Annotated in this window: 97 protein-coding genes and 6 pseudogenes (2 of these 103 only partly in view); 60 read left to right on the plus strand and 43 right to left on the minus strand. The window is 70.5% G+C overall.

Going from position 1 to position 114,900, the window contains the following annotated elements; genetic code table 11:
* The 10 genes in view from J1792_RS17400 to J1792_RS17445 are tightly spaced (each overlapping or abutting the next) and all read left to right on the plus strand, a layout consistent with a single transcriptional unit that may run on beyond the window.
* Positions 1 to 1,238: the 3' portion of an eCIS core domain-containing protein gene (locus J1792_RS17400; RefSeq protein ID WP_207247641.1), read on the plus strand. Its footprint begins 823 nt before the window's first position; the window shows 1,238 of its 2,061 coding nt (coding positions 824–2,061); its start codon lies off the left edge, out of view; its stop codon occupies positions 1,236 to 1,238.
* A complete protein-coding gene (locus tag J1792_RS17405; protein WP_207247642.1) occupies positions 1,235 to 1,600 on the plus strand; it encodes a LysM domain-containing protein in 366 nt (121 codons plus the stop codon). Before J1792_RS17400 ends, J1792_RS17405 begins: the two co-directional genes overlap by 4 nt.
* A complete protein-coding gene (locus tag J1792_RS17410; RefSeq protein ID WP_207247643.1) occupies positions 1,593 to 2,765 on the plus strand; it encodes a hypothetical protein in 1,173 nt (390 codons plus the stop codon). The genes J1792_RS17405 and J1792_RS17410 overlap by 8 nt, the downstream gene beginning before the upstream one ends.
* A complete protein-coding gene (locus tag J1792_RS17415; protein WP_086575108.1) occupies positions 2,762 to 3,271 on the plus strand; it encodes a phage baseplate assembly protein V in 510 nt (169 codons plus the stop codon). Before J1792_RS17410 ends, J1792_RS17415 begins: the two co-directional genes overlap by 4 nt.
* Positions 3,271 to 3,615, plus strand: coding sequence for a PAAR-like protein (locus J1792_RS17420; RefSeq protein WP_086575111.1), 345 nt, complete (start codon positions 3,271 to 3,273; stop codon positions 3,613 to 3,615). The genes J1792_RS17415 and J1792_RS17420 overlap by 1 nt, the downstream gene beginning before the upstream one ends.
* The gene (locus J1792_RS17425) at positions 3,612 to 3,971 is read left to right on the plus strand and encodes a GPW/gp25 family protein (protein WP_086575113.1); all 360 of its coding nucleotides are present in this window, start codon (positions 3,612 to 3,614) and stop codon (positions 3,969 to 3,971) included. The genes J1792_RS17420 and J1792_RS17425 overlap by 4 nt, the downstream gene beginning before the upstream one ends.
* A complete protein-coding gene (locus J1792_RS35410) occupies positions 3,959 to 6,364 on the plus strand; it encodes a putative baseplate assembly protein (protein WP_207247644.1) in 2,406 nt (801 codons plus the stop codon). The genes J1792_RS17425 and J1792_RS35410 overlap by 13 nt, the downstream gene beginning before the upstream one ends.
* Positions 6,361 to 8,901: a putative baseplate assembly protein gene (locus J1792_RS17435; RefSeq protein WP_207247646.1), complete on the plus strand. Its 2,541-nt coding sequence runs from the start codon at positions 6,361 to 6,363 to the stop codon at positions 8,899 to 8,901. Before J1792_RS35410 ends, J1792_RS17435 begins: the two co-directional genes overlap by 4 nt.
* Positions 8,898 to 11,099 (plus strand): hypothetical protein, encoded by a 2,202-nt coding sequence (locus tag J1792_RS17440; RefSeq protein ID WP_207247647.1) that lies wholly within the window; start codon positions 8,898 to 8,900, stop codon positions 11,097 to 11,099. The genes J1792_RS17435 and J1792_RS17440 overlap by 4 nt, the downstream gene beginning before the upstream one ends.
* Positions 11,096 to 13,405, plus strand: coding sequence for a DUF6519 domain-containing protein (locus J1792_RS17445; protein ID WP_207247648.1), 2,310 nt, complete (start codon positions 11,096 to 11,098; stop codon positions 13,403 to 13,405). Before J1792_RS17440 ends, J1792_RS17445 begins: the two co-directional genes overlap by 4 nt.
* On the opposite strand, the gene J1792_RS17450 is transcribed toward J1792_RS17445, so the two are convergent.
* The 4 genes from J1792_RS17450 to J1792_RS17465 form a co-directional block, all read right to left on the minus strand.
* Positions 13,392 to 14,309, minus strand: coding sequence for an MvdC/MvdD family ATP grasp protein (locus J1792_RS17450; RefSeq protein WP_086568122.1), 918 nt, complete (start codon positions 14,307 to 14,309; stop codon positions 13,392 to 13,394). The genes J1792_RS17445 and J1792_RS17450 overlap by 14 nt on opposite strands.
* Positions 14,306 to 15,142, minus strand: a complete 837-nt coding sequence (locus J1792_RS17455; RefSeq protein WP_086568124.1) for a hypothetical protein — start codon at positions 15,140 to 15,142, stop codon at positions 14,306 to 14,308. The genes J1792_RS17450 and J1792_RS17455 overlap by 4 nt, the downstream gene beginning before the upstream one ends.
* Positions 15,139 to 16,740, minus strand: coding sequence for a M6 family metalloprotease domain-containing protein (locus J1792_RS17460; RefSeq protein WP_242645951.1), 1,602 nt, complete (start codon positions 16,738 to 16,740; stop codon positions 15,139 to 15,141). The genes J1792_RS17455 and J1792_RS17460 overlap by 4 nt, the downstream gene beginning before the upstream one ends.
* Positions 16,741 to 17,046: 306 nt before the next feature.
* Positions 17,047 to 17,922, minus strand: coding sequence for an NmrA family NAD(P)-binding protein (locus J1792_RS17465; RefSeq protein ID WP_207247649.1), 876 nt, complete (start codon positions 17,920 to 17,922; stop codon positions 17,047 to 17,049).
* Positions 17,923 to 18,141: 219 nt separating this feature from the next.
* Between J1792_RS17465 and J1792_RS17470 the strand changes: the two genes are divergently transcribed.
* Complete coding sequence (locus tag J1792_RS17470; protein ID WP_086568127.1) at positions 18,142 to 18,693, plus strand: hypothetical protein; 552 nt, start codon at positions 18,142 to 18,144, stop codon at positions 18,691 to 18,693.
* Between the two features lie 221 nt (positions 18,694 to 18,914).
* On the opposite strand, the gene J1792_RS17475 is transcribed toward J1792_RS17470, so the two are convergent.
* Complete coding sequence (locus J1792_RS17475) at positions 18,915 to 20,300, minus strand: MFS transporter (protein ID WP_372446118.1); 1,386 nt, start codon at positions 20,298 to 20,300, stop codon at positions 18,915 to 18,917.
* Between the two features lie 1,167 nt (positions 20,301 to 21,467).
* Between J1792_RS17475 and J1792_RS17480 the strand changes: the two genes are divergently transcribed.
* A complete protein-coding gene (locus J1792_RS17480; protein WP_086573416.1) occupies positions 21,468 to 21,806 on the plus strand; it encodes a MerR family transcriptional regulator in 339 nt (112 codons plus the stop codon).
* Between the two features lie 119 nt (positions 21,807 to 21,925).
* Here J1792_RS17480 and J1792_RS35815 read toward each other — a convergent pair.
* Positions 21,926 to 22,341, minus strand: a pseudogene (locus J1792_RS35815) (Tn3 family transposase); the annotation flags it as partial.
* A gap of 328 nt (positions 22,342 to 22,669) precedes the next feature.
* Here J1792_RS35815 and J1792_RS17495 point away from each other — a divergent pair.
* A protein-coding gene (locus J1792_RS17495; RefSeq protein ID WP_372446086.1) for an IS5 family transposase occupies positions 22,670 to 23,529 on the plus strand; the annotation gives its coding sequence in 2 pieces (ribosomal slippage) (positions 22,670 to 23,036 and positions 23,036 to 23,529; 861 coding nt in all).
* Positions 23,530 to 23,841: 312 nt separating this feature from the next.
* Here the strand turns inward: J1792_RS17495 and J1792_RS17500 are convergent.
* Positions 23,842 to 24,285 carry a hypothetical protein gene (locus tag J1792_RS17500; protein WP_086573412.1) on the minus strand — a complete coding sequence of 148 codons (444 nt, stop codon included), beginning with the start codon at positions 24,283 to 24,285 and terminating at the stop codon, positions 23,842 to 23,844.
* A gap of 289 nt (positions 24,286 to 24,574) precedes the next feature.
* On the opposite strand from J1792_RS17500, the gene J1792_RS17505 reads away from it, so the two are divergent.
* From J1792_RS17505 to J1792_RS17525, 5 genes are all read left to right on the plus strand, one after another.
* On the plus strand, positions 24,575 to 25,231 hold the full coding sequence (locus J1792_RS17505) for a maleylpyruvate isomerase N-terminal domain-containing protein (RefSeq protein WP_086573418.1): 657 nt from the start codon (positions 24,575 to 24,577) through the stop codon (positions 25,229 to 25,231).
* Between the two features lie 125 nt (positions 25,232 to 25,356).
* Positions 25,357 to 25,806, plus strand: coding sequence for a GNAT family N-acetyltransferase (locus J1792_RS17510; protein WP_086573413.1), 450 nt, complete (start codon positions 25,357 to 25,359; stop codon positions 25,804 to 25,806).
* A gap of 131 nt (positions 25,807 to 25,937) precedes the next feature.
* Positions 25,938 to 28,352 (plus strand): NACHT domain-containing protein, encoded by a 2,415-nt coding sequence (locus tag J1792_RS17515; protein WP_207247652.1) that lies wholly within the window; start codon positions 25,938 to 25,940, stop codon positions 28,350 to 28,352.
* 59 nt (positions 28,353 to 28,411) lie between these two features.
* A complete protein-coding gene (locus J1792_RS17520; protein ID WP_086575277.1) occupies positions 28,412 to 30,310 on the plus strand; it encodes an ABC transporter ATP-binding protein in 1,899 nt (632 codons plus the stop codon).
* A gap of 73 nt (positions 30,311 to 30,383) precedes the next feature.
* Positions 30,384 to 30,974, plus strand: coding sequence for a hypothetical protein (locus J1792_RS17525; protein ID WP_242645953.1), 591 nt, complete (start codon positions 30,384 to 30,386; stop codon positions 30,972 to 30,974).
* A 75-nt stretch (positions 30,975 to 31,049) separates the two neighbouring features.
* Here J1792_RS17525 and J1792_RS17530 read toward each other — a convergent pair whose 3' ends face one another.
* Complete coding sequence (locus J1792_RS17530; RefSeq protein ID WP_086575279.1) at positions 31,050 to 31,700, minus strand: hypothetical protein; 651 nt, start codon at positions 31,698 to 31,700, stop codon at positions 31,050 to 31,052.
* A gap of 1,033 nt (positions 31,701 to 32,733) precedes the next feature.
* On the opposite strand from J1792_RS17530, the gene J1792_RS17535 reads away from it, so the two are divergent.
* The 5 genes from J1792_RS17535 (at position 32,734) to J1792_RS34200 (ending at position 37,843) form a co-directional block, all read left to right on the plus strand.
* Positions 32,734 to 33,198 (plus strand): Pycsar system effector family protein, encoded by a 465-nt coding sequence (locus J1792_RS17535; RefSeq protein WP_307843017.1) that lies wholly within the window; start codon positions 32,734 to 32,736, stop codon positions 33,196 to 33,198.
* Positions 33,199 to 33,251: 53 nt separating this feature from the next.
* A complete protein-coding gene (locus J1792_RS17540; RefSeq protein ID WP_086572645.1) occupies positions 33,252 to 33,908 on the plus strand; it encodes a Crp/Fnr family transcriptional regulator in 657 nt (218 codons plus the stop codon).
* Positions 33,909 to 34,053: 145 nt separating this feature from the next.
* The gene (locus tag J1792_RS17545; protein WP_207247654.1) at positions 34,054 to 34,854 is read left to right on the plus strand and encodes a hypothetical protein; all 801 of its coding nucleotides are present in this window, start codon (positions 34,054 to 34,056) and stop codon (positions 34,852 to 34,854) included.
* Positions 34,851 to 37,148 (plus strand): hypothetical protein, encoded by a 2,298-nt coding sequence (locus J1792_RS17550; protein ID WP_086572642.1) that lies wholly within the window; start codon positions 34,851 to 34,853, stop codon positions 37,146 to 37,148. The genes J1792_RS17545 and J1792_RS17550 overlap by 4 nt, the downstream gene beginning before the upstream one ends.
* Complete coding sequence (locus J1792_RS34200; RefSeq protein WP_242645954.1) at positions 37,148 to 37,843, plus strand: hypothetical protein; 696 nt, start codon at positions 37,148 to 37,150, stop codon at positions 37,841 to 37,843. Before J1792_RS17550 ends, J1792_RS34200 begins: the two co-directional genes overlap by 1 nt.
* Before the next feature lie 183 nt (positions 37,844 to 38,026).
* On the opposite strand, the gene J1792_RS17560 is transcribed toward J1792_RS34200, so the two are convergent.
* Positions 38,027 to 39,274 (minus strand): acyl-CoA dehydrogenase family protein, encoded by a 1,248-nt coding sequence (locus J1792_RS17560; protein WP_242645955.1) that lies wholly within the window; start codon positions 39,272 to 39,274, stop codon positions 38,027 to 38,029.
* Between the two features lie 112 nt (positions 39,275 to 39,386).
* Here J1792_RS17560 and J1792_RS17565 point away from each other — a divergent pair, with 112 nt between their 5' ends.
* The 3 genes from J1792_RS17565 to J1792_RS17575 all read left to right on the plus strand — a co-directional run bounded on the left by J1792_RS17565 (position 39,387) and on the right by J1792_RS17575 (position 41,842).
* Positions 39,387 to 40,310, plus strand: coding sequence for a dioxygenase family protein (locus J1792_RS17565; RefSeq protein ID WP_242705161.1), 924 nt, complete (start codon positions 39,387 to 39,389; stop codon positions 40,308 to 40,310).
* Positions 40,311 to 40,451: 141 nt separating this feature from the next.
* Complete coding sequence (locus J1792_RS17570) at positions 40,452 to 41,291, plus strand: SAM-dependent methyltransferase (RefSeq protein ID WP_242645956.1); 840 nt, start codon at positions 40,452 to 40,454, stop codon at positions 41,289 to 41,291.
* A gap of 143 nt (positions 41,292 to 41,434) precedes the next feature.
* Positions 41,435 to 41,842, plus strand: coding sequence for a peptidase inhibitor family I36 protein (locus J1792_RS17575; RefSeq protein WP_086572639.1), 408 nt, complete (start codon positions 41,435 to 41,437; stop codon positions 41,840 to 41,842).
* Between the two features lie 135 nt (positions 41,843 to 41,977).
* Here the strand turns inward: J1792_RS17575 and J1792_RS17580 are convergent, their stop codons facing one another.
* Positions 41,978 to 42,268, minus strand: a complete 291-nt coding sequence (locus tag J1792_RS17580; RefSeq protein ID WP_143587762.1) for a hypothetical protein — start codon at positions 42,266 to 42,268, stop codon at positions 41,978 to 41,980.
* Between the two features lie 288 nt (positions 42,269 to 42,556).
* Positions 42,557 to 43,271 (minus strand): annotated as a pseudogene (locus J1792_RS17585) (type 1 glutamine amidotransferase).
* A 156-nt stretch (positions 43,272 to 43,427) separates the two neighbouring features.
* Between J1792_RS17585 and J1792_RS35820 the strand changes: the two are divergent.
* The 3 genes and pseudogenes from J1792_RS35820 to J1792_RS17595 form a co-directional block, all read left to right on the plus strand.
* Positions 43,428 to 44,127: pseudogene (locus J1792_RS35820) on the plus strand (LodA/GoxA family CTQ-dependent oxidase); the annotation flags it as partial.
* A gap of 471 nt (positions 44,128 to 44,598) precedes the next feature.
* Positions 44,599 to 45,486, plus strand: a complete 888-nt coding sequence (locus tag J1792_RS35825; protein ID WP_372446129.1) for a LodA/GoxA family CTQ-dependent oxidase — start codon at positions 44,599 to 44,601, stop codon at positions 45,484 to 45,486.
* Positions 45,483 to 46,646, plus strand: a complete 1,164-nt coding sequence (locus J1792_RS17595) for an NAD(P)/FAD-dependent oxidoreductase (protein WP_086574315.1) — start codon at positions 45,483 to 45,485, stop codon at positions 46,644 to 46,646. The genes J1792_RS35825 and J1792_RS17595 overlap by 4 nt, the downstream gene beginning before the upstream one ends.
* A 37-nt stretch (positions 46,647 to 46,683) precedes the next feature.
* Here J1792_RS17595 and J1792_RS17600 read toward each other — a convergent pair whose 3' ends face one another.
* Complete coding sequence (locus J1792_RS17600; RefSeq protein ID WP_086574317.1) at positions 46,684 to 48,456, minus strand: NAD(P)/FAD-dependent oxidoreductase; 1,773 nt, start codon at positions 48,454 to 48,456, stop codon at positions 46,684 to 46,686.
* Positions 48,457 to 48,645: 189 nt separating this feature from the next.
* Between J1792_RS17600 and J1792_RS17605 the strand changes: the two genes are divergently transcribed.
* Positions 48,646 to 50,511 (plus strand): sugar-binding protein, encoded by a 1,866-nt coding sequence (locus tag J1792_RS17605; protein WP_307843018.1) that lies wholly within the window; start codon positions 48,646 to 48,648, stop codon positions 50,509 to 50,511.
* A gap of 355 nt (positions 50,512 to 50,866) precedes the next feature.
* Here the strand turns inward: J1792_RS17605 and J1792_RS17610 are convergent, their stop codons facing one another.
* Together J1792_RS17610 and J1792_RS17615 are read right to left on the minus strand one after the other, a co-directional pair.
* Positions 50,867 to 51,859 carry an NAD-dependent epimerase/dehydratase family protein gene (locus J1792_RS17610; protein ID WP_207247657.1) on the minus strand — a complete coding sequence of 331 codons (993 nt, stop codon included), beginning with the start codon at positions 51,857 to 51,859 and terminating at the stop codon, positions 50,867 to 50,869.
* Positions 51,856 to 52,809 (minus strand): alpha/beta fold hydrolase, encoded by a 954-nt coding sequence (locus tag J1792_RS17615; RefSeq protein WP_086574320.1) that lies wholly within the window; start codon positions 52,807 to 52,809, stop codon positions 51,856 to 51,858. The genes J1792_RS17610 and J1792_RS17615 overlap by 4 nt, the downstream gene beginning before the upstream one ends.
* Positions 52,810 to 53,020: 211 nt before the next feature.
* Here J1792_RS17615 and J1792_RS17620 point away from each other — a divergent pair, with 211 nt between their 5' ends.
* The 4 genes from J1792_RS17620 to J1792_RS17635 all read left to right on the plus strand — a co-directional run bounded on the left by J1792_RS17620 (position 53,021) and on the right by J1792_RS17635 (position 56,523).
* Positions 53,021 to 54,640, plus strand: a complete 1,620-nt coding sequence (locus J1792_RS17620) for an AMP-binding protein (RefSeq protein ID WP_207247659.1) — start codon at positions 53,021 to 53,023, stop codon at positions 54,638 to 54,640.
* A 23-nt stretch (positions 54,641 to 54,663) separates the two neighbouring features.
* Positions 54,664 to 54,867: an acyl carrier protein gene (locus J1792_RS17625; protein WP_086574324.1), complete on the plus strand. Its 204-nt coding sequence runs from the start codon at positions 54,664 to 54,666 to the stop codon at positions 54,865 to 54,867.
* 179 nt (positions 54,868 to 55,046) lie between these two features.
* Entirely contained in the window at positions 55,047 to 55,607 is a 561-nt protein-coding gene (locus J1792_RS34205; protein WP_242645958.1) for a hypothetical protein, read from the plus strand.
* A 124-nt stretch (positions 55,608 to 55,731) separates the two neighbouring features.
* A complete protein-coding gene (locus tag J1792_RS17635) occupies positions 55,732 to 56,523 on the plus strand; it encodes a hypothetical protein (RefSeq protein WP_207247660.1) in 792 nt (263 codons plus the stop codon).
* Between the two features lie 48 nt (positions 56,524 to 56,571).
* Here the strand turns inward: J1792_RS17635 and J1792_RS17640 are convergent, their stop codons facing one another.
* From J1792_RS17640 to J1792_RS17650, 3 genes are all read right to left on the minus strand, one after another.
* Positions 56,572 to 57,141, minus strand: a complete 570-nt coding sequence (locus tag J1792_RS17640) for a hypothetical protein (RefSeq protein WP_086574325.1) — start codon at positions 57,139 to 57,141, stop codon at positions 56,572 to 56,574.
* A gap of 651 nt (positions 57,142 to 57,792) precedes the next feature.
* The gene (locus J1792_RS17645) at positions 57,793 to 60,204 is read right to left on the minus strand and encodes a M56 family metallopeptidase (RefSeq protein WP_207247662.1); all 2,412 of its coding nucleotides are present in this window, start codon (positions 60,202 to 60,204) and stop codon (positions 57,793 to 57,795) included.
* Positions 60,205 to 60,339: 135 nt separating this feature from the next.
* On the minus strand, positions 60,340 to 60,837 hold the full coding sequence (locus J1792_RS17650; RefSeq protein WP_207247663.1) for a hypothetical protein: 498 nt from the start codon (positions 60,835 to 60,837) through the stop codon (positions 60,340 to 60,342).
* A 210-nt stretch (positions 60,838 to 61,047) separates the two neighbouring features.
* Between J1792_RS17650 and J1792_RS17655 the strand changes: the two genes are divergently transcribed.
* Positions 61,048 to 62,610: an FAD-dependent monooxygenase gene (locus J1792_RS17655; protein ID WP_207247665.1), complete on the plus strand. Its 1,563-nt coding sequence runs from the start codon at positions 61,048 to 61,050 to the stop codon at positions 62,608 to 62,610.
* Positions 62,611 to 62,613: 3 nt separating this feature from the next.
* Here the strand turns inward: J1792_RS17655 and J1792_RS17660 are convergent, their stop codons facing one another.
* Positions 62,614 to 63,120, minus strand: a complete 507-nt coding sequence (locus J1792_RS17660; protein ID WP_372446130.1) for a DUF2867 domain-containing protein — start codon at positions 63,118 to 63,120, stop codon at positions 62,614 to 62,616.
* 1 nt (position 63,121) lies between these two features.
* On the opposite strand from J1792_RS17660, the gene J1792_RS17665 reads away from it, so the two are divergent.
* Together J1792_RS17665 and J1792_RS17670 are read left to right on the plus strand one after the other, a co-directional pair.
* Positions 63,122 to 63,529 (plus strand): YciI family protein, encoded by a 408-nt coding sequence (locus tag J1792_RS17665; protein WP_086574333.1) that lies wholly within the window; start codon positions 63,122 to 63,124, stop codon positions 63,527 to 63,529.
* Positions 63,530 to 63,546: 17 nt separating this feature from the next.
* Positions 63,547 to 64,692: an RNA polymerase sigma factor gene (locus J1792_RS17670; protein ID WP_207247666.1), complete on the plus strand. Its 1,146-nt coding sequence runs from the start codon at positions 63,547 to 63,549 to the stop codon at positions 64,690 to 64,692.
* 114 nt (positions 64,693 to 64,806) lie between these two features.
* On the opposite strand, the gene J1792_RS17675 is transcribed toward J1792_RS17670, so the two are convergent.
* Positions 64,807 to 65,109, minus strand: coding sequence for a zinc-binding dehydrogenase (locus tag J1792_RS17675; protein WP_086574337.1), 303 nt, complete (start codon positions 65,107 to 65,109; stop codon positions 64,807 to 64,809).
* Positions 65,110 to 65,117: 8 nt separating this feature from the next.
* Between J1792_RS17675 and J1792_RS17680 the strand changes: the two genes are divergently transcribed.
* The 4 genes from J1792_RS17680 (at position 65,118) to J1792_RS17695 (ending at position 67,541) form a co-directional block, all read left to right on the plus strand.
* Positions 65,118 to 65,534 (plus strand): winged helix-turn-helix transcriptional regulator, encoded by a 417-nt coding sequence (locus tag J1792_RS17680; RefSeq protein ID WP_207247667.1) that lies wholly within the window; start codon positions 65,118 to 65,120, stop codon positions 65,532 to 65,534.
* Positions 65,535 to 65,726: 192 nt separating this feature from the next.
* A complete protein-coding gene (locus J1792_RS17685) occupies positions 65,727 to 66,056 on the plus strand; it encodes a hypothetical protein (RefSeq protein ID WP_143587847.1) in 330 nt (109 codons plus the stop codon).
* A gap of 2 nt (positions 66,057 to 66,058) precedes the next feature.
* Positions 66,059 to 66,982 (plus strand): hypothetical protein, encoded by a 924-nt coding sequence (locus J1792_RS17690; RefSeq protein WP_207247668.1) that lies wholly within the window; start codon positions 66,059 to 66,061, stop codon positions 66,980 to 66,982.
* A gap of 115 nt (positions 66,983 to 67,097) precedes the next feature.
* The gene (locus tag J1792_RS17695) at positions 67,098 to 67,541 is read left to right on the plus strand and encodes a peptidase inhibitor family I36 protein (RefSeq protein ID WP_207247669.1); all 444 of its coding nucleotides are present in this window, start codon (positions 67,098 to 67,100) and stop codon (positions 67,539 to 67,541) included.
* Between the two features lie 88 nt (positions 67,542 to 67,629).
* On the opposite strand, the gene J1792_RS17700 is transcribed toward J1792_RS17695, so the two are convergent.
* Positions 67,630 to 68,064 carry a hypothetical protein gene (locus J1792_RS17700; protein ID WP_086574342.1) on the minus strand — a complete coding sequence of 145 codons (435 nt, stop codon included), beginning with the start codon at positions 68,062 to 68,064 and terminating at the stop codon, positions 67,630 to 67,632.
* A gap of 325 nt (positions 68,065 to 68,389) precedes the next feature.
* On the opposite strand from J1792_RS17700, the gene J1792_RS17705 reads away from it, so the two are divergent.
* The gene (locus J1792_RS17705; RefSeq protein WP_086574344.1) at positions 68,390 to 68,917 is read left to right on the plus strand and encodes a MepB family protein; all 528 of its coding nucleotides are present in this window, start codon (positions 68,390 to 68,392) and stop codon (positions 68,915 to 68,917) included.
* 87 nt (positions 68,918 to 69,004) lie between these two features.
* Here J1792_RS17705 and J1792_RS17710 read toward each other — a convergent pair whose 3' ends face one another.
* The gene (locus tag J1792_RS17710; RefSeq protein ID WP_207247671.1) at positions 69,005 to 69,250 is read right to left on the minus strand and encodes a hypothetical protein; all 246 of its coding nucleotides are present in this window, start codon (positions 69,248 to 69,250) and stop codon (positions 69,005 to 69,007) included.
* A 77-nt stretch (positions 69,251 to 69,327) separates the two neighbouring features.
* On the opposite strand from J1792_RS17710, the gene J1792_RS17715 reads away from it, so the two are divergent.
* Entirely contained in the window at positions 69,328 to 69,753 is a 426-nt protein-coding gene (locus tag J1792_RS17715) for a Rossmann-fold NAD(P)-binding domain-containing protein (protein ID WP_242646301.1), read from the plus strand.
* Here the strand turns inward: J1792_RS17715 and J1792_RS36100 are convergent.
* Positions 69,744 to 69,851: pseudogene (locus J1792_RS36100) on the minus strand (DUF6624 domain-containing protein); the annotation flags it as partial. The gene J1792_RS17715 and the pseudogene J1792_RS36100 sit on opposite strands and share 10 nt — an antisense overlap.
* Before the next feature lie 164 nt (positions 69,852 to 70,015).
* On the opposite strand from J1792_RS36100, the gene J1792_RS17720 reads away from it, so the two are divergent.
* The gene (locus J1792_RS17720; RefSeq protein WP_372446119.1) at positions 70,016 to 71,179 is read left to right on the plus strand and encodes a serine hydrolase domain-containing protein; all 1,164 of its coding nucleotides are present in this window, start codon (positions 70,016 to 70,018) and stop codon (positions 71,177 to 71,179) included.
* Between the two features lie 138 nt (positions 71,180 to 71,317).
* Here the strand turns inward: J1792_RS17720 and J1792_RS17725 are convergent, their stop codons facing one another.
* Positions 71,318 to 72,175: a helix-turn-helix transcriptional regulator gene (locus tag J1792_RS17725; protein WP_086574349.1), complete on the minus strand. Its 858-nt coding sequence runs from the start codon at positions 72,173 to 72,175 to the stop codon at positions 71,318 to 71,320.
* Between the two features lie 133 nt (positions 72,176 to 72,308).
* Here J1792_RS17725 and J1792_RS17730 point away from each other — a divergent pair, with 133 nt between their 5' ends.
* Both J1792_RS17730 and J1792_RS17735 read left to right on the plus strand, forming a co-directional pair.
* Positions 72,309 to 73,004, plus strand: coding sequence for an SDR family NAD(P)-dependent oxidoreductase (locus J1792_RS17730; protein WP_086574351.1), 696 nt, complete (start codon positions 72,309 to 72,311; stop codon positions 73,002 to 73,004).
* Positions 73,005 to 73,417: 413 nt separating this feature from the next.
* Entirely contained in the window at positions 73,418 to 75,304 is a 1,887-nt protein-coding gene (locus J1792_RS17735; protein WP_086574353.1) for a DUF11 domain-containing protein, read from the plus strand.
* 64 nt (positions 75,305 to 75,368) lie between these two features.
* On the opposite strand, the pseudogene J1792_RS17740 reads toward J1792_RS17735, so the two are convergent.
* A pseudogene (locus J1792_RS17740) lies at positions 75,369 to 76,396 on the minus strand (hypothetical protein).
* 134 nt (positions 76,397 to 76,530) lie between these two features.
* Between J1792_RS17740 and J1792_RS17745 the strand changes: the two are divergent.
* Positions 76,531 to 76,896, plus strand: a complete 366-nt coding sequence (locus J1792_RS17745) for a VOC family protein (RefSeq protein WP_086574356.1) — start codon at positions 76,531 to 76,533, stop codon at positions 76,894 to 76,896.
* Between the two features lie 216 nt (positions 76,897 to 77,112).
* Here the strand turns inward: J1792_RS17745 and J1792_RS17750 are convergent, their stop codons facing one another.
* The 4 genes from J1792_RS17750 to cseB all read right to left on the minus strand — a co-directional run bounded on the left by J1792_RS17750 (position 77,113) and on the right by cseB (position 82,770).
* Positions 77,113 to 79,677, minus strand: a complete 2,565-nt coding sequence (locus J1792_RS17750) for an ABC transporter permease (protein WP_207247672.1) — start codon at positions 79,675 to 79,677, stop codon at positions 77,113 to 77,115.
* Positions 79,678 to 79,792: 115 nt separating this feature from the next.
* Entirely contained in the window at positions 79,793 to 80,605 is an 813-nt protein-coding gene (locus tag J1792_RS17755) for an ABC transporter ATP-binding protein (protein WP_372446120.1), read from the minus strand.
* 150 nt (positions 80,606 to 80,755) lie between these two features.
* Positions 80,756 to 82,045, minus strand: a complete 1,290-nt coding sequence (locus J1792_RS17760; RefSeq protein WP_307843019.1) for a sensor histidine kinase — start codon at positions 82,043 to 82,045, stop codon at positions 80,756 to 80,758.
* Positions 82,046 to 82,071: 26 nt separating this feature from the next.
* Positions 82,072 to 82,770 (minus strand): two-component system response regulator CseB, encoded by a 699-nt coding sequence (gene cseB / locus J1792_RS17765; protein ID WP_086572991.1) that lies wholly within the window; start codon positions 82,768 to 82,770, stop codon positions 82,072 to 82,074.
* Positions 82,771 to 83,244: 474 nt separating this feature from the next.
* Between cseB and J1792_RS34215 the strand changes: the two are divergent.
* Positions 83,245 to 83,328: pseudogene (locus tag J1792_RS34215) on the plus strand (MerR family transcriptional regulator); the annotation flags it as partial.
* A gap of 158 nt (positions 83,329 to 83,486) precedes the next feature.
* Here J1792_RS34215 and J1792_RS17770 read toward each other — a convergent pair.
* A complete protein-coding gene (locus tag J1792_RS17770; RefSeq protein WP_143587775.1) occupies positions 83,487 to 84,038 on the minus strand; it encodes a hypothetical protein in 552 nt (183 codons plus the stop codon).
* Between the two features lie 198 nt (positions 84,039 to 84,236).
* Here J1792_RS17770 and J1792_RS17775 point away from each other — a divergent pair, with 198 nt between their 5' ends.
* Together J1792_RS17775 and J1792_RS17780 are read left to right on the plus strand one after the other, a co-directional pair.
* Positions 84,237 to 85,049, plus strand: a complete 813-nt coding sequence (locus J1792_RS17775; protein WP_086572994.1) for an alpha/beta fold hydrolase — start codon at positions 84,237 to 84,239, stop codon at positions 85,047 to 85,049.
* 6 nt (positions 85,050 to 85,055) lie between these two features.
* On the plus strand, positions 85,056 to 86,318 hold the full coding sequence (locus J1792_RS17780; RefSeq protein WP_086572996.1) for a hypothetical protein: 1,263 nt from the start codon (positions 85,056 to 85,058) through the stop codon (positions 86,316 to 86,318).
* Positions 86,319 to 86,353: 35 nt separating this feature from the next.
* On the opposite strand, the gene J1792_RS17785 is transcribed toward J1792_RS17780, so the two are convergent.
* A complete protein-coding gene (locus tag J1792_RS17785; protein ID WP_207247674.1) occupies positions 86,354 to 87,478 on the minus strand; it encodes a methyltransferase domain-containing protein in 1,125 nt (374 codons plus the stop codon).
* A 296-nt stretch (positions 87,479 to 87,774) separates the two neighbouring features.
* On the opposite strand from J1792_RS17785, the gene J1792_RS17790 reads away from it, so the two are divergent.
* Entirely contained in the window at positions 87,775 to 88,464 is a 690-nt protein-coding gene (locus tag J1792_RS17790; protein ID WP_086572999.1) for a DUF6193 family natural product biosynthesis protein, read from the plus strand.
* A 135-nt stretch (positions 88,465 to 88,599) separates the two neighbouring features.
* Here J1792_RS17790 and J1792_RS17795 read toward each other — a convergent pair whose 3' ends face one another.
* The 6 genes from J1792_RS17795 to J1792_RS17815 all read right to left on the minus strand — a co-directional run bounded on the left by J1792_RS17795 (position 88,600) and on the right by J1792_RS17815 (position 95,045).
* The gene (locus J1792_RS17795; protein WP_086573006.1) at positions 88,600 to 89,988 is read right to left on the minus strand and encodes a SulP family inorganic anion transporter; all 1,389 of its coding nucleotides are present in this window, start codon (positions 89,986 to 89,988) and stop codon (positions 88,600 to 88,602) included.
* Positions 89,985 to 90,995 (minus strand): MFS transporter, encoded by a 1,011-nt coding sequence (locus tag J1792_RS34220; RefSeq protein ID WP_086573000.1) that lies wholly within the window; start codon positions 90,993 to 90,995, stop codon positions 89,985 to 89,987. The genes J1792_RS17795 and J1792_RS34220 overlap by 4 nt, the downstream gene beginning before the upstream one ends.
* The gene (locus tag J1792_RS17800; protein ID WP_207247675.1) at positions 90,992 to 93,025 is read right to left on the minus strand and encodes an ABC transporter ATP-binding protein; all 2,034 of its coding nucleotides are present in this window, start codon (positions 93,023 to 93,025) and stop codon (positions 90,992 to 90,994) included. Before J1792_RS17800 ends, J1792_RS34220 begins: the two co-directional genes overlap by 4 nt.
* A complete protein-coding gene (locus J1792_RS17805; protein ID WP_143587777.1) occupies positions 93,018 to 93,377 on the minus strand; it encodes a hypothetical protein in 360 nt (119 codons plus the stop codon). The genes J1792_RS17800 and J1792_RS17805 overlap by 8 nt, the downstream gene beginning before the upstream one ends.
* A 143-nt stretch (positions 93,378 to 93,520) precedes the next feature.
* Complete coding sequence (locus J1792_RS17810; RefSeq protein WP_207247676.1) at positions 93,521 to 93,964, minus strand: NUDIX hydrolase; 444 nt, start codon at positions 93,962 to 93,964, stop codon at positions 93,521 to 93,523.
* A gap of 706 nt (positions 93,965 to 94,670) precedes the next feature.
* On the minus strand, positions 94,671 to 95,045 hold the full coding sequence (locus J1792_RS17815) for a hypothetical protein (RefSeq protein WP_207247677.1): 375 nt from the start codon (positions 95,043 to 95,045) through the stop codon (positions 94,671 to 94,673).
* A 176-nt stretch (positions 95,046 to 95,221) separates the two neighbouring features.
* On the opposite strand from J1792_RS17815, the gene J1792_RS17820 reads away from it, so the two are divergent.
* Positions 95,222 to 95,746 carry a hypothetical protein gene (locus J1792_RS17820; protein ID WP_086575417.1) on the plus strand — a complete coding sequence of 175 codons (525 nt, stop codon included), beginning with the start codon at positions 95,222 to 95,224 and terminating at the stop codon, positions 95,744 to 95,746.
* 2 nt (positions 95,747 to 95,748) lie between these two features.
* Complete coding sequence (locus J1792_RS17825) at positions 95,749 to 96,453, plus strand: aspartate/glutamate racemase family protein (protein WP_086575415.1); 705 nt, start codon at positions 95,749 to 95,751, stop codon at positions 96,451 to 96,453.
* A gap of 191 nt (positions 96,454 to 96,644) precedes the next feature.
* On the opposite strand, the gene J1792_RS34225 is transcribed toward J1792_RS17825, so the two are convergent.
* Positions 96,645 to 98,954: a type I polyketide synthase gene (locus J1792_RS34225; RefSeq protein WP_242645959.1), complete on the minus strand. Its 2,310-nt coding sequence runs from the start codon at positions 98,952 to 98,954 to the stop codon at positions 96,645 to 96,647.
* A complete protein-coding gene (locus tag J1792_RS34230; protein WP_278186291.1) occupies positions 98,915 to 104,032 on the minus strand; it encodes a type I polyketide synthase in 5,118 nt (1,705 codons plus the stop codon). The genes J1792_RS34225 and J1792_RS34230 overlap by 40 nt, the downstream gene beginning before the upstream one ends.
* A gap of 266 nt (positions 104,033 to 104,298) precedes the next feature.
* Between J1792_RS34230 and J1792_RS17835 the strand changes: the two genes are divergently transcribed.
* Positions 104,299 to 105,216, plus strand: a complete 918-nt coding sequence (locus tag J1792_RS17835) for a 3-oxoacyl-ACP synthase III family protein (protein WP_242705164.1) — start codon at positions 104,299 to 104,301, stop codon at positions 105,214 to 105,216.
* Positions 105,217 to 105,282: 66 nt separating this feature from the next.
* On the opposite strand, the gene J1792_RS17840 is transcribed toward J1792_RS17835, so the two are convergent.
* The gene (locus J1792_RS17840; RefSeq protein WP_143587676.1) at positions 105,283 to 105,816 is read right to left on the minus strand and encodes a hypothetical protein; all 534 of its coding nucleotides are present in this window, start codon (positions 105,814 to 105,816) and stop codon (positions 105,283 to 105,285) included.
* Between the two features lie 456 nt (positions 105,817 to 106,272).
* Between J1792_RS17840 and J1792_RS17845 the strand changes: the two genes are divergently transcribed.
* The gene (locus J1792_RS17845) at positions 106,273 to 106,617 is read left to right on the plus strand and encodes an RICIN domain-containing protein (RefSeq protein ID WP_242646269.1); all 345 of its coding nucleotides are present in this window, start codon (positions 106,273 to 106,275) and stop codon (positions 106,615 to 106,617) included.
* 63 nt (positions 106,618 to 106,680) lie between these two features.
* Here the strand turns inward: J1792_RS17845 and J1792_RS17850 are convergent, their stop codons facing one another.
* Entirely contained in the window at positions 106,681 to 107,220 is a 540-nt protein-coding gene (locus tag J1792_RS17850) for a GNAT family N-acetyltransferase (RefSeq protein ID WP_086570537.1), read from the minus strand.
* 196 nt (positions 107,221 to 107,416) lie between these two features.
* On the opposite strand from J1792_RS17850, the gene J1792_RS17855 reads away from it, so the two are divergent.
* Positions 107,417 to 107,740 (plus strand): DUF6191 domain-containing protein, encoded by a 324-nt coding sequence (locus J1792_RS17855; protein WP_086570535.1) that lies wholly within the window; start codon positions 107,417 to 107,419, stop codon positions 107,738 to 107,740.
* Between the two features lie 259 nt (positions 107,741 to 107,999).
* Here the strand turns inward: J1792_RS17855 and J1792_RS17860 are convergent, their stop codons facing one another.
* Both J1792_RS17860 and J1792_RS17865 read right to left on the minus strand, forming a co-directional pair.
* Entirely contained in the window at positions 108,000 to 108,476 is a 477-nt protein-coding gene (locus tag J1792_RS17860; RefSeq protein ID WP_207247678.1) for an SRPBCC family protein, read from the minus strand.
* 516 nt (positions 108,477 to 108,992) lie between these two features.
* Positions 108,993 to 110,366: a phosphatase PAP2 family protein gene (locus J1792_RS17865; RefSeq protein ID WP_086570531.1), complete on the minus strand. Its 1,374-nt coding sequence runs from the start codon at positions 110,364 to 110,366 to the stop codon at positions 108,993 to 108,995.
* Positions 110,367 to 111,066: 700 nt separating this feature from the next.
* Here J1792_RS17865 and J1792_RS17870 point away from each other — a divergent pair.
* Positions 111,067 to 111,543, plus strand: coding sequence for a hypothetical protein (locus J1792_RS17870; RefSeq protein ID WP_207247680.1), 477 nt, complete (start codon positions 111,067 to 111,069; stop codon positions 111,541 to 111,543).
* 149 nt (positions 111,544 to 111,692) lie between these two features.
* On the opposite strand, the gene J1792_RS17875 is transcribed toward J1792_RS17870, so the two are convergent.
* Positions 111,693 to 112,304 carry a TetR/AcrR family transcriptional regulator gene (locus tag J1792_RS17875; protein ID WP_086570528.1) on the minus strand — a complete coding sequence of 204 codons (612 nt, stop codon included), beginning with the start codon at positions 112,302 to 112,304 and terminating at the stop codon, positions 111,693 to 111,695.
* Between the two features lie 70 nt (positions 112,305 to 112,374).
* Between J1792_RS17875 and J1792_RS17880 the strand changes: the two genes are divergently transcribed.
* The 3 genes from J1792_RS17880 to J1792_RS17890 all read left to right on the plus strand — a co-directional run.
* A complete protein-coding gene (locus J1792_RS17880; protein WP_086570526.1) occupies positions 112,375 to 113,268 on the plus strand; it encodes an NADP-dependent oxidoreductase in 894 nt (297 codons plus the stop codon).
* Positions 113,269 to 113,363: 95 nt separating this feature from the next.
* Positions 113,364 to 114,527 carry an FAD-dependent oxidoreductase gene (locus J1792_RS17885; protein WP_207247681.1) on the plus strand — a complete coding sequence of 388 codons (1,164 nt, stop codon included), beginning with the start codon at positions 113,364 to 113,366 and terminating at the stop codon, positions 114,525 to 114,527.
* Positions 114,528 to 114,597: 70 nt separating this feature from the next.
* Positions 114,598 to 114,900 carry the 5' portion of a YdcF family protein gene (locus J1792_RS17890; RefSeq protein WP_086570523.1) on the plus strand. Its footprint extends 297 nt past the window's final position, so 303 of the gene's 600 nt are visible here — the first part of the coding sequence; its start codon is at positions 114,598 to 114,600; its stop codon lies beyond the right edge, outside the window.

Genomic DNA, 114,900 nt, shown 5'->3' on the forward strand with positions numbered 1-114,900 from the left:
AGCCCGCCGCCCCGCCGTCCGCCCCGCCTCTGGGCACCCGCCCCCGCCTCGTACCCCACCTGGAACTGAAGCCGCCCGCCGGCCTTCCCCTGCCGCCGGGCACGCTGCCCCCGGTGCCCGACGTGCAGTTGCGCCCACCCCACCTGCCCGGGCGGGAGGCGCCTCGCGACCCCCTGCCCGACCTGAAGACCCCGGCGCCGGGCCCCTCGGTGCTCAAGCCCGACGCGCCCGCGCCCTCCGCAGCCGTTCTCGCCGACCCGCCCGATCGTCGACTGGCCCGCCCTGCGCCAGGTGTTCACCGAGCACGGCGCCGGGTCCATCGACGCCCGCACCGGCGCGGCCGCGGAATCCTTCGCTCTCCGCTGGTACCAGTTCTACCGCTCCAAGGGCGTCCCCGAGGAACAGGCCAGATGGCTGGCCAACCTCGGCACCCGCAAGGTCGTCGCCGATGGACTCAGCCGCGAGGGCAACACCGTCAAGGACCGCAGCGACGAGGAACTGCGCCGCCAGGGCCTGCCCACACCGGTCGAAGGCAGCGTCGACCTGCTCGAGATCCTGCGTTGGCTCAAAAAGGAGCGACGATGAGCCCCCAGAGCTCCCCGCGCACCGTCCGCGGCGGCCTCGTCCTCCTCGACGCCACCAGCAACGCCGTACGCCGGGTGATCAGCCTCCAGTACAACCCGGACACCGTCACCCGCACCTTCCAGATCCGCGGCGCCGGCGGGGACGCCGGGGCCCGCGCGGAGGCACTGCGCCTGACCGGACCGCCCCAGCAGAGCATCACGCTCGACGCGGAGTTCGACGCCACCGACCAGCTGGAGTTCCCCGAGGCCCACCCCACGGTGGTGGAGGTCGGGCTGCGTGCCCAGCTCGCGGTCCTGGAGACCATGGTCTATCCCTCCGCCGACGCCCTCCGCGGATCCGCCGCGCTGGCCGCCGCCGGGGCGCTGGAGATCGCTCCCACCCCGGCGCCGCTGACCCTCTTCGTGTGGTCCAAGGACCACATCACGCCGGTGCGCATCACGGAGTTCTCCATCACCGAGGAGAGCTTCGACGCCCGGCTCAACCCCACCCGGGCCAAGGTCCACCTCGGTATGCGCGTCTCCACCGTCAACGACGTCGGAACCGCCAGCGGGGCGGGCAGCCTGGCCATGACCCATCACCAGCGGCTCGAACAGCTCGCGGCCCGGCAGGCCCCCGCCGGCATCGACACGCTGGGGATCGGAGCCCTGCCATGAGCATCGACCCCACCGCCTTCCTCGCCTCCGTCACCGCCGCCCCGCCGGTCCACCACGCGCCCAACAGCCGCTACCGCGACATCCCCACCGCCGAGCTGACCAACCCCGACGGCACCTCCACCGTGCACCTGCGGCGTCGATTCGTTCCCGAGCCCGACCTTCTCGCCACCGTGGGCCGGGTCCGCGTCCGCGACGGCGACCGGATCGACACCCTGGCGGCGGAGGTCTTCGGCGACCCCACGCTCTTCTGGCGGCTCGCCGACACCGGCCTGGAACCGCGCCCCGCCGCGCTGACGGCCGAGCCCGGCCGCGTCCTGCGGGTGACCGCCGCCGAGGGCATCCCCGGAGGCGGCGGTGCTTAAGGGGATCACCTTCAGCCTGCTCATCGGGGCCGTCCGCGTGGAACCGGTGCCCGCCGAAGTCGCGGACGCCCTGCTGGAGGCACAGGTCAGCGTGACCGCCGGCCAGCGCAGCGGCTTCCAGCTGAAGTTCGCCCTGGCCAAGGACGGCGTCCTCGACCGCCGGCTGCTGCCCGGCCGCAGCCTCGACCCGCCGAACCGGGTCATCCTCGTCGTGCACGTCGACGGCGTGCCGACGGTCCTGATGGACGGCGTGATCACCCGCCACGACGTGGTGCCCTCCAACGACGCGGGACAGTCCACGCTCACCCTCACCGGCGTGGACGTGACCCAGATGATGGACCTCGTCGACATGTCATGGCTGCCCCTGCCCGCCATGCCGCCCGAGCTGTGCGTGGGGTTCATCGTCGCCAAGTACGCGATGTACGGGATCGTCCCGCGCATCGTGCCCAGCCTCCTGCTGCTCGTCCCCAACCCGCTCCAGCAGATCCCCAACCAGCAGGGAACCGACTACGAGTACGTCACGAAGCTGGCCGACGACGCCGGCTACGTCTTCTACGTCGAACCCGGACCGCGCCCCGGCCAGAACCTCGCCTACTGGGGCCCCGAGATCCGCGCCGGCCAGGTCCAGCCCGCGCTGAGCGTGAACATGGACGCCGCCACCAACGTGGAATCCCTGTCCTTCTCCTTCGACGGCATCTCCAAGTCGGTGCCCGTCGTGCTCGGACACCTGCCGCACGCGCACCTGACCATCCCCGTGCCCGTACCGGACATCACCCCGCTCAACCCGCCGCTCGGGCGCAAGATCCCGCTCCCCCTGACGATCAAGCCGATCAACGCCGGGCGCAAGGCGTCGGCATCCGAGCAGACCCACGAGCGCGACGACGCCACCGCCAAGTACGACATCGTGCAGACCACCGCACGGGCGCTGGCCCGGGCCGCCCAGTCCGCGAACGTCGTCTCCGCCTCCGGGTCGCTGGACGTCCTGCGCTACGGCCGGCTCCTCGAAGCCCGCCGACTGGTGGGAGTACGGGGCGCCGGGCCCGCGTACGACGGCGAGTACTACGTCAAGAGCGTCACCAGCACGCTCAAGCCCGGCGAGTTCAAGCAACGGTTCAGCCTGAGCCGCAACGCCCAGGTGGCCATCTCGGGAGCAGTCAGTCCATGAGCAAACGCTATTTCGGCAAGTACCGCGGCACGGTCGTCAACGACATCGACCCCCTGAGGACCGGCCGGCTGCTGGTCCAGGTGCCCGACGTGACCGGCCCCGGCCCCTCGACCTGGGCCATGCCCTGCTTCCCCGCGACCGGCGCGCAGCACGGCACCTGGATGCTGCCCACCCGCGGCGCGGGAGTGTGGGTCGAGTACGAGCAGGGCGACTCGCACTACCCGATCTGGGCCGGCTGCTGGTACGGCAGCGTCGCCGAAGTGCCCGCCATGGCCCTCGCCGCCCCGCCCGGTGTGCCGCACGTGGTGCTGCAGACCGTCCGGCAGAACGCACTGGTCATCTCCGACGCCCCCGGACCCGCCGGCGGCATCCTCATCAAATCGGCGACCGGCGCCCTGATCTCCGTCAACGAACTGGGCATCACCCTCAGCAACGGCAAGGGAGCGGACATCACCATGACGGGCCGCACGGTCACCGTCAATCAGGGCGCCCTGGTGGTGACCTGATGCCCGGCACCCTCCTCCACACCGGCGCCTCCGTCTCCTGCCCGCACGGCGCCACCGCGCAGACCACCACGTCGAACACCAAGGTGTTCGTCGGCGGCGCCCCCGTCGCCACCCTCACCGACACCACCACCGTGGCCGGATGCCCCTTCCAGGTACCGGTCGGCGCCGGCACCAAGCCCCAGCCGTGCGTGCGCGTCCAATGGCAGGCCCCGGCCACCCGCGTCCTGGTCGACGGGCGCCCGGCCCTGCTCAACACCAGCACGGGCCTGTGCCAGAGCGCCGAACAGATCCCCCAGGGACCACCGGTGATCGCCTCGACCCAGACGAAGGTGACGGGACAGTGACCCACATCGGCGCCCCGCTGCGCATCGACACCTCCGGGCGCACCGCCGCGGTCGCGGGCGAGGACTACATCCGATCGCTCGTCCGCGAGGTCCTCTTCACCCAGCCCGGAGAACGGGTCAACCGGCCCGACTTCGGCAGCGGCCTGCTGCAGCTCGTCCTGGCCCCCGCCGACGAGACGCTGGCGGCGACCACCCAGCTCACCGTGCACAGCGCCCTCCAGCGCTGGCTCGGCGACCTCATCGAGGTCGGCGCCGTGGAGGTCAGGGCCGAACAGGAGACCCTGCGCGTCCTTGTCGCGTACACCGTGCGCGGCTCCGACCGCCGGGTCGTCGAGGAGTTCGGGTGGTCGCTGTGACGGACACGACCGCCGGCACGGTGTACGCCTGCGTCAGCGAGGAACGGCGGCTGAAAGTCGCCGAGAGCACCACCCACAACGGCATCGACTACCTCGAAATCGACCCCGGCGACCAGCGGGTCCTCCTGGTGCACTTCGTGCACCCGCTGCCCGGACAGCCCGGCGGGATCCCCGCATCGGCCCCACCGCTGGACAGCCGGCAGCTCGTGATCGAAGGCGGCGAACGGATCACCTCGATCACCGTGGAGGACGCCAGGCCGGTCTCCGACCGCGTCCTGAGGGTCGAGGCCGGCCGGGCCGGCGACTACTCCACCTACACCCTGCGCCTGGTCAAGGGACCGGCCACCACCGAGCCCCCGGACGGCTTCGACCCCCTCCTGTCCACCGTCCCGTTCTTCTTCAAGATCGCCTGTCTGGCCGAGTTCGACTGCCGCCCGCCCCAGCAGCGTGTGCCCGCACTCCGCACCGAACCGGTCCTGGACTACCTGGCCAAGGACTACGAGGGCTTCCGCCGCCTCATGCTCGACCGGCTCGGCACCCTCCTGCCGACCTGGACCGACCGCAGCCCCGCCGACGCCGTCGTCGCCCTCGTCGAGCTCCTCGCCCACGTAGGGGACCAGCTCAGCTACTTCCAGGACGCCATCGCCACCGAGGCCTACCTGGGAACCGCACGCAGCAGGATCTCCGCCCGGCGCCACGCGCGACTGCTCGACCACCCCGTCCACGACGGCTGCAACGCCCGCACCTGGATCAGCATCGAGGTCGCCCAAGGCTCGGCCAGCGACGGCAGGCCGCTGCCCGCCGGGACACGCGTCCTCCTCGGCCGCCGCGAGGACCCCCCGACGCTGACACCGGACCAGGCCGACGCCCTGGACGACGTCGTGACCTTCCAGACCACGCACGACATCACCCTGTCCGCCGACCGGTCCACGATTCCCGTCCACACCTGGAGCGCCGAGACCTACTGCCTGCCCGCCGGCTGCACCGGCACGACCCTCGTCCACACCGGAACCCCCCTCGGCCCCGGCGACGTCCTGCTCTTCGAGGAGACGGCCGGACGCCGCACAGGGCTCGCGGCCGACGCCGACCCCACCCACCGCCAGGCCGTACGGCTCGTCGAGGTCGTCCGTCGGCGCGACCCCATCGAGAACGACCTCGAGGTGGTCGACGTCCGCTGGCACCAGGCGGACGCCCTCGCGTTCCCGCTGTGGGTGACATCGGCCGCGGTCCCCGGCCCGCTGGCCGTCGCACGGGGCAACGTCGTCCTGGCCGACCACGGGCGCGAGGTCACCAGCGACCTTCCCCCCGTACCCGACACCGGGCGCTACCGGCCCCTGCTGCCCCGGATGCCCGTCAGCCAGGCCGAGCCCTCCCCGCAGGAACGCGCCCGCACCCTGCCCGCCGCCGACGCCACCCGGCGCTCACCCGGCGCCGCCGTACCGCAAGTGAAGCTCATCGAGGGCGACGAACACTGGCAAGCCCGGCTCGACCTGCTGGCCAGCGACCGCTTCGACCGCGACTTCGTGGTCGAGACCGAACGCGACGACAGCGCACGCCTGCGCTTCGGCGACGACGCGCACGGCCGCCGGCCCACCGCCGGCACCAGGCTGCGCGCCGTCTACCGCGTCGGCAACGGCCCCGAAGGCAACGTCGGACACGACACCCTGCGACGCCTGGTGTGGGACCTGCCCGGCATCCTCCGCGTCACCAATCCGCTGCCCGGCACCGGCGGCCAACGCCCCGAATCCATGGCGGAGATCCGCGAATTCGCCCCCCAGGCCTTCCGCCTGCAACAGCGTGCGGTCACCGAAGCCGACTGGGAGGAAGCGTCCCGGCGCCACGGCGAGGTGCAGAACGCCAAGGCACGCTTCCTGTGGACCGGCAGCTGGTACACCGTCCACCTGACCATCGACCGCACCGGCGGCGGAGCCGTCGTCGAGGACCCCGCCTTCCTCGCCGACCTCACGGCCCACCTCGAACGCTTCCGCGTGGCCGGCTACGACCTGGAGGTGGCCGGACCCGTCCCCGTCCCCCTCGAACTCGACCTGCGCGTCTGCGTCCGGCCCGGCTACTTCCGCAGAGACGTCGAACAAGAACTCCTGGAGGTCTTCGGCAACCGGCCCCGGGCCAACGGCGCCCGCGGCTTCTTCTCACCCGACAACTTCACCTTCGGCCAGACGCTCTACCTCAGCGAGATCCACCGGGCCGCCATGGACGTGGCCGGCGTCGCCTTCGTGACGATCACCGCCTGCAACCGCTACGGCCGCGCACCGGCCGGCGAGCTCGACAGCGGTCGCGTCACCGCCGGCGACCTGGAAGTCCTCCGCCTCGACAACGACCCCGACCGGCCCGAGCGAGGCCTGCTGCGCATCACCGCCGAGGGGGGAATGTGAACGGAACGGACTGCGGCTGTGAGGACACCGGCCCGGCACCGGTACAGGCACCGGCCAACCCGCCCGGCCTGGACGCGCTGGCCTACCGCATCGGCACCCACAGCGCGTTCAAGGCCGCCATGCTCGAGCGGCTCGGAGGCGACGCCGTCCTGCGCCGCCTGGCCACCCGCGACGACGGCGACCCCGTGGTCGCCCTCATCGACGCCTGCGCCTCCATGCTCGACGTGCTCACCTTCTACCAGGAACGCATCGCCAACGAGGGATTCCTGCGCACCGCCACCGAGCGCATGTCCGCACTCGAACTCGCCCGCGCCATCGGCTACGAACTGCGCCCCGGGGTATCGGCCGGCACCGCGCTCGCCTTCACCCTCACCGAGCCCGAGCGGGTCACGCCCCCACCGGGCGTCGACGTGCCGGCCGCCCTCCTCGCCGTCACCACACCCCCCTCGGTACGCATCGCCGTGGGCACCAGGGCGCAGAGCATCCCCGGCCAGGACGAGCTCCCCCGCACCTTCGAGACGGACGAGGAGATCGAGGCCCGCCCCGAGTGGAACGCGCTGCGGGTACCGACGACCCAGCCGGTCCCCCTCGTCCTCGGCAGCACCACCTGGTACCTGGAGGGAACCGCGACCCGGCTCACCACGGGAGACGTCCTCCTGCTCCTCGCCGACGAGACGGACACGCCGGAGAAGAGGGCCTGGGACGCGGGCCGGGTGGTGACACTGCGTACGGTCGAACGCGACGGGTCGGTCCCCGCCCACACCGTGGTCACCGCGGACTCCCTGCGGCCCACCCTCCCACCGACCCGGCCGGCACAGGCCTACGCCCTGCGCACCCGGGCGGCCGTCTTCGGCCACAACGCCGTGCCGTGGGAGACGCTGCCCGTAGCGCTGCGCGTGGGGGAGTGGGTGCCCAACTCGGGCCCACCGCCCGCCCCGCCCGTTCCGCCCGGCGACGACGAGGCGGCCCCGCCGGCACCCACCTGGGTCACCGGCCCCTACGCGGACCGCCGGCACAGCTGGGCCGACGCCCCCTTCCCCACAGGCACCACCGAGATCCTGCTGGACCGCACCTACCCCGGCATCGTGCCCGGCAGCTGGGTGGTCCTGGCCGCCGAGGGCCGCGCCCAGGCCTACACGGTCGAGGACGTCTACGAGGAGACCGCCGCCGACTTCCTCCTCCAGGCCCAGGTCACCAAACTGGTGCTGACAGGCCCCGGCATCCAGCAGTTCTCACCGCGCACCACCACCGTCCACGCCCAGCCCGAACCGCTCCCCACCGCCGAACACCCCCTGACCACACCACTCTCCGGCGACAGCATCACCCTGGCCGGACAGGTCGCACAGCTGCCGTCCCCGGGACGGCTGGTGGCCGTGCGCGGCCGGCACGCCGACACCGCCGAGGAAGTGGCGGAGGTCCGCCGCATCTCCAGGACGATCACTGGCCCCCTCGCCTCGCTGGAACTCACCGAAGCCCTGACCCATGCCTACGTGCCCGACTCCGTGCGGATCAACGCCAACGTCGCCCCGGCGACGGACGGAGAGAGCCGCACCGAGGTCCTGGGCAGCGGCGACGGCTCCGTCCCCTTCCCCACGTTCACCCTCCTCGGCCGCCCCCTGACCCACGTACCGGCCGCCACCGCCTCCGGCGGCCGCAGCACCCTCAGGATCCGCGTGGACGGCGTGCGGTGGGACGAGGTCGCCACCCTGCGCGGCCAGCCGCCCGAGGCCAGGGTCTTCACCACCCGGATCGACGACGACGGCGTCGTCACCGTGCGCTTCGGCGACGGACGCACCGGCGCCCGCCTGCCCACCGGCCGGGACAACGTGGTCGCCGACTACCGGGTGGGCACCGGACGCGCGGGCGACCTGGACGCGGGCCGGATCAGCCTGCTGCTGTCCCGCCCGCTCGGGCTGCAGGACGTCATCAACCCGGTCCCCGCCACCGGCGCCGAGGACCCCGAACGGCTGGACCAGGCACGCCGCAGCGCACCCGCCACGGTCCTCACCCTGGACCGGATCGTCTCGCTGCGCGACCACGAGGACTTCGCCCGCTCCTTCTCCGGCGTCGGCAAGGCCAAGGCGAGCGCGCAATGGGACGGGGAACGGCAGTTCGTCCGCCTCGTCGTCGACGCCGCCCCGCCCGCACGCGCCCGGCTGGCCGCGGCCGTCGACGCCGCCCGGCACGCCGACCACCAGGTGCGCGTCGACTCCTACGCGCCGCGGCCCTTCTCCGTGAAGCTCCAGATCGGCACCGCCGCCGACCGGATGCCGGACGACGTCCTCACCGCCGTGACGCGGGCCCTGGTCGAGGCCTTCGCCTTCGACCGCAGGGACTTCGGCCAGCCCGTCGCCGCGAGCGAGGTCCTGGCCGCGGCCCAGGGCGTGCCCGGGGTCCGCGGGGCGGTCCTGCGAGCCCTGCACTTCACCGAGGACCCGCCGGGCCCCGCCGACGTGCTGACCGCCGGCCCCGCCCACCTGCTGACTCTGGTGGAGGCCGACGTCCATCTCACCGACCTCACGGAGCACGAGCGATGACCGTGGACACCACACTCACCGGAGGCGACCGGCTCCACACACTGCTGCCCGCGGCCCTGCGCCGCGCCGACGCCGAGACCGGGGGCGCCGTCCGGGCCCTGCTCGACCTCATGGCGGAACAGATCGCCGTGGTCGACGCCGACATCGAACAGCTCGGCGAGAACTGGTTCATCGAGACCTGCGCCCCCTGGGCGATCCCGTACATCGGCGACCTCCTGGGGGTGCGCGGCGTCCACCAGGTCACCGGCGCGGTCGCTACCACCGGCCGGGCCTGGGTCGCCAACACCCTGAGGTTCCGCTGCCGCAAGGGCACCAGGGCCATGCTGGAACAGCTGGCCCGCGACACCACCGGCTGGCCCGCGAAGGCCGTCGAGTTCTTCGAGCTGCTGTCCACGACCCAGCACGTCAACCACCCGCGGCCACGGCGCCCGGCCTCCGCCGACCTCCGCCGCGCCGACGCCCTCGAACTGGTGGGAGGGCCCTTCGACTCCTTCGCGCACACCGCGGACATCCGGGCGATCGCAGGCGAGCAGGGGTGGTTCAACATCCCGCACGTCGGCCTGTTCCTCTGGCCGATCGGCTCCTACTGGATGGAACGGGTCACCCCACGGCCGGCCGATCCGGACGACGGCCGCTACCGGGTGGACCCCCTGGGCGTCGACCGGCCCCTGTTCGTCCGGCCGGCGGGGGAGAGCGGCATCGAACACGTCGCGCAGGAGGAGAACGTGCCCGGGCTGCTGCGCAGGCGGCCCCTGTACGTCGAACTGGAGGAACGACGCACGGCACTGTCGACGGGACGCGCACCGGCCGGCCGCTTCTTCGGGGCCGATCCGGTGTTCCGGGTGTACGCGGCCAAGGAGGCGACGGACACCCTGGAGGCCGTACCGGAAGAACGCCTTCACGTATGCGACCTGAGCACCTGGCGGCGCCCCGCCGAAGCCGGACACGTCCTCGTCGACCCGGTGCTCGGGCGCGTCTCCTTCCGCGACCGGCCGCACCGGGTACGCGTCAGCCACGCGTACGGAGCCGGCGGCGACCTCGGCGCCGGCTCCTACAGCCGCCGCGACAGTCTCGAAGCGGTCCTCGACCGCCCCGTGGACTGGCAGGCCGGCGTCCGGGCACCCGAACCCGGCGACCCCCCGGAACCAGGGATCCTCCACTCCGACCTGGCCACCGCCGTCGCCGCGTGGAACGCCTGGCAGGACACCCACCCCGGGACGTTCGGGGTGATCACGGTGATGGACAACCACCGGTACACCGACCCCCTCGCCGACGGCGCGGGCATCCGCGTCGGGGCGGGCGGGAAACTGGCCGTCGTCGCGGCCCAGTGGCCCTCGACCCCGGTCGCGGGCGGCCCTCCCGGCAAGGAGGAACGCCGGCCCGGCCGCATCGAACCGGTCGGCCTGCGGCCGTGCGTCGCGGGGCCCCTCGAGGTGACCGGCACCGCGGCCGCCGGCACCGGGCCGGGCGAGCTGCTGATCGACGGCCTGCTGCTGGACGGCGAACTGCGGGTGAAAGCCTCCGCGTCCGGCGGCCTCGGCCGGCTCGTGATCCGCGACAGCAGCCTCGTGCCGTCGGCCGGCGGACTGCGCGTCGAGGCCGGCAACCCGGAGCTGACCGTGGAGGTGCACCGCTCGATCACCGGGCCGATCAGCCTGCCCGGCATGGTGCGGCAGCTCCGGGTGAGCGACGCCGTCGTGCAGGCCGCGGGGGACCGTGCGCTCGACGCGCCGGGCACCGACGTCACCATCGACCGCAGCACGGTGCTCGGAGAGACCGTCGCCCGCAAACTCTTCGCCTCCGACACCCTGTTCACCGCGGACGTACAGATCGAGCGAGGGCAGGCCGGCTGCGTACGCTTCAGCTACGTGCCGCAGGGCTCGCACACCCCCCGCCGGTACCGGTGCCAGCCGGACACCGCCACCCAGGCCGCACCACCACCGCTCGACGAGGTGGTGAGCTCCCGGCTCGTACCACGCTTCCTGTCCACCGAATTCGGTCACTTCGGCTACGCCTATCCGGCCCCCGACAGCCCGGACGAGCTGCTCACGGGCGCCGAGCACGGGGTCGAGATCGGCGCGTTCGGCGCCGTCCAGCGGCCCCAGCGGCTGGCCAACCTGACCCGGGCACTGGACGAGTACCTGCCGTTCGGTCTCGAAGCCGCACCCTTGATCGTCACTCCCAGGAGCCAGCAGTGAAAGCCGACACCAGCCGCTCGACCTTCGACCCGGCGAAGCACTTCCGCCAGGTGTTCCGCCAGCAGGGCCGGGTGGACCTCGACGCCGACTGGAACGAACAGCAGGACATCCACGACCACCTGCGCACGGCGACCACCGCGCACCTCGTCGGCCCCGCCGGCGGACCCGCCGCGGCGGCGGCCTTCGCCCTCACCACGCACGGCACCGGCCTGAGCGTCTCGAACGGCCGCTACTACGTGGACGGCGTTCTCGTGGAGTGCGACGGACCGTCCTCCGGCACGGACGTCTGGGCCCAGCAGGACCTGCCGCCCAACGCGCCGATCATCCGTCTCAAGGACGGCAACGACGTGCCGGGGCCCACCCCGCCCCCCGGCCGCTACCTGGTGTACCTGCACGTATGGGACCTGCACCGCACCGCCCTCGAGGAGGAGGCGGTACGGGAGGTGGCCCTCGGCGGTCCCGACTCGACCACGCGCGTCAAAACGGTGTGGCAGGTCAAGCTGCTGCAACTGGGAAACCTGACGGACCCCGTCGACTGCACCGTCGACACCCCGGAGTGGCAGGCACTGACCGCCGCCTCCACGGGCAGGATGGAGGCCAGGGCCGAGCCCGCGGAGGAGACCGGCGGCGATCCGTGCATCGTGCCGGCCGGCGCCGGATTCCGCGGCGTGGAGAACCAGCACTACCGCGTCGAGATCCACCGCGGCGGCGATGCCGGGGAGGCCACCTTCATCTGGGCCCGGGACAACGCCTCCACCGCGGTGACATGGGTGTCGGGACCGGACCCCAAAGGCGCCATCACCGTGGCCGGACCGGGCAGGGACGCGGTCCTCGGCTTCACTTCCGGCATGTGGGTCGAACTGACCGACGACAAACGCGAGCTGCTCGGCGGGCGGGGAAAGCTGGTCCGCCTCAAAGAGGTCATCGGCAACCGCCTCACACTCGAGGACCCGACCGGAATCGACATCGCGGACTTTCCTCTCAGACCCCGGGTGCGCCGGTGGGAGGCGGCGGAACAGCCCGTGGCCCGGCCGGCCACCGGCGACGGCTGGGTCGCGCTGGAATCCGGGGTCCAGGTCAGGTTCGCCGCCGCCCGCTACCGGACCGGCGACCACTGGCTCATCCCGGCCAGGACCCATCTCGCCGACATCCTGTGGCCCCGGGGATCGGACGGCACCACGCCGCTGCCGCAGGAGCCGAAGGGCATCCGGCACCGGTTCGCCAAGCTCGCCGTGGTCACCTTCGACGGCACCCAGTGGAAGGACCCGCACGACTGCCGGGAACTCTTCCCCGACCTGACGCAACTGGTCACCCTCCGCGCCGTCAGCGGAGACGGCCAGACGGTGCTGCCCGTCGCGGGCAGCACGCCCACGCTCGTCGAAGTCCCCGAGCCGATCGTCGTGGGCGTCTCCAACGGCGGGCTGCCCGTCCCCGGTGCCAGGGTGCGATTCTCCGTACGGCCGGGGGAGGGACGCGTGGCGGGAGCCGGCGACAAGACCGTCGTCACGACCGACGGTCAGGGCCAGGCCACCGTCTCCTGGGAGCTGCGCCTGGGCGTGGAAACCCAGACGCTGCGGGCCGAACTGCTCGATGCCGCGGACCGGCCGACCGGCCTGCCCGCCGTCTTCAACGCCTCGCTCCTCACCGCCGAGCGCACGTCCTACACGCCCAACAACAGCTGCCCCGACCTCGCCGCCGCGGTGACGGTCCAGCAGGCCATCGACACCCTGTGCCGGCGACCGGCCGGACTGCCCGAACAACAGGGCGTCCATGTGACGAACGTGGCCGGGGGCGGGTTCGACCTCCTGCGCAACAACGCCACCGTGGCCCTGGGCTCCCTCAGCCAGAAGATCGTCGTCGACGTCGACCAATCGCTGGACCCGGACACGGTGAGCCGGGCCACCTGCGCGGTCACGGTGGAGCTGCCCTATCCCCTCACGGCCCAGGACCAGGCCGCCTGGGGGGCGGAGCCGGCGGTGAAGGCCGCCGGCTTCCAGACGCTCACCGTGGAGGCCGCGATCGCGACGGAGTCGTCCGACACCGTGATCACCTGGCAACCCACCGACATGGCGAGCACCTTCCTGAAGAAGGTGCTCAAACGCATGCGTGACCTGAACATGGACCCGAAGGTGCTGGCACGCCTCGTCCTCAAGGGCAGCTTCATCATGTCGGCCGACCGCCGGCTCCATCTGGACGGCGACACCTTCCTCGGCGCCGAGGCGGGCAGCCTGGACATCCATCTCCCCAGTGGGGACGACCGCAGAGGGGGCACCTTCGAACTGTGGTTCTGGATCAAGGAAGGCTAGCCCGGACGTCCGCTCCCGCCAGCAGACCGACCAGGGCCGCGGAGATCGGAAGGCCCGCCTCTGCCTCGTAGTAGAGGTACGCGGGCATGGGGTTGACCTCGAAGCACACCCATGCCCCGTCCGGCCGGACCCGCAGATCGATGCCGGCCAGCGGCAGATCCATCGCGGCAGCCAGCGCGACGCAACCGCGGGCGGCGTCGTCTGGCAGCTCCATGCGACTCAGCTCGGCCCGCGGCCCACTGCGCGACGCGTAGCGGTAGTCGATGGCGTCGGAGTCGACCTGTGCGGCGAACGTGCGCTCTCCCACGACGTGCACCCGCACATCGCGGCCGGGGACGTACGCCTGGAACTGGGTCGGCAGGTGCCGGACGAGACGCAGTCGTGCCTCGTCGGCCTCGGTGAACTCCTGCACGATCGACCGCATGGCGCTCACCGACTTGTACACCACCCGCCCGTGCAGGCCCCGGAAGGCCCCCACCTCGTCGGGGTCGTTGGTGACCACGGTCTCCGGCACGAGGAAGCCGGCGCGGGCGATGAGCTGTGCCTGGTAGGGCTTCGACCTGTTGGGCGCCATGGCACCCGGCCGGTTCACCACCAGAGCGGGCGCCACGTCCAGCCATTCCAGGAAGTTCATGTTGAGGGCGGTGGCGCGGGCCCGTGCCGCCTCGGTCGAGCCGACCTCCGGGCGGGGGGTCAGCGGCCGGAGGTAGACGGCGGTGACGTCCTCCAGCGGCAACCGCGTGCCGTCGACGGCCAGCCAGCCGCCCCCGTCCGCGTGCACCACGAGATCGTGGCGTCCGAGGCGGGTCTGGTCGACGACCCGGTGGTCGATCCGGGCCGTACGGGCGGCGTCGACGGCCGCGGCGAACGGGCTGTCGTGGGCACACCCGTAGAAGAGGATCACGAGACGCTCCCCGCAGGTCGCCCGTCGCAGACCCTCACCAGGAGGTCGGCGACGGCCGCAGTGTGTCCGTCCAGGTCCAGCCGCGGGCACAGGTCGATCCCGGCCACCACGGGCGTGTCGCCCGACGCCACCAGACGCAGTTCGAACAGCCGGGTGCCCAGGCGCCTGGCGAGGCGGCGGCAGTGACCGGCGTACCTCCCGGCGAGGTCCCCGACGACCTCGTCTCCCACCACCAGCAGCCGGCCACCGGGCGCGGCGGGCAGGTCCGGCAGCACATCGACCGGTACCGGCGCCGCGTGGCCTCCGGGCCAGGCGAGCCGGGGCACGTGCCGCTCGCCCGGTCCGGGCGGGGGGAGGAGGCCACCCCGTGTCGCGGTGGAGCGCCGGGCGATGGGAAGGCCGCAGTGCCGGGCGTGCGTCAACGCCACGAGTTCGGAGACCGAGCCGCGTGCAGTGCCGCAGGCGTTGACCACGCCGACGACACGTGAGGCGATGCCCAGCAGCCAACTGGACGTCAGGGCCTGCAGCTCGGCGGCGGCGTAGTCACGGTCCTTGGCGGACGCGGCGGCGAACCCGATGGGCGGCACCCAGTGCAGCCGGTGCAGTACGGCACCGATGGCGCCGCCGCCGTCCAGCACCTGTCCCGTGGGCAAGGACAGCCGGGTGGTGGCCACCCCCCGGGCGTCCACCCGGTGTGTCCACCGCGCCCGGGCGAGGTCCTCGGGGCGAACGGCGATCACCCGGCCATCACCCAGGCGGCCGGCGACGGCCGATGCCACCGCCGAGGCGCCCGCGTCCCAGACGTCGGCGAGGACGACGACCGCGCGGCTCACTGTGGCGGCTGGGTGTCGTAGGACCGTTTGGCCTGTGCGTTCCCGGCCTGCATGCCCTCGCGCAGCGCCTCGGCGTCCGCGCCGTACGTCGGGCCGCCCACGAGGTCGGGCCGGAGCGCGGCACCGATGAACGGCTCCGCCGTTTCCGTACAGCCTTCGGAGATGGCCTGCTCGACGGCGCTCAGCCGCAGGTGCAGGTCCCCGAGCATCGAGGTGATGGCATCGGCGGCCGCCCCGGGGGCGGGCGGGGCTTCGGCTTCCTTGCCGTGTTCCTTCGGATGTTCCTTCTCCCCGACATCCTTGTGCACGTCCTTCCGGTCCTTGTGGTCCTTTTCTTCCTTCTCCTCTTTGTGATCCTTCCGGTCCTTCCCGTCCTTGGTGTCTTTCTGTGCGTTCTTGCCGCAGGAAACGGCGAACTTCGCCGTCATCGCCGTCGACGACGCCGAGATCTCGGTGACCGAGACGCATGTGTCGGCACCGGCGTAGGAATGAGAGTTCGGCAGGCTCGAGGAGTTGAAGGACGCGTTGCCCGCGTTTCCCGGATAGGGGTCGCCGGGATCGCCCTGGTTTTTCTTGAGCTCCAGATCACGCTTGTCGTCCGCCTGGACGAGGCCGACCATGAAGTGGTTCTCGTCCTTGTTGTCCAGCCGGCTCTCGTCGACATGCCAGATGAGGAGTCCACTGCCGGGCAGCGAGACGTCGTAGCCGGTGCGCTGGCGGTTCTCCGCCAGGAAGTACTCCTGGCCGCCATCCCCGTTCGTCCACAGCCGGTACACCCGGAAGGAGGACTTGACGTCGTTCAGCGTCACCGTCTGCCCGGTCGTGATCGTCTCCGTCGCGACCCAGCCCTGGGTCGCCTTGCACCAGGCGGACGGGTGGACGGGCAGCTCACCGTCGCCGCCCCAGGTGCCGTACGACATCAGACACCAGTCGCCGATGCCCTCCGAGGAAAGGTCGTCGTCGTAGAGATCCGGCAGACCGAAGAGCAGGTGTCCGAGCTCATGGGCGCAGATCCCGATCTTGGCGTCCTCGGGGACGGTGAGGTACGCGAAGATCTTGACGCCGTCGACGATGCGCTCCGCGTCCAGCACCCCTTTGTGCGACCAGATGTCCCCCGAGTTCCCACTCAGCTCGCCACCGGTCCCCGCGTGCACCACGACGAAGGCGTCGACGTATCCATTGGCGTCGTTGTCGTAGGGTGCGAAATCGATCAACGGGTTGGACTTCACGACGGCGTCCTTGGCCATGACCGGTGCCCGTGGAACACCGGTCGGCTTGCCGATTCCGAAGTTTCCGTTGGCGTACCAGGACAGCGGCTGCGGCATCCGGACCACGGGGACGACCTCCCCCACGAGGTCGACGGCCCCGTTGGTGACCTCACGGAAATACTCCCGCACGCTTCCGTTCGGAATCTTCCGGTTGAGGGAGAAGAACAGGTTCTCGATGTGTTCCTTCTCGGTGGTCATCGCCCGGTCCTCGAAATCGACGAGGACGACGGCGACGCGTACCGTGCCGGTCAGCGGCGTGCGCTCGGCGGCCGCCGCCCGGATGGCCGAGGACGGCGTTCCCGGCGGAAACGAGTCCGGCGGGAAGATCATGCCGTCGTTGTACCCCGGCCAGCGCGGGCTCGGGGCGATTCCCAGCAGGCCCGCCAGGTCCGAGTTCCGTTCCCGACTGATCGAGAGTTCCTCTTCGATCCTCTTCCTCAGCGCGGGATGCGGAGGGGCGGCACAGAAGGGGGACCGGACGGCCCTGATCTTCCGATGCCCCGTGAGGCCGGGGTGGTCGGGCACTGGGTTCACTCCTCGCCTCGGCAGCCGGACGGTCTCCATCGACCCTCGCAGCCGATGGCATGCGGCGCAAAAGAAACTGCGCCGGCCGAGCGAGCGTGACCGCTGGGCGTCTCAGGCCGCGAGCAGGGGGCGGAGGTGGGTGTAGGCCCAGGCGGTGAGAGGGGTGGGAGTCGTGGTGGTCACGTCACGGGACTGCTCCGGTACGAGATGGCGCGTTCCGGCGATCATGCCGACGATGCCCTCCACCGCCTTGGGCGGCAGCCCGGCCGAACCGAGCGCGGCACGTACGTCGTCGTCGCTGACGGACCGGAGACGAATCCGGCGTCCCAGGACGTCGGTGAGAACCTCCGCTACCTGAGTGAACGTCAGATCCTCGGGACCGTGGACGGCCTGGACCACCCGGCCCTTCCACCCGTCGTTGAGCAGACGGGCCGCCACCACCTCGCCGATGTCGCGGGGGTCGACCCATGGCATGGGCTGACCGGGGTCGGCCGCGGTGGTCAGCACTCCTTGGCGCAGTTCGTCCACGCTGAGCAGGAGATTGGTGAAGAAGTATCCGCACCGCAGATGAAGGACGTCGGCGCCGGTGGAATCGAAAAGCTCCTCGATCCGGGCCAGGCCGTCGATGTGCCCCACGCCGTGCCGCTTCTCCGCCCCCGCACTGCTCAGGAACACGATCCGCGCCACCTCTCCCGCGCGGGCGGTATCGGCCAGTGCGGCAGCGGTGCGCCGCGACGTCTCGACCGGTTCCTCGGCCGTGTGAGGCGTGGGGTCGACCCAGAAGACGGTACGTGCCCCGGCGGTCGCCTCGTGCACGAAGCCGGCGTCCGTGAGATCGCCCTGTCGCACCTCGACGCGGCTGCGGGTCTCCGTGTTCAGGCGCGCCGGATCTCGTACGAGGACCCGGGGACGGACGCCTGCTTGGATCAGCAGCCGCACCACCCGCGATCCGACATGGCCCGTAGGTGTTGTGACGACGATGGTCACCGTGTAGCTCCCTTCGCGCATCCTCGTGCCCGCCACAAACCCTGAGGGTTCACCCAACCAGAGCCCTTTCCGCGCGTCATCCCGAGGTGGAACGCGGCCTCCGCCACGAGGCGGACCTGCTTCGTCCCCTTGGCCGACGCCCCTTGGCAGAACGGTTTGCGATCTTCGAACAGGCGACTGGGGCCGACCCCGACGCCTGGCCGAAAGGACGACCCGCACATGACGCATGCCGACGCCCGACCACCCACCAAGAGGACGTCCGCCGGGAGAACGACGGAACGGCCCGTCCCGCCCTGGGCGATGCGGATCGTCCGGCTCCTGCCCCTGCTCGCCTTGCCCGTGTGCCTGTGGCGGCTGCCCATCGGCTTCGGGTACATGATGGGCATGGACGTCGAACCTCTGCCGGTCGGCATCCTGGGCGGTGTCGCCTACGTCGGCGCGCTGAGCGTGCTGACCGAGCTCGCCGCGTTCGCGTGCCGCGGCCTGGTGAGCTGGTGGGGAGAGGTCGTGCCCGACTGGGTGCCGAGGCTCGGCGGCAAGCGCATCCCGCCGGTCGTGGCGCTCGTACCCGCGACGATCGCCGGCCTCTTCCTCCTCTTCCTGCTCGTGGACTGGGTGGTGTGCACCTTCCACCTCGCCGGTTTCGAGGACGGCCCATGGGACAACCAGGGGTGGCGGATCCTGGCCGCGACCGTCAGCGGCCTCTTCTGCTCGTGGGGCCTGCTCGTACCGGCCCTGACCTACGCGTACTGGCGCCGCCGCTGCCGGTAACGGGCGGCCCCGGCCTCAGGAATGGCAGCGCGTACACCTCCATGTGCGCCTCCGTGCCCGGCAACACGCCCACACGTACGGCGTCGTGCGCCTGGAGCCGCCCGGCGGGCGGGATGTGCGGGAGCGGCCCTTAGGGACGAGCACTTCGAGTTCCTCGTGGAGTGTGCTCCGAGCTCTCGCAGAACTCTCACAGATGACCATCCACCCCGATCTGAGGGGGGTCAGAGCCGGGAGGGGCGTGGAGTCGCGCGGGGGAGGAAGAACATCAGCGCCCATGTGATCAACAGGCCGCCGATCACGTACGGAAGTGTGGCGGTGAAGGCATCGACAACCTCGCTGCCGCGGGCGGTCGCGGTCTGGTCATGGGTGAAGAAGACCATCCCGGTCAGAACAACTCCCAGTGCGATGCCGAGATGGGTGGCGGTGTTGAACAGTCCGGAGGCCGATCCGGCGTGCACGTCACCGACGCGGCTGATGGTGAGGTCGGTGAGCGGGGCCCCGATCAGGCCCAGGCCCAAACCCAGGGTCAGGACCGGCAGGGCCATGGCGGTCATCGACAGGCCGGTGCCGTACGTGGCGGCCAGCAGGTGGAAGGCGGCCAGGGCCAGCGCGGCAAGCAGCGCGCCGGCCTGGGGTGCGCGGCGTTGGTGCCGGGCGACGGCCGCCATGGCCAGCCAGGCGCCTGCGATCTCGGCGAGGGTGAGGAAACCGATCGTCGCCCGCGACGGTCTCAGGCCCAGGCCCTGCTGCATGAAGAGCGTCCAGCACATGAAGAACAGACCGGACAGCAGACCCAGGACCAGCTGAGCGGTCAGTCCACCGGAGAAGGGCCGGTTGGAGAACAGGGACAGCACCATCAGAGGGGAGCCGCCCCTACGGGTCTTGGCACGCTGCTGGAAGACCAGGCCCACCAGTGCGGCTACGCCCGTGGCGATGGCCGTGAACGTCCACCACGGCCAGTGGTGGGCGCCGCCCGCGCTGAGGGGGTACGCGATCAGCAGCAGCCCCAGCGCGGAGAGGACCATCCCCAGCAGGTCCGGGCGCAGGGCGTGCCGGTTGCGGGACTCGGCCAGGTACCGGTGGCCGAGCAGGACCGTGGCGATGCCGAGGGGGACGTTGATCAGGAAGATGGAACGCCAGCTGAGACCGAACAGGTCGGCCTGGGTGAGGATGCCGCCCAGGACGGGCCCGGCGACGCTGCCGATGGATGTGACGGTCCCGTACAGGCCGAACGCCTTGGCGCGGGCGCTGCCGGAGAAGGTGACGTGCAGGGTGGCCAGGATCTGCGGGATCATGACCGCCGCACCGGCGCCCTGCACCGCGCGGGCGGCGATCAGCGAGGCGGGGCCGGTGGCGAGGGTGCACAGCAGTGAGGCGGTGGTGAAGGCGTCGGTGCCCAGCAGGAAGGTGCGCTTGCGGCCATAGAGGTCACCGAGGCGGCCGCCGGTGATCAGCCCGATGCCCAGGGCGAGCGCATAGGCGGCGTGGGTCCACTGAAGGCCGGTTGCCGTGGCACCGGTGTCCGCCTGGATGGTGGGCAGGGCGGTGTCGACCAGCGAGGCGTCCAGGACGGCCATCAGTTCGCCGACCAGCGCCACGGCCAGCATGATCCGGCTGCCACGGCGCGAAGACCGTCCAGCAGGGGTAGCACTCGGGCGGGGCGGGGCGTTGGGGGTGTCACGAGACACAGGGAAGGGGTTCCTGTTCAGAGCAGTAGGGAGAGAACGGGCAGACCAGGGCCCGTGTACGCCGACTGCGCACAGGAGAGTGTCACGGAGCCCAGGCCATCGGGAACACCGTCTTCACAGCGGACAGCACAAGCCGCCTGTCAGCACAGGCGGGGGTCCGCGGGCAGAGCCCGGGAAGAACGGCTACTGGGCCTGGGATATACGTCATCACCTCGAAGGACACGCACGCCCACAGAGGGCGGTAGAGGAACCCAGGCAGCATACTGCCCCGCTCTTGTACGCCGCGCCGGCGCGTACAGCCCTGCAGCGCTCGTTGTGCGCCGCTCCTGTGCGTCGATTACCTCTCGACACCGCACAGGAAAATCTATGTTCGCCGCAGTAGACATCGGGCGGTGGTGTGGTTATGGTTTCTCTCGTAGCCCGAAGAGATCGAAGGGCTCGGCAGAGACGAACTGCCGGGCAGCAGTACCGCAGTACCCGCAGTTGCAGTGCGCAGGACGGTGCGGTGACGGAGTTTCGAAGCCAGGTTGGTTGCAGGACGGCGACGGGACTGGTGACCGGACCGGGTGGCCCGCAGTGATCAGGGGCCGCTACTGGCAGTACCCAGCAGTGAAGTCAGTGAGCAGTACCTCGGTGAAGGCGTCGGCTGCGGACGCGCGCACCGGGAGGTTCGGCAGCGGGGTTCCAAGCCAGAGCAGATGCAGGACGGGCAACGGGGCTGGCTGCCGAAACGTGGCGCTGGAAGAGGCCACGAGCAGTACGCAACACCGGCAGTACCCGCAGTTCGCAGTATCAGCAGTACGCAGTCCCCCGCTTGGTAAGCAGTTGATCACCGAGAGAACGGAGGAACCAGGCGCCATCAGGATCGCCCGGACGCCACGCGGGTCCGGGTACCGCAGGACATCGATGGTGAGGTGGTCTCCGGTCAAGCAACCGCGATCCCCGCACCCCCGACGAAGCTCAGGCCGGGTGGGCGGAAACAGAAGGCCGGCGCAGAACCAGGGCCGGCAGATGGTGTAGAAGTTCCTTCGGGGCCCGGGTGCCAATGGCGCCCGGGCCCCTCCACGCGTTCCACAGAGAGGTGCAATGACAGCAGACGACTCCTTCGGCCGTCTCGATGACGACGACTACCCCGCCTACACCATGGGCCGGGCCGCCGAGATACTCGGCACCACCCAGGGCTTCCTGCGCGCCATCGGCGAAGCCCGCCTCATCACCCCGCTGCGCTCGGCGGGCGGACACCGCCGCTACTCCCGCTACCAGCTGCGCATCGCCGCCCGAGCCCGCGAACTCGTCGACCAGGGCACCCCCATCGAGGCCGCCTGCCGCATCATCATCCTGGAAGACCAGCTCGAAGAGGCCCAGCGCATCAACGCCGAATACCGCAAGGCTGCCGGACCCTCGAACCCCACGGCCCCCACCTGACCGGGCTGAGACACCAAGAGGCCCCTGCTCCTCATCGTCCTCGTCGAGCCCCAACCCGGCCGCGTCCGGATCGCGCAGCGGGCGCAGGGCACCGGCGGCCGGGGTGGAGGAGGTGAACCCTCCATCCCGTCCCGGTACGCCTGGTGGATGGTGCCGCGCTTGCCGTGGCACACGTCCCGGGCCAGCTTGTGGCAGGATTCCTGCACGGTGAGCTGCCGGTTCATCTGCCGGGGGTAGGTGTCATCGACCGGGTCGACCACCCGCGGCAGGTGCTCGGTCCTGGCGATCCGCCCGTACTCCGCGAACGCCGCACCCAGCGGAGTCGGGCCCCTCGCGTCACCCGGTTCCGCGCAAGCGGCTCCAGCACCCCGTACGTCCCCGTCTCCACGCCGGGCATGGTCGCCCGCGAGAACCGCTGGTCGTCCAGGTCCTTGAAACGGGGGCTGAAGTCATAGCCCAGGATCTTGTCGGTGGCCACCATCTCCGGCTTCACCCCGCCGTCGAGGTTCAGCAGGGCGTCCAGGGTGTGCAGGGCGGGAACGGGTCAGGGCCTCGTGGCCGGGGTTGGTGACCGGGGTCATGCCGATGTTGCACGCCTCCGAGACCAGCAGCGCGACCACCGAGGTGGTCAGGTCCTTCATAGCAGGGTTCCCACCGCGCCGAACCGGGGCAGCAGGAGTGCATAGTGCCGACGGAGCCGGTCGTGGCCATCCGGCAGACCGCAGACCACGTCTGAGGCTGACGCGAGGAGCGCAGGGCGGTAGGTGGTCCTCGCCCGTGAAGGGCAAGTTCACGGGCGAGGACCGAGCCGGGACTAGGGTCCGTCTTCAAATGGTCGTTCGATGGTGGATCATGGTGTCGTGATTCGACGTCATGAACTGACCGACTCCGAGTGGGAGTTACTGGCTCCGCTGATACCGAGTGCCAGCAGAGGCCGGCCTCGGACCGAGGACCGCAGGGTCATCAACGGGATGGTCTACAAGATCCGGACCGGGGTCTCCTGGCGTGACCTGCCAGAACGCTACGGCCCGTGGAAGACGGTCTACACTCGCTTCCGCCGCTATGCCATCGACGGCGTGTTCACCCGGGCCCTGCAACGGATCCAGGCCCGTGCCGACGCCGCTGGTGACATCGACTGGCTGGTCCAGATCGACTCCACCATCGTCCGCGCCCACCAGCACGCCGCCGCCACCGGCCGAAAAGGGGGAGGCACCGGACGGACGAACCGGACGATCACGCCCTCGGCCGATCCCGGGGAGGCCTGACCAGCAAAATCCACCTCGCCTGCGACGGCCGCGGCCGCCCCCTGGCCATCCTGCTCACTCCGGGCCAACGACACGACGGCATCTGCGCACGCCCCCTGCTCGAACGCATCCGAGTGCCCCGTACCGGACCAGGCCGGCCCCGCTGCCGCCCAGATCACGTGATCGCAGACAAGGCCTACAGTTCACGCGGCTTCCGCGCCTACCTGCGTAAACGCGGCATCGGACACACGATCCCGGAGAAGAACGACCAGAAGCGGCACCGCCGAAACCGAGGCCGACGAGGCGGCCGGCCGACAAGCTTCAACAGCGAGATCTACCGCCGCCGCAACACCGTCGAACGCTGCTTCAACCAACTCAAAGGCTTCCGCGGCATCGCCACCCGCTACGAGAAGACCGCCACCTCCTACGAAGCAGCAGTCACACTCGCATCACTCCTGCTCTGGGCAAGATCAATTTGAAGACGGACCCTAGTTGGTCCGCCCCTAGTCCTTCTGGGGGCGGGCTGGTCACCGGCCCCGCATCCGCATCCACCTCGACAGTTCCCGGATCACCGAGGCGACCCGTTCGTGCAGAGGCTTCTTGCGGTGGCGTCCCATGGACGCTCCCCTCCCACAGGTGCGGCCATTGCCGCTCGAGCAAGCACCGCTGCATGCTGATGGGCGTGGCAGGAGGGCGGTGGCGTGGCCCCTCCCCCAAGAGAGGCCACGCCACCGCGGTCGGACAAGGGTCAGGTCAGGGCGTCAAGCGCCCGGGTACCTGATGGAGGTGCGTCAGCCGGCCCACGCCTCGATCTTGGTGGCCTTGCTGCCCTTGATGGTGAACTTGATGACGTCGCCCTGCCTGGCGGCCACGGTGGAGTAGTTCTTCTTGCCGTTGCAGCTGGCCTTCACGGAGTCCTTCTTGTTCTGACTCACGTTGCGCACCTCCAGGGACATCGAGCCCTTCCCCGTGCAGCTGATGGCCCCGCGAGCCATGGTCAGCCCGCCGCCGGGCTGCTGGTGCCCGGAGGAGTCCCAGCGGTGGTTGTGCGACCGGAGGTAGGCCTGGCTGATGTCGACAGGGCCCCACTGGCGGTACCAGCGCTCCTGGACCTGGGGTGCGGTCACGGTGGTGTCGGACGCCGGAGCGGCGGTGGCGGCCGGTGCCGCCAGCGCCAGCCCTCCGCCCAGTGCGGCGGTCACGGCCACGGCGGCGATGTTCCTGCGTACGTTCATGAGGTGGATTCCTCCCCGTTGACGAGTCCGTTGGTGAGTGGTGGTGCGACGGGCGGCGCGGGGTGGACCGCACCGCCCGTCGGCTTGCGGGAACGACTCTGCTGCGCCGCGTCCACGCCTGCCAACGGATCTCGAGGAGTCGGGCCATCGTGGGACGTCCCACGCTCTGACCTGCGGAGACGTGGGATCCATCGAGGCTCTCGTGGGACGGGTGGGACGGACTCCGTATGGACCGGCCGGCTTCCCGGTGCGCTTGTCCGTCACCTCGGCACCGCACTACGGTGCCGAGGTGGATCTCTTCTCGCGCTCTTGGACGGCGTTGCGCACAGCGGTCGCCGAACTCTCGGACGAGGACTTCGCACAGCCGTCCGGCTGTACCGGCTGGCTCGTGCGCGACCTGGTGTGCCATCTGGTCATCGACGCTCAGGACGTCCTGATCACCCTCGTGACCCCCGCCGAAGGGGAACCGACCTGCGACGCGGTGACCTACTGGACCGTCGCCGAAACACCACCGACCGGCGACGACCCGCTCGACGCGCTGATCGTCCGCCTGGCCGCCGCGTACCAGGAGCCTTGGCTGCTCAAGTTCCACCTCGACGACGTCGGCTCCGCCGCCGGCCGCGCCGCCGAACTCGCCGACCTGCACCTACGGGTCGGCACCCGCGACGAGGTCCTCACCGCGGGCGACTACCTCTCGGCGTACGTCCTGGAGTGGACCCTGCACCACCTTGACCTGGTCGCCCACCTCCCCGACGCGGCACAACCGCCCGCGGAAGGGCTCGCCCGGTCCCGCGAAATGCTCGAGAAGATCGCCGGGAGCGCGTTCCCCGCGTCGTTCTCCGACAAGGACGCGCTGCTGGTCGGCACCGGGCGGCGTGCCCCGACCGACGCGGAGAACGCCGAACTGGGCGCGCTGGCCGCGAAGCTTCCCCTCGTCATCGGCTGACCGCCGACTGCCGACGTGCTGGCGTCGCGAAACCCACAGGCGTACGCCCGTTGCATCTGTTCAGCAGCGGACCAGAGCCTGGCATGTAATAGGCGCTAGCCGTACGTGCTCCTATACTGCGGCAGATGCAGTCCATAACGATCAAGAGAGCCGCTGCACAGGATGCGGAGCGCCTCACCGCCCTGGTCCAGGAGTCCGGTGCGTATGAGGGGAAGTACGCCTCGATCATCTCCGGTTACCGGGTCACCGCCGACTACATCGCCCAGCACGGGGTTTTCGTGGCCGTCGATACAGTCGAGCGGCTTCTGGGCTTCTACGCCCTGGTGTTGGAGCCACCGGAGCTGGATTTGGCGTTCGTGGCGGATGACGCGCAGGGAAGAGGCGTCGGTCGGCTCCTCATAGAGCACATGATCGGCCAGGCCAGGGAGGCCGGCCTGGCCGATGTGCGGGTGGTCTCTCATCCTCCGGCCGAGGAGTTCTACCGGCGTCTTGGCGCCGAGCGGGTGGGAATGGTTGCGCCGGCGCCACCGAAGGTTGCCTGGGAACGCCCTGAACTGCGGTTCGTTACCGTCTGACAAGGTGCGGTGCGAAGAGCGCCGCACCCAACCAGCGCCCAAGATACGCCGGTTCACTCAACGCTCCCTGGGAACAGAGAACCGAAAGCCGCCGCTGTGACCGCGGCCACCCCCAGGTCGTTACGCTCTGTATGCGCTGGCGATGGATGGTGACCTGGGCGCTGTGCGCCGCGGTCATGTGTGGGTTGTTGTTGGTGTGGCCGCTGCGCGATCCCGCCCGGATATCCGCCGCGGCCGCGGTGCTGAGCGCTGTCGTCGCCCTGTTCGGAGTGCTGTCCGTGTGGGCCTGGCGCGCCGGCCGGGGACGTGTGCACTCCAGCAGTGGACAAGCCGCGGACGCCGTCGAGGTGTTGGCTCGTACGGTCCGTCGGCAGTGGGAGGAAGAGGCGATCCTCCGGCAGCTGTACGACCCGGCGCCGCTGCCGCTGGCCTGGTCGGACTGTTCCCACCCGGGAGTGTCCGACCACCGTCAGCTGGTGGGCACGGCAGTGGTCTGCCGGGCCGGTGACCCGCAGGAGCTGGCCGCGGCGTTCGGTTCGCTTCCGCGTCGGCGCCTGGTGGTACTGGGGGCGGGAGGATCGGGGAAGACGACCTTCACCGTACTGCTCCTGCTCGCGCTGCTGCGCACGCGCACCACCGACGATCCGGTGCCGGTGCTCTTCTCGCTGTCCTCTTTCGATCCCGCGCGCGAGAGCGCCAGGAACTGGCTGCGCCGCCGCATCGCCGCGGACTACCCGGCGATAGCCGACACCGAGACCTACGGTGCCAGCGTCATCGAGGACCTCCTCACCGAGCACCGCCTGATCCCCGTACTCGACGGCCTCGACGAGCTCCCCGAACGACGCCGGGCAGCAGCCCTGGCCTCCCTCAACGACACCCTGCCCTCCGACGCCCCTCTCGTCCTCACCTGCCGCACCGCCGACTACGTGCGAGCGGTGACGGAAAGCGGCATCCTGACCGGGGCGGCGGTCCTGGAGCCCGCGCCCGTACGCACCAGCGATGCCCTCGCTCTCTTGCGGCTTGCCACGCCACCGGAGTCCGGTCGTCAGCACGGCTGGAACGCCCTGGCAGAGCACCTCGACCACCATCCGCAGGCCCCTGCCGCCCAGGCACTGACGAGCCCTCTGATGGTGGCCCTGGCCCGGTCCGTCTATGCCGACAACGACGGTGATCCCGCCGAACTCGTCGACACCCGAAGCTTCTCCACACCCGCCGACATCGAGCGCCACCTCCTCGGCGCGCTGGTCCCGACCCTCTACCGCCGAGCCCGGCGACAGAGCCCCACCCGCAGCTGGGATCCCCGGCAGGCCCAGGGCTATCTCGCTCATCTCGCGGCGGGGATGCACGCGCAGGGCACCTACGACCTGATGTGGTGGCAGCTGTACCGGTGGACTCCGGCTCTCGCCGGACCATGGCGGCGTGCATGGACGTGGACCTCGATCGCCTGCGCCGGACTGCTGCTGGCCACGTCATTCCTGGTGATGGTCCAGGACGTTCCCTCGTGGCCGGAGGCCCTGCGGTGGTTCCCCCAGTCGGTACTCGAGTCCTTTGTCTTCGTTCCCGTGCTGGCCCTCAGCGGCCTGATCGCCACACGGGAACGCAGCCTGCCCCGTGCGTCCGCCGTGGCCGCCGTCATCTCCCTGTCCGGTGGCCTCGCGCTTCCGCCGTCGACGTGGTGGTACTACCGCGGCGCTTCCGGACCGGTGCTCGTAGCCTCCATAGGCTTCCTCTGCTTCAGCCTGTGGCTCGTCATGCTGGGCGCCGGGCTGCCCTCGCCTCCTCGTACGCCGAGCCGCAGCAGCCCTGCCCGGCGTCACTGGGGCAGGCAGGCGATCCGCGCGCTCGTACTCGTCGTCGGCGTCGCCGTCATCAGTGTGACCGTTTTCGCCAGTTATACGATCGCGGGGTACGAGGCGGTCCTTCCGCTCGGGACCGTGCCGTGGGGCCTGGTGATCGGCACCGTGGCGGGCGTGAGCCTGGCCGCCCTGGACTGGGTCCGGGATCCGTCCACCGCTGACGATGTGGCGACGGCCGCGTCCTCCGTTCAAGCGGATCGCCTTGTTTCGCTGATCAGCGGAGCGGCCTGCGCGGTGGTCTTCGTCATTCCCGACGCCGCCATGCGGGCCGTGCCCTGGGTTCCGGCCGATCCTCTGCGCACCACCATGTTCGCGGCGGTCGTCGGCCTTTTCCACGGTGGCATCATGGGTTTCGTGGTCGCCTTGGCCGCTCACTCCTGGCCCCACTACACCGTCGCCCGCCTGCTCCTCGCCGCGCGCGGCAAGCTCCCCTGGCGGCTGCAGGCGTTCCTCGCCGACGCACACCGGCTCGGGATCCTCCGCCAGGTCGGCCCCGGCTACCAGTTCCGCCACGCCCGCCTCCAGCAGCACCTCGCCACCCACCCCGGGCTCCCCGCCCCCGAACACCTCAGCGGCCGGATCGTCCCAGCCCCGCGCCGGCGACCACCACGTGACGTGAGGTCAGGAAATCGGTCGGCCCGGGCCCGTGACCGTTCCCCGCTGATGCCGGTTAGGCACCGGGTGCCTTGAATTCGGTGCACTTCACCCACCAGGGGAGCCTTTAACCCGTCATGGGAGGGAGATCAATCATGGAGGCTGTACAGGGGGACAAACAGACCCGGACACCGGGCAGGCCGCCGATGCCGGAGCCGGTGGAGCCGAAGCAGAAGCGGGCGAAGCTGCGGTCGGCGTTCCAGGACACCTCGTTCTGGGGGCTCTGCAGGAGGATTCCCGCGTTGCTCGGGCAGATCGCGCGGATGGCGTGGGCGATCGACCGGCGGGACGTGATGCTGCTGGTCGGCTGCCAGATCGCCTCCGGCGTCGCCGCGGCAGTGGTACTGGCGGCCACGGCGAAGGCTATGGTGCCGCTCCTGGGCGGCGGCCTGGTTCCCGACCGCGTGGGCGAGGCCCTGCCGGCGCTGGCGGTCGTCGCGGTCGCGGCGGCGGTGGGACGAGTCGCCTACGGACTGGCGGCCTGGGCGGTGGCCCGGCTCAAGCCGCGGGTGATGACGGCGGCGGACACGGCGCTGGTGCGGGCGATGCTGTCGGTGGAGCTGGAGGCCTTCAACCACGCCTCGTTCGCCGAGGAGCACGAGCACGCCGAGACGGGCGTGGTGCGCTGCGAGCGGATGCTCTACGACGCCCAGTCCTTCATGGCCGCGCTCATCCGCCTCGTAGCGGCGTTCGGTGTCGTCACCGTGCTGCACCCGCTGATGCTGCCGGTCCTGACGCTGGCGGTGCTGCCGTCGGGGATCGGGGCGGTGGCGGAGGCGAAGATCGAGCACCGTACGCACTACGAGAACGCCGCCAACCGCAACCTCAAAGGGATGATGCGCTGGCACATCACCACTTCCGGCTTCGCGAACGAGGTGCGCGCGAACAGCATGCGCCGCTACCTGATGTTCTGGTACGAGACACTCAGCTGCCGTATCGACGGCCGCACGGTAGCCGCGGCCGGGCGGCAGGTACGTACGAACCTCATCGCGGCGGCGGCCGGCGGCGTATGCCTGACCGGCGCCTGGGCCACGCTGGTGTGGCTGACCGTCTCCGGGCAGGTGTCCCTCGCGGTCTCGGCGACCGCCGTGGTGGCCGTGCGCACGGCGCTGGGGAACCTGACGAACGTCGTCCACTACAGCGCGAGCCTGTTCCACTCGTCCCTCTTCCTGGGGGACTGGAAGCGGTTCGTGGACACCACCACCGCCGACGTCGCCCTGGCCCGGGGTGGCGAGCAGGCTCCGGTGTGCCCGGAGACGATCCGTCTCGAGAACGTCACCTATGCCTATCCGAACAAACCCCACCCGGCCGTGGACGACTTGTCGCTCACTCTGCGCCGGGGTGAGGTGGTGGCGGTGGTCGGGGAGAACGGCTCCGGGAAGTCCAGCCTCATCAAGCTCGTCACCGGGCTGTATCTCGCCGAGAAAGGCACCGTCACCTGGGACGGCGTCGATCTCGCGAGCGTCGACCCCGACACGGTGTGGGCACAGACCGGGCTCGTGCCGCAGTTCTTCGCCTGCTGGCCCCTGGCGTGCCGGGAGAACATCACCCTCGGCCAGCCGGTCACCTGGGACGACGAAGCCGTGTGGGACGTCGTCGAGACGGTCGGCATGCGCGAGGCCGTCGAGGAACTCCCCGACGGCCTGGACATGCTGCTCGCCCGCGAGGTGTGGGGCGGCGTGACACTCTCCGGCGGGCAGTGGCAGCGCCTCGCCTGCGGTCGCGCGATCTACCGCAAACCCGCCGTACTGGTCCTGGACGAACCCACCAGCGAGATGGACGCCCGCGGCGAGCACCTGATCTTCCAAGTGCTCAAGGAAATGGCCGCCGAGCGGATCTCGATCGTCGTCACGCACCGCCTGGAGAACACCAAGATCGCCGACCGGATCATCGTCATGGAGCGAGGCCGCATCACGGAGCAGGGCACGTTCGACCAGCTCGTCCGCGCCGGTGGGCTGTTCCAGGAACTGTACGAACTCAGCCAGGACCGTTGACCGGGTAGAAGGCTGAACGGGACCGGGAAGAGGAAGGCTCGCGACCGGCCGCTGTCAAGGCGGGATTTGGCCGATGATCCACATGGGTGAAAAACTTGTGCTCATGACAAAAGATCGGGTCGGCAGTCTTATCGGTGCCAGCTTCGGGCTTGCCTTCATCCAGGTGAATGCGGGCGCGCTGCCGATGGCCGTCGCCGTTCCGCTGCGGATAGCCGCCATCGCCGCGTTCCTCGGCCTGGTCGTCTTGGGGCGGCGGCGCGGTGGAGGGACCGAGAGCGGCGGTGACGCGACGCCGAGCGCGAGCTTCGGGCGGCGCTACTGGTACGTGGTGGCAGCCGAAGTGCTCGGGCTCGCGGTCGGGCTGATCGTGATCAGCAAGGTGCTGCACACCCCGCGCGCGGCCGTGGGCTGGATCGCCTTCGTGGTCGGCGTGCACTTCTTCGGCCTCGCAGCCGCCTGGGGAAGGCCCTTGCTGCGCGTGCTCGGCGCGTCGATGGCGGCCTGCGGCGCCGCCGGCCTGGTGCTGGCGGCCTGCGATGCCTCCGTCGCCGTCATCAGGGGGGTCGCCGGAATCCTCCCCGGCGTGCTCCTGCTCGCCTCGATCTGGTGGTCCGGCCGGCCGAGCACGGCCGCGTCTGTCGCGCCCGAGCGGACCGCCGCCTGAAGCTGGGCCGGTGTGCCGGAGGTCGACGGATCGACGTGTCTGTGGTGACGCGTCGATCCGCCTGATGACCCGTCCTCAGACGAGCTGGACGACCATGGCGCTGGTGCGGTGTGAGGCGGCGTCGCGGATCCGCAGCAGCAGCTGGTTGTGGTCGTTGATGGCGTCGATCGACTGAACTGAACTGCCCTCGGGCAGCTCCAGCATCCGATCGAGCCTGTGAATTCCTCCGTGCGGATCCCACACCACGGGGAGGCTGCCGCCGCCCGCGGCGACGCGGACGGTACCGGTGATCCAGCCGCGTTCGTCGATGTCCAGGGCCTCCCCGCCGAAACCTTCGTCGGTCAGCTGCTGCGGGGTGTTCGGCGCGTCCCAGCGGATCGCCGCGGCGGTGCCGTCCGGGCGGATCTCCCCACCGACGGCCACGCCACTGTCGTTGACGCCGCGCAGCCAGGTGCGGGTGGTGCCGGGCACCGAGCCGGCGTACGTCGCCTCCGTACCGTCGGTCCGCCAGGCGGTGCCCGTGTCGCTCCTCCAGCCGACGACGAGCCCCTCGTCGTCGAGTGCGGCGGTGTAGGAGCCGTCGCCCGGGCCCGCCAGGTGTTTGAACCCGGTCTCCGGCCGCCAGCGGTAGTACGAGGTGGCGACGCGCGGGTGCCCTCCGGGCCAGCCGATGAACTGGTGCGACGCCGTCACCAGCAGCGTGCCGTCCTCGCCCAGCCGTGCCATGCCGGCGAGGATCGCCCTGCTCGGTGCGGAAGGGGACGTCGCCGTGCTTGTTCATCGCCCGGGCGACGCCGTCCTCCTCCAGAGTGCCGACCACCCGGGCGCGCAGCTGTGGCCGGGTGGGCCCGTCCTGCGTTCTGGCCTGTCCGGCGAAAGGCTGGGCGGCGGGGCCCGAGACTGATGGTGTGGCCGACGAGTCGGTGTCCTGCGCGGCGGCGGCCGCTGTGGGTATCAGCAGGGTGAGTGCGGCGACGGCGACCGCGACTCCGATCCGGCTCGGCATGGTGATCCCCCGGTGACGTGCGTTCCGTGGTGTTGTCCTGTGGTGTGCTGAAGCGGCAACACAGTGCTCCCACCGGAGCCGTCGCGGGTAGGAACCGTCGCAAGCGGCGGATTTACGCCAGTGCCCGTCAGCCGGGCCGGCTGATCGAGCAGCGGACCACTCGCCCGACCCCCAGCCTCGCTCCGGGCGCGTCGACGGATGCCGATCAGGGCTGCGGCACGTGCCTACGTTTGTGAGCTTGATGCTTGTGCGGCCGGGCGCCCGACCGTGCAGAGGCCCCCGCCTCGGAGGGCTAGTCCGCGACGAGGGCCAACCGGAAAAGAGATGGACGGCGTGTGGCCGTCAGCCCTCAGTATCTGTGAGGACTGCCGGTCACCGTCCGATCATCCACCTCCCGAACTCGCGGGTCACCGCGAGGATGCGTTCGCGAAGCGGCTTCTTCCGGTGGCGTCCCATGGGCGCCCCCTCCCTACAGTGCACCCTGCCCGGGGGTGCTCCGGAGGGCGCCCACACCGGGCGCCCTGGGCGAGCGTCCGGAGATGTTTCGCGTCCTCCGCCGAAGGTGGAGAAGCCGGAACCCAGCGATGGCCGGGGATCCGTTCTGGCCCATGGGTCATTTTCGGCCGAAGAACGGTCGGCGGGCTGGTTCGCGTGGGTGGTGAGCGATCATGGTGCCGAAAAGTCGGCTGGTGGGGCCGTCCGGAGCCGTGAGAGGGCGGAAAATCTGGTGGCAGCAGATCCGTTGGATGCGGCGTGGAGGATTCAGACGGCTCTGGCGGACTGGACGGGGAAGGCCGACGCCAAGGCGTCGATCGCGCTCAGCCTGCAGTCGGCCGTGCTGGCGTTGTTCGGGGTGCTGACCGGAGCAGGCCACGGGTTCCGCGGGGATCGGTTCCGGCGCAGGTGCTGGGGTGGGCGGGGGTGCTGACGCTCCTGGCGGGTGCCTGCCTCGCGGCAGCGGCGGTGTCACCCAACCTGCGATCCGAGCGGCGGGGGCAGGAACCCGACGAGGACTACCTGTTTTTCGGCCACCTGCGTCACTTCGAGCCCGAGCAGCTGGAGGGCGCGCTGCGTGAGAGGGATCTCCTGGCCGCGCTGTCACGGCAGTTGGTGGTCATGAGCGAGATCGCCTGGGCCAAGCATCGCCGGGTGCAGTGGTCGTTCGCGGCGGCGGTGACGGGTTCGGGTGCGCTGGGCATCGCGGCGGTGATCGGTTAGCAGCTGCCGCGGACGGGGGAGTGCGCGGGTAGGGAAGTACGGACGGGGGATTCGTGAACTTTCGCGGCTTGGTGCCTGAAGAGGCATGGGCGGATCTTGTGCAACGCGGCCAACGGCGCCAGTACCGGCGAGGGGCTGTGTTGTTGGGGCAGGGAGAGACGGCGACCGCCGTCATCGCCCTCACCGACGGCATCGTCAAGGTCGCGCAGTCGGCCCGGAGCGGGGAGCGCGTCCCCCTGGCTCTGCGTGGTGCGGGCGAAGTGCTGGGTGAGATGGGAGCGCTCCTCGACCACCGCAGATCGGCCACGGTGACAGCCGTGACCGCGTGCACCGGGTACGTGCTGCCCGCGCACGCGTTCCGTGGCTACCTCGCCCGGCACCGCCTGGAGGGGGCCGTGTACCGGCTTGCCGTTGAACGTATGCAGGAGAACGAAAACCTGCATGCCGCGCTGATCCGGCTGTCGCCTCGAGCGCGTGTGGCGCGCGTGGTCGGCCACCTGGCTGCCGAAGTCGGCACCCCGGACGCCGATGGAGCCGTCAGCGTGCAACTGGGCATGGACCGGGAGGAACTCGCCGTCATGGCGGCGATGAGCCGTTCCTCGGTGATGGCGGTGCTCCGTGATTTCCACGCCACAGGGGTGCTGACCCTGGGGCGCGGCCGCCTGGTGGTCAACGACAGTGTCGCCCTCGCGGAGCTCTCCGAGGAGTAGAGCACGGCGCCGGCACCGCAATGTGGTCCACGTCACCGCTGGAAGGTCCAGCGCTGGACGGTACCGCCTGCCGTCTGCCGTCACAGTCACTTGTGACCGCTTCACCGGCACCTTCCACGAAGAGACACGAAGAGAAGAGACCCCTATGACTCCGTCCTGGGAGCCGCTATGGCCCTATCGCGCCGTCCTCGCGGTCGATGCGAGGAACTTCAGCGCGCATAACAGCACCGGTATGCAGCAGGTCAACGCCGTCATCCAGCAGGTGCTCGCGCAGGCGCTGTCGGCTGTCGGCCTGAGCGCCAGGTGGGAGCAGCGCGCCTTCCCGCAGCACACCGGGGACGGGTACGTCGCCGGGATGGACCCCGAGGTGTTGCCCGGTCTGGTCGGGTGTTTCCCCGACGCGCTCAGCCAGGTCCTCCACGACTACCGGAGGCACAACCCCGGTCAGCCGGCTCTGCAGCTGCGGGTCAGTATCCACGTCGGCCCGTTGCCTCCCACCGGGCTCGGCGTGCCGATGGTGGAAACCCACCGGCTGCTGGATCACGATGCGTTGCGTGACCTGTTGGCACGCGCCAATCCGGAGCTGACCAACACGGCTGTCGTCATCTCGCAGCGCGTCCACGAAGACGTCTTCCGTAGCGGGCTGGCTACGGGCGGAACGCTTCCCGCGCACTATGCGCGGAGTCTCGCCAAGGTCAAGACATTCGAGCAGCCCGCGTGGCTGCACGTCCCGGGCCTCGACTGGGGCCTGGCGGACCCCGCCATCTTCGAGACCGCGGATGCCGGTACGCAGCAGTCGGCTTCGCAGCCGTCTTCACGGACGCCCAGCGAGGCGCAGGCGCAGGCTTCGTCGCCCGCTCCCGCGGCGGTGTCCTTCACCCAGAACGGCGACGGGAACGTTCAGGGCCAGCACCAGCACTTCAACGGATTCGGGGGACTGCGATGACCGACGACACCTACTTCACTCGGCCGCCCTGGGAGCCCGACCGGGACGCCAACTCCGGTGCTCGCGCCGACGGCAGGGGCGACGACCGGGACAACGAGCCCGTACGCCGGGAGGAGGTGACGCCATCGCCGAGGCGCTCCTCATGGCCGGGCTGGCCCGCCTGGTCGCTCGGGGGAGGCCACCGCCCGGCCGACCCCACCGACGAGTCCGACCACGAGCAGGGTACGGCCGACGCGGGGGCCGCCGTACCCCACACCGCGGACGGGGGCCCGAGCGCTCATGGACCCGTTGAAGAAGAGGCGTACGAGGAAGCCGAGCCGGTACCAGCGGCGGAATCACCGGAAACGACGCCCGCAGACCCGGACCCCGGCCCCCCGGCCGCTCACACCACCAAGCAGTTCACGCAGGAAGTGCCGCCCGGCGGCCTCGCGTTCCAAGCGGAGACCCAGAACTTCTACGGCAGCGACTTCGTAACTCCCCAGCCGGTCCCCCTGACCGACTTGTACGCCTGCGCCGATGACCGCTTCGTCGCACCGCGTGACAGTCGGCGCTGGACCCAGGCCCAGGAACTCCTCGCCCAAGGCGGAGTCGTCGTCCTGTGCGCGCCCCCCGGAAACGGACGACGGACGGCTGCCCTCCGCCTGCTCGGCACGGTCGCGTCCCTCTCCGCCGGGCCGCTGTTCACGGACCTGGAACCCGAGTGGTCCAAGCCGGACGTGGCCAAGCTCCCGGCCGCACCGGGCGGCAGGTACCTCCTGGACCTCTCCGAGATGCCCGAGCCTCCCGGCCCGCGCTTCGGTGAGATGCTGCGCGGTTACGGAGAGACCGGCAAGGGAGCCGACCGATACCTCGTCGTCCTCGCCACGCCGCAGAGCTGGCAGGGGCAGTGGACGGAAGCGACGCGTCCGTTCACGGTCATGCTTCCCTCGCCCGACGCGAAGCCGCTGGTCGTCCAGGAGCTCCGACGGCGCGGCGCCGTCCACAAGATCGGCTGGCTCGAGGGCGCGGCCTACGGCGACATCTGGGAGTCCAACCCGCCGGCTCAGGACGCACGCCGGCTGGCCCGCATCATCCAGGAGGCGACGGAACACGACGACAGCGCCATCCTCGACGAGTTCCGGGGCTGGCACCACCACATCGGCAACCTCCTCAGCCCGTCGAAACAGGGGCCCGGGGAGCCCACGCTCGTCGCCACCCGCGCCATGGTCTGGGCCGGCGCCCTCGTGAACGGCGGCACCAAGAGGTCGGTCATCCAGGCGGCCGACACGCTGCTGACAAGCCTGAACCTTTCCCGCGCACCGGTGGACGTCCTCTCGGACGCGACGTCGAGCCGGCGACTGGAGGCCGCACACCTCAAGCCCCACGGTGATCGCGTGTTCCACGACAGGAACAAACACGATCTGGCACCGGCGGTTCTGCGACACCTGTGGGAGGAGTTCCCGACGCAGCGAGACCTGCTGCGCACCTGGGCCGTCGCTGTGGCGGCCGACCAGAGCCTGCCCGAGGACGACGCGCGCCTCGTCATGGGATCGCTGCTCAACCTGGCGACCGAGGTACACGACAACGCCATCATCGACCGTGTCGGAAGGGACCTCGCGGGGCGCCGCCGTTCGCTGGCCGTCGAGGTTCTCACCCATGCGGCGCTGGACCCCGAGATCGGGAGGTACGTCAGGAACAGGCTCTACCAATGGATGACCGCCGCGAAGCCACCGGCCGAGCTGATCGCTCTGGTCACGGAGATCTGCGGGGGCGAGCTGGCGGTCCACCAGCCGGCGATCGCGATGACCCGCCTGGCGAGGGCAGCGGCGCATTCCGCGTACCCTTCCCAGCCGATGGCGGAAGCCTTCAGGAAGCTCAGCGAGGTCAACCCGGCCGAAGTGGCCAGGGCGCTCAAGTCCTGGCTGGGGGAAGAACAGCCCAAGCGGCATGCGCTGGTCGCCTTCCTCGCCCTCGCCTCCAGCGACGTGGGTGCACGGCTCCTGCTGGACACGGCGAGCGAGCGCGAGGGGCGCGCACGCTTCGTACGAGCCTGGCAACAGCTGCTCGGTGATGACGACGCGCGGGACGCCGCGGAAACGGAACTGACCCGGTGGGGAGTCGCTGCCGAGCAGGGGGACCTTCCGGCCGGTGTGCTGACTGACCTCCTGGCAGACGTGTACGAACCCGAGGTGCACCGGAGCAGCTTGAAACGCTTCTTCGCGAGGGACGAGGCGTTCCAGCAGACCTTCTGGGGCCGGATCCTCGAGCAGGCGATCATCCGGAACCACGAGCGCCGTAAGGCAGCCACCGGGTGATGTCGTACTTCGGGCTGCGGCGGAGCATGCGCCTGCGCATCTCCGCCACCTGGCCCACAGCGCTCTTCGGCATCCACTACAGCGCCAGTGGCGTACTGCGCTGCCGCCCCGCCCCCGAGCTCCGGGAGCGGGGCCGGGGCGTTGTGCGCTCCGCCGCACGCCAGGCCCTCGAGGACATCGCCCGCCCCATCACCGGCACGCACATGCCCTCGGCGCTCGACGAGGCGCAGAACGCCCTGGCCCTACGGCTGTCCGAATGGGGGCCGGCAGCGGAAGGATCCGCGACGGAGATCAGGGCCCGCATCACACTCCGCCTCGCCTCCGACGATCGCGCGCGGTCCCAGGCGTACGACGACGCCCGTCGCGAGCAGCAACTGCGGCACCATCTCGACCTCGACCGGATCAGCCACCTGAGGAGCGAGATACTCGTCAGCGCCGATGCGGCACGTGCCTGGTGGATCGACCTCCACAGAGACGGCAGTCGCCCCATCTCGTGGGAGGAGTTCAACACCCACGTGCTGCCGTACGTGGGGAACGCGCAGGACCCCCAGTCCAAGGCCATGCGCGCTGCCGTCGTTCTCGCCCAGGTCATGGAGAGACTGGACAGCGATCCGGGTCGCCACCAGCAGTTCCGGGCCACGACGCGCGTCGTGCTGCAGCAGATGAACTGGGAGGACCTGGCCGACGAGCTGTGAAATCGGGGGCGGGGCTCAGTTCGCGCCCGGACGGTCACACAGAACTCGACATCACGGTTCCCGCCGGTTCGGGGACGGTACGGGTTGTCGCCGTGGCCGACGGTGAGAAGAGCAACGACGTGGAGTTCACCTACGTGTGACGCGCCGCCGCGGTCGGTATTCGGCGTCTGCCGACGCTCGGACTCAGATCAGTGCGCTGACCTGTTCTTCGACGCCGAGCAGAGCCCGCCCGTACAGCTCGCTCGTGATGGCGGGGTTGGTCATGGCGTGCCGGGCGGCGGTCTCCTGGTCGCGCCAGATGCGTTGCAGGGGGTTGGCCTCGGCGAAGCTCCCGGCGCCGTGGACGTTCAGGAGGATGTCCAGCGCCTCCCGTGAGCGGCGGGCGACCGTGGCGGTGTCCATGCGTACGCGTGCCCGCTCGAGCAAGGGCATGTACTGGCCCCTCGCCGCCCAGCCGTCGATGTCGTCCGCCGCGCGCATCAAGTGCAGCGCGGCGGAGTCGATCAGCTGGGCGGCCTCGGCGATCTGCGTCTGGGTGGAGGACGCTTCGCGCGCCTGTTCGTAGAAGGTGTGCGAAATGGGGCGTCCCTTGGCGAGGGACGCCGTGACCAGCTCCAGGCCACCGCGGGCCAGGCCGAGCTGCGGTCCTACGAGCACCGAGGCGAGCACCGGTACGAACGCGGACCGGTACAGGGTCTCGTCCGTGAACTCGGTGGGGTACTCGCCCCGCAGCGCCCTGGTGACGGAAAGGATGCGGTGGGCGGGGACGAACACGTCCTCGGCGACGAGGGTGTGGCTGCCGGTGCCGCGCATCCCGGCCATGTGCCATGTGTCCTCGATCTTCAGCTCGTCCATCGGGACGAGCGCCAGCCCCTGTTCCGGCTTCTCGCCGGACGCGCCGGTGACCGGCATGCCGAGGAGGGCCCACCGGGCGTGCAGGCAGCCGGACGCGAAGGGCCATCGCCCCGTGATGACCTGCCCTCCGTCGGCCGCCCTGCTCGTCCCGGCGGGGGTGAGGACGGAGCACACACGGGCGGCGGTGTCCGTCTCGAACACCTCTCGCTGCGCGCGTTCCGGGTAGAGGCCGACGAGCCAGCCGCACACATTGGACAGAGTGGTGGTCCAGGCGGTGGATCCGCAGCCGCGGCCGAGTTCGGCACTCACCTCCAGGAGCGTACGGATGCTCGCCTGGTGACCGCCGAACCGCTCGGGGACCGTGATGCCGAACAGGCCGGCATCGGCGAGGGCTTCGATGTTCTCCTCGGCCACCCGCCGGTCCTCCTCGGTACGGGCGGCGTTGCGACGCAGCAGGCCGACGAGCGCGGCGGCCCGTTCGGTCAGCGCTCGGTTCTTCGCGCTCGTCGTCATGACGGTGCCCTCCACGTCGCGGTACCGGGACAGCGCGCTGCCGTGCCCTCTCACGGGCAGCATGGACGATCACGGGCGGCTCGGGGAAGGGCGCCCCGAAGGCCGGAGGCCCGAGCGGACCGGCGCCCGAGCGGACGGGGTGCGCCCTTGTATGCGCCCGCACGCCGATGGGAGCGTGGATTCGGCCCTCAGCACCACCAGCACGGAACCGGGGACGATCGCCATGACCTTCGCCGACGAGGACGACATCACCGAGTCGGCGGCTCGCCGCTGGGCCACCGCGCGGCCCGGCCGGGCGGCCGAGGTCATGAGCGCGTTGGTGCGGCACCTGCACGCCTTCGCCCGTGAGGTCCGGCTCACCGAGGACGAGCTGACGGCCGCGGCGGACTGGCTCGCCGCCGCCGGCCACGCCTGCGACGGCGAGCGCCAGGAGTTCGTTCTCGCCTCCGACGTCCTGGGGCTGAGCAGGCTCGTCGTGCAGCTGGACGACCGCCTCCGGGACGGCGCCACCCCGGCGACCCTCATGGGCCCCTTCCACATCGACGGCTCGCCCACGGTCCCCTACGGCCACGACATGTCCGGCGGCGCCCCCGGAGAGCCGCTCTTCCTCACCGGAACCGTCACCGACACCGACGGCAAGCCGCTCACGGACGTGGTCCTGGACGTCTGGCACGCGGATGCCGACGGGGCGTACACCTCACGGATCCCCGAGTCGGACGAGGTCCGGCTGCGGGCCAAGTACCGGACGCGGCAGGACGGTACGTTCTGCGTCCGCACCATCGTCCCGCGCGCCTACTCCATCCCCATGGACGGCCCTGTCGGCGCACTCGTCCGGACCACGGACATCGACCCGCACCACGCGCCCCATATCCACTGCCTAGTCGACCACCCGGGCCACGAGAAACTGGTCACCATCCTCTATCAGCAGGATTCGGAATTCCTGGACAGCAACGTGGTCTTCGCCACCAGACCGGAGCTGATCACCGCGTTCACCCGCCACCCCCCAGGCCCGGCCCCGGACGGCAGCACCCTCGACCGGCCCTTCCGGCACGCCACGTACGACTTCGTGCTGCAGCCCCGTGCCGACGGTCGCCGATGAGGGCGCCGACACGGACGGGCTGAGGCGTCGGCGGCGCACTGCTGAAGAGCGTGCCCTTTTGTCGTGAGGAGAGGCCCACGGTAGACGTGGTGGGCCGGGCGGTGACAGCCGCGTCGGGGCAGTCGGGTGAGGGGAGCAGCGTTGAGTCACGAGAGCGCGGGAAACGCCGCCGGGTTGGCCCGCGACTACTACGACAGCAGCGATGTCGACGGCTTCTACGCCACCGTGTGGGGTGGCGAGGACATCCACATCGGCACGTACGAGCATGAACGCGAAACGGTCGCGGACGCCTCCCGCCGCACGGTCGAGAAGGCGGCGGACAAGGTCGCCGACTTCCTGGGACCTGGTTCTCGCGTCCTGGACCTGGGCTCCGGATACGGCGGGGCCGCACGCTATCTGGCCGGATGCTTCGGCTGCCGCGTCGTCGCGCTCAACATCAGCGAGTCCCAGAACCAACGGCACCGCAAGACCAACGTCGAGCGCGGCCTGGCCGATCTGATCGAGGTCGTCACCGGCTCCTTCGAAGACGTCCCCTACGAGGACGGATACTTCGACGTCGTCTGGTCCCAGGAGGCGTTCTGCCATAGCGACGAGCGGGCGAAGGTACTGAGCGAAGCGGTACGGGTCCTGAACCCGGGCGGCCGGCTCGTCTTCACGGACCTCATGGCGGCCGACGACGCCCCGCCGAACGCGTTGCGCCCGGCTGTGTCGCGCCTGGGCGTGGAGGCGATGGCCACGCCGGGCTTCTATCGGCAGCACCTCGCTGAACTGGGCCTTTCCCACGTCGATTTCGAAGACCGCAGCGAGCACCTGCTCACCCACTACCTCCGCATCCTGGAAGAGACCCAGCGGGGCGGACCGGAACTGCGGGCCGCCGTCAGCCCCGCCTACCTGGACGGCCTCCTGGAGAACCTTCCCCTGTGGGTGGACGCCAGCCGGAACGGCCACCTGAGCAGCGGAATCTTCCACTGCCATCGCTGAGCGCCGTTCAGGAAGGCCGCAGGGCGGGGTCTTCTGGTCATCCGGTGGAGAACTCATGTGGTCCGGGCGCGGCGATGTGCCCCGCTTCTACCCTTGTCCTCGATGAGTTCACGACATCTCAGTGAAGGAGCCATCTCGTGTCGATGAGAACGAGGCTGTCCGCACTGCTCGTGCCGGTGGCCGCCGCGACCGCCGCTGTGGTCCCGGTCTCCACGGCTCACGCGGCCGACGGGTACGACCGGTGTCCGGTCGGCTACTACTGCATGTTCTCGGGCCTCGACGGCACCGGCGACATGATCAAACTGACGCGCAGCACTCCCGACCTCGCAGTGCTCGGCATGAACGACCGGGCCAAGTCGGACTGGAACCGGACGGCTTCGACCATCTACCTCTGGTCCGACGCGAACTACAGCGGCTGCACGGCCGTGACGTCTTCGGGGCCGACCGGCAAGGGCAACTTCTTCCCCACCTACCGGGACTTCTTCAGCTCGGTGCAGTTCGACGGGCCGGGTGGCCCGAGTTGCGGCACGCCGCCCGGCGAGGGCCGCTGAGCCGCCGGGCGAGCCGCGGGCGGCCGTCGGCGGAGATCGCGCTGAACGGCCTCGGCCTCACCCGCCGATGTCATGAGAGTGGGCCCGATGGAACGTGCGCGCCGACGCGATAGGCATGCCACCGCCAGGCAGCCCCTAGATGCGGACGCTGTGTCCCGAGCTCGCTGCATATGTGGAGTTGGGAGGAACAGACTGGGCGGGGCCGGTGCAGTCCTGGGTGGTGTGGACGTATGCGACCGTGCGGGTGCGGTTCTGAACCGACAGGGGCGCGTTGAGGTTGCGGTAGCACCCGGAGGGCGGGTCGGTGAAGACGCGTCCGTTGAGGACGAGTTGTCCGGACGCTGCGGAAGCGGAACCGGGAACGGTCAGCGAGAGCACTGCCGCAGCGGCGAGTGCACCGAAGCTTTTCGGGACGAGGTGTCGCATGGGCATCCATCCTTCTGGACGAGGTCGGAACGCCCGAGAGCTGCCCCGGTACGAGTCGCCACATGCGTCGGCCACTCGTACGGATGATGCGGGGGGCGCGCTCACCTCCCACCCCACCGGCCGGCAGTGCGGGGGCGGAGCCAGTGGGAGCCCATGCGGCGGCCGATGGTGCAGCTCCGCCAGCCCCAGGCGATAGGCCCGTCGCCGGAGGAGTAGCCACGTCCTCGAGCGTCCGAGATCCGGCGGCCTCACCTGCCCACGATCTCGGTCGGCTCGCGCAGGAGGAGGTCAAGGCGGCGGCACCGCAGCGCGCACGATACGGGCGAAGCGGCCGGCGACCTTGCGCCAGGTGGCGGCTGCCGCCGGTTCGTCGGCCGTCGCTCGGCGCAGGAGCTCGTGGGGGTCGACGCCGTGGGCCGTCAGGCGGTCGAGGGGCCAGCGGCGGACGGTGTCCGGGTCGGCCTCGGGGTGGAACTGGACTCCCCCATGCCCGTTCTCCTACCCGGAAGGCCTGGTACGGGCAGTGTTCGCCGGTCACCAGCCACACCGCGTCCGGGGGGAGGGCCGTGATGGCGTCCCGATGCCGCTCGATGGCGGTGACGCGGCGGGGCAGCCCGGTGAAGAGAGGGTCGTCGTCGGCTTCGGGCCGCAGGGCCAGGGGAGTGCTGCCGAACTCCGGTGCTCCGTGCCGCGCGCGGACCGTGCCGCCGGCCACGTGGGCCAATAGCTGGCCACCGAGGCAGATGCCCAGGACCGGCGCCCCGGTCTCCAGGGCCTGGGCCACGAGTGCGCGGGTGGGGGCGAGCCAGGGTGCTCGCTCGTCGTCGTCCGGCAGGCACCCGCCTCCGAGGACGAGGAGGGCCCGGTGCCCCAGGCGTGCGGGCGGCTCGGCCCCGGCGTAGGCCGGGATCACCTCCAGGTCCAGGCCGTCCTCGGTCAGCCACTCACCGAACCGGCCCGCATCCGCACGCACGGCGTTCTGCACCACGAGCAGCCGAGACACATCCCTACCTCCAGCCGAGACGCCGTCCAAGGAAAATGTTGCCCGGCCGTGGACCCGTCGCCACCCGCATATACCTCCGTCCCGCTCGAGCCCAGCAGACGGCCCTACCACCTTAAATGGTCACAAGATGTTATGTGGCATAGCCATACATTCTCGATGCGGTCAATTCTGGGCGTAACAGTCACTCGGCGACAAACAAGCTCTCCTCCCCGCAGCCCGGCCGCCGCGCCGCGCAGAGAGGCCCGGACCGTGCCCGACGACATCGCCTTTGCCAAGATCCACCCCGCCATCGGGGTCGCCCGCGTGGGCAACAGCACCGACCCGGACGGCTGGTTCCTCGGCCCCGAAACCCCGAGCCCCAGCCCGCGCCCCCGGCTCGTACAAGGACTTTCAGGGGGCCGTGAAGCGCCAGGCGGCACGGTTCCGTCTCTACGGGTACGACGCGGCGGGCCATGTCGTCCGTGAGATCAAGGGCACCGAGCCCGGCGCCGACCTCACCTGGAGCGTGCATCTGGCGAACAAGAAGGGCGCCTGGTACGCGTTCAACCTCGCCCTGGACATCGACGACAGCGTGAACATCAGCTCGCCACGACGCAACAACACCGTCACCGACCGCAGCCAACTCGTCATCGACCCAGGCCGCAAGTCCCTGCACGCCTCCAGCGGCCAGCCGGTGGAATTCACCGGCGGGAAGTTCCTCGGCCAAGCCGTCCCGCTGGGCCGGATGCACGCCGACGGCGACGGACGCCTGGTGGTGCTCGGCGGCGCCGGAGCGGCGAAGTCTCCGCAGAACAAGCCGCTGACGTCGTTCGCCAACAACGACGGCTGGTACGACGACACCTCCGACGGCCCCGTCACCGCACAGCTCACCCTCGGCGGCCAGGCCGTACCCGTCCACCCCGCCTGGCTCGTGGTCGCCCCGCCCAACTACGCACCCGACGTGAAGACCCTGCGCACGGTCTACGACCTGCTCGTAGACCTCTTTGTCGACGAAGGCACACTCCCCGCGCCCACCGTCGTGTCCTTCGAGCGCGACATCAAGCCCATCCTCCGCCGGTTCTGCGAACTCCAATGGGTCAACAAGGGCTTCGCCACCCACTTCGGCTTCGGCGGACCCGAGCACTTCATGGCCCCCGAGACGCTGCGCCGCCTCTCCGCCACCGGCGACACCCACCAGGAACTGCGCCGGCAGATCTACACCGCCCTGCGCGACCGCAACCGCGACCACATCGCCCCCATGACCTGGCCCTGGCTCTACGGCGACGGAATGGCCAGCAAGCCGAAATCCGACCTGCAGTACATGACCCTCTCGAAGCTGCAGGACGGCATGCTGCTGAAGTGGGTGCAGGGCGACTTCGACCCCAGCCCCTGGGCCGGATTCCCCCACTCCCTCGAGGACGCCCCCGTAGGGGACCAGCCCGGGCTCCTGGACCGCGCCGCGCTCGACTTCTGCCTCGCCGACGCCTTCCACCCCGGCTGCGAGGTCACCTGGCCCGTCCGGCACCCCTCGATGTACTCCGAGCCGTTCCGCATCCAGCACCGGCCGGCCGGACAGCCGGAACCGGACTACGGCGCCGCACTCACCCAACAGCGAGTGCTGGCCGCCGACGGACCGCTCCACTCCCAGGCGCCCGGCGGCCTGACCCGGTGGATGGCCGTCCCCTGGCAGACCGACGCCGCCAGCTGCCGCTGGGGATACGAATTCAGCCGGGCGAACCTCGGGCCGCGCTACGACCCCCACCTGCCGACCTTCTGGCCCGCCCGCGTGCCCAATCACGTCCTCAAGGAATCGGACTACCACGTCGTCAACGACTCGAACGCGGTGGAGAGCGACCGGGAGGACGCCTTCGCCCGCCGCGCCTCCTGGCTGCGCGGCCTGAGCGGCAATGACCCGAAGGCGCAGCTGGTCCAGGCGGTGAAGGAGTGGCACAAGTTCGGCATCGTCGAGGTCCGCCCGTACACCGTGGGCGACGGGAAGTACCCCGAGCGCCTGCAGGTCGAGTCCGTTCCCGGCTTCGACCTCACCGGGGTGTCCGACGACCACAACCTGGTGAACATCCACGTCGACGAGGCCGTCAGCCTGGAGCGGGTCTCCCTCGACGCCGTCGTCTCCGAGATCTCCGATGCCACGGGCTACCCGCCGGAGATCATCACCGTCGGGTACATCGACAAGCTCGACCCCTACGGGGAGGGAGCGGCCGGAGAGACGTCGTGAGGGGTTGCGACGATCTGTACGACGTCGTGGTGGCCGGCGGCGGGCCCGCCGGCGCGGCCGCCGCCCTGGCCCTGGCCCGGGAGGGCCGCACGGTCGTACTGGCCGACGCGGCCACCGGCGCCCCCAGCGTCGGCGAAGCCCTGCCGGCCGCCGCCGGGGTGCTCCTGCGCGACCTGGGAGTCGGCGACCGGATCCCCGGGGACGGCCACCTGCCCTGCTACGCCAACCTCTCCGCCTGGGGCTCGCCGGCCCTCGGCTCGGTGGACAGCGTCAACGACCCGCACGGCCCCGGCTGGCACCTCGACCGCCCGCTCTTCGACCGCCGCCTGCGCGCCTGCGCCGAGGCGGCGGGAGCACACGTCGAGACGCGCGTGACCGTCCGCCCCCGGGCACGGCACGCCGACGGCACCTGGACGGTCAGCCTGCGCCGGGCCGACAGCTATCCGGCTGACGGCTACCGGGCCGACGACTGCCGGACCGTACGGTGCCGGTGGCTCGTCGACGCCACGGGCCGCCGCGCCGCCATCGCCACCGCGTACGGCGCGCGGCGGCGTACGTACGACCGGCTCACCGCGCTCCACTGCGTCCTCGGCCGCGACCGGGATGCCTGCGCGGACAACTCGACGCTGGTGGAGGCGGCCCCCGACGGCTGGTGGTACTCCGCCGCGCTGCCCTCGGACCACCTGCTCGTCGCCTGGTTCACCGACGCGGACCTCCCGGCCGCCCGCACCGGCCCGCCTTGGCTCGACCGGCTCGCCGCCACGCGCCACATCGCCGCGCGCGTCGGCGTCGGGGCCGGCCTGCGCCACGGCCGCGCGATGCATGCGATGCACGCGACGCCCGTGGCCCCACGGCGGGCACCCGCCCACACCGCGCACCTCGACCGGGTGCACGGAGACGGCTGGACCGCCGCGGGTGACGCGGCGGCGGCCTTCGACCCGCTCTCCTCCCAGGGCATCCTCACCGCGCTCTACACGGGCATGAGAGCGGGCGAGGCCATCGCCGCACGCCTGGACGGCGACCCCGTGGCCCTCGACCACTACGCGGCGAACATCGCCGGCATCGTCGCCGCCCACCTGCGCAACCGGGACGCGTACTACGCCCTCGAACAGCGCTGGCCACAGCGGCAGTTCTGGAGACGCCGGCACCGAGCCCCATGACCTCAGCGCCGCTCTTCACCGACGCGGAGGCCGGTGGTCACGACTTCGGTTGGAAGGACGGGAAGAGGTGAGGGTATTTGGCGATGTAGCGGAAGAGCTCGCCGAGGACGGCCGCGCCCTGTCCCACGGCGGAACCCACACGCGGGGGGACGCCGTACTGGACGTCTCCGGCCGCGTAGACGCCGGGGACGCTCGTTTCGTTGTTGGCCGCCCGGGCCTTCTGTACCGCGGTCTCGATGTGCTTGACCAGCTTGTCTCCTGTGTGGCCCTTCTGCTCGCCCTCCTTCTGGGCGAGTTCGGCGACCTTCACGAGCGCCTTGGCATGACCGGGGATGTTCATGCCCGTCAGTACGGCACCCGAGACGGCGGACACGGCGATCTTTCCCTTGGCGTCCTTGCCGACCCAGCCGATGTCCGGCTTGCCGCCCAGCATGAGGTACAGCCAACGGGCGTCCAGGTAGCGGACCTCGTCCGTCTGGTTGTGGGTGATCTCCAGGCTCGCCAGTTCGTTGCCGGCGTCGGGCTTGCACCGTGAGACGTTGCTGTTCGTCCAGACGTGGATGTTCTTCTGTACCTCGATGCGCTTGACGAGGTAGTCCGACATCTTCTGCTTGATGCTGTCGCCGCGGATGATGATGGTGACGTCCTTGGCGTACTTGGCGAAGTGGAGCGCGGCCTGGCCGGCGGAGTTGCCGCCGCCCACGATGGCCACGCGGTCGCCCGTCGTCTCCGGCGCGTCGACGGCCAGGGCGCTGTAGTAGACGCCGCGCCCGAGCAGGGGTTTGAGTCCCGGGACGTCCATCCGGGTGGGTTTGAGTCCGCTGGCGAGGACGACCGCCCCGGCCTTGTAGGTGTGCGTCTCCGTTCCGCCGACGGTCACCTCGTGCGGCTTCTTGGAGTCGCCGATGCGCAGCGCGGTGGCCTGATGGGCGGGCTGCCAGGCCACCTTGTACTTGCGGGCCTGCTTCAGCGCCCGGCGGGCGAGTTCGAAGCCGGCGATCCCGTCGGGGAAGCCGAAGTAGTTGGCGATCTCGGTGCTGGGCCCTACCTGGCCGCCCGGCACGTCGTCCTCGATGACCAGCGTCTTGAGGCCCTCGGTCCCCGCGTAGACGGCGGCGGACAGTCCGGCAGGCCCTCCGCCCACGATGATGATGTCGAACCAGGCGTTGTCCTCGGCCGGGTCCACCAGCTTGAGGGCGACCGCCAGGCGGGCGAGGGAGGGGTTCTTCAGTGGTTCCTGCACGCCGGGGACCGTCACGTACACGTTCTCGTCCGTGGCCGGATTCGGCTTCTGCCACTTGATGACGAAGCCGCTGCCGGAGAGGAAGGCCCGGATCTCGAACGCCTTGAGGGAACGGTGAGGCGCCTTGACCGTCACCCTCTCGAGGCCGTCACGCTGGTCCGGTGTCGCGTGCTCCCACCAGTCGGCGATGGCGTCGTCGACGACGCGCGGGGCCAGTTCCGCCAGGGTGTCGGTGGTGAACGGCAGGCGGGCGGGTGCGCTGTCATGGGGCGCGACGGCCTCGCCCTCGCTGTCGGGCACCAGCCAGAGCCGCCCGGGTTCCTCTCCCGCCGCCCCGGCACGCTCCAGCACCGCAGAGGCCCCCGGCTCGTCGCCCACCGCGGCGACGAGGACCACGTCGATTCCCTCCTGGGTGAGGGCGTCCACCATCTGTGCGGTGTCCTCCGCCTGTGCGGTGGGAACAACCGTGAATTGCTCTCCGTACCACTTGGCGAAGAATTCCTGGAGCTTCAGCCTGCGGAGCGGATCGGGATCGGACAGGGCGATGGCATGCCGGACGGTGTGCATCGTGATCCTTTCAGAGGCGGCCTTCGGCGTTTGTCCGGGGGCTTCGGCAGGCAAACGAGATGCGTCACCGCGTCAACCATGTGGCGGTAACCATCGGATAACCGGCCCGGAGGCGGCGGATTTTCCTGGTGGGCCGTGCCCGAATTCGTGGGTAGACAGAGAAATAGCCGGAGGAAAGGACGAGTTCCTGTGAATCCATGCAAACTGCCACGCAGGCATCCACCCAAGCATCCGCGTAAACGGAGACGCATCCTGCCCGTCGCGCTCTCGGCAGCCGGGCTGATCGCGCTCGTGCCGGTGATGGCCGCGTGCGACACGAAGGCCGAGCCGACCGGGCGCGGGGCGTCGAGCAGCGGTACGGACCGGGCGCACGCCGACGTCCTGTTCATCGGCGCCCACCCGGACGACGAGTTCCAGTCCCTGGCCACCTTGGGGCGGTGGAAGGAGAAGGAAGGGCTCAGCAGCGCGGTCGTCACCATCACGCGGGGCGAGGGCGGTGGCAACGCCATCGGTCCCCAGGAGGGCGCCGCCCTCGGCATGATCCGTGAGACGGAGGAGCGCAAGGCCGTCGGAATCCTGGGAGTCCGCGACGTCTACTACCTCGACAAGCCCGACTTCTGGTACACGCTCAACGCGCCCCTGACCGGCAAGGTCTGGAACCGGGCGCCGCAGCGGCCGACGGACACGCTCGAGCGGCTGGTCCGGGTGATCCGGGCGACCACCCCGAAGACCGTGGTCACCATGGACCCGCGGCCCTTCAACCAGCACGGCGCCCACCAGCAGGCCGGGCGCCGGGCGATCGAGGCGTTCGCCATGGCCGGCGACCCCAAGGCGTTCCCCGAACAGATCAAGGATGAGAAGTACAAGCCGTGGAAACCCTCCCGGCTCCTCACCCAGAGCTGGGGCTTCAAGGGCCCCCTGGGTGCCCAGTGCGACGGTAGGCGCATCACTGACAAGAGCACCGAGCTGCCCGTCCTCGGCGTCTGGCCGGGCGGGCGTTCCGTCAGCGGGAAGACGTGGGCCCAGCTGGAACGGGACGCGGCCCGTACGTACAAGACGCAGGGCTTCGGCTCTCTGCCGAAGGACGTCACCACCCCGGCGGAGAAGATGCCCTGCGAATGGTTCACGGTCGTGGCCGAGAACGGAAAGCCCCGGCAGGCCGAGGAACGCGCCCAGTCCGGTCTTCGTCCCCAGTACGCCGAGTTCCGGGACTGGGCGCGGCGGATGAAGATGCCGTGGCTGGCCAACGAGGCCCAGCCCGCCTACCCGGCCCGTCCCTCCGCCACGGTCCCCGAGGTCGCGAAGGCGCCGGTCGTCAACGGCAAGGCGGACCCCGGCGAGTACCCCGCGGGGGCGCTGAAGCTCGCGCACTGGGAGGGCACGCGCTGCTCCTCCGCGAAGGACTGCGCGGCCGACGCCCGGTTTGCTCGCCACGGCGACGACCTGTTCGTCCTGGTGCACGTCACCGACGACAAGAAGGGCGCCGCCCTCGACGCAAAGACCGACTGCAAGCGTCACTGGCGCACCGACTCCGTCGAGGTCGGCCTCGACCCGCAGGGCCGCTCCGACGACACGTCCACCACCTTCAAGGCCGCCGTCCTCCCCTTCACCGCGAACGGAGGAGGAGCGTGCGCCGGGCGCGACGGCGACAACCGACAGGGCCCGGCGGCCAAGACCGCACCGGGCATGGTCGCCGCGTCCACCGTGACCGAGCCGTACGAGGGCTACACCGTCGAGGCGAAGATCCCGCTCGCCGACCTCCCCGCGCCCGTCGACCCCGACCGCCTCACCGCGAACGTCCTCGTCTTCGACTCCGACACCCAGGACAAGGCGGGCCACTCCCGGCTCGCCTGGTCCGCGTACGGCAGCGCCCAGGCCGACCCGTACGTATGGGGTGGCCTGCGCCTGCCCGGATACGTCCCGCCGCCCGGACGTCCGACGCACGCGCCCGACATTCCGCTGGAGGCGGCCCTGAGCAAGGACTCCAAAGCCTCCCGTGACCAGTCCGAGCGCACCGGCGTGCCTCTCGGCTGCGGTCCGCGCCGGCCGCAATGAGGTCGTCGCGGTCTTCCCGACGTATTCAGCTTCCGCACATATTCGGCCGACGGTGCGGTGCCTTCCGGAAACCGTGGCCGTTGTGGCGGCCTTTCGGACGGAGTCGCGGCCCCCGTCGGCCGTGCCGCCGAGTGCCTGTACCGGGCCATGGCCGGCCTGGAGGGGCCCACGGTGTCATGCCGCTGACCGCCCCGCCGGTGGTCAGCGTCCCGGACTCCGTCGCCCTCACGCAGGGGCCGTTCTAGGCTCGAGGCGGCCGCCCCTCGCCGGCTGGTCGACCATGGAGCCCGCCGCCTTGCCGTCGTCAGCGACCATGGTGCCGAGGTTCTGAAGCCCCCGGCCTCCCCGGCATGCCTCAGCTCTCAGCAGCCCGCGCGTCGCGCAGGTGGCGGAGGCCCTCGTCGGTGCTGACGAGGGGGCGGTAGCCGAGGAGGCTACGGGCCGCGGTGATGTCGAACCAGTGGGCGCGCAGCGCTCCGGCCACGACGAGGCGGGTCACCGGGGGTGCTCCCGGTAGGTGCAGTAGCCGCCAGCCCGTGTCGCAGATCGCTCCGGCGGTACGGGCGAGTGGTTCGGGGACGGGCAGCAGGCGGGGCGCGTAGCCCAGGGCGTGGAAGAGGGCGGTCAGCCAGTGGGCGAGGGTACGGGGTTCGTCCTGGGTGATGAAGTAGGGGCGGCCGGCGGCGGGTTGGCCTGGGGTGACGCGGTCGAGGGCGAGGAGGTGGGCGTGGGCGGCGTTGTCGATGTGCACGGTGTCGAGGCGTTTGCGGCCGCCGCCGGGGAGAGGGAAGACGCCGCAGCGGGCCGCGCGCAGCAGCCGGGGGACGAAGTGGGGGTCGCCCGGGCCCCAGATGCAGTGGGGGCGGAGCGAGGCGGTGGCGAGTCCGGGGCCGTTGGCGGTGAGTACCAGGCATTCCGCGGCGATCTTGGAGGCGGGGTAGGGGCCGAGAGGGTCGCGGGCGTAGGGGAGTGATTCGTCGCCGCCGTCGATGTCGTCCTCGCCGAGGACCACGCTGGGGCTGGAGGTGTGGATCAGGGTGCCCACGCCGTGGCGGCGGCAGGCGTCGAGCACGTGCCGGGTGCCGGTGACGTTGACGTCGTGGAAGCGGGCCGGTGCCCCGCCGGGGGCGACGCGGGCGGCGGTGTGGAGGACCGCCTCGTGCCCGGCGACGGCTCGGCGTACCGCGTCGGCGTCCCGTATGTCGCCCAGCCGTTGTTCGACGCCGAGGGCGGCGAGTTCCGGGTCGTGGTGCCGGTGGAACGCGCGCACGGTGTGGCCCGCCGCGAGGAGTCGCCGGCACAGGGCCTGGCCGAGGAAGCCGCTGCCGCCGGTGACCAGGATCCTCATGGCAGGTCCCGGTGGGGTGCGGCCGGGCGTGGTGGGGGAGGGGCGGTGTCGAGGAAGTGGCGGATGGCGGGGACGAGTTCGGCGCGGGCGTCTTCCAGGACGTAGTGGCCGGCGTCGGGGTAGCGCAGGACGTGGGCGTGGGGGAAGCGTCGCTGCCATTCGTGGGCCAGCGGCGGCCGTAGCACCGGATCGCGCATGCCCCAGCCGACCAGCAGGGGATGGTGGCGCAGGGCACGCGTGAGGTGCTGCATCAGGGTCATCATCGACCAGCCCGGCACCTTGCGGGTGAGGGGGACGTCGCGGAGGAACCGGGTCTGGGCGATCCGGTGCCGGCGTCGGCGGTGAGGGGCGGCGAAGGCGCGGCGCACCTCGGTGGGCAGGGGCGTCGTGGTGCCCAGGCGGGCGGCTCCCCGTACCCAGCCGGTGGTGTAGTGCGCGGCCACCGTGCTCGGCAGGGGGCGTTGCAGCAGGCGGAACCAGCGCGGCGGCAGGCCGTCGGCGGGGAAGGGGAAGGCGAGCGTGTTGAGGGCGACGAGCCGGTCGACCCGGTCCGGGTGGAGGCAGGCCCAGGTCAGCGCGATGGGGCCGCCCCAGTCGTGGCCGATCACCGTCCACCCGTGCTCCGGTGCGCCCCGTTCGGCGATCAGGTGGTCCACGAGGTCGTCCAGGGCGGCCACTTGGGATCCGACGAGGAGGGACGCGGGAAGTGGGGCGTGGTCCTGGGTGAGCCCCATGCCGAGCAGGTCGGGGGCGACGCAGCGGTAGGCGTCGTGGATCCCCGTCACCAGGTGGCGCCAGATGTAGCTCCAGGCGGGGTTGCCGTGGACCATGAGTACGGGCGGGCCGGTGCCCTCGTCCACGTAGTGCATGCGGGCGTCGGGGTGGTCGAACCACTGTGAGGCGAAGGGGAACCGGGGCCAGGCGGTGGTGCGGGCGGTCGGGGCGGGCATGCGGTCGGCCTTTCCTCGGGGTTTGAGGCGACGCGTGCGGTGTGCTCCCACCGCTATGTCTCGTCCGCCGTCGACGCCTTCATGTGCGGGCGCGGACCGATACGGGCGACAACGGTGCTGATTCACGCCTGTGGGTGATGCCGGGTGCCGTGGGCGGCAGCATGCTGGGGTGGCGGGCCGTGGGCCCGTGGGCGAGGGGAGGTGCCCCGAGGTGGCGTCACTGGTGACGGACGTGCTGGGGGAGTTCACACGCACTCCCGAGCAGGTGTGTCTCCGGTATCCGGCGCCTGGAGGGGAGTTCGGGGCCCTCACCCGTGCCGACGCGGTGGCGCTGAGTATGTCGACCGCCGCCGCGCTCGACCGGGCCGGCGTCCGGCCGGGTCACCGGGTGGCGGTCCTGACCCGTGACCCCGTCGAACTCGCCGTGAATGTGGTCACGTTGATCGGCATGGGGGCGATCCCGGTCCTCGTCGACGGATCCCTTCCGCTGCCGGTGATGCGGCGGTGCCTGGCCGCGGCCGCACCGGACGCGGTGCTGGGCGAGCCGCTCGCGGATCTCGCCGGGAGGATCATCGGCTGGGGCGGGCGCGGGGTGCGGCGGCGCCTCGCCGTCGGCGCGCCCGTACTCTGGCCCGGCCCGTCCCTGGACAGGCTGCGCCGGCAGGTGACGCCCCGGCAGGGGCTGACCGATCCGCCCGACGACGCGACGGCGCTCGTCGTCTTCACCTCCGGTGCGACGGGACCGCCCAAGGGCGTCGTCCACCGGCACGCCGCTCTTCGTGCGGTGGCCCGGGCGTTCAGCGAGGGACTGCCGCCGGCGAGGGAGCTCTCGGTGGCGGCCTTCGCGCCGGCCGGATTCCTCGGGCCGCTCCTGGGCACCACGATGGTCGTCCCCCGCCTCGACCTCAGGCGGCCCGCCCACGTTCGTGCCCATGCGCTCGTCGAGGCCGTGCTGCATACGGGCGCCGTCACGCTGTGGGGATCGCCCGCGCTGGTGGACCGTCTGGCCCGGCACTGCCACCGCACCGGCACGGCGCTGCCCACGCTGCGGCACATCCTCTCCTTCGGCGCCACCCTGCCCTACGCGGTGCTCGACCGGGTGCGCGACTGCCTGCCCGACGTGACCGTGCACAGCGTCTACGGCGCCACCGAGGCCCTGCCGGTCAGCGCCATCGACCACCATGAACTGCTCGCACTGCGCCCCGCCACCGCCGCCGGCCACGGGGTGTGCTTGGGTCGCCCCCTGCCCGGCGTCGATGTCCGCGTCCTCCCGCCGGACCGCCCGGCCGGGACGGGGGCGCCCGGGCTGCCCTGCGGTACGGTCGGCGAACTCGCCGTCAGCGGCGCGTACGTGAGCCCCGCCTACCTCGACCCGGCAGCCACCGGGGCGGCCGCCCCGGCGAAGGAGCGGGGCGCGCACGGCGAGGTCGTCCACCGGACCGGGGACGCCGGCCACCTCGACGGCCAGGGCCGCATCTGGTTCCACGGCCGCCTGGCGCACCGGGTGCAGGCTGTGGGCAGGGAGTTGCTCACCGAGCGCGTCGAGCCGGTGCTCGAGGGGGTGCCGGGGGTGCGCAGGGCCGCGCTGGTCGGTGTCGCCACGGCCGGGGAGCGGCGCCCCGTCGTGGTCGTGGAGCAGGAGCGGTCCGGCCCCGGCCGCGCGGAGGTACGGCGTGGGGTGCGCGAGGCGCTCGCCGGCGGGGCCGGAGGCGTACCGGCGGACGTACCCGTGCTCTTCCACCACTCGCTGCCGGTCGACCACCGGCACGGGGCCAAGATCGACCGTGACCGGCTCGCCCGCTGGGCCGCCCCTCGGCTCCGCCGGCCGTGACGGAGTGAAGGCCTGTCCTCGCCATGGACGCCGCCGCTATCGATCCGCACCGGCGCCTGGACGAACTCGGCGTCGACTCCCTCATGGGCGCCCAGCTCTTCCTCCGCGTCCGCGACCGGTTCGACATCCACCTCTCACCGCTCGACCTCTCCACGGACGCCACCCCGGCCCGCCTCGCGCGCCTCATCCACGAGCGGATGGCCCAGCCGGCCGTACCACCCGGCTGACGGCAGGCCCGTGCCAAGGCGCGGGGCGGGCCGCGGTATCCGTGCGGCTTGGCCGGATGTGAGGTGGTCTCGCCTTTGAAAGGCAGGTAATCATATGGCGACCTAGGGCAAGTCCGCCTGCGTGATGGGGGAATGCTTTGTTGAACATGAGATTACGTCGTGCTGTCACGGCCGTCTTCATGACCCTGGCGATCGGAGGCGTGTCGACGCCCGCGATGGCCGTGTCCATACCGGTCGAGAGCGCTCCGGAGGGTATTCACCAGGGGGACGCTGTACCGGGAATCGCGCCGCAGGGCATCGACGACACCGCGGTGTACCTTGACGAAGACGGAAAGGTTCTCCCCACCGGGAACCCGGCGAACGTGGATTCCGAGACGACAGTGGCGGCGGCCTGCACACCTGAGAGCGGGAGAGACAATCCGCACCGGTCCGCCACCGGAGTGGCGGTGTCCGGCCACGGATGGTGGGGCAAGGGAACCTGCACCAAGGATCGCGCCAAGGTATATAACTGCCTCTACGAGTGGTACACGGACAACACCTGGCGCAGGAAAGCGTGCTCGGGAACCGAAACGCTCAAGCCCGGCACAGGTGGGAGCAGCTACCGCACGGCAGCGCGCCACGACTGCACCAACACCAACGCGGCATCGTGGCGCAACCACGTGGACGTCGACGTGATCGATGAGAGCGACACGGGCGAGCGGCCGTACCGCCAAGCCGAGGTCGCCTGCCAGGTGTTCTGAGAACGAGCAGGTGGAGAACGGCGCGGCTGCGATGCACAGCAAAGAGAGAGGACTTGGTGTGCCGGAGCAGAGCGCCACAGGTCAGCCCGGCGTGGTGCCTGTGGTCCGACGGACCGCAGGCACCATGTTGGCCGCCCTGCACGGTGAACTCACCGCGCACGCTTGGGGCGATCCCGGCTTCGAGCATGACGCCTACTCGCTCTTCCACCAGCGGTCGCTCGCCATGGGATGGCTCGACGACAGGTCGGCCGGAGGCGGCTCCGAGGACCGTCTGCGGCGGGCCGCCGGCTTGTGGGCCATGAACGACGCCGGATGGAACGCCCCCTCCAACGCTTTTGGGGCCGACCTGGTCTCGTGGTTCCAGGTCGAGGCCAGCGCGGTCGCCGATGACCGGCCGCTACCCGTACGGTCGTTCCTGCAGTGCGCCGAGAGCGCGACCCTGCAGATCGGCACACTGCGCCTGACAGCCGTACAACTCCTCCTGCCGGTTCAGGGGCTCGACGCCGCGGCCCGCCCGGCGTACGCGCCCCTCCCGTCGATGCTGACGGCCGATTGGTTCGCCGAGCGCGACCCCCGGTCGAGGACACCGGTCGAGGTCAACATCAACAGCGGCCGGGACACCTCGGTCCCCGACGTCGCGGAACGGCTCGCAGACTGCCTCCGCCACCTGGACCAACCGGTTTTCGCCTACAGCTCGCATGACCTCGTCGGCCAGGACGGCGTCCTCGCACCACCGTTCGACGACGGTTTCTGGAACGGTCCACCCCTGCACGGCATGGTGCTGCGCGGGGAACTCACCGAGTGGTCGTGCGACGCGGTCGGCTGGCTGGCCGAGGCCCTCGCCGACGCTGCCGCCTCGCTCGGCGTCCGCACACCGCTGCTCTTCACCGTCACCCGAACCCGGTCGGCCGGCTGACCCTGCCACCGGCGAGCGCGGCGGCGTGGTTCTGCGCACACCTGGAGATCACGTGCCGGCGGGGATGGTGGCACGGAACTTGTGCTCCAGGTCGGCGCCTCGGATCACGCCGTGGGCGTGGTAGGTCAGGCCCCACGCGTCGATGGTCGAGCCGTCGGCGAAGAGGCACATGCTCCGCAGGTGGTCACGGTCGATCGGGTCGCCGGACTTGATCCAGCCACCGGTGTCGCTCTTCCGGTTGCCGAACTGCGTCGTTCCGCCGATAGCGGCGCAGTAGGCGGCCGACGGGTTCCCCTGCGGGTGCTCCGGCAGCGGCGGCTTGCGGACGTAGGCGAGCGCGGCGAGGGTCGGCAGGTCGGCATCGAGGGTGTCGGTCGCGACGACGATGTGCGACGTGTCCTTGGCGCTGAACTCGCACAGCTCCCGCTGGCCGCCGAGCGGGGTGAGCTTGGGGCCGGAGTCGTAGAGCGGCCGGTAGGTCGCCGGGTCGCCGCCCTGGGACTTGCACCAGGCCGCCGGGGTCTTCGGGTGGGGCTTCGCGGGCTGGGCAGTGGCCTGGGTCGCCGCGGCGGCGACGGCGGCGATGACGAGGGTGACGGCAAAGACGCGTGCTCGCATTGTGCCTCCCGAGAAGTGTGGGGCACACAGTCTCGGGCTGATTGCGTGTACCGGTCAACGATGCGAGTACGTCCCGCTTCACCCTGTACCCCCGGGACGGGGTCACAGACGTACGACGACGAGCCCGAGGCTCAGGCCGCTCCCCATCCCTACCAGCGCGACGAGGTCTCCGGGAAGGACCTGTTCCCGCTGCCGTGCGCGGGCCAACTGAGGAATGTTCGCGCGGCCAGCGCGAGCCCCCGCCGACGGTGGCCAGGGGCCAGGCGGCCGACTCCGCCCGGAACACGGCCCGTAGCACCCCGGCGTCCTCCGGGCCGTCCGGCCCGGCCGTCAGGACGAGGGTCGCCCCCGCGTCGGAGACCGTGTAACCGCCGAGCGACCGCATCAGGACCTCGGGGCTGGACACCGACCAGCCCCCCAGCCCCGCCAGCCGCGCCCGGCCCCCGGTCACGCCGCGGCCGTCCGGTCCGCGCCGGCGCTCTCTGCCACATCACCGGAAGAGGCCATGCACGAGAGAATCGCCCCCCGAAGGGGGCGCGAACACGAGGCGCGGGACAGCCTTCCCACCCCGTGCGCCGCTGCGGAGCGGCACGCGCCTACCCACAAGGGTGAAGCGATGTTTACCCAGATCCGAGCTCCTGCTGTGAGGCGTCAGCCTCTGAGCCAGAGCTCCCAGACGTACTGGTCTGCGGGAAGCGCGAGAGCCACCGCTGCGAGGTCGGCTGCGATGAGGACGGCGAAGGCCGCAGCCGTCACCCAGGCCGCAGTCCGGGGCGGGCCCCGGTGCCCGCTCGCTACGCGCGTACCGCGCCGTGCGGCCATCCGGATCCGAGCGAGCGTTCCCGCGCCGGCTCCCAGCAGGGCCGCGGGGATGACCGTCAACAGCCCGCGCAGGGCGATGGTCCGCAGGTCTCCCGCGAGGACTTCCGGGTCGAACGGGACGGAACAGTGGCGGACGGGCGCGCCGAAGAGACGCGTACAGCCGACCGCCGCGAAGGCGAGCGGGCGGCCGAGATCCGCCGCCAGCGCGGTCACCGACACAGCGGCCAGGACGAGCGCGGGCCGGTGCCTTCGGGCGACGGCGGCGATCACCGCTGCGACAGCGCCCTGGGCGAGACATGCGAGGGCGATGTAGGTGTGCCAGTAGACGGTCGGGAAACCGGCGTCCTGTCGCGTTCCGGGATGGTGCAGGACAGCGGGCGGCAGCGCGGCCCGGGCGAGGAACGGCAGCGCGACGCCCACGGCGATCACCGAGACCCCTCCGGCCAGGCCGGCGAGCAGAGCCGTCCCGACCCGTGGCCGGACGCCCGCGCCCGCGCCGCGCGCCTTGTCCCGCAGCAGGAGCAGGGCGAGCGGTGTCAGCCACAGGAGCATCAGGCCCACCAGGGTGGACGGGAGCTGTCCCAGCACGGTGAGTGGCTGCCACGTGAAGCCCGTCCACTCGCTGGGCGCCCTGTACCAGCCGATCGAGGAGCCGAGGTCCGGGGCGTCCCCGAGGACGGGCTGGAATCCGTTGGTCCGGACGATGCGCCGGGTGGAGTACCAGACGGCGAACCATGGGGCGAAGGAGACGACGGACGTGGCCACCACCGCGTACAGGGCTCTTCGGCTGCGCGCCCGGGGGAGCAGAGCGCGCGCCGCGGAGACGAGCCAGATGGTGACGCACGCCGCCCCGGCGAGGAGGACCGGTCCGGTCCTCAACAGCCATGCGAAGCCCTGTTCCTCGAGCGCGGTGGCAGGCAGCTCGGTTCCGTCCGTGATCAGGGGGAGGCTGGCTCCGGCGAGGTACCCCCCGACGAGCCCGGCAGGCAGCGCCGGCCATACGAGCTTGGAAGGCCGGGGCGCCAGATCGGACACCGCCACGGCGCGCCACACCGCTGCGGCGAGCACACCCACGAGTCCGGCGCCGATGGCGCAGCCGACCGTCAGATCGCCCGCTCGGGTGTTGAGTTTGCCCCAGAGCAGGCGGAACAGGGTGTCCACCAGGCCGTCGGCACTGGCGGCGAACACGCCCGCCACGACTCCGGCCCCCGCCATCTCCCACACCGTCGGACGGGTAAGGAGGGCGGGTTCGCGCAGGACGCGCTGCCGCGCCTCGGGCGTCGGCCAGTACCCGAGCCGGCGCGTGAGCCGGGCCAAGGCGGCGCGTGCCGGGCCCCGGCCCGCGGTGGCGGGGCCCAGCAACCCCCGGAGGATCGCCATCGCCCCCTCGCGCCCGCCGTGCGCTGCGGCCACCGCGTCGGCGTGCAGTTCACGAGCCCGTAGAACCGAGTTGCGCACGAGGAGGACGAGCACGCCGAGGGTGGCCATCAGCCCCAGGGCATGCGGCACGTCCACGAGGTACTGCACAACGCCCGGAGGGATCACGGGCGGCCCGCCGGACAAGGCCGTGCGCAGGGTCAGCACTCCGAAGGGCACCATCGCCACGAGCAGGAACGCCCACCAGATTCCGAAGGCCAGATACGTCTTGTCGACGTCGCGATTGCGCAGGTGCGCCAGCTCGTGCACGATCACGGCCCGGAACTTGTCGCGATCGGTGTGGAAATTACTCACCAGCGGGGCGTCGATGATGACGCATCGTCGCCAGGGCAGGCCGAACGCGAGCCCGTTGGACGAACGCGCCGAGACGTCCAGCAGCCATACGGGCGCGGGGTCGACACCCACCGCGCGGCACTGCTGGTCGAGGTACTCCGCGATCTCCCTCTCGTCGGGATTCTCCTCCGACGGGAACCGCGGAAGAAGCCGCGAGCGCAGGCTCGGCAGCGCCGGGAATCTCCCGCATCTGTCGCGGGTGATCCACCAGGGGTGCAGGAGATACCAGAGCGCCGCCACACCGCACAGCAACAGAAACCCCATGCCGACCCACTGCGCCTGGTCGAAGAAGGCCGGCTGCTGACAGATCGACAGCAGGCGCCGCGACTCCTCGAACCCCTGGACGCTCTGGTCCGGGAGTCCGATCCGGGGATCCCCGAAGCACTGGCTGAACGTACCGAAGAAGAAATCCGCGTTCTGCGGGACGAGGAAGTACGCCTCAAGGAATACGAACAGCCCGCCCACACCCACGGCCGCGATGAGGAGGGCGAATCGGCTGGTCGTGCCGCCGGGAAGAGCGGGTTCGGGAAGAGTGGGTGAGGCCGGCTGTCCTTCAGGCCGCCCGGCGGATGCATTCCTGGACGCGGTCATGGCCGTGCCGCGCTGCTAGCCGGCCGACCGTGGAGTCCGGCACCGACCTATGATCGCGTCGGCTATCAGACGGGAGATCTCCGGGGCGGCCCCACAGTCGTGGAGGGTTGCCTCGACTACGTGCCTGAGGCGTTCGATGTCTTCCTGCCGCAATTCGACGCCGACCGCCCCGGAGGACGTGCTCTCGGCGGAGTCATCCGGCGCGGAGGTGCCCGGGGAACGCTGCCCGGCACGGAAGATCCGCCGCAGTGCCGCACGGACTCCGTCCTCCGGGAGGTGATTGAGAGTGATTTCGGCCAGGCATTCGACCGCTTTGGCCGTGGCGGCCAGGACGATGGGCGTCAGGATGAGCTCGACCACCCCGGAACCGAACCCGAGCGGCGCCTTCCGCGACCCCCTCCCGGATAACGCCCGCTGAGGATCGGCGAAGTATGCCTGACTGACCGACGAGAACACCGGCACTTCCTCCCGGGCTATCTCCTCGATCACATCCCTGGCGATTTCCGTGATCACCGCTCGGTGAGGTGTGTTCTCGAGAGCCCGTTTACGTGCCACCGTTCCTCCCCCGTCCGTGACCGCCCATGGCGTCACGTCATTATCGAGGCCAACGCCGCTGGCCGAAATGGACCGGCCCGGATTTCTTGGGGCGCGGCGCCGGCGCCGACACCGCCGCCGACCGGAGGCCGCATTGCGGCTGCCCGCCGCCTGCGGAAGATTGATCTCATGGCGGTTCAGGAGACGGCGGTACTGATCGTCGGTGGCGGGCCTGTCGGGCTCACCGCCCGGGCATTGCTGGAAGGCTGGGGCGTACGCGCTCTGCTGGTCGAGAAACGCGGCGAGCTGTCACCCTTCCCACGGTCCCGGCTGGTCAACGTGCGCTCGATGGAGATCTACCGTCGGCTCGGGCTCGCTGACAGGATCACGGCCCGTGCGTTCCCGCCCGAGTACGGCCGCATTCGCTTCCGCGACACCCTGCTCGACCAGGACTTCGCCACAGCGGCGATGGTCGGGATCAACGCGCCGGTACCCGAGAGTCCCGTGACCGGCGTGGTCACCTCACAGGACCGGCTGGAACCCACCCTGCTCGCCGCAGCGGAGGCACCCATGCGGTTCGGGGTCGAGCTCATCGACCTGACCGAGGAAGCCGACGGCGTCGCGGCCGTACTCGTCGACCACCGAAGCGGTGAGGAGACGCGCGTCCGTGCCCGTTACGTCCTCGCCGCCGACGGTGCGAACTCCACCGTCCACCAGATGTTGGGAATCGACACCACCGGCCCCCAGGCGATGGGAGGCTTCACCACCGTCGTGTTCGACGCCCACCTCAACCACTGGAGCGCCGACCAGCCCGCCGGCGTCTACTTCACCGCGCACGGCATGTTCGCCCCGCTCTACCCCGAAGGAGGCTGGGCCTGGTTCGTCCCCACCCCTGAGGACGTCGCGGGCGCCGACTGGTCCGGCCTCGTCTCACACGCCCTCGGATCCGGCGACGAGGTGCAAGCCCGCGTCCTGCGGGTTCAGCACTGGGTGATGAACGCGTTCGTCGCCGAGCGCTTCCGTCACGGCCGGATCCTGCTGACCGGCGATGCCGCGCACGCGGTCCCCATCGTCGGCGGCCTGGGCATGAACGCCGGCATCGCCGACGTGCACAACCTGTGCTGGAAACTGGCGGGCGTTCTCCGCGGCTGGGCCGACCCGAGCCTGTTGGAGACCTACGGGACGGAGCGGCAACCCGTCGCCCACCAGACCCTCCGCCAAGCGGTGGCCAACACCAGACTCCTGCTCGACGTGCAAAGCCGGCGCCGCGAGCAGCGCCAGGCCGGCGAAGCGGCGCCGGCCCACGTCGAGCTCCCCTGGACGGACCGGTACTTCGCCCAACTCGGTCTCGTACTCGGCGTCACCTACCACTCCGACGCCGTCCTCACCGACGACAGCACCCCACCCGATCCCTCCGGCATGGGCACGGACTACGTCCCCACCGCCGAACCAGGCCATCGCATGCCACACCTGTGGCTCACCCGCGACCGCTCCACGCTCGACGCCTTCGGCGAATGGTTCACCCTGCTCACCCCGGCCCCCGCCTGCTGGGAGCAGCACGTCGACGGATCTTGGCCAGTGCGCATCGAGGCTCTTCCCGACGAGCACGCCGACCTCTGCGGCCTCGGCCCGTACGGAGCGCTGCTCATCCGGCCCGACGGCCACATCGGCGCCCGCTGGCGCGACCGCCCGCCGAGCGACGCCACACTCCACCGGGCCCTCGCCGCGATCACCCGCTCGGCAACCCCCTGACGGTCACGTCGTCCGTGCCGCGCCTTCCTCTGAGCCCGGTCGCGCCGCGGCGTTCCTTTCCCGGGCATTCGCCTGCCATGCGCGTCCCGTCGCCCGGAACAGCGCCGGGTACACCCCCACGTACCGGAAGGGCTTGACGGCTGCCATGTACAGGGCGCCGAACAGCCCGTTCGGCTTCACCAGGACGGCCATCTGGCCGCGGTAGCCACCGGTCCCGTCCTCCACCCAGCCGATGTGCATCACCGCGTGCACCGTCCGGTCGGCCATCTCGGCCGCCCACTCGTCGTGCAGTTGGTAGAGGGAGGTGAACGGAACCGAGCGGGGGTCGGTCCCCCTGGGGCCCTCGCGGAGGTGATGGAGCTGACCAGGAGGTGGCTGCCGAGGTAGCGCCTGCCACAGGCTACGAGAGCCGGAAGAAATTTTCGGCGGCGATGTCGAGAACCCGTGCCCGGCTCCGTCCCCGGGGTGAACGCGACCACAATGGGTCGCACCAGCACCGAGGAGAAGCACGATGGCCAAGTACTTGCTGCTCAAGCACTACCGCGGCGCTCCGGCCGCGGTGAACGACGTGCCGATGGACCAGTGGACGCCGGAGGAGATCTCGGCGCACGTGCAGTACATGAACGACTTCGCGGCCCGGCTCGAGGGGACCGGCGAGTTCGTCGACGCTCAGGCGCTCGCCCCCGAGGGGAGGTGGGTCCGGTACGACGGCGAAGGCCGCCCGCCGGTCACCGACGGCCCGTTCGCCGAGACCAAGGACCTCATCGCCGGCTGGATGGTGATCGACGTCGACAGCTACGAACGCGCCGTCGAGCTGGCCGGCGAACTGTCGGCCGCCCCGGGGGCGGGCGGGAAGCCGATCCACGAGTGGCTCGAGGTGCGCCCGTTCCTGACCGCGCCGCCCACCATCACGGAGTGACCTCTCAGGTGTCTCAGATGGACGAGGCCCTGCTCCGCAGCCTCACGCCGAGCGTGCTCGGGATCCTCGTCCGCCGCGGAGCCGACTTCGCGGCGGCCGAGGACGCCGTACAGGACGCGCTGGTCGAGGCGGTCCGCGTCTGGCCGGCCGACCCGCCGCGGGATCCGAAGGGCTGGCTGGTCACCGTGGCCTGGCGCCGGTTCCTCGACGCCACCCGGGCGGACGCCGCCCGCCGCCGGCGCGAGGACCTCGTCGACGAGGAACCGGCGCCCGGGCCCGCGCCCGCGGTGGACGACACGCTCCAGCTCTACTTCCTGTGCGCCCACCCGTCGCTGACGCCCTCGTCCGCGGTCGCCCTCACGCTGCGCGCCGTCGGCGGGCTCACCACCCGCCAGATCGCCCAGGCCTACCTGGTGCCCGAGGCGACCATGGCGCAACGCATCAGCCGTGCCAAGCGCACCGTCTCCGGCGTGCGGTTCGACCAGCCCGGCGACGTCGCCACCGTGCTGCGCGTCCTCTACCTGGTCTTCAACGAGGGCTACTCCGGCGACGTCGACCTCGCCGCCGAGGCCATCCGGCTCACCCGGCAGCTCGCGGCCGCCATCGACCACCCCGAGGTGGCGGGACTGCTCGCCCTCATGCTGCTCCACCACGCCCGGCGCGCCACCCGGACCGCCCCCGACGGCAGCCTGGTGCCGCTCGCCGAGCAGGACCGCGGCCGGTGGGACACCGCGTCGATCGCCGAGGGCGTCGAGATCCTGCAGGCGGCCCTCGCCCGCGACCGGCTGGGCGAGTTCCAGGCCCAGGCCGCCATCGCGGCACTCCACGCGGACGCGCCCACCGCCGAGGAGACCGACTGGGTGCAGATCGTCGAGTGGTACGACGAGCTCGTACGCCTGACCGACAGCCCGGTCGTCCGGCTCAACCGCGCGGTGGCCGTCGGAGAGGCCGACGGACCGCGCGCCGGGCTGGCGGCGCTCGCGGCGCTGGACGACTCACTGCCCCGCCACGCCGCGGTGGCGGCGTACCTCCACGAGCGCGACGGCGACCTGGCGACGGCGGCACGGCTGTACGCCGAGGCGGCCCGGAAGGCGCCCAACCTCGCCGAACGCGACCACCTGACGCGCCAGGCCGCCCGGCTCAACGCCCGCCGGTGCCGCTGACAGGACGCTTTCCGTTCCCGCTCGGAGGGCGCGGGTCGTCGCCGGACCGGTTGTGATCAGGCGGGTGGCCTCGACCCCGTCCATGCCGTGACCGTCCCCGGCAGGGCAAACGCATCAGAGAGTGAGAACGATCTTTCCTTTCATGCGGTTGGTCTCGCTCAGTTCGTGCGCCTTGGCCGCGTCTTCCAGCGGCAGGACGTGATCGACGGCGACGCGGAGGCTGCCACGTTCCACCAGGTCGGTGACGCTCTCCAGATCGATGCCGGACGAGGTGAATCCGAACTCGACGAACCGCACGCCACGCGCCTTGGCCTGCTCCCGGACAGTGGCCCGGTCGGGACCGGTGCCCCGTACGTCGATGAGGATTCCGCCCGATGTGAGCGTGTCCAGCGACCGGGGCCCGTAGTCGCCGCTGATGGTACCTCATGGAAACCAAGCCGAGTGAGACCTTTGACGAGTGGGCCGCCACCTATCGCCGCGATTGCCCCTCGCGCACCGTTGTCGAGGCGTTGGCCAACAAGTGGGTGCTGTACGTCCTGGGGGCCCTCCGTCGGCATGACCGCCCGATGCGCTTCAGTGAACTGCGGCGACTCCTGGACGGGGTCACACAGAAGATGCTGACCCAGACCCTGCGCGCGTTGGAACGGGATGGCCTCGTGCACCGCACGGTCTACCCCACCGTTCCGCCGCGCGTGGAGTACGGACTGACCGACCTCGGGGTCGAGGCCGGTCGGCTGACCAGCGCCATTGGCGCATGGTCCGTGGAGCACGCCCGGCAAATCCTGGCAGCCCGCCAGAACTTCGACAATCAGGCCGCCACGGCACCAGAACCCATTCGATAGATGCTCAGTGAGGTCGAGCAGGCGGCGGCAGGGGAGAAGCATGTGCTCCCCATACTCCTACGCGACAGCACACGAGCCCCGGGCGCATTTCCGGTCAAGTTGCTCAAGTGGGCTAGCGGCGAGCTCATGCCTGCCCGTAGCTTCCTGCATGCGAGACAGCGTGGACATACTCGATCACCTTTGGAGATCACCATGAATGTCCGTCAGCGAATCGCAACAACCGGGGCCTGCCTCGTCCTCGCGGCCGGAAGCGCCCTCGCTTCCGCTCCCCTCGCTTCCGCCTCCTCCGGTTCCGCCGACGCGCTCTCGTGCAGCGCCCGGGGAATTCAAGGCAGCGGGGGACACTACGGCTCGGCGATCACGTGTTACGGAGGGTCGTTCACCGGCGTCATCGACTGCCGCCGGTTCGACACCGGTTACGTCTACCGCCACTTCGGGAACCGGGCTCCGTCCGGCGGCACATCGACCGTCTGGTGCGACCTCGACGCGGGCGTCATCAACGCCTACGGCACGCCCTCCTGACGGTGGGGAGACTGCCTCGCCCCGTGCTCGTCACGGTCCTCGTGGCACCGGTGGTCGCAGGCGCGGCTGCGCTGGCGGCGTACACCGCCCCCGAGGAGGCAGCCGAGCCTCCGCCAACGCCACCCCTGCGGACAGTGCGGGAACCACGCGAGCTGACCGGCACGGAGAAGGACACACTCCATTCCGCCGAACAGATCCTGTTACGCGACTGCATGCGCGAAAAGGGCTTCGAGTACCGCCCTGTCCCGCGCGAGCCGGTGCCCGATGCCCGCGAGTTCCCCTACGTCATCGAGGACGCCGACTGGGCCAGCCGACACGGCTACGGCACCGACATCGAGCGCCGTATGAGCGAGGTTCGTACGAACGACCCCAACCAGCGTTACTTCCGCAGCCTGCCGGCCGATCAGAGGGCCAAAGCACTCGCCGCCGCCAACGGCACACAACCGCAAGGCCTCACCGCCACGGGCCCCGACGGTGTGAAGCTCACCCGTAGCCCTCAGGGATGCCGGTCGGAGGCCGAACGTACCCTCTACCGCGACCTCGGGGCCTGGTTCCAAGCCCGGGCCACGCGGGACGCGCTGCGCCCGATGCGCATCCGGGAGGTGACGTCCGACGCCGAATACGCCCCCGCCACCCAGGCCTGGGCCCGCTGCATGCGGCAGGCCGGACACGACTACGCCGACCCCGCCGCTCTACGCCGCAGCCTGCCGCCCCCGGAGCGGCCCCTGCCCAGGACACAAGAGGTCGCACTGGCCCTGGCCGAGGCGAACTGTGCTCACACCTCCGGCCTGGCCGAAACGGCGAAGCGACTCGACCGGAAACATGACGCACAACTGCGGGGACGCTACGCGTCCGACGTGAACACCGCATCCCGGCTCCAGCTCGAGGCGCTGCCTCGTGCGCGCGAGATCGTCAGGGCAGGCTGACCGCTCAGCCGCACAAGCCGCACAGCCGCACAGCCGCTCGCCACAGACCTCCTGCCCCGATATCCGCCGGCACCACGACGGCGGAACCCGGAACAACAAGAGAGGACACGGCAGCATGAGAACCCTGCGCACGTTCATGGTCAGTACGGCGGTCGCCGCGCTGGCCGTCACGGCCGCGCCCTTCGCGGCTCAGGCAGCGGAACCCGCCCCGCCGCCCACCGTGGCCGGGCCCGACTCCATCAAGGCACCGGACGGCAATCTGTACGCCTGGTATCACCTGAACTACCAAGGCCCTGCCTGCACCTGGGCAGGCAACTCCTCGAACTGGGGCTCGTGCAAGAACCAGGCGACCTCACTGTGGAACAACGGCTACCCGGGCAACCTGGACGACGTCTGGGTGTACTGGGGCAGCGGATACACCGGTGCCGGTCGGGGCGTCTACAACGGAGTCGCCCTGCCGGACCTCCGCCAGTACACCTTCGACGCGGGCACCGGCAGAGGCGCCGGCGAGCAGCTGAACGACAACATCGCCTCCCACAGGTGGGTCAACCTCCCTTGACACCCGCTGACCCGCTGATCCGGTCAGAAGTGTGAAAGCCACTCCGCTCCCGTCCCTGCGAGGACGGGAGCGGGTTCCCGTGCGGCGCTCACCCGCAGTCGCCGCCGCCCCAGGTGGCACCGGGCGTGTGGGCCATCAAGAGGGTCAACACCGCGAAGGGGATCGCCAGGACGTTGAACCACACACTGATATAGGCGAGCAGACCGGACCTCGTCGACCAGAGCCCCACGGCGCACTGCCGGCGGATGCTCTTGGCGGCCAGAACGCAGACGACGACGGCGGCGATGCCAAGGGCCGGCCCGGCCCAGGCGGCGACGTATTCCGTCGGCGGGACGGACGCCCGCACCACCTTGCAGGGCCTCGACTGGTCAAATCGGTGATCCTCGAGGACCTGCGCAGCCCAGGCACTGACCACCCCCAGGACGGTCATGACCGGGACGAGCAGCGCCTGGACCTTCACATCGCGCGGGACGGGACGGTTCACCGTGGTGTCGTCGAGTGGCGTGCAGGAGGGGGTGGTCATCAGTACCGTTCGGGCTCGGGGTGGTGCGTGGGGGTGCCCGAGATCAGGGTCGGCGGCGGCGTGCTGTTGCCATGGACCGCTCGGCCACACCGGCCACCGGGGCCGGCGACGGGATTTGAACCCGCGAGGGGCTGTTGCCCCAGAAGGATCCGCCACCTGCGCACCGGGCACCCCGGCGCGGCAGCAGTCTACCGAGGGGCGGGGCCTGCGCCACCAGGGGTTTTCCCGGGCAGCACGAGTTCGAGGACGGCAGCCGGCTTCGCTGAGAGTCGAGCGACCGCGATCACTCGGCAGAGCGTGGCGAGCGAAGTGGCAGGATGTGGGGATGGCGACGAACCAACCGTGGGCAGGGCTTCACGACGACCTGCTGGCGGCGAAGACCCTGGTGTACGACCCGAATGGCTTTACGTGCTCACAGCCGGTGCCCGAACCGGAGAGTGCCGAATACGCGGCTCACGGCTTCACGCTCGACGGGTTGTCGGTCAGGTTCCGCGTGGGCAAGACCACACCGACGAAGGTCGGCCAGTTCGTCACCGTGTGGCAGCGATCCGAGGAAGGCCCGATCCGGCCCTTCGACGCCGATGACGGGGTTGATCTCTTCGTCATCAGCAGCCGCGACAGCGGCCACTTCGGGCAGTTCGTGTTCCCGCGAGAGGTGCTGTGCGAGCGCGGCATCGTCTCCCGGAACGGGTCCGGCGGGAAGCGAGGGTTTCGCGTGTACCCGCCGTGGGTGATCACGACCAATCGCCAGGCGAGCAGCACCCAGACGTGGCAGGTGAACTACTTCCTGTATCTCGGGCATGAGGACGGGCCCGTCGACGTGGCGCGTGCGCGAGCCTTGTACCACCCGTAGGCGAACCAAGGCGTGGAGGGTCGGCGGCGCCTTCGCCCCGCCGGCCCTCCGAGTGCGGCCCGCCATATGCGTGCGGTCAGAGGTTGTTCACGGCATGTTGTGTTTCTCGGTGATTTTGTCGAGCGCTTGCCGGACGGCCTGCGCGGGCAGTGCCGGGGAATTGTTCGATGCTGTCGCTCTGGCGGCAAGGCGTCGGATGAGGGGGTTGACCGAGGCGGTGGCCAGGAGTGCTGTCACCAGCATCGCTGTGAAGACCTGGTCGTCGATGATTCCGGCGTTCCTCCCAATGCTCAGAATGACGACTTCACCCAGTCCTCTGGTGTTGAGGAACACGGCCAGCATTCTGACGTCGTGCCATGACAGGCCGATCAGGCGGGCTCCCAGGGAGGTGCCGGCGACGCCGGGTCGCGTTGCCCGCCGATCCCCGGCAGCCGGTGCAGGTCATCGATTCGCGTGACCTGGCCCGCCTCGTGGTGCGACTGCTGTTGGACGACCGGCCCGGGGCGTTCCACGCGGTGGGGCCGGCCGAGCCGGTCACGCTCGACGGGCTCGTCGAGACCTGCGCGCGCGTTGCGGGCAGCCAGGTCGAGATCGTGCCGGTGTCACCCGACGGGGCGCCCCCGATGTTCCCGCTGGTGCGGGCCGACCGGGCCACACAGCAGAGGAGCCCGGCGCGTGCCCGAGCGGCGGGCATGCCCGCGACACCGTTGGAGGTGACGGCGGCCGACGTCCTGGCCTGGGATCGTGAACGCGGCGAACCGCCCCTGGAATGCGGCTTCACCCCTGAGGCGGAGCGGGCCTGCCTCGCGGACCATCCGCGGGGTGGCCGGGTCTGAGAGTCGGCCACCGATGGCGTTTGCTCCATCAGCTGGAGAGCGAGCCGCTGAACAGCGAGCTGCCGGTCGGCATGCTGCGCGATCAGCCACGCCGCGCGGTCAGGCGGAGCCATGCGTTTGCGTTCCCCGTCGGCTGAGAGCACCGGGGGTTAGCCCTACCTGGAGCTGGGCGGTTAGCAGGATCGCTGCGGGTGATCGTGTCCGGACATGCTGGGACCGGCAGATACCGCTGATGTTCCAGTGAATCCGTAGGAGTTGGCTCGTGAGTGAGCAGACGTGGCAGGAGTTTCGTGGTTCCAAGCGGCGGGGCGGTCGGCGCAGAGCCGTGCCGGCCGCGGTCGCGGTGGCCGTGGGCGTGATGACGATGGGTGTCCTGGCGCCGCCCGCGGCGTTTGCCGCCTCCAGGCCGGATACCGTCCAGCAGGGCCTGGACACGCTGGTGCGCGCTGACGGCGTGCCCGCCGCGTTGGCGAGCGTCAAGGGCCTTGAGGGCCGCACGCGTACCTACACGGCAGGGGTGGGTGACCTGGCCACCGGGGCGAAGGTGCCGGTTGACGGTCAGGTGCGGATCGGCAGCAACACCAAGACGTTCACCGCGGTGGTCGTGCTGCAACTGGTCGGCGAAGGGAAGATCGGCCTCGACGCCTTCGTCGACACCTATCTGCCCGGCCTCGTCCGCGGGGAGGGGATCGACGGACGCCATATCACCGTCCGTCAGCTCCTGCAGCACACCAGCGGACTTCCCAACTACAGCGAATACCTCGGCGACGACATCCGTCACTACGAACCCGGCGAACTCCTCGACATCGCTTTCCAGCACAAGGCCGACTTCGACCCCGGGAAGGGCTGGAAGTACAGCAACACGAACTACGTACTGGCCGGCCTGATCGTCCAGAAGGTCACCGGCCGGACCATCGCCGAGGAGATCGACCAGCGCATCATCAAGCACCTCGGGCTACGCCACACCTACTTCCCCGCCCCCGGCGACGCGACCATCCGAGAGCCCCATCCCAAGGGCTACTACCAGGAATCAGCAGGCGCGCCGCTGCGCGACGTCACGGAAATGGACCACTCCTGGGCCTGGGCGGCAGGTCAGATGATCTCCACCGACTCCGACCTCAACCGGTTCTTCGGCGCGCTCCTGGCCGGCCGCCTCCTCCAGCCGGCCCAGCTCGCCCAGATGCGCACCACCGTCCCCGCTGAATACCTCGGCTCCGGCGCCCGCTACGGACTGGGGCTCGTGAGCAGGCCACTGTCGTGCGGCGGTGTCTACTGGGGGCACGGCGGGAGCATCCCGGGGTACGAGACCCGGGGCGGCGCCACCGACAAGGGCCGCGCCGCCAACATCGCGGTGACCGTCCAGGCGACCGACAAGGAAGTCATGAAGCGTGCCGAGAGGGTCGTGGACACGGCTCTGTGCCGCTGAACCTCGCCTCTCAGGTCCGTTGGCCGCCGCATCCTGGTGGCAACCGCGGCCAAGGGAGTCTCCCGGCCGGTCGGTCAACCCGTGGACCGGGAAGGCGACGCTGCCACCGGCGTACCCTGCTGCCCCGGCCGGCTGCCGCTATCCCGGGGTGCTGCCTTCGGTCATGGCCTGCGTGCCGATGACGTTGAGGAGCCTGAGCCGGTCGGCGGTGTCGCTGCCAGGAGTGGCGGTGTAGGCGACGATGCGCAGATCGCTGCCGGGAGCAGTGAGCACGTCACAGTCGAAGGTGAATGTGCCGACGTCGGGGTGATGGACGGTCTTGGAGTCCGACTCATGGACGCCCACGATGCCCGTGTCCCACAGGCGTGCGAAGCCGGCGCTGACACTCCGGAGGTCATTGATCAGCATGCGCAGGCCGGCATCGGCCGGGTAGCGGGCGGTCGCTGCCCTGAGATCGGCGACCACGGCCGCCTCGAACCGGGCCTCCTGCTCGGGGGTGTGGCTGACACGGCTCGGCAGACCGGCGAAGTGCCGCCAGACGATGTTGCGCTCGCGTCCGCGCTGCGCGGACGCGTCTCCGAACAGGGCAGCCCACAACGGGTTCCACAGAATCAGGTTCCATGCGGCGTCATGCACGCTCAGCGGTGAGCCGTCCAGTTGGTCGAGCAGCCTTCGCACCCCCGGTGGGATGTGCGTCGACAGCTGCCCGGGGCCCGGCACAGGCTGGCCCGCGAGGTGATACAGGTATTCGCGCTCAGCTGCCGACAGTCGCAGGGCGCGAGCCAGCGCGGACAGGACCTGCGCCGACGGGGAGGTGGCCCGGCCCTGTTCGAGGCGGGTGATGTAGTCCACCGACAGACCGGCGAGCTGCGCCAGTTCCTCGCGGCGCAGCCCGGCCGCCCGGCGTACTCCGCCCGCGGGCAGTCCGACGGCCTCGGGGGTGATCCGGTCCCGCCAGCCGTGCAGGGCTCTGCCCAGTTCCCTGGATTCGTTCATCGTCCCAGTATCGCGTTGCCGTTCCCGGACAGCCTGGTACTGCCGGTCCACTGGCTGAGGCGGGCACTGTCTGTTTTCGTGCGGTGCGAGGAGGGTGGAGGCATCACCCACCCACCGATCACGGAGCGGACACATGACCATCACATTGATCACTGGAGCGAACAAGGGCCTGGGATTCGAGGCCGCCCGCCGCCTGATCGAGGCCGGGCACACCGTCTACGTCGGGGCACGCGACGCACAGCGCGGCCGGGATGCGGCCGAGAGGCTCGGTGCCCGCTTCGTGCAGCTCGACGTCACCGACGAGGATTCCGTCAAGGCTGCCGCCGAATTCGTCCGTGCGGACGCCGGTGGCCTCGACGTCCTGGTCAACAACGCCGGGATCGTGGGCGCGCGCAAGCCCGTCGGCGAGGTCACCGGGGCCGACATGCTGACCACGTACGACACGAACGTCTTCGGCGTCGTGCGCGTCACGCACGCCTTCCTGCCGCTGTTGGAAGCGAGCGACGCCCCGGTCGTCGTCAACGTCGGCAGCGGTCTGGGCTCGCCGGCGGCATGCGCCGACCCCAGCCGGGTGGAGTTCCAGGTGATGGCGCTGGACTACAACTCCTCCAAGACCGCACTGGTCATGGTCACCTCGCAGTACGCCAAGGCTTTTCCCGCCATCCGGTTCAACGCCGTCGACCCCGGCTACACCGCCACCGACCTCAACGGCCACACGGGCACGCAAACCATCGAGGAGGGGGCGGAGATCATCGTCCGCATGGCCTCGATCGGTGCCGACGGCCCGACCAGCGGCTTCTTCGACAGGATCGGCCCGGTCGTCTGGTAGCGATCCGGTCGCTGATGCGTTGGCGACGGCAGTCCAACGGATGAGCGTCGCAACTCAAGCGGGCGCGGGCCCGCGCAGCGCCCTGATCACCCTTGACCGCCAGTGTTCTCCGTACCCTCCAGGGGCTCGACTACGGGGGTAAAACAGGCCAATGGCGCTCCGGGCGCCCGTGAGCAGAAACGGTTACGGAGCCGGTTCCGGCCATGGCGCCGGCATATTCCGGGCGCGCCGGGCGCACCCCCGGGCCAAGGCAGAGGCCTCGTGCGCTGCGACGCCAACCCCATGTCCTGATAGGGCACTTCCTGCGCCGGTGGCGCATTGGCGCCGCTGCGGGCGGGCCAGGCGCGCCCGTACGTTTTGCGTCGTTGGTCGCGTACGCGAAACCGTCCTCGTCCACAACGGAGGCCCTCGGGATGTCGCTGTTCCCCTACAAGCAGTCCTTCGCCGGATCCACCGTCCCGCCCGACTGGAAGCTGTACGGCTCGGCGAAGATGACCGGCGAGGGCTGGCTCAGCCTCACGCCCGCCACGACGTTCCAGGCCGGGACGGCCCTGCTGAACGTCGCCTTCCCCAGCAGCGACGGCATCTCGGTGCAGTTCGACCTCGCCGCCTACGGGAGTGGCGACCCCGCCGACGGGCTCTCGTTCTTCCTCATCGACGGCGCGTACGAGACCGGCGTGGGCGGTCCCGGCGGAGCCCTCGGCTATGCCTGCTACCACAAGGGGCAGGCGGACAAGCAGCCCGGCGTCTCCCACGGCTACGTCGGCATCGGCGTGGACCAGCACGGATCGTTCTCCAACCCGACCGAGGCGGGGGACACCGGGCCCGGGACGAGGCCGGACAACGTCGTGCTGCGCGGCTCGGGGGACGGGTACGACGGCTACCGCTACCTCGTGGGCGCGGCCCTGCCCCCGCTGAGCCTCGAGCGTGCGAACCCCACCCGCGTCCTCCTGTCGATCAGCGACCGCAAGGTGTCGGTCTCCGTCCGCAAGGACAACAACTGGCAGCGGCTGATCGACGGTTACGACCTGCGCACCGCCACGGGCCAGGACCCGCTCCCCGCTACGCTCAAGCTCGGCCTGTCGGCCGCCACGGGCGCGCTCACCAACAACTACGAGGTCCGCGACCTCGAGGTGACGCTGCCCGCCGAGTTTCCGCTGGCGATGGCGGGCCCGCAGTCCGTGCAGGCCGGCGCGCAGATCGGCTATCGGATCACGGTCGAGAACAAGGGCCCCAATGCCGTTCCGGACGCGAAGGTCACGGGCAAGCTGCCGACGGAGGTGACCTCCCCGGCCTTCGGCACGCTCGAACTCAGCGGCGGCGCGACGGCCGGCGCGGGCACCATCACGGACGGGACGTTCACGCAGCCGCTGAACCTTCCGGTGGGCGGCAAGGTCGCCATCCCGCTGAACGGCACGGTCAAGACCGGAACCTCCGGCAGCATCACGTGCGACGCCACGGTCACCTCGGAGACGCGCGCCAACATCGCGACGAAGTACTCCGACTCCGTCACGACGACGGTGACGGCACCGCCGACCGCCGAGGTCCCGCTGGGCATGGGCGGACCGGCCACGGCCGACTCGGGAAAGCCGATCTCCTACACGATGACGGTGGAGAACAAGGGGCCGGGCGCCGTTCCCGCAGCGAAGATCACGGGCACCCTCGCCGCGCACATCACGGGGGCGAAGTTCGAGACGCCCCAGCTTTCCGGGGGCGCGACGGCCGGCCAGGGCACCGTCTCCGGCACCGACTTCACCCAGCCCCTGAACCTGCCCAAGGGCGGCAAGGCCGTCATCCGCATCACCGGCACGATCGAGCAGAACTTCACCGGCGGCCTCACCAGTACGTCGAAGATCGAGACCCCGGACGTCACCAACACCTCGCCGGACAAGACCGGCTCCGTGACGACGACGGTAGCCTCACCGAAGATCGACATCACCATCAAGGCGAAGAACGGCTTCGAGCAGAGCTGGCCCGAGGAGTACAAGGGCTACGTCTGGTCGTACACCTTCACGCTGGCCGCCAGCAAGAACCGTATCCAGCAGTGGCAGCTCTCCTTCGACGGGCTGCCCGCCGGAAGCCGCTTCAACCCGGTGTACAAGGAGCACTGGTACACGGTGGTGAAGGACGGCAGCGCGGACGGGCACGTCATCATCGAGTCGCCCGCGACGGGCCACAGCATCGAGCCCAACACACCGCTGGACGTGCAGGTGCAGGTGCTGCACCACTCGCTGGCCGAGTCCAACCAGGGCCTGGTCTACAACCTCCAGGGCATCGCCCTGAAGGAGGGGAACAGCTGAGACCCGGTGGGCCCCGCCTCGGCGGGGCCCACTTGGGCGGTCGTTCAGCGGCTGGGACAGGGGCCTACTGGAGACCCCAGAGGTGTGGGTGTCCAGGATCGGCGGGGCAGACGAAGACGTTGAGCTCGCCGTGGCGGCCCACGACGACCTTGGTGGGCATGGCAAACGGGTGCGGGGCGAGGTCTCGTTCCTCGAGCGGCTTCCAGCTGCCGCTGCCGCCGTCCCACTCGGAACCGTCGATGGTCAGCAGCAGATCCATCGGTACCTTGCAGGTCGGGCAGTCCATCGGGTACGGGTCGGTCCTGTGCCAGGAGGCGAAGCCGCCGACGCGCCAGCCGGGCGGGATGGACAGGTCGTACTGGTACCCCACCGGCTCGCCGGCGTCGTCGCCCACGCGCTCGGCCTCCGCTTCGCGGGCCTCCTCCCAGGCGTCGAGCCGGGCGCACAGCTCCTCGGGCAGGACGCCGGCGAAGGGGTACGTGCGTACCTGCTCCGGATGCAGCACGCAGGTCTCGGGTACGTACGAGTCGGAACCTACGAGCTGCGGCAGCGGCGGCGTGCCGAGCACCTCACCGACCTCGCCGACCTGCGCCAGCGCAGATGGAGCAGGGGCTCGTAGCGGCCCGGGCCGTGCGCGCTGAAGGGACACCAGAAGACCTGGAGCAGGTCACAGCCGTCAGGGCCCGGCGGGAGGTCGGGGACGTCCCGCCGGTACAGCTGGGCGAGTGCGATGAGCGGCAGCGGATCGCACTCGCGGGCCTCCGGGTTCCGGTGGGTGCGGCGGAGCTCGTCCAGCAGTTGCTGTTGCTCCTGCGTGAGTCCCGAGAACCGTCCGCCGGCCCACGCGGTGGCCAGGAGGTCCCGCTCCTGGCGGATGTCCGCGATGCGCCGCCCTCGTCCGCGCCCATGGGCCTCATCACAGACCGGCCACGGCTCGTCCACGGGCCAGAGCATCGGCCCACCCACGGAGCTGTCCGACACGGCCGGGCTGCCCGGGCGCGGGTGCAGCCGCGTCGTCGTGCCGCGGTACGCGGCCAACTCCAGAAAGAGCGCCTCGACATCGAGGGGGCGCGGCGGCGTCGTCCTGGTCATGGGCAGGACTCTAAGCCTGATCTTTATCTTCATCTTCCGTGCCGTGCCGGGAGTAAGGGCGAGGGCTCAGCGGGGGATGAGACCCCCGTGGATATGAGGAGACATGCCCGCCGGGCTTGTGGAAGGCTGTCGGCATGCTTGATCACATAGCGATTCAGGTACGGGACGTCGCAGCGTGCGCTGACTTCTATGATGCGGTCCTCGCACCGCTCGGCGGCAAGCGGACGAAGGAGTTCGGCGACTTCGTCAGCTTCGGTACCACTGGGCACAGCCTCTGGCTTGTCCCCGTCGACGAAGACAGTAAAGCTCGTGAGGTGCATCTCGCGTTCGCTGCGGCCGACCGCGTGGCCGTTGACGCGTTTCATGCCGCTGCGGTTGCAGCCGGCGCCGAGTCCCTGCACGCACCACAGCTTTGGCCCCAGTACCACGAGTCATACTACGGTGCTTTTGTTCGCGATCCCGACGGCAATAACGTCGAAGCCGTCTGCCACGCACCGTAGTCGGTCGCACGCCCGCGCCTCGGCCGGGCTGTGAGAGCCGGCCGGAGTCCTGTCCGGCTGCACTGCCTTCTGCTTGCGGAACCGCATGCCGCCGGTGAGTTCGCCCGGCCCGATACCTCCGCCCTGATCACCCAAGCGCTGGGCCCCACCGTCGTCCGTTCGAGAAGTCGACAGTGAGGCCCAGGCGGTGGCACGGCGGCTCAGGGGACCGGGGTGTCACGCCTTCGCGACGGCCTCCAGCGGGCTCAGGGCGGCTGCCCGGCGGGCCGGGACGGCGGCCGCGACCGAGCCGATCGCGAGGGAGAGCAGGCACACGAGGAGCAGCGTCCCCCAGGGCAGGGCCAAGGAGTACTGCTCCATCGCGCCGTTGGCCAGCGAGCCGACGGCCCAGGCGCTGAACAGCCCGCCTGCCAGGCCGAGGAGAGTACCGAACGCGGCGACGGTGACCGCTTCCAGGCGGATCATCCGCCGGATGCCGGCGCGGTCCATGCCGATGGCGCGCAGTACGCCGATCTCGCGGGTGCGTTCGGCGACCGACATGGCCAGGGTGTTCACGATGCCCAGCGAGGCGATCACGACGCCGATGGCGAGGAGCCCGTACACGAGGGTGAGCAGCTCGCCCATGGTGCCGGCGGCCTCTCGGACGAGTGCCTTTCGGTCCTGCACCTTCAGCAGCGGGTTGTTGCCCACGGCGGTGCGCAGCCGGTCCTCGGTGGTCTTGGAGATCGCGCCGCTGTCGGTGCGCACGAGGATCCGCTGGACGGAGCCGGGCTTGAAGCTGTTCTGCTGCACTTCGGTACGGGAGCCGAGTACGTCGTCGGCGATGGGGTTGTCCTTGTAGACGGCCACCACGGTGTACTTCCTGAAGTCCTGGCTGCGGCCCATGCCGGCGTTGATCCTGCCGCCCGTGTTCACGCCGTGTTCGCGGGCGATGGTGCTGGAGACGGCGATCCGGCCCGGCCCGAGGTCCGCGAGGGAACCGCTGGTGAGGTCGAGCTTCATGACGTCCTTCACGGTGTCGGGCTCGACGCCGGAGATGCCCTGGACGCTGCCGCCGATGACCACGGTGGAGTCGGCCACGGCAGTCGCGGTCCGTACCCCGGGGGTGTCCGCCACGCGCTGTACGGCGGACGGGTCGATGGCGATCATGGGGGTGCGGGTGCCGATCACGTAGTCGGCGCCGAGGCCGGCCGCGGCCTGGTGGTCGAGCGCCTGTCCGGTGGAGTTGCCGAGGACGGCGAGACCGGCGACCAGTGCCGTGCTGATCATCAGGGCGGAGGCGGTGGCCGCGGTGCGCCGCGGGTCGCGCAGCGCGTTCTCCTGCGCGAGATGGCCGGTGATCCCGAAGCGGCGGGTCAGCCGTCCGGTCAGCCGGATCACGGGGGTGGCGAGCAGCGGCGCCAGCACGATCATGGCGATGACGAGGACGGCGCAGCCGAGCATCGCGCTGTTGAGGTTCTTCTCCGAGGCGTCCTTCGCTCCCGTGAGCGAGATCAGCAGGCCGGCGCCGACGACGAGGAGGACGAGGCCGGCCACGGCGCGGATTCGGGACCGGGTGGCGGAGGGCGGCTGTTCGGCCGAGCGCATCGCCTCGATGGGCGCGACCTTCGCGGCCCTGCGGGAGGGCAGCCACGCGGCGAGCATGGTGACGCCCACGCCCACGCCGAGCGCCGCCACGATGGAGCGCGGACCGATCACCAGGGGGCCGCGGGGCAGCGGGTCGGCGCTGGTGCCCAGGACGTCGGGCAGCACCGAGGCGATGCCCAGGCCGACGGCGAATCCGGCCGCCGACGCGGCGAGGCCGACCAGGAGGGCCTCCCAGAGCACGGAGCGGACCACCTGACGGCGCGAGGCGCCGATCGCCCGCAGCAGCGCGATCTCGCGAGTGCGCCGGGTGATGAGCATGGTGAAGGTGTTGACGACGAGGAACGAGCCGATGAACAGCGAGACCCCGGCGAAGACCAGCGGCAGCTTCTTGTAGCCACGGGTCATGGTGTCGACGTTGGTGGCCTGCTGGGCGGCCTGGGCGCTGCCGCTGGTGGCCTCGGCCCGGTCGGCCGGGAGCATGGCGGTGACCCGGTTGGAGAGCTCGACCTGGTGGGTGCCGGGCGTGGCGGACAGGTCGATTCCGGTGTAGTGGCCCGGGGTGGCGAAAAGGCGCTGGGCGGTCGCCTTGTCGAACAAGGCGAGGGTGCCGCCGGCGGTCACCCGGGAGTCCTTGGTGCTGACGATGCCGACGAGCCGCTTGGTCATGACCGGGCCGTCCGTGGCCAGCGTGACCGTGCTGCCGATACGGAGGTGGCCCGCGGCGGCGGTCCCGCTGTCCACGGCCAGTTCGCCGCCGTTCGTGGGGGCGTGGCCCTTGACCAGCGGATAGAGGCTGTCCTTGCCGTCCGCGCCGGGTACGTAGGCGGCGGCCAGGTGCGCCCACGCCTTGTCGGCCCGCATCGGAGTGCCGTCGGCGGCGTTCAGGGTGGCCGAGCCGTCGGCCGAGGGCCGCACGGCGGCGACACCGGGTACGTCGGCCAGCTTCCGTACGAGCGCGTCGTCGAGCACGCTGGTGTGCTCGTTCGCGGCGGCCCCCGGCGGGGGCTCCTTCGCGGTCACGGTGACCGCGATGCCCGCGAAGTTCTGCGACGCGGCGGCGCGGTAGGCCGCGGCGGAGGAGTCCGCGAAGACGAGGGTGCCGGAGACGAACGCGACACCCAGGCAGACCGCGAGGACGGTCATGACCAGACGGGCCTTGTGCGCCAGGACGTTGCGCAGGGCTGTTCTCAGCATGGGCAGCTTTCGGGAACGGGGGAGGGGCGGGGACGTACGGCGCGGGTGCGCGGGGCCTGGAGGCGGGGTCGACGGATCCGAGCGGATGGCTCGCCCGGCACCGGTGTGCGGCGGGTCAGCTGGTGCGTGAGCCGGTGTCGAAGGCGGGGGTCTGGGGGTTCCCCCCGGAAAGACGCAGCATCCGGTCCAGGACCCGGTCCGGGGTGGGACGCGTCATCTCGTCGACCAGGCGGCCGTCGGAGAGGAAGACCACGCGGTCGGCGTAGCCGGCGGCGACGGGGTCGTGGGTGACCATGACCACGGTCTGGCCCAGGTCGCGTACGGAGTCGCGCAGGAAGCCGAGGACCTCGGCCCCGGCGCGGGAGTCGAGGTTGCCGGTGGGCTCGTCGCCGAAGATGATCGCGGGCCGGGAGGCCAGGGCGCGGGCCACCGCGACGCGCTGCTGCTGCCCGCCGGACAGCTGTGCGGGCCGGTGGTCGAGGCGCTGGGAGAGGCCGACCATGGCGATGACGCGGTCCAGCCACTGCCGGTCCGGGCGGCGTCCGGCGATGGTCAGCGGCAGCGTGATGTTCTCCAGCGCGGTCAGCGTCGGCAGCAGGTTGAACGCCTGGAAGATGAAGCCGATCCGATCGCGGCGCAGCTCGGTGAGCTGCCGGTCGTTGAGCGTGCTCAGTTCGGTGGTGCCGATGCGCACGGAGCCGGAACTGGGCGAGTCGAGCCCGGCGGCGCAGTGCATCAGGGTGGACTTGCCGCAGCCGGAAGGGCCCATGATCGCGGTGAACTCGCCCTCGCGGAAGTCGATCCCGACCCCGTCCAGGGCTACGACCTGGGTGTCGCCGCTTCCGTAGACCTTCGTCAGGCCGACGGTGGCGGCCGCGATCCCCGGCGTCGTGTGCAGCGCGTGCGGGGCAAAGGGATCGACGATCACAGGGGCTCCTCTTCGAGTGCGGAAAGATGCACTTCGAAGGGTGCCGGGGGAACGTATCGGGGCCTGGACCGCTGTGTATCAGCGTCCGCGCCGCTTTGTAGCAGTTGTGTAGGGGCCGGGTCGATAGCGGTTGTGCAGGGGCCCGGGTGGTCAGGCCGGCAGGCGCAGGGTGGCGACGGCGCCGCCGTCCGGGGCGTTGTCCAGACGCAGCTCGGCGCCGAGAAGCCGGGCCTGTCCCAGGGCGATGGTCAGGCCCAGGCCGTGGCCCGAGCCGCGCTCCGTCGCGCCCGTGTGGAACCGGCGCGGGCCATGGAGCAGCAGGTCCGCCGGGAAGCCGGGGCCGTGGTCGCGCACGACGACCGTACGGCCCTCGACGGTGACCTGCACGGGGGTGTCCCCGTGCCGGTGGGCGTTGACGACGAGGTTGCTGACGATCCGCTCCAGGCGGCGAGGGTCGGTCTCCACGGTCGTGGCGTCTTCTACGTGCTGCGTGTCGGCATACTCTGCGCGCTGCGCGCCGCCGACGGTGACCTCGGCGTCGAAGCCGGTGCGCGCCACGGCGTCGGAGACGACAGCGCCGAGCGGCACCCGGGCATGGACCGGTTGTTCGGCACCCGCGTCCAGCCGGGAGATCTCCAGCAGGTCCGCGACCAGACCGCGCAGATCACGCACCCGGGCACGGATCAGATCCTCCGTCTCACCGGGCGGCAGCAGGTCGGTGGCGGCCAGCAGACCGCCGACGGGGGTACGCAGCTCGTGGGCCACGTCCGCGGTGAACTGGCGCTCGGTGCGTAGCCGCCGGCCGAGGCTGTCGGCCATGAGGTCGACGGTGGCGGCGATGTCGGCCACCTCGTCGCCGCCCTTGGTGGGCCCGGTCCGGGCGTCGAGGTCCCCGGCGACGATCCGGCCCGCGGTCTCGGAGACCCGCCGCAGTCGGCGGCCGAGCAGCCCGGCCCCGTACACCGCCAGGGGCACGGCCGCCGCGAGCGCGACCAGCGAGGCCAACGTCACGGTCACGTCGAGCTGGCGCAGGGTGTGGAGATCCGGGCTCATGTTGACCTGGACGGCAAGGACCGGGCTGCCCGGGCCGCCGGTCCGCTGGGCTGCCCAGACGCTCGGGCCCAGGTTTCCCTCGACGCGCCCGTCGTAGGCCGTGTGCCGGTCGCCGTCGGCCGGGTGGCGCAGTACGACGGGCAGCTCGGCCGGATCGAGCTCGGCGCCGTCCGCGAGCGTTCCGGTACGCCGGTAGACGTCCATGGCCGAGTACACGGTGTTGAAGGCTCGTGCTCCGGCCCGGTCGCGGATGTCCTGCGCGGTCCATAGGTGCACCAGCACGCCCACCGCCACCGCCACCAGGCACGCTGTGGCGGCGGCCAGCGCGGCGATCTTCCAGCGCAGGTACGTGCGGGCCGGCCGTCGCAGCCGGTGGAACGGACGCACTGGCCTCTGGAACGGACGCATTGGCCTCATCGCCTGAGCTTGTAGCCGAAGCCGCGGACCGTCTCGATCCGCTCCCGCCCCAGCTTCTTGCGCAGCCGTTGCACGCACAGGTCCACGACGCGGCTGTCGCCGTCCCAGCCGTACTCCCAGACGTTGCGCAGCAGGGTGTGCCGCTCCAGTACGACGCCCGGGTGGGCGGCGAACTCCAGCAGCAGCTTCAGTTCGGTCGGGGTCAACGCCACCGGGCTTCCGGAGAGGGACACCTCCATGCCGGCCGTGTCGATGGTCAGGTCCCCGAATACCAGCACCTCCGCCTCGGACTCGGACGGCGGCTTCTCGCCCGCGGCCTGCTCGGGTCCTGGGGCGGCTGAGTAGGTCGCCCGCCGCAGCAGGGAGCGAATGCGCGCCACGAGCACGTAAGTGTCCACGGGCTTGACCACGTAGTCGTCCGCCCCGGCCTCCAGGCCGGCGACGACATCGAGCCCGTCGCCGCGAGCGGACATCATCAAGACGGGCACCAAGCTGGTCTCCCGGACCCTGCGGCACAGGCCGATCCCGTCCAGACCGGGCAGCATCACATCCAGGATCAGCAGGTCGAAGCTCTCGTCACGAAAGAGCTCGAGCCCGGTAAGACCGTCGGCCGCGGCCTTCATCTCGTAGCCGTAGCGCTCCAGGGCGACGGTGAAGGACCGGCGCATCAGGTCGTCGTCCTCCACCAGCAACACGCGAACAGGTCGCGAAGAGACCCCAGCGGGGGTGGGCGAGGACACGGGCGGAGGACTCCTGTTCGTACGGGCCAGGTGGGACGGCGGTCCTGGCTGCGCTTACGACTCATGCGCAGCCGGCGACCCGAAAGGAACGATACGACAGACGTCGCCGGGTACAGCCAGGTCGCACAGCGGACACGCGTGACCCCTGTGCAGGGTCTCCTCCATCAGTAAACCCGCAGGTCAGGTTGGGTGGCACCGGGCCTTGCGGGGCTTCCGTCGCCGCGGCCCGGCGCGCTGTTTTGATGGACAACCAAGCGCTTCCTGATACCCACCGGATACAAAACCCCGGCGCGAGTTTTCGGGGGGTTGAAGTTGTCGTGGCGGCAGCTTCTACCGTCCTGACCAGGGCCGGAGAGGCGGGCCGGCCCGGCGAGGTGTTCGTGAGGAAGAGGAAGGGGCGCGGGTGAGGGACTGGCCGTTCGCGGAGGTCCGCCGGCCCGGATCGGCAGCAACGGCCACCGGTACTACGCAGAGCGCCAGCTCGTGCTGCTGCAGCAGATCCTCGTGTTGCGTCCGGGGCGCTGGTGGTGCCCTGCCCTGTTATCCGCTGCGGCTTGTCTGCTGCTCCTGCTCAGTCAGTGTGCGGACCCTGACCGGTGGTGCCATAGCTGCCGCCCCGTGCTGGTCGGAGACCAGCTACGTTCCACCAGCACAACGAGCGACTCGAGTCGCTAGGAGATCGTCAAGGTCGTCACCCCGGTCACACCAGTGAAACCACGCCCAAGGCACTGCAGGGCGCTCGGCTGGGGCAAGGAGATGAGCTGGAGCAGGTTCCGCCCATGGAAGCGGCCGCGGGTCACGGTGCCGGTGACCGGGGTGACCACCTGACCGGCTACGGCCGTGCTGCTGCCGGTGATGTCCGCAGTGCTGGAGTCACCGGTGTTCCAGGTGTACGTCCGGTGGCCCCGGAAGCCTTCGAGGAGGTTGTTGCAGCCCGTGTCGAGCGTGAACTCCTCGTGGTACCCCCCGCTCTTCACGGTCCCGTCACCGCCGACGCAGGAGGTGAAGCGCCCGTCGACCGTGACGTGGATGGGTCGTGGCTGGAGGGTGACCCCTGGCTCGTAGCTGACGGACTCGGTGCCCTGGCACTGCAACAGCACGGACTCCCGCGGGTGGGCGGACGCGGCCGCGGGCGCCGGCGTGGCCGCGCCGCACACCACGGCGGCCACGAGGGCGAGCGCGCGCAGCCGCTTCCCGCCGACGGCCACGGCGGATCTCTTCACACTCAGCAACATGGGGCAAACCCTTCCCCGGTCGTACCGCCCGGAGACAGGCGTGTCAGAGCGATGTCGGATGCCCGGTCCCGGTGAACGGCGCGCGACGCGGTGCGCACGCCTACCCGCGCGGGCCGCCCCGCGGGTAGCCTCGTGCCGCCCCCTCGACCTCCCATAGGGCCCTGCGCCGGAGCGAGTTGGAGAGAGATGGACACGCTGCAGAGCGGCACGCTGACGGTGCCGGGCGCGAGGTTGTACTTCGAAGTGCGCGGCACCGGACCGTTGCTGCTGCTCATCCCGGGCGGTGCCTCCGACGCCGAAGTCTTCCGGGACCTGGCCGACGAACTCGCCGCCCACCACCGCGTCGTCACCTACGACCCGCGCGGCATCTCCCGCAGCCTCCTCGACGGACCGCCGCCCGAATCGTGGCTCGACACCCAGGCCGACGACGCCGCCCGGCTGCTCGACCACCTCGCCACGGCCGACGAGCCGCTGCGCGTGTTCGGCAGTTGCTCGGGCGCCCTGATCGCCCTGGCACTCACGGTCCGCCATCCGCAGAGGTTCCGGCTGGTCGTCGCCCATGAGCCGCCCGCTATGGGCTTGTTGCCTGACGCGGCACAACACTCCGCGTTCTTCGACGAGGTGCACGCGACGTTCCGCCGCGAAGGCGTCCCGGCGGCCCTGGACAAGCTCCGGGCCGTCTTCGGCGGCAGGCCCGCCCCGCCGCTCCCCGAAGCCACCGACAACAGTGAATTCTTCCTCTCCCACGTGATGCTGCCCTCCACCCGCTGCGTGCCCGACGTCAACGCATTGGCAGCCGTGGCGGACCGTCTCGTCATGGCCGGCGGCCAAGGATCGCGCACCCATGACGTGCACCGGCCGGCGGCCGTCCTCGCGAATCGGCTCGGGCGGGAACTGGCGGAGTTCCCCGGCGGGCACGCCGGCTACGCCAGACACCCCGCCCCTTTCGCCGCACAGCTCGAGGCAATCCTGGCCGCCCCACAGCCCTCACTCGGCTGACAGGCCATGCGCATCCTGATGGGCGCCCAGAACTGCGGCTTCGGCCCGGCCTCCGTACTCACCGCCGTATCCCGACTGCTCCCCGGACACGAGCGGATATTCGTGGGAGACGGTGTCGCAGCGGCTTTCGCCCACCGCAACGCCACCGCCTTCGACGGCATCCACCAGCTCACCCAGCCGCGCAGGAACGGATCCCCGGACCTCGACCGGTTGCTCGAGGACAGCGACCAGGTCGTCTCCGTCATGGACGCCGACCTCGTCCTGCGCTCCGTCGTGGCGCGCCGACCGGTGGTCCTGGTGGACTGCCTGTTCGGCTTCTGGCAGCACCACCACTCCCTGGCGCGGATCCGCGAGCTGTGCACGACCGTTCCCCGTACGTCCTTACCGGCGGCACGCCGCCACCTGGCCTGCCTCTCGCCGCACGAACGCATCCTTGCCGCGCATCTGCTGGCCGACCACAGCGTGGTCCAGGACTTCCCCGGCATCTCGCGACGCATGGCCGAGTTCGCCGACGCCGGCGCCGACTGCGCGATGCATCTGACCGGTCCCCTCGTCGACCTGGACGGTCTGAGAGAGGCGGGGGAAGACGTACCGGCGGCCGATGGACCGGGCTACGACCTGCTGATCAACACCGGCGGCTTCAAGAACTTCCTCCTGGACTTCGAGGCCAACAACGACTACCTCCGGCTCATCGACCGCTGGATCCCCGACCTCCTCGCCGACTGGCCCCGCTTCACCCGCGTCCTGGTCTGCGGCGGCCCGTACGCGGGACACCGCGGCGGTACCCACCGGACGGCCGGACGACGCGTCGACCGCCAGTTCCTGCCCCAGCGCGAGCTGCTGCGACAGGTGGCGAGAACACCCCACTCCCTCCTCGCCCCCGGCCTTTCGGCGCTCAACGAGGCCACGCTCCTGGGTCGTCTGCCCTTGGCACTCCACGAACAGCATTACGCCCACACGTTCACCATCCGGAACCTCGCAGGCACCCTCTTCGGGCACCTGGCCGGCCGATTCGCGGACGTCCTGCCCGGACACGCACTGCCCGAGGACGACTACGCCGGAACCAAGGCCCTCGTCGCCGTCGCCGGCTGTATCGTCCGGGACGACGACCTTTACGCGCGTTTCCGCAGCACCTTCAACGAACGCATCGAGCAGTACCTCTGCCTCACCCCCGAACAGCGGCGCGGGGCAGTGGCGGAACTGCGTCGCGCCCTCGACGGTCCTCCCGCCCCCTCGGTGATCGCCTCGATCCTCACAGCGGCCCGGTGACCGGATGACGCGCCGGAACACTGCTGACGCGGCATTCAGATGATGTTGTCCGGGCTGTCCAGCCACAGGTACTGGCCCGTGCGGTCGACGGTCAGGCCGGCACGGTCGCGGTCGGGGCGCCCATAGCCTTCCCACCGACGGTAGGCGGCTTCCACCTCGTCCCAGAGGCGGCGCGGCCCGTACTGCTCGACCTCGTAGTCGGCCTGGTCGCCGGGGACGTATTCAGCCGTAGCCCAGGAGCTTTTGTCGTGGGAGAAGAGCCAGACGCTGGCCTCGTCACTGCCGTCCCTGGCCTTGCCCACGAAGTGCCAGGCCCCAGGAACGGACACGTCGACGTAGAACAGGGCGTCGTAGTCGCTGGCGACATCGAGGGGGCTGAGGGTGGTGCGGCTGGGCTGTCCATCGTCCGCGTGGTGGAGGAAGTCCTTCAGGCGACCTCCTCCGCCGGGCCGGCTGCGGGTGTGCATGAACGCCGGGTTGCCGGTGAACCGGCCGTAGGCCCGACCATCGGCGACGTCCAGGACGGCGAAGCTGTAGTGGAACATGCCTCCGCCACACGGTGCGACGATCCGTCCTCGGGGTGCCTGCTCGACCCAGGCGTAGGGGATCTCCGGCACGGTGTACGTCGCCATCACCCGGTCGTACGGTGCGCCCTTCGGCCAGCCGTCCTCGGCGTCGCCGCACAGGACGCGGGGGGTGAAGCCGGCGCGGGCGAGGCTGTCCTCGGCCTGTTGGGCGATGCGCGGGTCGATGTCCATGGTGGTGACGTGACCGGAGCCGAGGCGGTGGCAGAGCCAGGCCGCGTTGTACCCCGTGCCGGCCCCGGCCTCGAAAACCGTGTGGCCGTCGCGGACGTCCAGCAGCTCGAGCATCTCGAGCATGATGGTGGGCATGGAGCTGGACGATGTGGGTCGCTGGTAGGCATCCTCGCCCAAATCGGCGCCCTCGTTGATCTGGGTGACGAGGGGCAGGTCGGCGTAGACGGCCCAGGCCCATTTCTCGGGATTCTTCCTACGGTCGTAGGTGCGACCGTCGACTTCCAAGGTGTCGGGGAGAAAGAGTTCCCGCAGCACGCCTTGAACCGCGTCTCTCCACGGGGAGTCCGGGGTCAGGGAGCCCTTGTTGGCGAGCATCTGGACAAGGCGTGCCGGGGTGCTCATCTATGCTCACTTCTTCTTCGGCGGGTCCGAGACGGGCCGGGGCCACTGTCCGTCACTCTCACGAGGCGACTGCTGCTTGTCGCCTTCCTCGCCGCCTTTGCCGTCACCGTGCTTGCCCATGAAGCGCCTCCTTTATCGGGGCGGTCGACGAACCGACCGTAATGGTGAGCAGACCGGTAGCGGGCCGGATTGGCTGAGATGGTCGAACGGACCCTGTACCGATCCGCGGGCGCGCCGAGCGATGCGGACCGGCGGCATATCCTGTCCGCCCGAGTCAGAGCATTGTGGAGGCGGTCATGGCAACCGGCGACCAAGAGGCTGAGTCGCAGGCTGTGGCCGCCCCTGGTGCGGAATCGCCTGCGGATCTGGTCCGGAGCATGGAGCTCATCGCACTGGCTCACGGCTTCGAATTGGGCGAGCCGCAGGCCAGGTCCGGTTGGGATGCCAGTGCCGAGATAGGCACTGATCGAGGCAAGGTGGTCGTGTCCCCGCGAGCGGAGGGGGCATTCCACGTACGGATCCTCCACCGCGGTTTCGCTTGGTCGCAGGGTTGGACGAACGATCTCGTCGCAGTGGTGGAGGTAGCGGACCTATGGCGCCGCGGCGGCCTTTTGCGGGAGTTGCACGACCGGTTCCCGTTCATGAGCTGGGACGAACTGGCGCAGGCGTTCGAGGACGGCGACCCTGCCCCCACGAAGTGGAGACAGCTTCTTTCCAACGATTGGCATCTGCCCGACCGCCCGCTCCTCCAGGCAGCCCATGCGCATCCTGACCTGCGGGTGTTCTACCCGGACATCAGCCATAGGAGCCTGATGCTGACCCGGGAGCCATGCGACCTGGAATCCGGCCTTGTGAAGATCACTCCTCTTTCTGGAGGCCTTTACCAAGTGATCACGTTTCCTGTCGCATTCCGGCGTGAGGTGGATTCGCTGAGCGAGGCACTTGAGGTCGCGGCGGCCTGCTGCCGATCGCTCTCGGATTCGTAACCTCACGGCTCGCGGGCGGTGCATGCGGGATCGTTCGGCGCTGGGGACGTCTGATCCATGGGTGCGTGACCGGCCTGCTGTGCGTCACCCTCCCGCTCCGTCTGCAGCGGCGGCTCGCGCGTGCCGGAGCCGGAATCAGTTGCTGCCGGCAAGTTCGCCGGTGAGCCTGCCGTGGAGGTCGGCGCTCGGATCGTTCAGGCCGGTGATCTCGACGGTCTTGCCGCGCTGGGCGTACTTCGCTTCGATCGCGTCGAGGACGGCGACGGAGGAGGCGTCCCAGATGTGCGCAGCGCTCAGGTCGATGACCACCTTCTTCGGGTCGGTGGCGTACTCGAACCGGCCGACGAGGTCGTTGGAGGAGGCGAAGAACAGCTCGCCGGTGACCCGGTAGACGACCGTGCTCCCGTCGGGGTCGGTGACTGCGGTGACCTCGGCGTGGTGGGCGACGCGCTTGGCGAAGACGACCATGGCGGTGATGGAGCCGAGGACGACGCCGATGGCGAGGTTGTGGGTTGCGACGACGGCCGCGACGGTGATGACCATGACGGTGATCTCCCCGGCGGGCATCCGCTTGAGGGTCTTCGGGGCGATGGAATGCCAGTCGAAGGTCGCGAACGACACCGTGATCATGACGGCGACGAGGGCGGCCATGGGGATGTCGGAGACGACGGGGCCGAAGACGACGCACAGCACCATCAGGAAGGCGCCGGCGAGGAAGGTGGACAGGCGGGTGCGGGCACCGGAGACCTTCACGTTGATCATTGTCTGGCCGATCATGGCGCAGCCGCCTATGCCGCCGAAGAAGCCGGTGACGATGTTGGCGATGCCCTGGCCTATGGACTCGCGGGTCTTGTTGGAGGGGGTGTCGGTGATGTCGTCGACCAGCTTGGCCGTCATCAGCGACTCCATCAGACCGACCAGCGCCATGGCGAACGCGTACGGGGCGATCGTGGTGAGAGTGTCCACGGTGAACGGGACGTCGGGCAGGCCCGGCACCGGCAGGGAGGAGGGCAGCGCGCCCTTGTCGCCCACGGTCGGCACCGCGATGCCCGCCGCGACGGTGACGACGGTCAGGATCACGATCGACACCAGCGGGGCCGGGATCACGGTGGTGACCTTGGGGAAGAACACCAGCAGCGCGAGGCCGCCGGCGATGAGCGGGTAGACGGCCCAGGGGACGTTCCGCATCTCGGGGACCTGGGTCATGAAGACCAGGATCGCGAGCGCGTTGACGAAGCCGACCATGACAGAACGGGGGATGAACCGCATCAGCTTCGCCACCCCGAGCGCACCGAGGACCACTTGGAGGACGCCGGCGAGGATGACCGCGGCGATCAGGTAGCCGAGGCCGTGCTCGCGGTTGAGCGGCGCGATGACCAGGGCGACGGCGCCGGTCGCGGCGGAGATCATCGCACGACGTCCGCCGACGATCGCGATGGTCACGGCCATGGTGAAGGAGGCGAACAGGCCGAGCGCCGGATCGACCCCGGCGATGATCGAGAACGAGATCGCCTCGGGGATCAGCGCGAGCCCGCCCCGGCGGTCACGATCGCCGCGACGATGACGAGCAGGGGCGCTCCGACAGCCATGGCGGCCATGGGCAGGGCCATGGCTGTGGACACCCCGGCGGCGACCGGGCACAGCCGCCTCGGGGACCACACCATGCACAGCAGTGCGCCGAGGACCAGCCCGGCCGTCCACCCGGCGGCCATCAGCCCGTACGCGGCAGGGCCGCCCAGGTGCTCGTGGGCGTAGGCCGGGCCCAGCAGGACGTAGCCGACCAGCCACAGTGGCACGGTGACGCAGCCCTGCCCGGACCACAGCAGCAGCCACCCGTACGAGCGGAAGACGTCCCAGCCCTCGCGGAACTCCTCCCAGGCGGTGGAGCGCCCGGCATTGGCGCTGCCGACCGGCGGCGGGAGGCGCACGAGAAGAGCGGCTGCGCCGATGAAGGTCAGCGCATCGAAGGCCAGGGCGTAACCCGGATCCGTGAGCGCGATCAGTGCCCCGCCGGCGACGGGGACGACGACCTTGACCGCGTTCAGCGTGGCCTGGAGCAGAGCGGTGGCCTGCCGCAGCAGATGGGCGGGGACCAGCGCGGGAAGGGTCTTCTTCGTGGACGGTTCGAGGAACGCGCTCACCGTCCCGCTCGCCGCGGACAGACCGGCCAGGGCACCGACCGAGGCGAGGTCCATGAGCAACAGGATCGCGGCGGCGGCCTGCAGCACGGCCAGGGCAAGATTCCCGGTCAGCAGGATGTGCGCTCTGGGGTATCGGTCCGTGACGACCCCGCCTGCCAGGGCGAACCCCAGCTGCGGCAGGCTGCCGGCGGCGAGGATCCAGCCCAGGTCGGCGGCCGTGCCGCCGACCTGGAGTCCGGCGAACGCCAAGGCGACCGGCGCGCTGGCGGACCCGGCTGCGGAGAGCACCTGGGCGGTCAGGAAGGTCCGGTAGCCGCGTTCGCGCCAGGGCGCGGCGGCGGCCACGGTCCGGGCCCGCCACCCGCCCGAGACCGTGACAGTGGCGGTCACGTTTCGTCTTCGGCGCCGGCTGCCGCCTGGTAGGCGGCGGCTTGGAGGGTGAACAGTTGTGCGTACTCGCCGGGTTCGCCGCCGGCGGTCCGGCGGGACATGAGGGTGTGGTGGTCGCCCGACTCGACGATGTGCCCGTCGCGGAAGACGTAGATCATGTCGCACGCGGTCACGCTGGCCAGCCGGTGGGAGATCAGGACGGTGATGCGGTCCGGGCGGCGCGTCCCGTGCAGCACGGCCTCGTAGACGGCGTGTTCGGCGCGGGCGTCCATGCTGGCCGTCGGCTCGTCGAGCACCAGCATCGCGGCGTCCTGGTACAGGCCCCGGGCCACGGCCACCTTCGCCCAGTTCCCGCCGGACAGTTCTTGTCCGCCCTTGAAACGCTTGGACAGCGGGGTGGCCCACCGCTGCGGCAGACCGGCGATGACGCGATCGGCCCCGGACTCGGTCACCGCCGCAAGGGCCCGCCGTGGGTCGGCCTCGGTGATGGTCCCCGCGCCGATCGTGACGTTGGCCAGCGCCGACAACGGCCAGGCGACCGGGTCCTGGAGCACCATGGCGACCTGGGCCTGGATGCTCTCGGCGTCCACCTCCCGCACCTCCACGCCGTCCCAGCGGATGCTGCCTTTGCTCGGCGTGTACAGCCCGGCCAGGAGCTTGGCCATCGTCGACTTGCCGGACCCGTTCGCTCCGACGAAGGCCACCGTGGAGCCCGCCGTCAGCGTCATCGACACCCCGCGCAGCGCGTCCCGGCCGGCCTCGGGGTAGGTGTAGTGGACGTCCGTGACCGTGATGGTCTTCACCGCATCCGGAAGGCGCCGGCCCGTACGGTGCGGCTGCAGGGCGCGGCAGCGCTCCAGATGCCGCTCGAGGTCGTCGATCCACAGGGCGTGCTCGTAGATCTGGTGCATGGCCAGTACGACGTTCACCAGCGTGCCCCGACTGGAGCGGATGGCAAGGAACGCGCCGCCGCCCGCCGCCAGCGGCATCCAGCCCGCCGCCGTCATCCATCCCAGCACCGCATAGGTGGCCCCGACCGCCAGGCCGCCGACCGCCCGGCCCCACAGTGAGACATTCGCTTCCTGCCGCCCCAGGCGGGCGTCTTCCTTCTCGATCCGCCGGGCGAAGCGCTCGTGCTCCTCGAGCAGCGCCTGCTGCGCCGTGGACGCGCGTACCTCCGGTGCGGAGTCGCGGTCGAGAAGGAGCCAGGTGAACAGGCGGATGCGGCGCTGCAGGGTGCTGTAACGGCTGTGCGAGAGGAACTGCGCCCGTGCCGAGCGCACCGCCGCGTACCCCTGAGGAACCACGGAGAGCAGAAGAAGGGGCAGCAGCACAGGGTGCAGTACGGCCAGGACGCCGGCGGCCCCGATCAGACCGAGTACGGCGTGCACGAGCGCGATCAGTTGCGGTACGGCCTGGCGCATGTAGTACAGGCCACGGTCGTTCGCCTTGTTGGCCTCGTCGGCGAAGGCGGCGTCGTCCACCGCTTCCAGGCGCACGTGGCAGTTCAGCCGCAAGAACTCCTGCTCCACCGCGCGCCGGACCTTCGGAGTGAGCGCGGCCTCTCCGCGGGCGACACCGAAGTCGAGCAGGCCCTGCGCCGCCAACAGGCCGGCGACCAGCGCGAGCGAGGGAAGGGCGTGGTGGATGCGTTCGGAGGTCGCGCCCTGGGCGAAGAGCGCCGACAGCACGCGCACCGAGGCCAGCAGCCCGAACGCACTCATCAACGCCGACGCGAGCTGCAGCACGACGACCATGACCGTGGCCCGCGCGTCGGCCCGGTAGGCCAATCCGAGCACCCTACGGCTGATCGCCGGGAGCCGGCCGAGAATCCGCGCCACGCTGGTGCGGGCGGCTTCGCCGTCCCACTGCATCCAGTAGACACTGGTCAGCTCGTCGCCGACCTCCTCGCCTTCCGGTGCCGCCGCAGCCCTGGCCGGGGGCAACGGCAACTCCACGCGCCGGCGGGGGCCGGGAACCTCCTTCCGATCACCGTTCTCCGACCTGTTGATGTCGTCCGCGTCACTCATTTGTGCGTTCCCCCTCGTTTTCGTCGACGGACTCAGCCGGCTTCGGCGACTCCCACGCGAGGGCCGCCGCGCTCTGGCCGGAGCAGACGTATTGCCGGCCATCGGCGGCCGGCTCCGGCCGGTAGCTCTCCGGGCGCCCGGCACGCACCCAGCGCTCCGAGGCACCGCTGTACATGAGGTCGAGCCACTCCTCCCGGTCCTGGGGGTGCGCGCCGCCCAGCAGTTGCAGCACCACGGGCTCGGGATACCCGGCGTCGCGCCGGACGTAGGCGCGGGGCAGCAGCACCTCACGCCGCACGTTCAGCAGCGCCTCACGCAGCAGCGGGTCGGTTAAGTCCCTCTGTTCCTCCAAGCGGTGCACCATGGCCTGCCGCGCACGCGCGGCAGTCGCCTGGACCACAGCCGTGGCCGGTGAAGCGGGGGAGGGGGAGTGGCACAAAGCAGCCTCCAGCGAGGGTGTTGTGATGGTCGGCTGCCGACCGGGTCGGCGAGGGGCTATCGGGGCCATCCCATGTCCGTGTACGGCCAGCCGTTCGCCATGCCCTCCAGCGCCGCGACGGTGTACTCCACCGTCGGCTCGGGCAGAGCGTGCAACGGCCACCACCGCCACTCCACGCACCGGTCCGGCTCCATCAACTGCGGCTCGCCCTGCCACCGGTGAACGCGGAAGAACAGCTGCAACCGCGGCACGGAGTTATCGGCGTGGAGCAGGTGCACGGTGTGCACGAGCTCGAGGTCGGGCTCTGCGACCGTGATGCCGAGCTCCTCGTCGGCTTCCCGTACAGCGCAGGCTCGTACGCTCTCCCGCTCCACATGGCCCGCCGGCACATGCCAGATATTCGCCGCGAACAGTGCGTCCGGCGGTCGTAGCCCCAGCAGGACGTGGCCTCTCCTCTCGAACAACAGGTGCGCGCCAACGGTGTTCGGCAAGATCGGCACGGGCTTCCTCTCCTCTGGCTCGGGTGTGGTGTGGTGCGGTCGGCCGCGGGCGTTGCGGCGCTCCAGTGGCCTGCCCGACGCCCTGGTGGCCGCCACGTTGCGTCGAATGCATGGGCGAAGAAACCGTCAACCGTGCTCGCCTCTCCCAGTTGATCGCTGAACGGGAAGAGTTCGAATGCGGTGCGCGAAGCGGCGGCGTCGAACATGGGGGGTCGCGAGTCCTCCGTGGGTGGGCAGTCGAGGCGGACGCCCGGAACAACGCTGCTGATCAAGGGCCCGTCACGGGCGCGGCTGGGCGAAGGCTGGAACGAAGGTTCGATAGTCGTCCACGCCCCGGCGCGCGCTTGGGCTCCGGCGGTGTGGTGGCATTTTCGAATCACCCGCGCGGGGTGGCTCACCCTTTCGGGGCATTGCGCGGTTCGCGCAAACGATCGCATCTCCGCCCTCCGCCGGGCCGGCGTACTCACCGCTGATGGGCACCTCCCGGGCCGGACCGGAACAGCTGCTCGCGCCCCTCGAGCCGTGGTCCCTCAGCCCCAGCCGCGCAGCCGGTACACTCGCCGACGCCGTCGGTGATGGTCCGGGAGAACGTGGTCTGCGCCCGGCTGGTACTACAGCGCCGGGCGATGAAGTAGAGGCGGGCCATTGTCAGCGCGGACGGCCGACCTGCTGACCAGCGGGCCGGGCCTGCGGATCTGGCTGCTGCTCAACGCTCCCGGAAGCCGCCGAGGAAGCGGCGGAACACGCCGCCCTCCCGGGGCAGCGGGTCGGACGGCGGTGGAGCCGTGGGCCGCTCGCGGGCGACCGGCTGGTCGTAGTCGGCCCGGACGATCGCGTCGACGGTCCGGTCGACGTCGAAGTCCTCGGAGCCCTCGATGCACGGCACGAAGCCGACCAGGACGCCGTCCCGCATGACCTGGGCTTCCAGGCCGGCGGTGTCGTCGGTGTCCCAGACCGCCTCACGGCCGTCGCGCAGGACTACGCGCACGCCGATCTGGTAGACGCCCTCGCGGGCCAGGTGGGCATCCGTGCCCCGCTGCCGCAACACGTCCACGACTCGAAGCGCTCGCTTCTCGTCCATGCGGCCACGATAAAACGCCGAGGGCGCTCGCGCACCGAAGTTCATCCCAGCCGACCCGGTCTGGACCGTCGACGTGAAGCCCGCCGGCGACTCCAGGCGTCTGCGCAGGACGCCCTCGCTGCCGGCAGCCGCCCACCGCTCCCCCCACTTTGCGTTCCGCGGATCTGGACGACACGGTGGCCGCCGTCGTGACCGCTGGCGTGCGGGCGGCGCAAGGCCTTCTGTGCCAGGTCAGCGACTGCACGACGTGCGCCGCCAGCCGGGCGGGCGACGACGCCGCCGCCGACCAGAAACGGCTATGGCGAGAACAAGCACCTGGTGATCCCCGGCTGGCCGTAATCGTTGCCGCGCCGGAGACTGGACGGATCTCCTGGACCGCGATCCTCGACGCCGTCCGGCTTCAGTCGGGCGCCGACGTCGCGGCGGTGACCATCACGCAGATCCGCGAAGTCGTCGAGCGGCTGACCATCGCCGGGCAGTGGGAGATCGGGGATCCGGACGTCCTGGTCGTGATCCACGCCGGCTACGACGCCCCGTGGCCGGCCCATCTCCCGGCCGACCTGCCGGTCGAGATCCTCGGCCGGACACGCTCGGACTGCCCCATAAGGAAACCTTGGGGAGGGTCTTGGATTTCCTTGAATTGCTTTGAGTGTTGTGCTCCTGCAAAATCTGCACATCGGCAGCGGATGGCGGAGGGGTGACGATGAAAATAATCGGGCTGATAGGGGGGATGAGTTGGGAATCGACGGCAGAGTACTACCGACTGCTCAACGAGTTCACACGCCACCGGCTTGGTGGTCTGCACTCCGCCCGGTGCGTGCTTTACTCGGTGGATTTCGCGGAGATCGAGCAGTTGCAGGTGCAGGGGCGCTGGGAGGAAGCCGGGGAAATTCTGGCCGCCGCCGCTCGTTCTCTGGAAAAGGCCGGCGCCGACATGGTGCTGATCTGCACCAACACGATGCACAAGGTCGCGGGCCAGGTGGAGGCGGCAGTGGGGGTTCCGTTGTTGCACCTTGCAGATGCCACAGTGGATGCGGTGCGGGCTGCGGGGATTCGTAAGGTCGGCCTGCTCGGGACCGCGTTCACCATGGAGCAGGATTTCTACCGTGCACGCCTGGAGGCGGGCGGGCTGGATGTGTGTGTCCCAGATGCCGAAGGACGCGCTCTTGTGCACCGGGTGATCTACGAAGAGCTGTGCCTCGGTATCGTGAAGGGCGAATCACGTGAGGAATATCAGCGCGTTATCGGGGGTCTCGTCGAGGCGGGTGCAGAGGGCGTCATCCTGGGCTGCACCGAAATCGAGCTTCTCGTCGGGCCGCAGGACAGCCCCGTGCCGGTCTTCCCCACTACACGGCTGCACGCTGAGGCGGCCATTAACGCGGCCCTGGTGGGGATATCGCCGAGGTGAGCCCCAAAAGGGACCTGCCGACTCCGCGGCACGTCCACTCCTTCGGCGCCTCCCTGCCCTACGCGGTCCTCGGCGGTTGCCGGCATGGCCTGCCTGCCCGCGGCCACGGCCGTGCACAGCATCTACGGCATCTACGGCGCCGCCGAGGTCCTGCCGGTCAGCACAGGACCGTGACGACATCACGGCCCCGGCTATGTGTCGGCCGGCTGCGGCCGGTCGGGTGAGTGGATGCCCAGACGTCCGTGGATCAGCCGGGCGAAGTGGTTCAGGCTGCCGCCGGCGCCGATGAGTTCGCTGGGGGGAATGTGGATGTCGAAGTATTCGCGGACATGGAGGATGAACTCGGCTCCCATGAGGGAGTCCAGGCCGAACTCCTCCACCCGACGCTCCCGGTCCAGTTCGGACGCTTCCGTGTGCAGCACGGTGGCGAGGTGGCGGGCCAGGACGTCGGCGATAGTGCGCACGGCCTCCTCAGGGGTCAGTGCGGCCAGGGAACGCAGCAGTTCCTCGCGGCTGTCGTCCATGTCCGCGACGTCGGTGGGGACGAGCCCGGAGTAGCGAGGGGTCGCGAGGGCCGGCAGGAGGCGGCGGGCTCGGGCCCAGCGGTAGCGGCCGATGCCCGCGACGTCGGTGTCCGAGGCGAGGAGGCCGTCGGCGGCGGTGAACGCCTCGGCCGGGGCGAGCGGGTCGAAGCCGAGGCCGGTCATGGTGGCCCCCAGGTCGTTGCGGGCGACGTATCCGGTTTCGGCGATCGGGCCCCACGCGATCGCCGTGGCGGTACGCCCTGCGTGACGCCGGGCCCGTGCCAGGGCTTCCAGGTAGGCGTTGCCGGCCACGTACGGTGCCTGGGCGAGGTTGCCGGTGGCCGCGGTGACCGACGAGTACAGGAGGAAGAGGTCGAGGTCACGGTCGGCGGTGAGCCGGTCGAGGACGGTGGCGCCGGCGGCCTTGGGGGCGAGGACGGCGGCGAATCGGTCGTCGGTGAGGTCGGCCAGCGGCGCGTCGTCCAGGTGCATGGCGCAGTGGACCACTCCGCGCAGCCGGTGTCCGGTGGCGTCGACGGCGGCGATCACGCGGCGTACGGCCGCCTCGTCGGTGACGTCGGCGGCGTAGGCCGTGGCCTGTACCCCGCGGCGGGCGAGCCGTTGCCGTACGGCGGCTCCTTCGGGTGCCTCGTCGCCGCGGCGGCTGAGCAGGGCCAGGTGGCGGGCGCCGCGGTCCGCGAGCCAGTCGGCGGTGGCTGCCCCGAAGCCGCCCAGTCCACCCGTGATCAGGTAGGTGCCTTCCGCGTCGAGCACCGGTACGCCGCGGGCCGGCTCGACGGGCACCGGCTCGTCCAGCTGGTCGAGGGACACGACGACCTTGCCCGTGTGACGCGAATGCTGGAGCAGCCGGAAGGCCTCCTCGACACGAGCGGCCGGATAGACGATGTGCGGCAATGGACGGTACTGGCCGTCGGCCACCCGCTCCGCGATCTCCTGCGACAGACGGGGGCCTCGCACCGAGTCGAGCACGACGCTGTCGAGGTTGAACCCCAGGAAGGTGAGGCTGCGCTGGAAGGGGCGTAGCAGCAGGGGGTTGTTGAGGAAGATGTCCCGCTTGCCGAGTTCGATGAAGCGGCCGTTGGGGCGCAGGAGGTCGAGGCTCTGGCCGATGGCCTCGCCGCGGAGGGAGTTGACGACGATGTCGACGCCCTTGCCCTCGGTCAGCTCGCGAACGCGTGGGGCGAAGTCGAGGGTGCGGGAGTTCAGGACGTGCTCGGCGCCCAGGGTGAGCAGCAGGTCGCGTTTGGCCTCGGTGCCCGCTGTGGCGATGACGCGCAGGCCCAGGTGCCGGGCGCACTGGACGACGGCGAGGCCGACGGCTCCGGCGCCCCCGTGCACCAGCACGGTCTCGCCGGGGAACGGCCGGGCTTCCTGGACGAGGGTGTGATGGGCGGTCAGGAAGGCCACCGGGAAGGTCGCCGCCTCCGCACAGGTCATGCCGTCGAGGACGGGGCAGGCGGTGTAGGCGAGCATGAGGGCATGGGAGGCGAGCGCCGCGGCCATCAGCCCGGCCACCCGGTCGCCGACCGCGAAGCCCATGACTCCGGGGCCGACGGCGCTGACGATGCCCGCTCCGTCGGTGCCCAGCCCACGGCTGAGCGGTGTGCCCTCGACGGATTCCGGTGGCAGCAGTCCGTTGGCGCGCATGGGGTCGCGATAGTTCAGTGCGACCGCTCGCAGCTCGACCAGGAGCTCGCCGGGGCCGGGACGGAGCGGCTCGGTCTCCCGCCACACGAGCCGCCGGGAGAAGCCGGGCGACCTGACGTCGAGGGTGAAGGACGAGCGGGAGGGCAGGGGAGTGGGCTCCTCGGCCAGGTGCTGGGTCTGGCGCGGGACGAACCGGCCGCCCTTGGTGAGCACGACCTCGTCCTCGGCGGTGGCCACCAGCAGTTCGTGGGCCAGGCGACGGGCGTCGGTCACCTGATCACCGGTGCGCTCCAGGGAGATCCGTCGCATGTGCAGCTCGGGTTGTTCGTTGGCCAGGGTGCGGGCGGCGCCCCAGACCGCCGCGTCGGCGGGGTGGGCGGGGCGCTCGGGTGCCGGGAAGAGGCCGCTGGGGCGGGTGACCAGCCACAGCCGGGGCCGCTGTCCTGCGACCGCTCGGCGCGGGTGGCGGCCAGGGCCCGTAGGACGGCGGCGGTGCGCGTCGTCCGGGAGACCACCGCTGCCGGATCGTCCGGACCGTCGGGCTCACCCAGCAGCAGGACGACTGCGGTGGCCCCGTCGGGCAACGCGGCGGCCCACGCGGCGGGGTCGTCGGTGGCGGCCATCGTGGCGGCGCCGCCCAGCAGGCCGGAGAGCGCATGCGCGGTCGGGGTCTCGCCGGGGGTCTCCGTGGCGATGACCCAGGCGGCGCCCGGGGCCGGTGCGGATGGGTCGGGTTCGGGCGTCGCGTCGTCCGGGAGACGGTCCGCGGCGGCCAGAAGGACGCAGTGGTCGTCCGTGTCCGTCTGTACGGTGCCGCTGAATCCGCATTCCTGCAGGAGCGGCGCCCACCGGTCCCGGGGCAGTAGCACGGTGTCCGGGCGCAGGGCACGGTCGCGGCGCTGCCAGAACGCCTCCGTGTCACCGTGAAGGAGCCCCAGCCGCCGTGCGTGGTGCGATTCGACGGCGAGCAGGTGGCCTCCGGGGGCGAGCAGGGTGTGGACGCGGCGCAGGACCTCGGCCAGGTCGGCGGCACTGTGCAGGGCGTCGTCGGCGACGATCAGATCGAACGTACCCCGGAGGAAACCCTGGTCGACGGGATCGGTGTCCAGGTCGAGGGCGCGGTGCTCGACGAAGTCGTAGGCGGCAAGGCGTGGTCCGCCCCCGGTGGCGGCGGTCTCCTCGGTGTCGGTGCGGGTGTAGCGGGTACGGTCCGCCGGCAGGAGCGGGAGCAGGGCCACGGTCAGGGCCTGGGTCCTCGCGCCGAGTTGCAGCACCCGCAGGGGGCGGTCCGCGGGCCAGTGGCGGACGAGCTCGCCGACCAGGGTCTGCGCGACGCGGTGGGCGAAGCGACGCGCCGGCGCGGCTTCGTGGAGCTGCTCGGCGGTGGTGTCTCCCGCCTCGAGGGGTTCCGGCGCTTGCGCGGCGTCGCGCAGCAGGGCCGGCAGGCGCCGCAGATGTGCGTTGAGGGGGGTCGTCTCGGCGACGAACGCCGGATGGTCCTCCACGAGGCTCCTCAGCAGCTCCTCGTGGCGCGGTTCGCCGCCGGTCAGCTGCCATCGGTCCGCACCGGCCGGGCGGGCCAGCCCGTAGCGGGCCACCAGCGGGAGCATGAGCCGCACCAGCCTCCGGTGCCGGGGCTGGAGTCCGCCGGCCATCAGGTCGGACAGGCCGAAGGAGGCGCTCGGGTCGGCGACGAGGCCGGCCAGGGAGCGGGCCCAGCAGTGGGCTGCCACCTCGTCGAGGGCTGCCGTGAAGCGGTCGTATCCGGTCTCCTCCAGCGCGTCGCGCAGCCGGCTGATCCGCTCGTGGACGGCACCGAGCAGCTCGGCGGGCGGGGGCAGCGGCGAGGGCGCGGCCGGCAGGGCCGGGTCCGGGGCGGCGCGCAGGACCGTGTGCTGAACGGTCAGGGGAGTGTGGTTCATGTTGTAGCGCCGGGTACGGATGCCGTCGATCTCCGCGGTGACGGTGCCGTCCTCGTCGGCATAGGTGACGTCCCAGCACAGCTCGGTCTCGGTGCGGCTGCGCCGGCGCAGGTGCATGATTCCGGTGGCCGAGGGGCTGCGCCATACCTTCACCGAGTCGAACACGGAGGGCAGGTAGGCCTGGCCGGCGCGAATGTAGTGCTCCACCAGCGCGACGGTGGCCTGGAAGGGGCCGTCCAGCAGGACGGGGTGGACCGTGTACTGCTCGGCCGGGTTCTCATGCCGGTAGGAGGCGAACAATTCTCCGTCCCCGACACGCAAGTCGTGCAACAGCTGGAAGGCGGGGCCGACGCGGAGGCCGAGGCTGTGGCACATCTGGTAGAAGTCGGAACGGCCTATCGTGCGGGGGCACCGCGCCCGGATCGCTTCGGCGTCGATCGGTGCGGAGGCCGTCCCGAGCAGGGTACGGACCTGCGCGCGTACGATCGGCTGACACGGGGCCCCACGGCCTTCGCTGCTGCCGATGGTCAGCGTGCCGTCCTCCTGCGTGACGGCCGTCTGCAGGCGGAGGGTACCGGGATCGGGCCAGCCGATCGGCAGCGGACGGGAGATGCCCAGATACCGCACCTCCACCGGACGGTTCAGCGCCAGCCGCCCGGCGGACACCGCCATCTCGACGTACGCGGCGGCGGGCATCAGCACCGAACCGCCGAGCTTGTGATCACCGAGCCAGGGCACCAGCTGGGGTTCGACCGCGCCCTCCCACAACGCGTGGGGTCCCGGGAGCCGTTCGCCCAGCAGGGGGTGTTCGAGGTGACCGGTGCCGCTGGTGCGCAGGTGGAGGTCCTGCGGAGTGCCGATCCAGTGCCGCTCATGTTGCCAGGGGTAGGCGGGGAGGTCGGCCACCCGGCCCGGGGAGGGGAAGTGCGACCGCCAGTCGACGCGGGAGCCGGCGGCCAGCAGGGCGGCGACGGCGGCGGCCGTCTCCCGGGGGCCCTCGCCGTCACGGTGGAGGGTGGGAACGTAGGTGGCGCCGGTGCGCCGCAGATAGGGGCGCAGCACCGGATGCGGGCCGATCTCGACGACGATGTCGGCGTGGTCGGCGAGGAGGCGGGCGACGGCGTGGCGGAAGCGGACCGGTTCACGGACGTTGCGCCACCAGTAGTCGGCGGTCAGTTCCTCGCCGGCCAGCTCGGCGCCGGTGACGGTGGAGAGGAAGGGGACGCGGGTGGCGGCGGGTTCGAGTCGGGACAGCGCGGTGTTCAGCGGGTGCTCGAGGGGGTCCATGGCGCGGCTGTGGAAGGCGTAGTCGAGACCGAGGTCGCGGAAGAAGACGTCCCGGGCCGTCAACCGGGCGCCCAGCGCTTCCAGCGCCTCCGCATCGCCGGCGACCGTGACGCTCCGGTCGCCGTTGATGCCGGCGATCTCCAGGGCGTCGCCGTAGGCCGCCAGTTCCTTCCGGGCCTCCTGCTCGGACAGTTCGACGGCGGCCATCCGGCCGGTGCCCGCGGTGGTGCCCTGGGTGCGGCTGCGTTCGGCGATCACCTTGGCGGCCTGTTCGAGGGTCAGCGCCCCGGCGGCATGGGCCGCGGCCACTTCGCCGACGCTGTGCCCGATGACGGCCGCCGGGTGCAGCCCGTTGGCCGCGAGCAGGGCGACCAGGCCCACCTGGACGGCGAAGAGGGCGGGTTGGGTGGTCTCGGTGCGCTGCCAGTGGGCCGGCTGCGGGTGGGCCAGCTCCTTGGCCACCGACCAGCCCAGGTGCGGCATCAGTGCGGCATCGGCCTGCTGGACGGCGTCGCGGAAGGCCGGTTCGCCGGCCAGGAGGTCGGCGGCCATGCCCGGCCACTGGGAGCCGTTGCCCGAGAAGACGTACGCCACCGTGTCCCGCTCGGCCTTGCGGACCATGGCGCCGTGGGAGGGCGCGTCCGCGAGGACCCTTTCGAGCCGGTCGGCTGCTTCACCGGGGCCGTCGGCCAGGACGGCCACGCGGTGCGTATGGGCACTGCGGCGCCGGGTGGTGGTGTGGGCCAGGTCGTAGAACTCCCCGGGCGCCGCCTCCCGCAGTCGTTCCACGACGCGCGCGGCCAGCTCCCGCAGCGCCTTCGCCGAGCGGGCGGAGACGACGACGGGGAGTGTGCCGCCGCTGCGGTCCTCCGGGGGTGCCGGCGCCGGTGGACGGGTGAGGACGACGTGGCCGTTGGCACCGCCGAACCCGAAGGAGTTCACCCCCACCGCCGCCCTGGCCCGGTGCGGGAGCTCGACGGGTTCGACCGTGGGGGCCAGGCCGAGGCCGGCGAAGTCGATGTCCGGGTTGAGCGTTTGGGCGTGCAGTGTGGCCGGGGCCCTGCCGTGCCGCAGCACCAGCACCGCCTTGAACAGGCCGGCCATCCCCGAGGCCGGTTCCAGATGCCCCAGGTTGGACTTCACGGAACCGATCGGAAGGGGCCCCACCGTCCGGTGCCGGCCCAGTGCTCGTCCGATCGCGCGTGCTTCGGCCGGGTCCCCCACGGCGGTTCCGGTGCCGTGTGCCTCGAAGTACACCAGGTCGTCGGGGCCTACCCCGGCCCGCTCGTAGACGGCACGCAGCAGCGTTTCCTGGGCCTGGGCGTTGGGCACGGACATGCCGTGCGTACGGCCGTCGCAGTTGCTGCCGGTGCCGGGGATCAGCGCGTGGATCCGGTCTCCGTCGGCCAGCGCGTCGGCCAGCCGCTTGAGGACGATGACGCCTCCGCCCTCCGCGCGGACGAAACCGTCGGCATCGGCGGAGAAGGCCGCGCACCGCCCGCGCGGCGAGAGGAGGGCCGCTTGCGAGAAGCCGGAGAACGAATAGGGGTTGTCCAGCACGTTGATGCCGCCGACCAGGGCGGTGCGGCCCTCGCCCTCCAGCAGCGCGCGGCAGGCCCGGTCGAGGGCGACCAGTGTGGAGGAGCAGGCGGTGTCGATCGCCATGCTCGGTCCGCGCAGGTCGAAGCAGTACGACATCCGGTTCGCCGCGATGGACAGGCTGGAGCCGCTCATCGTGTAGGGGTTGGCGTATTCCTCCACCGTGCCCTGGACCGTCCCGTAGAACGGGTCGGAGATGCCGACGAAGACGCAGGTGTCCGACCCGGCCAGCGACTCGGCGGGGATCCCGGCGTCGTCCAGCGCCTCCGCGGACATCTCCAACAGGAGCCGCTGTTGCGGGTCCATGGCTGCGGCCTCCTTCGGGGCGATCCCGAAGTAGGCCGCGTCGAAGCCCGTCACGTCGTCGAGGAAGCCACCGGCCGCCGTATAGCTCCGGCAGGGCCGTAGGGCGCCGGCATCCACGAACCGGGTCTTGTCGATCCGGTCCGCCGGCATCTCGCCGACCGCGTCCCTGCCTTCGCACAAGGCCGCCCACAGCTCGTCGAGGTCGCGGATTCCCCCGGGGAGCCGGCAGGCCGCGCCCACCACGGCCACCGCGCGGTCGTCATGTTGTTTCATCCTCAGCCCCCCGTCGGATGCTTGCCCATGGCCGGTCCGCGTACCTGACTCATATGCCTGCCCGGCTGCGGAACGGCTCAGTGAAAGACAACCCGTTCGAGGTAACTCGCGTTGCATTTACGCAAGTTCAGCTGAAAAACGACTACTGTGAGCTGGTGTCGTCTCCTCGCCGAGCTCGACTGGTGTCGACCGCCGTGCACCTGCCTCCTCGCTACCGAACGATGGAACAGGTCAGGGCAGGCATCGCCAGGGCCAAGAGTCCCTTCGTGCCCCCGCCCGGGCTGCTGGAGAACATCACCGGCGTACGCGGCGTGCACGTGAAGTCCGAGGACGAGCAGGCGTCCGACCTAGCGGTGGCCGCCGCCGTCAAGGCGCTGGACATCGCGGCAACGGGAATCGGCGACGTGGACCTCCTGCTGTTCGCCTCGAGCGCTCAGGACCTCGTCGAACCGGCCACCGCCCACATCGTGGCCGCCAAACTCGGCGCCCTCTGCCCGGTGTTCGACGTCAAGAACGCCTGCAACAGCGTGCTCAACGCCATCGAGACAGCGTCGGCGTTCATCGAGACCGGCCGGTACGGCACCATTCTGATCGCCTGCGGGGAGACAGCGACGCTCACCACGCGCTGGCACGTGCCCGACTACGAAACCTTCATGCGCCACCTCCCCGGCTACACCGTCTCCGACGCCGGTGCGGCCCTCCTCTTGACCGCCGGCCCGGCGGGCCCGGACGACCCCGGGGTGCTCCGCACGGTCTTCGCGGCCGACTCCTCCTCCTGGGACGCGTGCACCGTCGCGGCGGGCGGCTCGATGCACCCGCGTTCCACGGACGACGACCACGTCTGCCTCCGGCTCAACGAGAACGAGCTGAACCAGTCCGGCCGCCGCACGATCCAACTCGCTCTGGGCCACGCCCCCGAGGAGGTGGCACTCGTGCGCAGCAGCGCCTTCGTGGCCGTCCACCAGATCTCCATGCCGCAGTTCCATGAGGCCTGCGCCGCGCTCGACCTGCCGGCGAGCCGACTCCAGGTCACGGTGGACAAATACGGCAACGCGGCCTCCGCGTCCCTCCCTCTACAACTCTCCCTGGCCCAGCAGGCCGACCGCGTCATGCCGGGAGACGTCGTCGCCCTCATCGGCCTGGCCAGCGGATTCAGCATGGGTCTCGTGCTGATCCGGCTGTGAGCCGCGCGGGGGAGCGGGGGAGCGGCCGCTGCAGGCGACGGCGCGTCGACGGGATGGTCGCCGGGGTCACTCCCAGGTGGCGAGAGCCTCGCTGCGGCGCGTCCACTTCACGGTCGACGGATCCATGGTCTCCTTGGTCGCGAGGAAGACGGCACAGCCTTCGACGCTCTGTCCCTCGGAGGCTTCCTTGTACGCGGTGTGACTCGCACTCTGGCACCGGTCGAAGCGGCGGGTGACCAGCGGGTTGGACGGATCCCCTGTGGGGTCGAAGGATGTGAGGACCAGCAGCTCCGTCAGCCGCTTGCCGCCCTTGGACACCTCGAAGTGCGAGGACTCGTCGTTGTCGTTTCCCTCGGCGGTTTTCGTGAGTTTGTAGTGGAGGTAGTACGGCGTCTTCCCGGAGTACTTCGACGCGTCCTTGAGCCCGGAGAGATCGGCGTTGCTGCCCTTCTCCACCCGTACGACGGTCACGCCGACGGTGCCGGACCTGTCCCCGGCGACCGTCGCTGTCCCGCCGAACTTCAGCGACTGGCCAGAGCTGGAACACCCGGCCAGGGCGAGTATCCCGACAGCAGCGGCACCGACAGCCCGGCGTTTCATTGCTTCCCCCAGCACGAAGATCCTTGGACTGGGGGAGCCTACCCCTTTACCGGACACGGCCACGGCCAGGACCACGGCCACGGCCAGGGCCACCGACTCCGAGCCGAGGCGACGCCGGTGTTGTCGGCAACCAGCCCGGGTGGGAGACTCCTGGCACCTGACCGGAGATTTTCGCCGACGTCTCCAGCAGGCGGCCGCAACACTTGCGACGCTCGGACCCCTTCCTCTGCACCTACCGGATGCCGTTCGGGCTCTCCACCAGTTTCCCGTCAGAAACCGGAGAAGCTCATGTCCATACGACGTAGGTTGTTCGCCTTCGCCCCCGCGGTGTTGGCGATGCCGGCCCTCTGCTTAGCCGCCGGTGCACCTGCGCAGGCCGCAGGTTTCAGCCCGATCAACGTCTGGAATTCGAGCCACTGTCTCGACAACGCCACCGAAAATGCCACGAAGCTCCAGATGTGGTCATGCGGCAGCGGCTCCGAGCAGAAGTGGCTCGACGGGTTCAACACCCAGACTCGCCTGTTCACCTTCACCAATGCACGCACAGGACGATGCATCACCGCACCGGCTTCGGGATCGGGAACGGTCACGATGGCGTTCTGCGACGCGGCCGCGACCACCCAGCAGTGGCGCGTCTTCTTCGCGGACAACCCCAACGGGCCGCCCTCGGGCTGGTACGACGTTTGGCAGAACGCGTCGAGCGGGCCATGCCTGTCGACGCCCAGCGTGCGAAACGGCACCCTCGTGCAAACGACACCGTGCGATCCGCCTGATCAGTACGACCGGTGGCACAAGCAGTAGGACTGTGTCCTACGGACGGGGCAACGCCCACCTCATCACGTAGGACACGGTCCAAGGCCGAGCTCACATGGGGAGCGACAGCAGGCGTACTTCTCCGGCAGGACATTCCGCGTTCTCGTGCAGGGGCGTCCACATGGTGCGCAGGGGCATGACCACGGAGCCGGAGGGCTGTTCGACGCGGATGTCGCCGTCGAGCGCCTGCCAGCCGAGGCGCTGGTAGAGGGGGACGAGCGGAGGTCGGCAGAAGAGTATCGCGTGACGGGGGCCCATCGTCCGCGCGTGGTCGAGTGCGGCCGTCATGACGTGCCGTGCCAGGCCCCGGCCCCGTACGTCCGGTGCGACGGCCACGCCGCCGACGCCGACGACGTCCGTGATGTTCTCGCCGATGGACACGGGCAGCCGCAGTAGGCCGGCGTGCGCCACGAGACGTCCGTCGTGCTGTATGCCGAAGTGCTCTTCCTTCGGCAGCCAGATCAGGCCGGTGTCGGCGACGCCGAACGGGTCGCTGCCGTCACCGAGGATTTCCTGCAGATCCGTGGTCGTGTACCGGGCGAGGCGGACGACGGCTGGTGCCGGCCCATCGGAGGAGTGATCAGTCGTCATCTGTCTATGATCCTCGACCGGCTGTGCATTGTGCCCAGGTAGGTGGGGGGCGCGGGCTCGGCGTCATCCGGCAGGACGCCGGGTCGGCCACCGGGTGGCACGGCCGCAGGTGGTGGGGGAGTTCGGGACGTGAGCAACCTGACGGCGCTCAGCGGTTGTTGGGAACTGACGAGTTGCCCCGGAGCGTTGGCAGGTCATGGTGATGATGGCGGGCCTGCTGTTCATGACAGTGCTGGTGATCGTGCCGTTCACGTTCGCCTCTGTCCGGTACGTGGTCCTGCGGTCGGGGCGTCCCTCGTGGCTGCGCCGCCGACTGGCTGCGCGCTCGCCACGGAGTGGCGTCGGTTTGGGAGCAACGGTGACCGAGGAACTGCACGCGTTCATGAATGCCAACAAGCGTGTGCAGATAGAGCAACGGCACGTGGAACTGGTACTGCGGGACGATGTGCAGGGTGCCGCGCCACCGCGCATGGGTATCGACCTGGACGCAGGTACAGCAGTGATCCGGCGGCGCGGATAGCGGTCGGCTTTACGAGGTGAGCCGACGGCATCCGATGAGTGCTGCGGCTATACCGAACAAGGCCAGGTAGTGCTTCGGTTTGCGTTCGTCGAACGCTTCCGTCCCGGTTGGTCATCCGATGTCGGCTGTCCCGTTTCGACCCTGGACGACTTGTCGGCCGAGCTTCGATCCGATGGGCCTCAGGCCGGATTCTCGTGAGGTCTGGTGAGGTGCCGACCGCCTGGTAAGAGCTTGGGCACCGTCTGCTTGGTCGACGGCATCACCTGCCGGAGACAAGCTCGGCCAGATGGTGCAGCGAGTTGGTGAGATGCTCAGGGCCGAACGGCGGGAACTGGATGTACTCCCGGATGGACTGCGGCACCGCCGACCAGTCGTAGGTGAGCATGACCTCGGTCTCGGACGGACCGAGCGGCGCAAGGTCGTAACGCCAGGCCCAGCCGCCGAACTCCAGGTGACCGTCCTCCTTCTCCTGTCCCGTCAGCCAGCCGATGGCGCGTGGTGGATCGAGCACCTGGACCTGGTTGGCCACCTGGTAGTCACCGTTCGGATGATTGGGGTGGTACATGTCCATCCGGAAGACCTGCCCCACCTCGGTCAGCGGCGCCCTGTCGACAGCTTCCTGAACCCAGCCGGTGCCATCGATCGCAGCATGGGCCGTCGGGTCCGCCAGCACCGTGAACACCCTCGTGGCGGGTGCGGAGACAGTCAGGGTGGCGCTCACCTTCTCCTGGTCCACGGTGTGCACGCTCCTTGTCATCTCAGCTCGGGGCGGAATCCGCACCTGTGCCACCAATCGCGGGCTTGTACAGATGCAAGTTTCGACCGCCGGGGAGGCGGTCTCACTCATACGCACCCCGCGACACACCACTGCGACCAGACCGTGACCAGCAACGTCGCCCGGCATACCCGCGCTTTTGGCGACACGGCCTGGCGGGCCTCGGACCGGGCTCGGGTGCTGGCGGGGCGGTAGGAGTCGGTGCCGGTGTGTCGGATCGGTGAAGCCTTCAGCGGACGGCGATGGCCTGGACCGGGTGCGTCGTCACTCTCTGTCGGGGCTTCGGGCGCCGGTGATGGCCACTGACCCGCACGGGGTCGGTGGCTGTCAACGTGCCCAGCACACCGGGCAAGATCTCGCAGTGTGCTGGGCCTGGCTCGGAATCCGGGGAATCGGACATGACGCTCCCTTGAGCCCAGCCAGCTGAACATGGGGTGAGGCACCGCGAGCAGCGCCCACAACCCCATGCAACATGACTCAAACCAGCTCGGCTTGCGGTTCCGGTCGCCGCGCCGGTGCGGCCTTCGGTGCCGCCTCCGACTCCCACAGTTTGGTGGTCCGTACGTAGCCGTAGATCACCGAGGTCAACGCCAGAATGAGAAGTGGCCCGAACACCCACGGATGCTTGGCCATCTCCATCGGCAGATAGCGGTACGCCACCAGGAGCGCAGCGAAGACTGTTGTGCCGTAGGTGACCAGCTGGATTCCAGACCGATCCCAGCCACGGTCGAACGCTCGCAGAGCCGCCTCGGTCGTGAGCGAGAACACCACACCGGCGACGAGGTCCACGCCGTAGTGGTAGCCGAAGCCCAGCGTTGCGCTGAGCGTGGCGATCAGCCAGAACGTCCCCGCGTATCGCAGGATCCGTCGGCCCTTGCGGGAATGGATGAAGATCGCGGTAGCCCACGCTGTGTGCAGGCTGGGCATGCAGTTGCGAGGGGTGATCGCGTCGTAGGGCACAGGGTGCGGGGTAGCGATCGGGGGCGGCGTGTGCGGCCACAGGTTGGCCACCGCCCACTCCACGCCGCCGGTGCCGGAGGTGCCCGGGCCGTAGGCGAAGATCGGTCCGACCACCGGGAAGATCATGTAGATGGCCGGCCCGAGGAGGCCGATCACCAGAAAGGTGCGCACCAGGTGATGGCGCGGGAAGTGGCGCTCGGCCGCCACGTTGCGCAGCTGGTAAATAGCGACGGCGACCGCGGCCACCGCAAGCTGCGCGTAGACGAGGTCGAGAATATGGGTGGCGATCGGGCCGGTGGATTTGAGAATCCGGCCTGCCAGCCACGAGGGGTTGCCCAGCGCGTGGTCGGCGGTTGCCACGTACGGGTCGAGCACCGTCGGGCGGGTCTTCGACGTGATGAGCAGCCAGGAATCACCGATCTTGCGGCCGGCCACCAGCAGCAGGCCCAGCCCGACGCCCTTGAGCAGCAGGACGCGTTCCTCGCCGGTGCGGCGCGTGACCGCGATGCCCGCACAGCCCAGCATCACCCACAACGCGCCGTTGCCGAAGAAGTGGTCGTCGGGCACCTTGGCGTCGATCGCCCACCGCACCAGCACGAAGACGATGTCGATGCCGATCGCGGCGCCGGCTGCGATGAACCGTTGCCGCCAGGTGAGCACCACCATCATCAACGCCAGACCGCCGTACAGCGGCCCCGGTTTGGGGGCGAAGATCACCTCTCTCACCAGGGTGGCCGCCGGCCCCGGCACGCCGCCGTAGCGACGCGCGGCGATCTCCATCGCGACGAGGAGGACGAGGGTCGCCAGACCCACCGCGGCCCACAGGATCGCTCGTGGTCGACGCCACGCGGCGAACTTGATTCTGCAGCTTATTCGCGAAAACACCCGCATACTATAGGCATCAATTATTTGACCGATTTGTTGGGTGTTGGCTGAGAAGGTCGTTCGTCGTGCCGGATGGCGTGGTCTTCGGGCTCTCGCCACCCGGCGGGCATCGAGGGCGCCCGCCATGGCGCCGAAACCTCTCAGCGGCTGGGTCGGCACCGCCGGGACCTTGAACGCACCATGTCCTGACCCGCCGGCTGCCGCCGTCTCTTGGCGAAGATGTCCCAGTTCCTCTCGAAGAGAGGCGTCGGGCTGCCCTCGACGGCGCGCACTGAACTCGTACGTAATGTCGTCGTCGAACACCTCGTCCGGCATGGCGTGATGCGTGCTCATCGCAGCCAGGGAGGCGGTGCTCGGGACGTGTCATCCCGTCAGGGTGGAGCCGGATGGAACTGGGCAGGCCCGCCCTCGCCTCGACCTCGAAGAGATTGTGCACCGAAAAGAGACGCAAAACTGAGGGTCGGGCCGAGCGGCGAGGCGCTTTCACCGGTGCCGGTTCGGTGACCGCGAGAGGCGCTCATCGGAGGGGAGAAGTTCAGCAGCTTCACTCTTGGCCGGTGGGGTGGCCGTGTTCCGGTAAAGAATTTCGGAACCCGCCCCGTGATCTGCGTCACCTCGGACAAGTCGTATTCGAGGGGTGGTAAACCGGACATGGAGAACCGCCACGATCGGCGCCCCCCGCGACGGAGGGACAAGGGCAACCCAAATGAGTACCGACGCGTACAAGCACTGGCAGGACCTCGAGGTCTGCCGCCCCGGCGACGTCCCGCCGGCCACGCCGCTGATGTGGCTGGCCGAGAAACACCAGGGACACGCCGACCGGCTGACCAATCGCCTGCTCGCCGTCGACTCCCCGCACGAGGCCGAGCGGGGCACCTCCGACGACGCCCTTGCGGTGCTCGCTCTGCGCGAGGCCATCCGTCGCGAGATGGAGTACGGCCGCGGTGCCCACGTCCGCGACGCCCTGCAGCTCGGTGCCACCTGGGCCGAGGTCGCCGCAGCGCTGGACATCGCCTCTGACGAGGCCCGTGCGCTGCTGCGTGCCTGGGCCGAGATCCAGCGCCACCTGTACACCGCGTCCGAGGAACGGGGCGAGCAGCCGCTCGGCCTCAGCGCCGAGCAGTACGCCGCCGTCTTGGCCCTCACCGAGCTCGCTGACGACGAGCCGGCGGCGGAGCGGTAAGGCTCGCCCCTTTACCCGCTTACCCGCTGCCCGGTCTCCGGCCTCGTCGGCCGGCTCGAGTCCGCCGCGTATGCGGTTGCCCCGGACGACACGAAGTGGGCGCCCTGCAGGAGAACCTGACGCCCTTGGGCCGACCGCTACCTCGACCGCTACCTCGGCCTCGACCTGTCGCCGGTCGGCGCTGGGATGGGGCAGACGACTTCCCAGGCCGCCTCGATCATCGGGAAGATCTCATCCATCGCGGCGTCCGGATCGGGTGCCTCGCGGGCCAGTGAATAGGCGTCGATCACGAACCTCGCGATCGTCCGGCAGGCCGTCGTGGTCTGCGGCAGGCCGAGATCGGCGGCGATGGACGTTGCCAGCGAGTCCGCATGGCGCAGCCTCATCGACTCCTCGTACTGACGCAGGGCAGGCGATGCGTCGATCATGCGCCAGATCGGGGCGGCGCTGTCCGCCGTGCAATGTCGCACCAGGGCATGGATCTCGCGACGCAGCGCGGGGATGAGCGGCTCGTGGGGTCCCCGGTCGGCGACCGCCTGGGTGAGTCGTTGCTCGAAGTCCTGGTCCTGCTCGAACACCAGGGCCTCTTTCGAGGCGAAGTGGGAGAAGAGCGTGGTGACGGCGACGTCGGCCTCGGCGGCGATGTCACGGATGCCCACCGCGTCGTATCCGCGTTCCAGGAAGAGCCGCAGGGCTGCGTCAGCGATCTTCTGGCGGGTTGCGGCCTTCTTGCGCTCGCGGCGTCCGGGCGGTTCGGTCATGCCCCTGACGCTATCAAATACAAAGCAGGAACCGTTGTGAAACCCTAACCGTTAGGGTTACGGTCGCCGCATGAAGAGAGTGAGCTTCGCCGAGTTCGGCGGTCCGGACGTTCTGCACCTCACAGATGCCGAGGAGCCCCACGCGGGCCCCGGTCGGATACGCATCGCCGTGCGGGCGGCGGGCGTGAACCCCGTGGACTGGCGGAACCGCGAAGGCCAGTTCCAGAAGGCCCGTCCGATCGAGTTGCCCGCAGGAGTCGGGCAGGACGCTTCGGGGGTGGTGGACGAGGTCGGAGAGGGCGTCGACGGGATCGAGGTCGGGGACCGTGTGTTCGGCAGAGGTCTGAGCACCTATGCCGAGTTCGCCGTGCTGACGGCCTGGGCCCGTATGCCCGAAGGGCTGTCGTTCGAAGAGGCGGCCGGTTACCCCTCCGTGGTGGAGACCGCGCTGCGCATCATGCGCCAGGCCGGTGTGCAGCCCGGCCAGACGCTGCTGGTCAGCGGTGCGTCCGGGGGCGTCGGATCGGCGGTGCTGCAGATCGCCCGCGACCGTGGCATCACGGTGATCGGCACGGCCGGGGCCGCGAACCAGGGCTATCTGCGCGGCCTGGGTGCCGTCGCCACGACGTACGGAGAGGGCTGGGTCGAGCGCGTGCGGCAGCTCGGCCAAGTGGACGCGGCTCTCGATCTGGCCGGGTCGGGCGTGATCCGCGAACTCGTCGAGCTGACCGGGGATCCGCAGAAGGTGATCTCCATCGCCGATCTGACGGCCCCGGAGTTCGGTGTCCGGTACTCCGGCGTGACCGGAAGCGTGCCGGAAGCGCTCGCCGAGGCCGCCGACCTCATCTCGCGGGGAAAGCTCCACATCCCGGTCGAGAAGTCGTACACGCTCGCCGAGGCCGCGGCGGCGCACATCGACAGCCAGGCCGGTCACACGCGCGGGCGCCGGGTCATGGTCGTCTGAGCCGTTTCCTGCACGGCCGCCGGCCCGGCCGACCCAAATCCTCCAGAGATCCTGCCGGGGTCCGCCCGGCAGGTGCGCGATACGCGAGGAGACCCATGCGCACTCCTGTCACGATCATCGGTGCCGGCCTCGGAGGGCTCGTACTGGCCCGGGTCCTGCACCTCCACGGCATCGCGGCCGCGGTCTACGAAGCGGAAGCGTCCCCGACGGCCCGTTCGCAGGGCGGGATGCTCGACATCCATGACCGCAACGGTCAACTCGCCCTCCAAGCGGCTGGCTTGATGGACGAGTTCCGTCCCCTCGTCCTGGAGGGCCGCCAGGCGATACGGCTCCTCGCCCGGGACGGGACCGTCCTGTTCGACAAGGCCGACGACGGCACGGGCACAAGCCCCGAGGTACAGCGCGGCGAACTGCGACAGATCCTGCTCGACGCGCTCCCCGCCGGTACCGTCCGATGGGGCCACAAGGCCACCGGCGTCCGGGCCCTCGCCGAGGGCTGCCACGAGGTGACCTTCGCAGGCGGCACCACCGCCGTCACGAGCCTGCTGGTCGGTGCGGACGGCGCGTGGTCGCGAATGCGACCGATGCTCTCCGACGCCGTGCCCGAATACGTCGGCCGATCCGTCGTCGAGACCTTTCTGTACGACGCCGACACCCGGCATCCGGCCACCGCGAGAGCGGTCGGCGGCGGGACGCTCGTCGCGCTCGACCCGGACGCGAACGGGAAGTGGTTCGTGGCTCACCGGGAGAAGGGCGGGATCCTCCGCAGCTACGCCATGCTGACGCGCCCGCAGGAGTGGTTCGCCACCATCGATTTCACCGATGCCGTCGCAGCCGCCGCACGGCTCGCGGAGGAGTTCGAGGGCTGGGCGCCGGAACTCACCGCCCTGATCACCGCCGGCGCGACGGCACCGGTTCTGCGCCCTCTCCACGCTCTACCGATGGGGCACCGGTGGGACCGGGTGCCGGGAGTGACCCTCCTCGGCGATGCCGCCCACCTCTCGACCCCCAACGGCGAAGGCGCCAACGTGGCCATGCTCGATGGCGCCGAACTGGGCAAGGCCATCGCCGCGCACCCGGACGACATCGAGACCGCCCTCACCGCATACGAGCAAGCGCTGTTCCCCCGAGGCGCCGCGGCGGCCGCCGTAGCCGCCCACAACCCCACATCACAGGAGGTGATCAACTTCTTCGCCCAGGGCGAGCGGACCGACGACTCGTGCCCGGCCGGCGCCGCACCCTTTGATGCGCGGTCATAACAGAATGCGTTGTTCGTAGCACGGCTGGTCGGTTTCGCGGCCTGATACGGGGGTGCCCTAGAGTCGCCGCATGCGGCGAAGGACAGGACTGGCGGTAGCTGGGGTTGCAGCTCTGGCCTGGGGCGAGTGGTTGAACTGGCGCTGGTCTCGAGCTCTCGTAGGGAACAGCGGGGGCGCTGCCGAGGCCGTGGTCGTGTTGGGTTACCGGAACCCCCAAGCGACGGCGAACTTCATCAACCGCTGGCGAGTCCGCGCCGGCATTCGCTCCATCGCCGCCGACAGCGCCTATGACACTCGCGTGATCTTCAGCGGCGGTGCGACCAGCGGTGGCGCTGCGGAGGCCCAGCTGATGGCTGACTACGCGAAGTCGGCG

The organism is Streptomyces triculaminicus (assembly GCF_017349075.1).
Lineage (GTDB): Bacteria > Actinomycetota > Actinomycetes > Streptomycetales > Streptomycetaceae > Streptomyces > Streptomyces triculaminicus.

Excerpts from the sequence above, each read along its gene's own strand:
- J1792_RS17515 (WP_207247652.1), top strand. The coding sequence starts at position 25,938 with ATGCGCTGGCGATGGATGGTGACCTGGGCGCTGTGCGCCGCGGTCATG.
- J1792_RS17680 (WP_207247667.1), top strand. The coding sequence starts at position 65,118 with ATGGAAACCAAGCCGAGTGAGACCTTTGACGAGTGGGCCGCCACCTAT.
- J1792_RS17600 (WP_086574317.1), bottom strand. The coding sequence starts at position 48,456 with ATGCACACCGTCCGGCATGCCATCGCCCTGTCCGATCCCGATCCGCTC.
- J1792_RS17730 (WP_086574351.1), top strand. The coding sequence starts at position 72,309 with ATGACCATCACATTGATCACTGGAGCGAACAAGGGCCTGGGATTCGAG.
- J1792_RS17850 (WP_086570537.1), bottom strand. The coding sequence starts at position 107,220 with ATGACGACTGATCACTCCTCCGATGGGCCGGCACCAGCCGTCGTCCGC.
- J1792_RS17685 (WP_143587847.1), top strand. The coding sequence starts at position 65,727 with ATGAATGTCCGTCAGCGAATCGCAACAACCGGGGCCTGCCTCGTCCTC.
- J1792_RS17470 (WP_086568127.1), top strand. The coding sequence starts at position 18,142 with ATGACGCATGCCGACGCCCGACCACCCACCAAGAGGACGTCCGCCGGG.
- J1792_RS34230 (WP_278186291.1), bottom strand. The coding sequence starts at position 104,032 with ATGAAACAACATGACGACCGCGCGGTGGCCGTGGTGGGCGCGGCCTGC.
- J1792_RS17865 (WP_086570531.1), bottom strand. The coding sequence starts at position 110,366 with ATGCGGGTGTTTTCGCGAATAAGCTGCAGAATCAAGTTCGCCGCGTGG.
- J1792_RS17480 (WP_086573416.1), top strand. The coding sequence starts at position 21,468 with ATGACAGCAGACGACTCCTTCGGCCGTCTCGATGACGACGACTACCCC.
- J1792_RS17845 (WP_242646269.1), top strand. The coding sequence starts at position 106,273 with ATGTGGTCATGCGGCAGCGGCTCCGAGCAGAAGTGGCTCGACGGGTTC.
- J1792_RS17575 (WP_086572639.1), top strand. The coding sequence starts at position 41,435 with ATGAGAACGAGGCTGTCCGCACTGCTCGTGCCGGTGGCCGCCGCGACC.
- J1792_RS17635 (WP_207247660.1), top strand. The coding sequence starts at position 55,732 with ATGTTGGCCGCCCTGCACGGTGAACTCACCGCGCACGCTTGGGGCGAT.
- J1792_RS17885 (WP_207247681.1), top strand. The coding sequence starts at position 113,364 with ATGCGCACTCCTGTCACGATCATCGGTGCCGGCCTCGGAGGGCTCGTA.
- J1792_RS17615 (WP_086574320.1), bottom strand. The coding sequence starts at position 52,809 with ATGCCCGCCCCGACCGCCCGCACCACCGCCTGGCCCCGGTTCCCCTTC.
- J1792_RS17700 (WP_086574342.1), bottom strand. The coding sequence starts at position 68,064 with ATGACCACCCCCTCCTGCACGCCACTCGACGACACCACGGTGAACCGT.
- J1792_RS17625 (WP_086574324.1), top strand. The coding sequence starts at position 54,664 with ATGGACGCCGCCGCTATCGATCCGCACCGGCGCCTGGACGAACTCGGC.
- J1792_RS17870 (WP_207247680.1), top strand. The coding sequence starts at position 111,067 with ATGAGTACCGACGCGTACAAGCACTGGCAGGACCTCGAGGTCTGCCGC.
- J1792_RS17440 (WP_207247647.1), top strand. The coding sequence starts at position 8,898 with ATGACCGTGGACACCACACTCACCGGAGGCGACCGGCTCCACACACTG.
- J1792_RS17640 (WP_086574325.1), bottom strand. The coding sequence starts at position 57,141 with ATGCGAGCACGCGTCTTTGCCGTCACCCTCGTCATCGCCGCCGTCGCC.
- J1792_RS17560 (WP_242645955.1), bottom strand. The coding sequence starts at position 39,274 with ATGCTGCCCGTGAGAGGGCACGGCAGCGCGCTGTCCCGGTACCGCGAC.
- J1792_RS17840 (WP_143587676.1), bottom strand. The coding sequence starts at position 105,816 with ATGAAACGCCGGGCTGTCGGTGCCGCTGCTGTCGGGATACTCGCCCTG.
- J1792_RS17875 (WP_086570528.1), bottom strand. The coding sequence starts at position 112,304 with ATGACCGAACCGCCCGGACGCCGCGAGCGCAAGAAGGCCGCAACCCGC.
- J1792_RS17880 (WP_086570526.1), top strand. The coding sequence starts at position 112,375 with ATGAAGAGAGTGAGCTTCGCCGAGTTCGGCGGTCCGGACGTTCTGCAC.
- J1792_RS35825 (WP_372446129.1), top strand. The coding sequence starts at position 44,599 with ATGCTGCTGAAGTGGGTGCAGGGCGACTTCGACCCCAGCCCCTGGGCC.
- J1792_RS17510 (WP_086573413.1), top strand. The coding sequence starts at position 25,357 with ATGCAGTCCATAACGATCAAGAGAGCCGCTGCACAGGATGCGGAGCGC.
- J1792_RS17750 (WP_207247672.1), bottom strand. The coding sequence starts at position 79,677 with ATGCTGAGAACAGCCCTGCGCAACGTCCTGGCGCACAAGGCCCGTCTG.
- J1792_RS17525 (WP_242645953.1), top strand. The coding sequence starts at position 30,384 with ATGATCCACATGGGTGAAAAACTTGTGCTCATGACAAAAGATCGGGTC.
- J1792_RS17705 (WP_086574344.1), top strand. The coding sequence starts at position 68,390 with ATGGCGACGAACCAACCGTGGGCAGGGCTTCACGACGACCTGCTGGCG.
- J1792_RS17815 (WP_207247677.1), bottom strand. The coding sequence starts at position 95,045 with ATGGACGAGAAGCGAGCGCTTCGAGTCGTGGACGTGTTGCGGCAGCGG.
- J1792_RS17520 (WP_086575277.1), top strand. The coding sequence starts at position 28,412 with ATGGAGGCTGTACAGGGGGACAAACAGACCCGGACACCGGGCAGGCCG.
- J1792_RS17775 (WP_086572994.1), top strand. The coding sequence starts at position 84,237 with ATGGACACGCTGCAGAGCGGCACGCTGACGGTGCCGGGCGCGAGGTTG.
- J1792_RS17545 (WP_207247654.1), top strand. The coding sequence starts at position 34,054 with ATGACTCCGTCCTGGGAGCCGCTATGGCCCTATCGCGCCGTCCTCGCG.
- J1792_RS17550 (WP_086572642.1), top strand. The coding sequence starts at position 34,851 with ATGACCGACGACACCTACTTCACTCGGCCGCCCTGGGAGCCCGACCGG.
- J1792_RS17745 (WP_086574356.1), top strand. The coding sequence starts at position 76,531 with ATGCTTGATCACATAGCGATTCAGGTACGGGACGTCGCAGCGTGCGCT.
- J1792_RS17790 (WP_086572999.1), top strand. The coding sequence starts at position 87,775 with ATGGCAACCGGCGACCAAGAGGCTGAGTCGCAGGCTGTGGCCGCCCCT.
- J1792_RS17800 (WP_207247675.1), bottom strand. The coding sequence starts at position 93,025 with ATGAGTGACGCGGACGACATCAACAGGTCGGAGAACGGTGATCGGAAG.
- J1792_RS17855 (WP_086570535.1), top strand. The coding sequence starts at position 107,417 with ATGGTGATGATGGCGGGCCTGCTGTTCATGACAGTGCTGGTGATCGTG.
- J1792_RS17580 (WP_143587762.1), bottom strand. The coding sequence starts at position 42,268 with ATGCGACACCTCGTCCCGAAAAGCTTCGGTGCACTCGCCGCTGCGGCA.
- J1792_RS34205 (WP_242645958.1), top strand. The coding sequence starts at position 55,047 with ATGACCCTGGCGATCGGAGGCGTGTCGACGCCCGCGATGGCCGTGTCC.
- J1792_RS17415 (WP_086575108.1), top strand. The coding sequence starts at position 2,762 with ATGAGCAAACGCTATTTCGGCAAGTACCGCGGCACGGTCGTCAACGAC.
- J1792_RS17780 (WP_086572996.1), top strand. The coding sequence starts at position 85,056 with ATGCGCATCCTGATGGGCGCCCAGAACTGCGGCTTCGGCCCGGCCTCC.
- J1792_RS17610 (WP_207247657.1), bottom strand. The coding sequence starts at position 51,859 with ATGAGGATCCTGGTCACCGGCGGCAGCGGCTTCCTCGGCCAGGCCCTG.
- J1792_RS17475 (WP_372446118.1), bottom strand. The coding sequence starts at position 20,300 with ATGCTGGCCGTGGCGCTGGTCGGCGAACTGATGGCCGTCCTGGACGCC.
- J1792_RS17695 (WP_207247669.1), top strand. The coding sequence starts at position 67,098 with ATGAGAACCCTGCGCACGTTCATGGTCAGTACGGCGGTCGCCGCGCTG.
- J1792_RS17665 (WP_086574333.1), top strand. The coding sequence starts at position 63,122 with ATGGCCAAGTACTTGCTGCTCAAGCACTACCGCGGCGCTCCGGCCGCG.
- J1792_RS17655 (WP_207247665.1), top strand. The coding sequence starts at position 61,048 with ATGGCGGTTCAGGAGACGGCGGTACTGATCGTCGGTGGCGGGCCTGTC.
- J1792_RS17670 (WP_207247666.1), top strand. The coding sequence starts at position 63,547 with ATGGACGAGGCCCTGCTCCGCAGCCTCACGCCGAGCGTGCTCGGGATC.
- J1792_RS17735 (WP_086574353.1), top strand. The coding sequence starts at position 73,418 with ATGTCGCTGTTCCCCTACAAGCAGTCCTTCGCCGGATCCACCGTCCCG.
- J1792_RS17460 (WP_242645951.1), bottom strand. The coding sequence starts at position 16,740 with ATGATCTTCCCGCCGGACTCGTTTCCGCCGGGAACGCCGTCCTCGGCC.
- J1792_RS17530 (WP_086575279.1), bottom strand. The coding sequence starts at position 31,700 with ATGGCACGGCTGGGCGAGGACGGCACGCTGCTGGTGACGGCGTCGCAC.
- J1792_RS17825 (WP_086575415.1), top strand. The coding sequence starts at position 95,749 with ATGAAAATAATCGGGCTGATAGGGGGGATGAGTTGGGAATCGACGGCA.
- J1792_RS34225 (WP_242645959.1), bottom strand. The coding sequence starts at position 98,954 with ATGCGACGGATCTCCCTGGAGCGCACCGGTGATCAGGTGACCGACGCC.
- J1792_RS17500 (WP_086573412.1), bottom strand. The coding sequence starts at position 24,285 with ATGAACGTACGCAGGAACATCGCCGCCGTGGCCGTGACCGCCGCACTG.
- J1792_RS34200 (WP_242645954.1), top strand. The coding sequence starts at position 37,148 with ATGTCGTACTTCGGGCTGCGGCGGAGCATGCGCCTGCGCATCTCCGCC.
- J1792_RS17405 (WP_207247642.1), top strand. The coding sequence starts at position 1,235 with ATGAGCATCGACCCCACCGCCTTCCTCGCCTCCGTCACCGCCGCCCCG.
- J1792_RS17725 (WP_086574349.1), bottom strand. The coding sequence starts at position 72,175 with ATGAACGAATCCAGGGAACTGGGCAGAGCCCTGCACGGCTGGCGGGAC.
- J1792_RS17785 (WP_207247674.1), bottom strand. The coding sequence starts at position 87,478 with ATGAGCACCCCGGCACGCCTTGTCCAGATGCTCGCCAACAAGGGCTCC.
- J1792_RS17420 (WP_086575111.1), top strand. The coding sequence starts at position 3,271 with ATGCCCGGCACCCTCCTCCACACCGGCGCCTCCGTCTCCTGCCCGCAC.